We start from the raw sequence: 111,820 nt of genomic DNA, 5'->3' as shown, positions 1-111,820 counted from the left end.
TCGTTTCATGTTAAACTTATGAATATGAGTGAATGTTCAAACAATTTCGTAGGAGGCGAATGAGTGAAAATTATTAGTTATCAACACGTCTCAACAGTGTACTCGAATGAGAATGGAGAGAGTAGTCGAAAAGTCTTGCGGGTCATAGTCGATGATGCAGATGAGTTCGCAAACATGGCCAGATCAACCGGCATCCTGTTGGAAGGTCCGGTAATCCAGGAAGACAAGCGCGTCTACACTTTGTTAGCCAACCAACATGTACCGGTAACAATACAGTCAGAAAAATGACACTTTTGATACATAAATAGAGATGAAAAACATGTTAAAATAATGGAAAAGAGGATCGAAAAGGGAGATCTGAATATGACAACTTGGGGAAGAAAGTTATTTGTTGTACTCGTATCCGTACTTACACTAGGCTTATACATTCCTCCTGCCTATGCTGCTGATACAGCTGAGAAAGAGGTAGCACCGCAGGAACCGGAAGAACAAGAAAGTCATTTTTTAAACACGATTGAAGAAGTCCAAGATACACCAGAAGACTTACCACTTACAGCCGATGATTATGTGAATCAAATGAAAGAACAAGCCAAAGAGCAGACCATGATGAAAATGGGGCCTCGTATTATCCAGAAAGTGGACGAGGATATGACAGAAGATATTCTACCGAAAATCGAGGAGATTGTAGACTCCATACTAGAAGATATGGATGAGGACGAACTTCCTCATTATGAAATAACGGAAGAGTTGACTCCTGGTTATGGGGAGAAAATCTTCACATTAATAAACAAAGAGAGCGGAGAGGAACTAGCCCGCTTTGATGTCAGACGTGATAAACGGCCGGGAGAAGGCTACTGGTTCAATTTTCATTATCACTTGAAAGATGATAATTTCGCTAAACACCATACTATCGGAGAAGTGTACTGGGAGAAAAATACACCACCAAAATGGATGTCATAATGAGAAGGAGAGGACGAGCATTTCGTCCTCTTTTCTTATGGAGAAGAATTCATGAAATCCTGCTGGGTCCAGCATTGATTCATGCTAATCTTGTTCGCTTCCGTATACTCATCTCCCCATTTACACATCTCAAATAGAACGGGTTGAAGCTTTTTTCCTAACTCGGTGGTTTCATATTCCACTCGAGGTGGTAATTCTTCGAAGACAGTGCGCTGCACCAAACCGTGGTGCTCTAATTCACGAAGTTGCTGAGTTAACATCTTCTTTGTTATGCCAGGGATAGATCGCTCAAGCTCTTTGAACCGTTTATTCCCTTCATTCAAGTTCCACATAATAAAGACTTTCCATTTACCGCCGATTACATCGACGACAAGGTTAATGGCGCATTGATATTCCGACTGAAGTTGTTTCATCTATCTTACTCCATACAGGTTACGATTCGGTAACCTTGGTTACTAAAAAGTGCCTACTTGTATAGTCAACTCGATGCGTTTAGTATAAGGCATATTCCGTGAAATGATAAAAAATAGAGCTCGAAAGGGAGTTGTTTATATGAAAGCATTACTGTTACACGAACCGAACCAATGGAAGTCTATGAAATTGGAAGAGGTGGAGGCGCCTGATCCGGCTGTGGGAGAAGTACTCGTAGAGGTTCATGCCGTGGGATTGAATCCGGTCGACTATAAGATAGCGACGAATGGACATCCGGCCTGGACATACCCTCATATACTAGGATTAGATGTAGCGGGAGTCGTCCAAGCGCTCGGAGAAGGAGTAGAAGATTTGCACGTAGGTGATAGAGTTGTCTACCATGGTGACTTGCAGAAGAAAGGCGGTTATGCGGAATATGACGTAACCACAGCTCATACGGTTTCCGTCATTCCAGATGCTGTTTCCTTTGAAGAAGCGGCAGCACTACCGACGGCAGGATACACAGCCTATCAAGCGATTCACAGGAAGCTACCTTTAGAAAATATTAACACGATCCTCATCCATGCAGGAGCAGGTGGAGTGGGTGGGTTCGCAATCCAGTTAGCAAAAGCAGCAGGAAAGACCGTTCTCACTACTGCTTCTTCAAAAAAACATGATCACGTTCGTTCTCTGGGCGCCGATTATGCTATTGATTACCGTAACGAAGATGTCGGTCAAAAGGTGGACGAAATCACAAACGGACGAGGAGTGGATGCCGTCATCGACGCTGTCAGCAGAGAAAATGCTACCGCTTCTCTCGACTATTTAGCTCATTTGGGCCACATCGTTTATATTGCCGGAAAACCGGATTTTGACAAGGTGAAGCCTTTTACTAAAGTTGTCTCCTATCATGAGATAGCACTAGGTGCCATCCATCAGGCAGATATCGAATCTCAAAAAGATTTAGCTGTCATGGGAGATGATATGCTCCACCGCGTTGCGGAAGGGACGTTATGGTCTCTGTTATCCGAAACCATTGCGTTTGAGGAAGTGCCACAAGCACTCGAGCGCTTATCTGAACGTCACGTCCAAGGGAAAATCGTAACAAAAGTGAAAGCTTAAACATAGAGTCCAGGGATGCCCTGGACTCTTTTATTGATTATGTTCGGATCCCCATTTATGCATTTCCTGCAGGATAGGCAGGAGTGTTTTTCCTTTTTCCGTCATAGAGTACTCCACTTTCGGAGGAATCTCATCGTATTGTTTACGATTGATGAAGCCGTCCTCCTCGAGCTCCTTCAATTGCTGGCTAAGAACTTTGTGCGCAACCCCTGGCAGGAGGCGGCGTAATTCATTATAGCGGTGCGTGCCTTCCACTCCGAGGTGCCATAAGATGACGGTCTTCCATTTGCCGCCGATTTTTCTTAATGTATATTCAATCGAGCACTTAAGCTTTCCGTTCTCATCAAGCGTCGGTTGTGTCATGTTTTGCCCTCCTTACTTACCTGTAGGTTAGTTTCTCACAAAAAAGTGCATTCTTCCGCTATTTATCGTAAGGGTGTACGATAATAGCGTCAAATCATTTCAATGGAGGTAATTAATTATGCAACCTTATCCTAGAAGTTTTTCTCATATCGGGCTATCCGTACCAGACGTTGAACAAGCGGTGAAATTTTATACAGAAGTGTTCGGTTGGTACACCATCATGGAACCATCTCCGGTTTACAACGATGACACACCAGTCGGTCAAATGTGCCGTGATGTATTCGGTAACGACTGGGAGAGTATGAAAATCGCACACTTATCTACAGGTGATCGCATCGGAGTCGAATTGTTCGAATTCGGTCATAACGAACAGCCTGAAAACAACTTCGAATATTGGAAAACAGGTATCTTCCACTATTGTATCCAAGATCCTGATATTGAAGGAATTGTTGAGAAAATCAAGGCACACGGTGGAAAACAACGTATGCCAATCCGTGAGTATTATCCAGGAGAGAAGCCATACAAAATGGTTTATGTGGAAGATCCGTTCGGTAACGTATTCGAGATTTACACGCATAGTTATGAGCTGACTTATTCTAAAGGGGCTTATTAATAGCAAGGAGCCCGAGCGTTATGCTCGGGCTTTTTTAACTTGTACGATTTTTTAATCTTTTTCTTGCACTGGAGGTCGCAACTGTTATTGATTTGTGTCCAGCTGCTTTCGATAGACCGAAAGGAGGCATGTTGGCATAAATACATTCGTAGTTCTCATTCGGAACGATGTACGTTTCATGATAGATTCCAACGGACCCATCCGTGCCGATCTTCTTATTGAAATTCTTCCAAGCTTTCAAATGCTTCATTCCTCTTGCATAAGCCATCAGTTCTGCTGAAGAGCGCCAATATTGGACCGACATGGTTGTTCTGCCGAAGTAAAGTTCGGTTGACAGGAATCCGAGGTCTTTATTGCTGTAGAGTTCTTGGACCATCCTCGGAAATGCAATGAACACCGGGATCCATTTATGCACTGCCCACCATTTGTTGATGCGCATTCCAATGATAAACAAGACTACATCGTCCTCGTGAGCAGCGGTGAAACGTTCAGATATCACCTTCGCCATTTTTACTCCTCCTCTTGAATAGCCTCTATTGTGTCTTCGCACCAGTCCAAAGCGGCAACTGTCGTTCTTTTGCCGTAATCCAAGGTGAATAGCCAATACTTCGCATCCACGTCCTCTGGGTTATTATCCCTAATCATGTATTCGATGGACTCATATGTGGCATAGACTTCCTTTAACTGTTTCTTGTACTGTTCTAATAAATGAAGTGTCGTGGACAGACTCTGGTGTCGGCTGAAAAACAACTTGAGCAGTAGTTCGTTTTTTTCTTTTGGAACGCTCTCGAGAGGTTCTGCAAGCCAGTCACGAAGAGCTTTTTCCCCGTCCGATGTCAGGGAATATTCTTTCTTGTCTGGCTTATCTTCCTGCGTTTGTTCCTTTACAGACGCCAATCCTTCTTCGACTAGTTTTTTCAGAGTGGGATAAATTTGTCCGTAGCTGATTTTCCAAAAGTGATTCAAACTTCCATCTATCATCTGTTTAATGGAATAGCCTGTCCGACAGCCTATTGTCAAAACACCTAATATTGCGTATTTCGTATGGTTAGTAGCCATCTCTCAAAACTCCTATATCAATTTGATATATATCAATTAGTTATATTATAGAACTACCTCCCTGAATAGACAAGTGAAAACCGATTGAGAACGTATCCGAAAGTGTCGAGAGCAAGAAAAGGGGAATAAAAATCTGAAAAGACGTAGGAGGGGATTGCCTTATGAAGAACGCACTCGTGACAGGTGCAAATCGTGGGATAGGGTTTGAGGCGAGCAGACAGTTAGCGAAGACTGGATACAAAGTTTGGTTAGGTGCTCGAAGAGAGGAAAAAGGGAAAAAAGCGGAGGCGATTTTAAAGGAAGAAGGATTCGATGTACAATATGTATTTTGTGATGTGGCTCAACCGGATCGTATGGAAGAATTGCGTGACCGTATTTTAGAGGAAGATGGAAAGCTAGATGTACTCATCAATAATGCGGGAATTTTCCCTGACAAGAAGGAATCTATTCTGGATGTTGATTCCGTAACTTTTGAAGATGTACAGTTGGTCAACTATTTCGGTCCCTACTTCTTAATGAGAACATTTATTCCTGTCATGATTGATAATAATTACGGAAGGGTCGTCAACTTAGCTGCCGAAATGGGAGTCTCATCCGCTATGGATGAACCGATGGCAGGGGCTTATAAAGCATCGAAATACAGTCTGAATGCATTGACTAGACTTTTCGCAGGATCTACACGTCGCAAGAACGTCAAAGTAAATTCCGTTAGTCCAGGTTGGGTGAAAACGGACCTTGGTGGAGATAAAGCGAAGCGAGAACCAGAAGAAGCGATGGAAGGCATTCTCTGGCTGGCTCAATTGGAGGAGGACGGACCGAATGGGAAATTCTTCAGAGACAAAGAAGAACTGGATTTTTAAAGAAAAAAAGTTCAGCCAAGGTGGCTGAACTTTACTTATGGTCTTCCCCGATGATCCGAACTTCGCGCTCTAGTTCTACGCCGAACTTATCTTTAACCGTCTTCTGAACGTGTTCGATGAGCGAAATGTAATCAGAAGTAGACGCATCGTCTTTATTGACGATAAAGCCAGCGTGCTTCGTCGACACTTCTGCACCGCCGATGCTAGTTCCTTGAAGATCGCTGTCTTGGATCAGCTTCCCAGCGAAGTATCCTGGTGGGCGCTTGAATACACTACCACAAGATGGATATTCAAGCGGCTGCTTCGATTCCCGTTTGAATGTCAAATCATCCATCACGTGCTTGATCTCGTCATAAGTGGAGGGAGTTAGTTTGAACGCTGCCTCAACAACGATATCACCACGCTGTGGGATGTTACTTGTACGATAATCCAGGCCTAATTCAGAAGCATCACGCTTGAGTAGATTTCCGTGCCGGTCTACTACCATAGCGTAATCCAAAACATCTTTTATCTCCCCGCCGTAAGCACCTGCATTCATATACAATGCACCACCTACCGTACCAGGGATACCGCAAGCGAATTCAAGGCCGGACAGTTCTTGTTCTAACGCAAAGCGAGAGGCGTCAATAATCCTTGCTCCGCTCTGAACAATGACAGAATCACCTTCTGTGGAAATACGGTCCAAGTGCTTCAAGTTGATAACCATCCCCCGGATACCACCATCGCGAATGATCAGGTTAGAACCATTGCCGAGGAGAGTGAAAGGAATCTTATCTTCTTTCGCAAGCTTGACTACATTTTGTACTTCTTCAAAAGAAGTCGGAGTAATAAAGAAGTCCGCTTTTCCACCTAATTTCGTATAAAGGTGGTTCTTCAACAATTCATCCACCTTCACATTTTCTTCTTTCACAAGTTCCATTAATTTATGGTAAATCGCTTCTTTTATATTCATGAACACCAATCCTATTTGATTTGTTTTGTTACGTAGCTGTCGATTAACATGGGAGGTCGTATCCCAAAACTAAGCAAAAGGATATTCGTCTTTTTTATGCTTAGTATATGTTTCTTATAAGAAAAGGTTACGTGTACGTTTTTCGCACGTACTATATTTTATCATAATTCACAACACCATGATGGGGCAAATCGGTGGATATCTTTTCTCTCATTGCAAATAGTAAGAGGGAGGGAGGTGTGTGATGATGGCAAAGGATGTCCTTTGTGAAGTATCCAACTGTGTTCACAACATCAACGGGAAAAGTTGTGGCGCAGATGAAATTTTTGTCGTTAGTCACAGTGGCCGACAAGCGCACAACAGTCAAGAAACCGATTGTCGTACGTTTGAACCTGCCCGATCATAATTGATTATTAAGAGGCTTGCTCGATTTTGAGTAAGCCTTTTTCTGTAAGCGCTTAAATAAAAAGAATCTTTATTATTTTCAGAAAAATGATTGCCAAGCCCTGCAACAGTTAGTATCATCATTATAAACAACACGGAAAAAGGGGTGGAAAGAATGAAGGAAACAAAGAAAGATCTACGAATCAGAAGTAAAGTCATCAGCGAAGGGGTGAACCGCGTTCCCAACCGTTCCATGCTGCGAGCTGTCGGTTTTACAGACGAAGACTTTAAAAAGCCGATGATTGGTGTTGCGAGTACTTGGAGCGAAGTGACGCCTTGTAACGTACATATTGACCGCTTAGCTCGTGAAGCTAAAGATGGTGCAAAAGAAAGTGGCGGCGCACCGATGATCTTCAATACGATCACAGTAGCGGACGGAATTGCGATGGGGCATGAAGGGATGAATTACTCCTTGCCAAGTCGTGAAGTGATCGCAGACTCTATTGAGACAGTAATGAATGCGGAAAGGCTTGATGGTGTCGTTGCAATCGGAGGGTGTGATAAGACGACACCAGGTTGTTTGATTTCGATCGGTCGCATGAATTTACCTGCTGTCTATGTGTACGGTGGCACAATTCAACCAGGAAAACTGAATGGAGAAGATATCGATATTGTCTCGTCTTTCGAAGCAGTCGGTCAGTATCATGAGGGAGAAATCAATGACGAACAGCTGCATAAAGTAGAATGTTCTGCTTGTCCTGGTGCTGGAGCATGTGGCGGTATGTACACGGCAAACACGATGGCATCTGCTGTAGAAGCATTAGGAATGAGCATTCCTGGATCTTCTTCCACCCCTGCTATCGCGGATTATAAAGAGCAGGAATGTCATCAAGCTGGTGAAATGATTCTTGACTTGCTCGAGCGTGAAATTTACCCAAGAGATATCATGACTAAAGAAGCGTTTGAAAATGCGATAACGGTCGTGATGGCATTGGGAGGTTCGACGAATGCTTTCCTTCACTTATTAGCGATTGCTCGCTCTGCAGGAGTCGATTTGACATTAGACGACTTCGAACGCGTCCGTCAAAACGTCCCACATATCGCGGACATGAAACCGAGCGGAAAATATGTCATGCAGGATTTATATGAAAGCGGTGGTGTACCAGCCGTTATGAAGCTTTTGCATGAGCACGGTCTCTTGCACGGAGATTGCCTGACGGTGACAGGAAAAACCGTTGCAGAAAACTTGGCAGAGGCTGAACCATTGAAAGAAGGGCAAAAAGTCATCTTGCCGCTTGAAGAGCCGATCAAACCTAATGGTCCGCTCGTTGTTTTGAAAGGGAACCTGGCACCGGATGGGGCGGTTGCGAAAATGTCCGGTCAGAAGATTTCCAGGTTCGAAGGGACCGCACGTGTGTATGACAGTGAAGCAGCAGCGACAGAAGCGATTGAAGACAATGTTATCCAAGCTGGCGATGTACTTGTCATACGAAATGTAGGTCCAAAAGGTGGACCGGGAATGCCAGAGATGCTCTCCATCACAGCCATGATTGTCGGTAAAGGACTCGGCGGAAAAGTCGCGTTGATTACAGACGGACGTTTCTCCGGTGGTTCTCACGGCTTCGTCATCGGTCACGTTGCCCCAGAAGCAGCCGTCGGAGGGCCAATCGGAATCTTAGAGACCGGCGATACCGTCATTATCGACAGCGATACGCAACAGATCAACATGCAAGTTTCAGAAGAAGAGTTAGACAGACGGAAGCAGGAATGGAAACGTCCTGAACCGAAGTTTAAAACAGGAGTGTTAGCGAAGTACGCGAAGTTGGTTTCCTCTTCTGCGAATGGAGCCGTTACAGATTTAGATTTAGACTAAGAAATGCAGAGGTCGCTTTAAGCGGCCTCTGTTATTTGTGTGAAAGGAAGTGGGTGGATGATTCGACGAGTGAACGAAGAGGAGAGGGAGAAGGAAGAGTATGTCAGAATGAGGAAGACACTCTGGCCTCATGCTTCGGACTCAGAGCACCGACAAGACATTGAACACACCACAAAGGGGCTTCCCTTTTATAAAAACGAATGGAAATGGCAGGTGTTTGTAATCGAAAGGCCGAACCGGTCTTTAGGAGGCTTCATCGAATTATCACTCTACCCTGAACTCCCCTTTGTGGACTCTAAGCCTGTTGCTTATATAGAAGGTTGGTATGTGGATGCTGATTTGCAAAGGCAAGGATTTGGCCGGAAACTGGTTCATGCAGGAGAGTATTGGGCACTGGAACAAGGCTGCCTTGAAATCGCTTCGGATGTAGAATGTGATAATGTTGGAAGTCAAGAGGCGCATATGTCACTTGGATTCAGAGAGAGTCATCGAAGTAATGAGGGAGTCTATTACAAGAAATACATTGGAAAAGAGGGGCCATTATGATCAGAGTTGGAATCATCAGACATGGGAGTACTCCGTGGAATAAACAACGACGCGCGCAAGGGTCATCTAATATCCCTTTAGATGATGAAGGTAGGAACGAAGCAGAAAAGCTAGCTTTAAGGTTAGAGAAAGAAGACTGGAGCTACATTTATGCAAGTCCGCTGGCACGGGCATCCGAAACAGCTGAGATTATTCAGAAACGATTGCAGATTCCTTTGATAAAAGATGACCGGTTACGAGAAGTCGGAGGCGGGCAGATTGAAGGAACGACAGAACAAGAGCGAATAGACAAGTGGGGCCAAGAGTGGAGAACACTTGAATTAGGAATGGAGAAAAAAGAAGACGCGCTACATAGAGTACTTTCTCTTCTGGAAGAAATAGAAGAGAAGCATGAGGAAGAGCGGGTGTTGGTAGTAAGTCATGGATCTTTAATCAGTCATCTCGTACGCGAGATCGTTTCCGGACAATCGGTTGATGGACATATCAATAACACCTCGATTACAGAAGTAATAAGAGACGTAGGAGATTGGGAGTTGGAGCTCTTTAATTGCACCCGTCATTTAGATGAGAACTAGAGCAGCTTGATCCCAAGCCGCTCTAGTTTTCTTTATGCTTTCTCGAAGTTTAAATCCCAAGTGATGTCATAAGCATCGCGCACTTTGGCGTAAGTAGCACCCCAGAACGTATCCTGAAGCTCCATTAACACAGTTCCGTTCTCTTTCAAGCGCTGGTAGTAAGTTTCAATCTCTTCAGGGCTGTCCAACTCAAGCGCGAGTGAAATGGTTGTACCAGGGTGTATGTCCTGATTAAGAAACGAGTCGGAAACCATGAAAAGAAAGTCACCTTTTTGAAAACGGGCGTGCATGATCCGGTCGTCCATTTCCGGAGGTGTTTCAAAATCAGCATCTCCGAACGTTTGCAAGTTTGTAATTTCGCCTTCAAAGATGTCCTTGTAGTAATTCAATGCCTCTCGTGCTGAACCGTTAAATGTAAAATAGGAGGTTGCTTGATGTTTCATGATCACCACTCCTTGGATTTTATTTACATAATTAGTATAGCGGACTCGCGGGATAAAAACAAGAACATTTGTTCTGTTTGTGTAGGTTTTATTTTTATCAAAAGTGGTATGTTTAATAGGGATAAGAAAGGAAGGATAGATAATGAAAGATCGTATTCAATTAGGTCAATCAGAGTTAAAGATAAACCCGATTGGTTTGGGGACTAATGCAGTAGGCGGTCACAACATATATCCGAATCTAGATGAAGAAGCCGGCAAAGACGTGGTGCGTACGGCATTGAATCATGGCATGAACTTTTTAGACACAGCTTTCATTTATGGACCGGAGCGGTCAGAAGAGCTTGTTGGACAGGTAGTGAAAGAACACGGTAAACGTGACGAGATCGTGTTAGCCACGAAAGGTGCTCACCAGTTCAAGGGGGACGATGTCGTATTCAACAACCGACCTGACTTCCTCAAGGAACAAGTGGAGGCAAGTTTGAAAAGGTTGCAAACCGATTATATCGACTTGTATTACATTCACTTCCCGGATGATGACACACCGAAATATGAAGCGGTGGGAGCTCTAAAAGAGTTGAAAGACCAAGGAAAGATCCGTTCCATTGGCGTTTCGAACTTCTCTGTAGAGCAGTTGAAGGAAGCCGATCAGGACGGTTACGTCGATGTAATTCAATCGGAATATAACCTTTTCAAGCGGGATGCAGAGAAAGAAATGCTGCCATACACAGCAGATAACCACATATCGTTCGTTCCATACTTCCCGTTTGCTTCTGGCTTGCTAGCAGGAAAATATGATGAAAACACGACGTTTGATGACTTCAGAGCGAAGAATCCTCTTTTCCAAGGGGAGGCATTCAAGGAGAATCTAGCGAAAGTCGATAAGCTGAGACCGATCGCGGAGCGTAATGAGGTCGATGTTCCTCACGTAGTGCTCGCCTGGTATTTAAACCAACCATCTATTGATGCCGTCATCCCAGGAGCAAAACGTAAAGATCAAGTTGTTGATAACTTGAACACGCTGAAGGTGGATTTGACGGATGGTGAAATACAAATGATTGATGAGATATTCTCATAAAATGGAAAACCTGTCCTTCGGGGCAGGTTTTTTTGGTAGGATATAAAGGAAAGGAGGTTTATTCTTGTCTATTTCAATAGAACGGCTCCGATCGTTGCTAGATCGTTTGTCTCCTGACCATCACTTGCTTCCCGCAGTTGAACAAGCCTACGGAATCAAAAAGTCAGGGATGAATGGGGAAGCTTCTCTCGATTATCACCTGCACTTTATTGACGGAGATTTTCAAGTATTGAACGGCATTCGTCTACAAGGGGATTTATATATTTTCCAGATGGATGTAGTCCTTGTAACACGCTCTCGTATCTTCCTGATTGAAGTAAAGAACTATGCGGGAGAGTTGATTTATGATGGAGATAACCACCAAATGCTGCAAATTGTAGACGGACAGCAGAAAGCTTACGCTGATCCGATCCTACAGGCGAAACGCCAGACTGTCCAACTCCGCAAATGGATTTCTCAACAAACTCTTCCTTCTATTCCGATCTCCGCGCTTGTCGTCTTCACCAATTCTTACGCTTCCTTAGATTCTCCTCATCCAGATGTCATTAAGTCCAGCTACCTTCCATTCAAGGTATCGAATCAGCAACTTTGTGATTTTTTACGAATCAATGATAGGCAGGTGGCTAATCGCATTCTAAAATCTCTCGGCTACAAAAAAGTTGGAAGCACCTCCAACTCCTATTACCTTATTCCAACAGATTGAAAGAACTTTCGCTTCATTTGAAAGAAGATTCACCTTTTTTGAAAGAAGATGAGGCTGAATTGAAAGAAGTTGCGCCCTTTTTGAAAGAACATTCCCATCAATTGATACAACCCCTCTAAATCTTGACCATGCACACATACCAAACCCGCCCAATACAATAACCCATCAGCTTTAATTGAGGAGTGATGAAGGTGATCGATGGAGCGGAGTACAAAAGACGCATCGCGGCACTAAAAAGCTCAGTTTGGTATGACGGAAAACTAGTAGAAGATATAACGGACCACCCAGCATTTCGTGGAGGCATTCAAAGTCAGGCTGAACTGTATGATCTACAGAATGAAGAAGAACATCAGTCCATCACCATGTCATCCAGTCAATTCGGCACCTCTTACTTAATTCCACGGACGAAAGCAGACCTCGAAAAACGAAGAAAGTTAGTTCAGTTGTGGGCTCGGCATACGGCCGGCATGATGGGGCGTAGTCCGGATTATATGAACACGGTCTTGGCATCCTTTGCCGCATCAAAGAACCTCCTTGAAAACGAGGAAAATTGTTTCCCTGACAGGCTTCAAGCTTTTTATGAGAAAGCTAAAGGAGAGGATTTGTCTTTTACTCATACGTTCATCAATCCACAAAACAATCGTGCAAGCTTGTCTTTTCTAGATGAAGATGATCAGAATGCCCGAATTGTCGATAAGACAGAAGAAGGACTTATCATTCGCGGGGCAAAGCTCTTGGCTACGCAAGGCGGAATGACGGATGAGGTTATCGTTTATTCAGCGCCTGGAGCTTCTAAGAAAGAGTATGCATACTTATTTTCCATTCCGACAGATACTGCCGGCTTGAAGTTTGTCTGCCGATCATCCTTTGGGGTGGATTCAAGCCGCTTCAACTCTCCATTGTCTTCTCGGTTTGAGGAGATGGACTCTCTTGTCTTGTTTGATGATGTTCTTGTACCTTGGGAGCGGGTGTTCCTTTATGAAAATATCCGGGCTGCCGATCAGCTCTATGTCAAAGGGAAGTTCACGCCGATGACCCTTCATCAGATTGTCTCCAGGCAGGTTATAAAAACCGAGTTCGTGCTAGGGCTAGCGATAAAGATCGTAGAGGAAATTCAAATCGAAGAATACCACCATGTGCAAAGTAAAGTAGCAGAAATGATCAAGGCGAGAGAATCGTTGAAGGCGCTCCTCCTCTTATCAGAAAACGACTCACTAGAGGACGAGGCGGGAGTAATGGTTCCAGCCAGGTTGCCTTTATACACTGCGATAAACGAATTCCAACGCTTTTATCCGAGATTTACGGAGATCCTCCAATTACTAGGGGCGAGTGGTCTAGTAACCCTTCCTTCAGAAGATGCCTTTCAGTCTGATTTACGTGAGGATTTGAACTTTTACTTACGGACGGGGGTTTCCAATGGAGAAGACAAAGTGAGGTTGTACCGCCTGGCATGGGATGTAGCGATGAGCTCGTTCGGATCAAGACAGACGCTTTATGAGCGTTTCTTTTTCGGGGATCCGGTCCGTATTGAGCAAGTCATTTACCAATCGTGCAACAAGGAGAGCTACTCTCAATTTGCAGAGGAATTTCTTCATAAAAAGAGCTGACGTCATAACGTCAGCCTTTTCTGTTTGTATGCTTTGCTCGTTGTTCAAGCTGTGATTTTGGTTGTTGTTCCGCTACGTCTTCCGTCAACCCTTGAGGATTAACGCTTTTTTCGCGCTTTCCTTTTTGGGCATTGCTTTTCTTACTCATCTGCGATCACCTCCACTTTTAGTTTGGACTAGGAGGTGTTTTTTACTATATCTTTTTCTGGAATTTCAAGATGAGCCAAGCTAAGAAGTTCGCGAGGAAGAACATAGGATTAAGCTGCGTGTTACCGTGGAGCACTTCTTCTTGGATTGGCATTTGTTCGTAATATTCTCTCGTTGATTGGTTGTTCTTGTCCTGCTCTTCTTTTATACCAATTAAGTAACGGTATTGAATGGGAAGCATGACGAACGTGATTACTAAATAGATGCTTACTATAATGATGATCGCTTTCAATAACATCCAAAAACTCCCTTCTCTTCCTAGTACGAATATCCCCTCTGATAAGTTTCAGTCGAATGATTCTATTCTTTTCGCAAAACCTAAACCAAAGGAGGAATAAATGATGCCAAAACAAGACAAAGGCCAGCGTATCACTGAAGAACAAGCGTCTGACTCATACATGGAGGGAACAATCGACGGCAAGATCGATCAAGTGGGAGAAGACGGGGAATTGATCAGTCATGATGGAGAAGAGCTTTCACGTCAACGGTTCCCGAAAGGAAAAAGACAGAATGAGCAGAAGAAATAAAATCCTTGTTCCGGAAGCACGTCAAGGTTTGGACCAATTGAAGGCAGAGATTGCCAATACAAATTCGCCGGAAGAAGCTAAGTATGAAATGGCGAGGGAGCAGGGGATTCCGTTTCGAAAAGGGTATAACGGTGACTTGACGACGAAAGAAGCTGGTAAAGTCGGGGGTTCCCTTGGTGGACAAATGGTGAAGGAACTCGTGAAGCGGGCTACCCAACAATTGAATCAGAATCAATAGAAAATCGGAGGCTGTGTGAAGCCTCCGTTTTATTTTGTTGTAAGGAAATTTTGGATCTCCTGCATGGTGGAACGAATAGCAAAAAGGGAAGCTTCTTCGTCAAAGCCGACATCGAGCGAATGATTTCCGCCTGGGACCAATATTTTGGAGAAGGGAATAGAGTCCCATGTCTGTTGTATGAAGTGATGGTCGCTGTCACCGATCACTGCAAGAGCAGGTGTTTCAATGTTTGTAATGGCTTCTCGTATGTCGTCATCTTTTAAAAGAGGTGTAAGTAAAATCAGTGTTGAGGCAGGCAGGGAACTTAAGACAAGTGGAACGGTACCAAGCGACTTGCCTAAGAATATGTAATCCCGATAGCTCTTCTCAAGGTCGACCACTTCGATGATGTCCTTGTACATAACCTCTGCCACTTTTCGTTTCGACTGCTCGAGAATAGATTCCGGGTAAGAATAGTGCAGGTGAATAACATCGATTTTGTTTTTCAGCATGGTCATTGTTGCGTAGTAGAATAGCGGGTGGTCGTAATTGTAGCTAGCTCCAGACAGCATGATGCAGACATCCGATCCGCCGTTCTGAATATGTGTATAAGTAAAAGTTTGACTTCTTTTTTCTTCTACTATCATAATCTGGTCTCCTTTTTCGAATAGTTTACCAAACAGAAGAGCAAATCGAGCATAAATTCAGAAAAATTCTGCTATAATGTTCAAAATGACAAATGCAATCATGAGGGAGATAAAGATGAAAGCATTAGTTGAACAAGTTCACTTTCATAACGAGAAGGTGATCCATTATCCAGATTCATTGGAATGGATTGGTCAGGGGAGAAGTGCTGTGGCGTTTCGTCATTACGAAACAGGCAGAGTCGTGAAAGTGTTTTATCCTTCTTATCGTACGGTCGCTACAGTGGAAGCGGATGTTTACACCCGCCTATCCACACATGAGTTATTTCCGGAAGTGTATGAAGCTGGGGATGGCTACATTGTGCTGGAGTATGTGACTGGCAGGACGTTGTATGACTGTCTAGTGGAAGGTGTTCCGATCACAGAAGAGATGATACACGAAGTGGACCGTGCGCTTGGGTTTGCCCGTTCGCAAGGGCTGAACCCTTCTGATACCCACTTGAAAAATATCATGTTGACCGAAGATGGTCGCATTAAGGTTATTGATGTAGCTCGTTTTTTCCAAGAAGAGGAATGTCCGCATTGGGATGACTTGAAAAAAGCCTACTACACGTACTATCAGAGGCCTTATTTTCCAAAGAAATACCCGAGGCTCTTCATAGAGTGCGTCATCCAACTTTACAGAAGGCGATTGCTACCGATCTAGTTTAATAAAAAGCGCACCTGGGAATGGAATGGAAAAAGAAAGGTGGGCTTACAGATGGCAGAGTATCGCTTAAGTGAGGTTGAAGTTGGTCAGAATTATAAAGCGAAGGAACTCGACAGTTTTGTTTCAACTTCGGAAGTGGTGTTAATGTCGAACAATGAGAACCAGTTGTTTACAGAACCCGAGCGAGAATACAAAGTTGTCAATGAATTCAACGGTTTCTTTGAACATGACGATCATGAAGGGGAAAAGTATTTCCGTGAGAAAAAGGTATATATCGTAGAAAAAATATAATCCCGGCCTTTGCCGGGATTTTTTTAATACCTCAATTTCATGAGAATGGATTGTAGTTGGTCATCTTCTTTAAGCGTTTCTTCGTATTTTTTCGTGATTTCTGTCAGAGCGACGTCATGATAGAAGAACTCCGTAAAGAATTTCACAAGTGGGCTGGACTGCGTTTGAATCCCTTGCCATTCATCGTGTTCCACTCCAGCGAGCACGATTTCTTTTTCATCGATGATGAGAAGCTGGTGGCGCTCCAGTGCTTGGTGGTTTCGGTCGGGCACTAGAATATGTGCTTCATTCAGCTTCGTGTGCATGTCTCCGACAGACAATAGTTCTACCGTCACCCCTTCCTCTTGCTTCTTTTCGAGTAGCGGCAAGTGATCCGCTAAGTCGTCGCTCCAGCCTGAAATGTAAATGCTTGACTGAGCACTCTTCAGCAACTCGGCAGAAACAGAAGAAATGGTAGTAGCATCTTGGATCGTCCATACGCGATCATCATTTTGAGTCAACGTGTATTCCTTGTTCTTCAACTCCTCTACATTCGCTTCGAATTCGGTAGTGAGTTTCTGGATTGTCGCATCCAGCGGAAGTGCCGTATATAGTTTTCTCCGGTTTGTAAAGGAACTCTTCAACAGCCCTTTATCTATCAAGCGATTGAGCACTTCGTAAACCTTTGATTTCGGCACTTGAGAATATTTCCCTACAGTTGTGGCGTCCAATGGTTCAACGCTTGCTGTAAGCACTTCGAACACTTGGCTTTCGTATTGAGTAAAGCCGAACTTCTGCAGCATATAACCCCTCTTCTCCGGTTGATTCTGTTCTAAGAATACACGGTTCTTGATCATCCGTAAAATTTCCTCTTGTATTGCTGATGAGTTGTGGTTACCATTGTAGTGGTAACTAAATGAAAAGGGGATTCATTATGAATAAAAAAGTCTATTTATTAGCCATTGTTTCCTTTGTTGTTGGTACAGTCGAGCTGATTATTGGAGGGCTCCTTGATCTAGTCGCAGAAGATCTCGGTGTCAGCCTTGGTCAAGCTGGCTTGTTGATTACCATTTTCTCTGTCGTGTTTGCAATTGCATCCCCAATCCTGCTTACGGTGACAGCCAAATACGAACGTAAGAAGCTTACACTAACGACACTGTTGATCTTCTTTGTCGGAAATTTACTGGCATTTTGGAGCCCTACTTACAGTGTCATCATGGCAGCACGTATCATGACTGCGGCAAGCGGTTCTTTATTAGTCGTATTAGCTGTGACGATTGCTTCGCAGATTGTGAAAGCAGACTACCGAGGTCGTGCAATTGGAACGATATTCATGGGCATTAGTGGGTCACTTGTTCTTGGAGTACCGATCGGTCTAACGATTGGGAATGCTTTCGGATGGAGAGCACCGTTCTTGTTCATCGCAGTCTTAACACTAGCTTCGATGGTGGCCGTGCATCTGTCCCTTGGAAACATCCAGCCGAAACCGATTATTCCAATCAAGAAACAGATTCAAACGTTGAAGGATCAGAAGATATTCTCAGCTCAATTAACTTCCTTCATCTTCCTTACTGGCCATCTAACGTTATACGCGTACTTGACTCCTTTCCTCAAATCGGAAATGGGGCTTAGTGCGACTTGGGTGAGCATTGTCTACTTCATTTTCGGAGTAGCTGCTGTCCTTGGCGGCGGAATAGGTGGAACATTATCTGACCGCTTCGGTTCGGAACGGAGCATAATCGGAATCATTATCGCGTTCGCTGTAGCGATTTTCTTAATTCCGCACGTAACGTTCTCTCTCCCTATTTTCCTAGCGGTCATGATCATTTGGAGCGCACTAAGCTGGGCGATTACACCTGCGCAGCAAAATTATCTGATTTCATCTGCTCCAGAAACATCTGATATCCAGCAAAGTCTGAATAACTCCGCTTTACACTTCGGAATTGCAGCAGGCTCATCGATCGGTGGAATCGTCATTGAGCAAACTTCTGTCATTCATAATGCAACAGTCGGAGGCTTTTTCATCCTACTCGCATTAGCCACTGCAGCATATTCCATTACACGAGGGAAAGAGAAGTTGGTCGCCCAACAATCTTAAGTAGCAAAAGCGCCTGTTCCTAATTAGGAGACAGGCGCTTTTTTTCTAAGAGGGCGCTCAAAAAGGAATAAGTCGCCTGGAAAGGGAGATAACTAAGTGTGTTCCAAAGAGGAGGGAATGCGAAATGGGTAGAGATGAACATCACCATTCAAAGGGGAAGAAAAAATATAAACTTCCTCAAACTCCAGAACACCAAAAACATCCTGGTATTGATGTAGAGTTCTCCGAACAAATAGCTGACCAAGATGATTTTGAAGCGTTAGAAAGAAGCAAGGAAGCAGATGAACGTGCGCACAAGCGTGAGCAAGAACAAATGCGTAGAAATAGATAACTCAGCGGAGTCATGCCCAGTTATTGGGTATGGCTCCATTCGTAAAATGTAAAAAGGTTATACAGTTTGAACTAAATAAAACATATGCTATACTATTGAATTGTGAGTCAAACGAAAACTATATAGAGGAGGACGTAATGTGAAGCACTTGCGAAAATGGCTACCTGCGATAGTACTAGGAGCCCTATTAGTTATCCTGGCAGCTTGTGGAGGAAATGAAGAACCGGACGAATCCACGGGTGAAACAGGAGAAGATACAGAAACAACGGAAACGTCAGATGAAAAAGGTACGATCAGCATCGGTATGAACAACTGGGCTGAGAACGTAGCCGTCTCGAATATGTGGAAATTGATCTTAGAGGATAAAGGGTACGAAGTAGAATTGAACAGTGTTGAGAAAGGGTTCTTGTATGAAGCATTAGCTTCTGGAGACTTGGATATCGGTACAGAAATTTGGTTACCGAACACGGACGCTCCTTTCTACGATAAATACAAAGATGAAATCGACTGGCGTGAAAACTGGTATGAAGGTACACAGTTAGGGCTGGTTGTTCCAAAATACATGGAAGATGTTAATACGATTGAAGATTTGAAAACTACAGATGCTTTCGAAGAGAAACAGATTGTTGGTATTGATGCAGGTGCCAGTCTGATGGGTCTTACGGAAGACGCGCTGAAGGAGTATGACTTGGATTGGACGCTTGCGGCTTCTTCAGGTCCGACGATGACGGCAGAACTTCAAAATGCAATCGAAGATGAAGAGCCGATTGTTGTAACGCTATGGAAACCACACTGGGCGTTTGCAGAAATGGATCTGAAGTTCTTGGAAGATACGAAGCAGGTTTATGGAGAATCTGAAAACATCTCCTATGCAGCTCGTAAAGGACTGAAAGAAGACCATCCAGAACTTGTGAAATGGTGGGACAACTTCGAGTTGAACGACCAGCAACTAGGTAGTCTGATGGCAGATCTGAATGAAGCAGATTCCCCTGAAGAAGGAGCTCAGAAATGGATCGATGAGCACCAAGATCTAATTGATGAGTGGACAGCTGAATAATCTTTCGACCTCTCTATTCTATTTGAATAGAGAGGTTTTTTTGTCGTTTTTTGAAGGGTTCGTAGTGAGATTTTACATTTACTTCATGTTACACTTGAAAAGTCAGATTTTTTACATAATAAGGAGAGGTCAATCTATGTCCATGCATGAAGAGGTTAAACGTGCTCAAGAATCAATTAACAGCGTCATATTAGGTAAAGGGGATATTGTAGAACTGTTGTTTACAGCGCTCCTTGCAGATGGTCATGTTCTGCTCGAAAGTGTACCAGGTTCAGGAAAGACAAAACTTGCCAAAAGCTTTGCAAAAGTGATGAACGGTAAATTCAGTCGTGTACAGTTCACTCCAGATGTACTTCCGAGTGATGTGACCGGAATCCAGTTCTTCAACCCGAAAACTCAAGAGTTCGAGTTGCGAAAAGGACCAGTCATGACCAACATTCTGCTCGCAGATGAAATAAACCGTGCGACTCCTAAAACACAGTCCAGTCTACTAGAAGTGATGGAAGAAAAGCAGACCACCGTTGATGGAGAAACACTAAAGATCGATGCCCCTCTATTTGTCGTAGCAACTCAGAACCCTGTCGAAAGTAACCAGGGAACTTTCCCGCTTCCGGAAGCCCAATTGGACCGTTTCTTATTCAAAATCGATATGGGATACCCGACAGATGAAGAGGAAAAGAACATCCTGCGAACGTACCAAAAGGACGAACCGATGGATGCTTTGATGGAGGGCATCACCTTAGAAACGATTCTATCGTTACGTGAACAAGTGAAAGAAGTCACGCTTGCGGATGATACGTTGAATTATTTGCTTGATTTGGTCCGTGTCACCCGTCGAACTGATGACGTGGAACTTGGGGTAAGTACTCGTGGAGCCCTAGCTTTCATGAGAGCTTCTCAAGCAAGAGCGCTTCTTCATGGGAGACAATATGTCACTCCGGAAGACGTGAAAACACTCGCTCCATACTTGTTTGAGCACCGGATTGTATTATCCATGGAAGGGGCAATTCGAAAATCCAATGAACAAGTGGTGAAAGAAATCATCGATCAAGTACCTGTCCCAGTTGAGGTAGGGACGTCGAAGTGAAGGAGTGGCACAGAGAACTAGGTACAGAAGACGATCGATACTTTGATATGTTAACTTCCCTTATTCTCCTCACCGGTCTAACAGGGATTATCCTAAATAAAGGTTTTTTGATGGTGCCTGCAGCTCTGATCGGGGCTATTTGGCTGTTGAGTAAATGGTATGACCGTCATGGCGGCACAAAACTTTCTTTATTAAACGAGAGAAAGTCCGTCCGATTGTTTCCGGGGGAAGAGACGAATATCTCGTTTTGGATGAGGAATGCATCCAAAGCCCCGATCATGAACGGGGTTTTGTCGTTCAAGACGGATACGACCTTAAAGGGAAGGGAGTCTTTCACAAGGGAAACACAGAAAGGGTATCACTATCAGCTTCCCCTTTCCCTCATTCAACATGGGGATTCTTCTGTCACTCTTCCCGTAACAGCTGTCCAAAGGGGTGTGACGAGGTTCAGTGAAGTTCAGTTCAAGTTCCCTCATTTGATCAAATTCCGGCCTGTTCACTTGAAGTACCAGCGGAAATACGAAACAGAAATTATTGTGTACCCGGAACAAAAGCCTGTTTACGGGATAGATAATGTCTTTCATGTTTCCATCGGGGAGCAGACAGCATCTATTTCTCCTTTTGAAGATTTACTTACTCCTGTTGGTACAAGGGACTATGTTACATCGGATCCATTTCACCGTATTCACTGGAAAGCAAGTGCTAAAACCCAACAATTGCAGACAAAAGTTTATGAGAGGCAAGTGGATAGAAGTTGGACGATCATTGTGAACATGGCCCAATATACACACATGGGGAATGCTCACCCCTCCCATCATTTCGAAGAACTGCTTTCTTATACGAGTTACCTCAGTCATGAAGCCGCAAAGCGAGGTCTGACTTTTGATATGGCGTTGAATATGAGGAGGCCGCACTACCGCCCGTATTTTTATCAAGAAGAAGGGCAAGGCGCTGGTCACCTGAAAGAGACATTAGAACTTCTTGCTCGAATGAACAAGGAACGGTTACTGATGCCGATGGAAGAGTTGATGTATAGAATGGACCAACAAATGTACAAAAGGAAGACGGTTCTTCTTTTAGGAGAAGTTCCTGAAAGTTGTTTCCGGTACATCAAGAAATGGCAGGCGCAGGGAATTACAGTCTTCGTCCTAGACGTAGAACAAGAAGAACCCGTTTTAGTTCAGGCTACAAAAAGGGGGAATACGGCATGATTGCAGGCAAGAAGTGGGTAACGATGGGTTACCAATTGCTTGGGCAAGCATTATTCGCCTACTTCCTTCTTTATTTACTTTCCGATTGGCTGTCCTTTTCCTTTGAGTTATGGTCTTATGCTTTGGTCATTTCAGGAGGTTTGCTGGCTTTACTAGTCACCACGTATTACAGAGCTTATCAACTACGGCTCGTGATCGTGCCTATCTTCATTATCGGATTGAGTTTCCTCACTGGTCTGTATTGGCTTTTAGGAATCGCATTGGCGGGTGCAGTGGTTTGGAGGTACCAGTCCCTTGAGGTAGAACCGGATTATGGTAATGAACATGCCTTATTGATGGCAACGACTATCCTTGCATTTGTGGAGCTTATCTTCTACCAAGACTTACAGCTTCTTGCTGCTCTGATCCTGCAATACGCTGTGTTACTTGGAGGGTACAATCTCTCTCACTACTTCGAGGTCTCGAAAGAGGATCGTTCAAAAGGAAAGCAGAACCTATCCTTATATGCCTTGGCCATTCCTGTTACTGTCCTCGTGCTAGTACTTGTTTTACCAGGGGCACGTACTGTACTCGGTTTTGCCTGGAGAATTGTCAGTTTCGTCTTCCTGAAAGGGTTCATGGTACTCCTTAGTGGTTTATCTCTAATAGGGCTGGATGTATCGAAAATAAGACCACTGAATAATGAAGAGGGAAACGAAACGAATCTATTTGAGGAATTTAATGACATGAATAACGAACAGCAAGAGGCAGGTTCTTATGACCCGAGTGTAGTGAATGCTATAGGCAACGCCACCCACTGGGGCACCATCATCGGTGTCATCATTGCTGTAGTCATTGCACTAGCCGTTCTTTATCGTTTCAACAAAAATAGATCATCAGATGAATTGGAAGCGGAAGATCTGTCGTATCAGAATGTTCATTGGGCAAGTGACGGCACACAATCTTTTCATACTGGTCTGGCTTTCTCGAGGTCTAAAGCTGATAACGCTGTCCGACAACAATTCCAGCAATTTGAGAAAGAGGCAGCCAAACGAGGTGTAGGGCGTCATTACAATGAGTCCATCAGCGATTGGTTTAGTCGCATAGGTGTAAAAGCCAATCACACAAATTTATATCAGAAAGTACGTTACGGTAATGAAGAGTTGTCCCCTGAAGAAAAAGAGGATTTCGCGAGAGAAATGGATCTGCTGACTCAGGAGGTTCGGAGGGTAGCGGAAGACAAAGATTAAGGTCGAGAGAGAAAATTAGTTTAACATCTCCTTTTTTAGGAAACATATTTGTAAGTTAAATAAAGATGTTGAAAGGAGTCTCTCGAAATGAATATGAACAAAGAAATTAAAAAGCTAGAACAAGTACATCTACAAAAACCAGAAAAAGTGTTTACTATGTATCTGAATACAGATCCCTCCGACCCTGATCAACAAGGGGGAGAGTGGAAGATTCACTTGAAGAACGGATTGAACAACTTCGAATCTTATCTTCAAGAAGAGGATGACTCTGATGAGAAACGTAACTATTGGGCAGTTAAAGAGAAAGTGGAACAATTCATAGAGGAGAATGAACAACACTTTGCAAAAAGTGTCGTCATTATCGCGACAGCCGATGATACCATTTGGTTTGCTGAACGCTTCCAGATGCCTGTCAAGACGGAGTTCTATTGGGAAGAAACCCCTAAGTTGGACCAATTGAAAGAAATGCAGCAACAATTTCCTAAGACAGGAATCGTTCTGACGCAAAAAGAACAAGTGAAAGTTATTGATGCAGAGTTAGGACGCTTGAATGATACTCAACTATTTGAGCTTGATCTTAATACAGATGACTGGCGTCAACACCAAGGACCTCATAGAGCTCAAGCTTCCATGGGATCCGGTGGCGCGAAGAACACGAAAGAAGACCAGTTCCAGGAACGTTTCGAAGCAAACCGTTATCGCTGGTATAAGAGCCTTGCTCCAAAACTAGATAAGCTAGCCAAGGAATATGGTTGGGAGCAGTTTTATCTAGTCGGTGATAAAGAAGAGTTGAAAGACTTGCAGGATAATATGAATAAAGAAGCAAAAGAAATGGTTAATAAGAACCTGTTGGATCATGAAGAAATGCACGTAATTGAAGAAGTAGTGCAATAATTTAAAGGGGACGTCGGCTAAAGCCGGCGTCTTTTTATATCTATTATTCTGTAAAAGTAATCAACAGACCTATACGTATGCAATAGGAAATGACCTGTGATAAAATAATATATACATAAACTATTTCAATGTAGAATGGAGCATATACATGTTTGTCGTAGATTCCACCGTAGTCGTCCCTGATCATAAGGCAGAAGATTTGATACATATCTATCAAAACCGGTCTAGATTGGTCGATCAGGCGGATGGGTTTTTATCGTTTCAACTGCTTCAGAATGATCGTAAACCTGGTGAGTTAACTGTTCATTTGGAATGGGAGTCCAAACAGGCTTATTTAAACTGGGCAAGAAGTGAACAATTCAAGAAGATTCATGAGTTGGAGAAAGAGTATCCAGATCAAGAATTACAAGGGATCGTTCCTAAGGTTACGAAATATGAGGTAGTTGCCACATGAACAACAAAGAACGAGAGCTGATTGTTCATAATGTCGTAGAAGAAATATATGATCATTATCCCCATCTATGGGATAAATTCGGTCAAAACGGCCGCGACCGGACCGAAGAAGATAATTATCACCATCTTGATCATCTGAAAGCCGCTTTCGATATGGATAGTGCAGATTTTTTTATGGATTATACCGATTGGCTCAACAATGTTCTTACATCTCGAGGAGTGGGAACATTTCTGATCATTGATAATTTCGAGCGATTGATCCGCCAGTTCAAAACGCTCAAACTCGAGGACGAAAAAGAACAAAGAGTATATGTAGAATACCTGCAGCAAGCTCTGCAACGCTTACAAACTCTTTCAAGTAAGAGGTGAAACAAGTTGACCCAACACCATGAGACACTAGCTCATCTATTTTTGGATGGAGACGAAGAAGAAGCGCTTTTCTATATAAATGAATTGTTAAATCAGTATTCCCGGGCCTACTTGTTTGAAAAGGTCATAACCCCTTCTATGTACTATATCGGTCAACTTTGGGAGCAGAATAAGATTTCCGTAGCGGATGAGCATTTGGCAACGGCTGTATGTGACTTTGTGTTGTCTTCCTTGAAGGAAAACAAAGAAAGAAGGAAAGAATATCAACACAAAGCCCTGTTGTTCGGAGTTGAGAAGGAACAGCACTATTTAGGTATGAAAATAGTAGCTGAAACGTTCAAGGAGCAAGGGTGGAAGGTTCGGTACCTAGGGCCAGATCTTGCCTTGGAACACTCATTGACCCAAATCGAGAAGTTTAAACCGGACGTCATCGGTCTCTCTGCTGCATTGTCCTATCGTTTACCCACGATTAAAACGCTGATTGAGCGATTCAAGAGATTGGAGTGGAAACCGTTGATTATGGTTGGCGGTCGTATGGCTACCAAATTTGACCTTGATGAATTCGAATCAGATCGTGTGATGGTCATCAAAGGTCTACCACATCTGCGTCAATGGTTTAAAGAAGGAAGGGCAGGGGTTATCAATGAAACAAGTTGACCGATCATTTCCTCTTCCATTCTTTGTCATCAATAAAAACTTTACCATTCAATCTTTCTCAAAAGAGGCGGCAACCCTAATAGGGGAAAGAGAAAACCTATTAGATGTATTCGATGAAGAAAGTATTATGAAAGTAAAAGATTGGGTGACACCTGAGATTCAAAAAGCGGCTATAGAAGTTCACCTGAAGGCTTTGGATGAAGAGGAAGATCTTCTTACCGCTGATTTATACGTGAAGTGGAACAATGACATGTACGCTGAAGTCATTGTAATGGTAAAAGATCATAAGTTGACGAAGATTACACGTACGTTGAATCAACTTCGCTCCCGATTGAACCATACCAATTTCGAGCTGCTGGAAGAGAAAGAGAAGCTAGAAGAAGCAGTAGAGCAGAATAATCAGTTGTCTGCTCCGTTTATCGTGCTTAATGAGGAGACTGCTCTCGTCCCTTTGTTTGGGGATATTACAGAGGAAAAAATGTACACGATAGAATCGCAATTACTGAAGAGTTCCCAGCAGTCTGAAGTGGATCAATTGCTGTTCGATTTTACCGCGGTGGGTGAATTGCATCGTTCTGGTGTATCTGTCTTGTTGGATGTTATCACTTCCTTGTTTTATATGGGGGCTGACATCATCTTCATCGGGGTACAACCTGCACAGGCAAAGCAGTTGAAAGAGATGAACTTACCGTCAGAAATCAAGTTTTTGAGTTCATTGCAAATGGCAATTCAAAAATATTGCACCTGAAAAAGCATAAGCAAAAAGATTTTCACTACCACAAAACCCGAACAATTTGTTCGGGTTTTTTTAAAATGAAATAATATATGCATTTGCACCGCTCCGGCAACATACTCCGTATACTTCCCTCATCAGTTTATAGAACACACTTTCTAGCTTCATTAACAGACTGAAAATACAAGTCCATATTGGAGAGGGTTCTTAAGTGATATTTTTGAAATGTTTAAATCCACCAGATGATTCCGATCCCTACTAAGGTTGCGAGAATGGAGAGGAGTAGGTAGAAGAATCCTTTTCCACGTTTTCCATCTTCAAACATTTGGAATATTTCATAACTGAATGTGGAATAGGTCGTATACCCACCGCAGAACCCCGTTGCTGCGAGGTACCATAACCAGTCTGGCATGATCATGACGTCATGCATACGAAGCAAGCTTCCAAGGAGGAGCCCTCCCGAAATATTAGCGATCAATGTCCCAAGAGGAAGGGAACGGTCATTGAGCGATTTGCTTAATTGGAACCTTAATAAGGCCCCGATCATTCCACCGATAAACACAAATACAATCATATCAAGGACGCCCCCCTGTTTTTACACCTAACCAGGTCATCAGGAGTCCCCCTGCAACCGTGCTCAATATGTACAGGATACCTAAGCCGACGGAACTAGAAAATAACTGAAAAGTCTCTGTTGCAAACGCCGAAAAGGTTGTAAAGGACCCGATAACGCCTGTTGTCAAAGCTTTTTTGAATGCTGGGTCGATGGTCTTATGTTTAACTAAAATCAAAGAGAGGTAGCTTAGTAGGAAGCAGCCTAATAGATTAGCGGTCAGTGTGCCGAAAGGAAACCCATCGACCTGCGGTATGGCATTTGAGAGCAGAAAACGCAACGAAGAGCCGATACCACCCCCAAGCGCGATGGCTACATATATACGATTCATGATATACTTTTCTCCTTTTCTACACGGATTCCTCGTGAACTTAGTAGTCTGATGGTCTTGCTATAATACGATTACGAGCGAGAGCCTGTTCGTAAATAAATAAATAAATAAATAAATAAAATATTGAATTGCCGGAGATGAAGCTATGACCACTATAACAAAAAAACTGCTTCTGTTTTTAGTATTAACAGCTGCAAGTTATCTATTGAATACAGTACATTTAAGTTTGTACTATGGCGTTCATTTCCTATTCGGTTCCATTCCGCTTGTCATGCTACTAAAAAAGTTGGGTGCGTGGCCAGCATTTATCGGAGCTATCATTGCTCAATCCTACACCCTATTTCTATGGAATCACCCATACGCTTTAATTATTTTTTCCTTAGAAATCCTCTTTTTAGGGTTCTTTTTCACTCGGAAACTAAAGAACATCATCTTAAGAGACGCGTTATACTGGCTGCTACTCGGTATTCCTCTTGTGTTCCTCTTCTATGGTGAATTCCTTCAATTCGGATTAGAAGCTACGATGATGGTAGCTTTAAAAGATATGATGAACGGGCTTGTTAACGTTTGGGGTGCTGTATTCTTATTATTCGTTTTTTCTTTACTATCAACCTTGTGGAAGAAAGAGGTTAAGTCCTATTATACGATGCATGAAATTCTATCGTATTTGAGCAGTGGTGTTTTGCTCGTATTAAGCTTCACGTTAGTTATGTTGATCGGTTACTACGAGCAGGATAAAGGTCGTTCTCAGCTTTCCATCACAGCCGAGGAAAGAATGAGCGAGGCAGAGCGGTATTATGATGCCTGGGTTCGGGACAAAGTTTTGGAACACCAATACTGGATGGGCCAGCTTAGAAACCAAGACGTAGATACTATACAGTCCCAAATAAGACAGTTATCAATCAATGGTACCGCAACGGATATCGAATTACAGACGAGCACTATTCAGGATACGAATTCGATGGAGTATCGGATTGAACAGGATGAACCTTATCTCATCATTCACTCCCCCTTGGACATAGGCCAAGCAAAATCCATGTCCGTTGAAACTAAATTCTCCATAGAGAATGTTGAATCGTATGTTCTTTCTCCTGTTTCAACAAATGAGGTAGATATTAGCATGGTGAACAAGGAAGGCATTCTATTGTTCTCTAATTTGCCTGATGTGAAAGTTGGAGGAAGGTTTCAAGGAGAGGGAAGTTCGAAAGTCTTAGAGAGAATGCAAGATGGGAATGTTGTTGTAAAGGAGTCAGAACTCCCTGCTATGCTGCAATGGAAACGGTCGACTTATACAGTTGTAAGTGATCCTCAGCCTGATACGGGAGTATCTTTTGTCGTAGCAACTTCCTTTAGACCTTTTATTGATTACCGGTTAATGAATGAAGCGTTACTTGTCATCTTGTTCGTACTGATTGTAACGTTGGTTATCGGAGAGTTGATATCCGACCGGCTCCTTTTCAAGTTCGAATCTTTGTCTAGAGTAACGACTGAAGTAGTAGAAGATCTACCTGAAATAAAAAAGGAAAAAGACTTTCCGAGAAGTATGATTTATGAATTCGAAACCCTTTCTCATAACTTCCAAATCCTTATAAAAGAATGGCAGGACAAATATAGCGCTTCACAAAAGGTGAATGAGGAGTTACAACAGAAGAAGGTGCTCCTAGAGCAATCCCAAGAGAAAATGGAATATATGGCCCATTACGATGATCTGACGAAATTACCGAACCGCCGACATTTCAATAAGAAAATGGATCAACTGATAGTGGAAGGTGATCGATTCGGTCTTTTATTTATCGATTTGGACCGCTTTAAAACAATTAACGATGAATATGGGCATGATGTCGGAGACAAGGTATTGATCGAGGTAGCAAGACGGTTGTCGAATGCGGTGCAAGAAAGACGGTGCTTCCGCTTGAGTGGCGACGAATTCACGGTCCTCATCACACCACTTGAGGAAGATTTGAAATTGGTCCTTCAACGGATCTTAAAGCAGTTTGAAACACCACTGTTGATTGAGGGGCACAGTATTGACATCGCGTTGAGTATCGGCCATGCGGTATACCCTGATCATGAAACAACGAAAAACAATTTGATCAAACGAGCAGACGACACGATGTACGAATGCAAGAATCGTGGAAGAAACGAATTGAGCTGGTAAAGAATGTTATAACTAAGGCCGAATGTGGAATAGTACTTCAAAAGATGAAAGAAAGGATGAATATAGATTATGCAAATGACACTAGAAGTAAATGGAATGACATGTGAACATTGCGAAAAAGCTGTCAAAGGATCCCTAGAAGAGTTAGAGGGTGTTCATGGCGTTGAAGTTCACCTTAGCAGCGGAAAAGTAGATGTGGCTTACGATGAAGCGTATGCGACCAAAGGGTTGATGAAAGAAGCTATAGAGGCTCAAGGTTATGAAGTAGTGGGGTAAAAAAGGGGAAGCTCAGAGTTACGGGAACTCTGAGCTTTTTCTCATCTCTTATTGAACGGTATATGGTAATTGAGATTTGTATCCATTGAATTGCTGATACGTTTGCTGAACTTTCTGTTGCTGGGCCTGTTCAACAGCATACCATCCATTCTGGAACATAAGGTTGTAAAGGTTACGTTGACAGTCTTGTGTTTCTTTAAATATCGTCGCAAGGTCCTGATATAACGCTTGATTACTCGCTTCGTTTAGCGCAGTGCTATAGGAAGCAGTCATATATTTTTCCGTTGCCAATTGGTCGTTGAGAAAATCACGTTCATTCATTTGTGGTGTCTTAGGTACATTGGTTTCGGGGTTTTGAATCTTATTAGATCCTGAATTCATCAGGCGCCCTCCTTATTAATTTGGTTTTTGTCCGTTCAAATGATTTAAGATTTTATCATAGTGACGTTGATGCATTTGTCCAGCTTCTTCAAGTGCTGCTTGAATCTCTGGAGTTTGACAATTTTGCGCAAAAAAGTGAGCTTTTTTACAAGCATTCAAGTTCCAAGAAAGCATATCAGCAATATAAAGCTGATCCTTCGTACTTACTATTTCAGGAACTTGGGTCATAGGCTGCGCTTGGGAAATGTTTGATTGGTTTTGCTGTTGTTGCATACGCTCATCCTCCTTTATTCAATCAACTTTAGTATGACCAAGACGGAGGGCGTTATGAAGTAGGTGTTCTGGGAAATTTTTCTTATAAGTAGGTCGAGAATGAAGGAAACGATACCTAAATTGTAGAAAAAATGATAAAATAGACATATGATAGCGGTTACAAATGGTGAAACCTTGGTAAGTGGGAGGATTATTAGCATGGAGCAGTTGTTACGAAATTTCTTTTTGTTTTTATCCAAAAACCGTTTCTTCACAAGACTGGCCAAAAGGTATGGATTGAGGTTCGGAGCTGGTCGATTCGTAGCCGGGGAAACTGTCCCTGCAGCAGTGGAGACGATCAAAGATCTCAATCAGCAAGACATGTCCGTTACCATTGATCATTTAGGGGAATTCATTGATAGCGAAGCAGAAGCAAGAGAGGCGGCGGATGGGTGTATTGAAGCTATTAAGGCGATAGCTGAGCATGAGCTTGATTCCCAGCTTTCTCTAAAATTGACATCCATGGGCCTCGATATTTCTGATGATCTGGTGTTGGAGAATATGCGTCGCATACTCGACGTAGCAGAAGAGAAGAACGTGTTTGTGACGCTTGATATGGAAGACCACGAGCGCTGCGAGAAAACGTTGACTATCTTCAAAAAGTTACGGTCTGAATATGAACATATCGGCACGGTGCTCCAATCTTATCTGTACCGTACGGTAGACGATATAAAAGAGCTTGATCAATACAACCCCAATTTGCGCCTAGTGAAGGGAGCATACAAAGAATCTCCAAAAGTAGCTTTTCCTGATAAGAAAGACGTGGATGAGAACTTGAAGAAAATAATCAAGATTCACTTGCTTAATGGAAATTACACAGCTGTTGCCAGTCACGACGATCAAATAATCGAATATACGAAACAACTCGTCGAAGAGCATCAAATTTCGAAAGATCAATTCGAGTTCCAAATGCTCTACGGTATCCGTGTAGATCGGCAGAGAGAGCTGGTGGAGGAAGGCTATAAGATGAGGGTCTATGTTCCATACGGGAAAGACTGGTACGGCTATTTCATGCGCAGATTAGCAGAACGTCCAGCGAACGTCGCATTTGTTCTAAAAGGGGTCTTTGGGAAATAGTCACTGGGCAGGTGGCTATTTTTTCAAATCCTAACCAAAAAAGGATTGCGAAATATCTGAAAATATCTTATATTATAAGTAGATCAGAATTTTGGTAAAGCATAGCTTATTTTTTTGGCTATAAAATGAATGAGCATTCATTCAAAGTGATAGGGGGACCCATGATGAATCGAAAAATCAAGCGGGCAGCCGTATTAGGCTCCGGTGTGATGGGAGCCGGCATTGCTGCTCATTTAGCTAACGTTGGTATTCCGACACTGATGCTCGATGTCGTGCCGAACGAATTAACGGATAAGGAAAAGAAACAAGGATTGACGCTAGAGGATCCTCGAGTAAGAAACCGAATTGCTGCTTCAAATAAGCAGGCGTTGAAAAAACAGAAACCATCTCCTTTGGCGAGTCAGTCTAACTTAGACTTAATTGAGGTAGGAAACTTCTCAGATGATATGAAGAAACTCGGTGACGTGGATTGGGTAATCGAAGTTGTAGTAGAGAACTTGGACATCAAGAAGAAAGTATTCGCTCAAGTGGATGAGCATCGCAAAGAAGGAGCTATTATCAGTTCTAACACCTCTGGAATTTCGATTGAAGCGATGTCAGCGGAATGCAGTGAAGATTTCAGAAAGCATTTCTTAGGCACACACTTCTTTAACCCGCCTAGATACTTAAAGCTATTAGAAGTGATTCCGACAAAAGACACGGATCCAGATGTACTTAGTTATATGAAAGCTTTCGGGGAAGACGTTCTCGGTAAAGGTGTTGTCGAGGCTAAGGATACACCGAACTTTATTGCGAACAGAATCGGAACGTACGGGTTGCTCGTAACTGTCCAACAAATGTTGAAAGATGGTTACAGCGTCGGGGAAGTGGATTCGGTAACAGGACCGATGATCGGTCGCCCGAAGAGTGCTACATTCAGAACCCTTGATGTTGTTGGACTAGATACGTTCATTCATGTTGCAAACAATGTTTATGACCAAGTAGACGGCGAAGAGAAGAAAGTGTTCGAAGTACCGACCTTCATGAAGTCGATGCTTGAGAAAGGTTGGCTTGGTTCGAAGAGTGGTCAAGGCTTTTTCCTGAAGAAAAGAGGAGAAAAAGGAAGCGAAATCCTTCAATTGAACCCTGAGACGCTAGAGTACGAACAGCGAGGTAAATTGAAGACGAAAGCGACCGAAATGGCTAAGCAAGAAAAAGGATCAAAACGAAAGCTTAAGGCGCTAGTGTCTGCACAAGGTGATCGTGCTGGAGACCTGGTGTGGTCTGTTGTGAAGCCTGTGTTAATCTACTCCGCTGAATTGCTGGGAGAAATTGCAGACGACATTCCATCTATCGATGACGCAATGCGATGGGGCTTCGGTTGGGAGCTCGGGCCGTTTGAGATGTGGGATGCAATCGGACTAAGATCTTCTGTCGAGCGTATGAAGAGTGAGGGAGAGACCGTTCCAGCTTGGATTGAGCAGATGCTCGAGAATGGAGATGAAGCTTTTTATAAGAAGGAAAATGGAAACGTTTACTTTTATCACCAAGGAAGCTATCAACAGCAGACATTCAATCCTAAAAATATTAATCTAAAGCGTCTAAAAGAATCAACAGAAGTGATTAAGAAGAACGCAGGTGCTAGCTTGATTGACTTAGGAGATGGTGTCGCTGGGCTTGAATTCCACTCCCAAAGCAATGCAATCGGACTCGATATCATTCAGATGATCAATTTCGCAGTAGACCATGTGGATGACCATTATAAAGGGCTTGTGATCGGGAACCAAGGTAAGAACTTCTGTGTAGGTGCAAACCTTGGCATGATCCTGATGGAAGCACAGGACTTCAACTTCTTTGAAATAGAAATGGTTGTGAAGAACTTCCAGGATGCAATGCTGAAAATGAAGTATTCTGACAAGCCTGTTGTGGCGGCACCGTTCGGCATGACGTTAGGTGGAGGCGCAGAGGTCTGTCTTCCAGCTGATGCTATTCAAGCTTCTCAAGAGACGTATATGGGCTTGGTCGAAGCAGGTGTCGGCCTGATTCCTGGCGGTGGAGGAAACAAAGAGCTTTACATGAAACACTTGAGAAATATGCCTAAAGGAGTCGATTTTGACCTACAGAAGGTAGCGAACGCCGTATTTGAAAAAATCGCTATGGCGAAAGTTTCTACTTCTGGGGAAGAAGCGAGAGAGAATGGCTTCCTTGATCAAATGGATCAAATCAGTATGAATGGTGATCACCTCCTTTATGATGCCAAGCAGAAGGTGATTGGTCTTCATGATTCCGGATACCAAGCTCCGAAACGCACGAAAGTGCCAGTAGTCGGAGAACAAGGCTACGCAACGATGATGCTTGGAGCCAAATCACTCGCACTAAGTGGATATGCGAGCGAACACGACTTGAAGATAGCGGAGAAGTTGGCATATGTCTTAGCTGGTGGCCGTGTGAAAGAGGGCACACTCGTTGATGAACAATATTTACTTGATTTAGAAAGAGAGGCTTTCCTGAGTCTTGTGGGAGAACCGAAGTCACAAGCAAGAATGCAGCACATGCTGATGAAAGGGAAACCACTTCGTAACTAAGTAAAGGGGGAAGAAACGTGAGAGAAGCAGTTATCGTAGCAGGGGCACGTACCCCTGTAGGAAGAGCTAAAAAAGGATCACTTGCCCATACAAGGCCTGATGACCTCGCCGCTCTTACTATAAAAGAAACATTGAAGCGCGCAAATCATTATGAAGGAAATATAGATGACGTCATTATCGGATGTGCGATGCCAGAGGCAGAACAAGGCATGAACATGGCCCGTAATATTGCAGGACTTGCAGGCTTACACCACAAAGTCCCGGCGATTACAATCAACCGTTACTGTTCTTCTGGGCTCCAAAGTATTGCCTATGCTGCTGAAAAAATCATGCTAGGTCACAGTGACACTGCTATCGCTGGTGGAGCCGAATCGATGAGTATGATCCCGATGGGAGGGCACGTAATCAAGCCCAACGTTCAACTTGTGGAAAACGCTCCAGAGTATTACATGTCGATGGGGCATACGGCAGAAGAAGTAGCAAATCGCTTCGGTATCTCCAGAGAAGAACAAGATGCATTCGCTGTTCAGAGTCACGAACGTGCAGCGAAAGCTATTGCAGAAGGTAAATTTGATGAAGAGATTGTACCTGTAAATGTTACTGATCGTACTGTTGGTTCGGATAACAAACTGAAGGAATTGCAATCTACCTTCTCGATGGATGAAGGAGTACGTCAAGGAACGACAACGGACGTATTAGGTAAGCTGAGACCTGCATTTTCAACAAAGGGTTCTGTAACAGCTGGAAACTCCTCGCAAATGAGTGATGGAGCCGCTTCTGTACTTGTTATGGATAGAGAGAAAGCAGAGTCAGAAGGCCTTCAGCCTCTTGTCAAATTCAGATCATTCGCCGTTGCTGGTGTAGAGCCCGACATAATGGGGGTTGGTCCAATCGAAGCGGTACCGAAAGCGTTGAAGTTGGCAGGGCTAGAGCTATCGGATATCGGGTTGTTTGAACTGAATGAGGCTTTTGCTTCTCAGTCTCTGCAAGTTATTCGTCAACTAGGCTTGGACCAAGAGAAAGTCAACGTGAACGGTGGAGCGATTGCTCTCGGACACCCATTAGGGTGTACAGGAACGAAACTGACACTGAGCTTGATCCATGAAATGAAACGCAGAAATGAACAGTTTGGCGTTGTCACGATGTGTATTGGCGGCGGAATGGGTGCAGCCGGCGTATTCGAGCTACTTTAAGAGGAGGAACTAAGATGAGTGAAGTAAAAGATATGATCAAAGGCGGCGGGTTTATCGTCGAGGATTTAGAGGCGAAGGACGTCATTACTCCTGAGGACTTTACAGATGAACATTTGATGATTGCCAAAACGGCAGAAGACTTTGTGTTAGGAGAAGTCGTTCCAAAGATTGAAAACCTTGAAAACCATGAGTTCGAACATTCTGTAGCCCTTTTGAAAAAAGCTGGTGAACTAGGCTTGCTCGGCGCTGACGTGCCTGAAGAGTATGGTGGGCTGCAATTAGATAAGATTTCTTCTTCTTTAATTACAGAGAAATTCTCAAGAGCCGGTGGTTTCTCTGTTACGCACGGTGCACACGTGGGAATTGGTTCCTTGCCAATCGTCTTCTTCGGAAACGATGATCAGAAGAAAAAATACCTTCCTGCCCTAGCGACAGGTGAGAAGCTTGCTGCTTATGCTCTGACAGAACCAGGTTCCGGTTCAGATGCACTTGGCGCAAAAACTACAGCTAAACTTAATGAAGCTGGTACCCATTATGTGTTAAACGGAGAGAAGCAGTGGATTACGAACTCAGCGTTTGCTGATGTGTTCGTCGTTTACGCTAAGATCGATGGAGATAAATTCACTGCGTTCATTGTAGAACGCGACTACCCAGGGGTTTCTACTGGTCCTGAAGAGAAGAAAATGGGAATCAAGAGTTCCTCTACTAGAACGTTAATCTTGGAAGATGCGGAAGTTCCAGTTGAAAACGTACTAGGGGAAATCGGCCGTGGTCACGTCATTGCATTCAACATCTTAAACGTGGGACGTTATAAGTTGGCAATTGGTGGCGTAGGTGGAGCGAAACGCGCAGTTGAACTTTCTGTTAAATACGCTAAAGAGCGTAAACAGTTCAAGACTCCAATCGCTAGCTTCCCGCTCATTCAAGAGAAAATCGCCTCTGTCGCGGCTAACACTTACGCCAATGAGAGTGCCGTTTATCGTACGGTCGGGCTGTTTGAACAAAGCATGGGCAAACTTACGGATGAACAGTTGAAAGATGGAGCGGCTGTTGCCAAAGTAATTGCTGAGTACGCTATTGAATGTTCTTTGAATAAAGTATTCGGAACAGAATTACTTGATTTTGCTGCCGATGAAGCGGTCCAAATCCATGGTGGTTATGGTTTCATGGCCGAGTACGAAGTGGAGCGGATGTACCGTGACTCTCGTATCAACCGTATTTTTGAAGGAACAAATGAAATTAACCGAATGATTGTTCCAGGAACACTTCTTAAGAAAGCGATGAAAGGTGAACTGCCTCTACTTCAAAAAGCACAAGCTTTACAAGAAGAGATCATGACAATGATGCCGGAAGAACCAGGAATTGAAGCGCTTGAACAAGAGAAGTATTTGTTGAAGAATGCGAAGAAAATCGGTTTACTAGCTGCAGGACTCGCTGCTCAAAAATTCGGTGAGAAATTAGAAAGTGAACAAGAGATTCTCGTGAATATCGCAGACATCGTAGGTGAAATCTACAATATGGAATCTGCAGTTCTTCGTACTGAAAAAGCGATGAATGCTAAAGGTGAGGAAAAGAACCAGCAGAAGCTTCTGTATACACAAGTATATGTTCAAGAAGCATTCAACCGTATCGAGGCACACGCGAAAGAAACGTTGATTGCGGCTGAATCTGGTGATTCATTACGTATGATGCTAGGGGCGTTAAGAAAATTGACGCGTCATACTCCAATCAATGTTATTACGAAGAAACGTGAAATTGCCGCTAACCTCATTGAAGCAGAAAAATATATCGTCTAACGATACTATCCCCTTCATCCTTATCGGGTGGAGGGGATTTACTTTGGGAAAAGGATCCGAAAGCGGAGATAGTTATGCTATATTTGTGTAAAAGTTCCTGCATTTTAAGAAAAGTGATAGATGTAACTTTATTTCATGAATTCATCCCCTTTGATATGGTAAAATATAAATCAACAACGAAGAGAGGGGTTGAATCATGCCTTTAACCTTCTATTGGTATCCCAATTGTGGGACATGTAAAAAAGCGAAGAAATGGCTGGATGAAGCAGGAGTCGACTATCAATCTGTACATATTGTCGAGGAGACACCTTCAGAGAGCCAATTGAAAGAATTGATCGATCAAAGTGGTCTTCCTGCACGTAAGTTCTTTAATACGAGTGGTAAGAAATACAGAGAGCTCAATATGAAAGAAAAACTGAATGATGCATCTGAACAAGAGATGATTCAGTGGCTCGCTTCTGATGGCATGTTGATCAAACGGCCTATCGTAACAGATGGAGAGAAAACAACTGTCGGCTTCAAGGAAGAACGTTTTCAGGAAGTTTGGAGCAGTTAGACCTTAGAAATAAAAGCGAATTGCTTTTATCTTTATATTGTAGATTAAATATTTTGTGGAGGGATTTTTGATGAGTTTACCAAAAGACATGCGTTATTCTGAAGAACACGAATGGGTGAAAGAAGAAGGCGGCAAGGTGCGCATTGGCATCACAGATTTCGCCCAATCTGAGCTTGGAGATATCGTTTTCGTTGAACTTCCAGAAGTAGGAGAAGAACTGGAAGCAGACGAGCCGTTTGGTTCCGTTGAGTCCGTGAAAACAGTTTCGGAACTTTACGCTCCTGTAAGCGGAAAAGTAGTTGAGATTAATGAAGAGTTAGAAGACAGCCCGGAATTCGTTAACGAATCACCATATGAAAAAGCATGGATGGTAGTAGTTGAACCGAAAGATGCTTCTGAAATGGACAAGTTGATGACACCGGAACAATACGAAGAAATGATCGACGCTGATTAATTGGTAAGCATTTTAACCAGACAGGGCAGACCGAGCCCCTTTGTCTGACATGATCTTGTCCATTATTAATCATGTTCAGACCATGTCACAGGGCATGGTCTGTTTCTATATAGTAGGTGATAAGAATGGAAATAGGACGAATTGTCATTGTTGAGGGAATAACAGATAAGAAGAAATTGAATAAAGTGTTGGATGAAGAGGTAGAAATCATCTGTACGTATGGAACTCTAGGGATTGAACGTATGGAAGAAATGATTTTCGATTATAACTTGGATGACCGATCTGTGTATATTTTAGTGGATGAGGATGATTCAGGATATAAGTTGAGGAAGCAGCTGACGGAAGAACTGCCTCACGCCTCACACATCTATATTGATAAAGCATTCAGGGAAGTGGCAGCCACACCAGAACCGGAATTGGCAAGAGCTTTACTCAATCATCACTTTACTGTCAAACCTATTTATCTGATATAGGAGGACTAAATGTGCAAGATCTAGGTACACAGGCTGAGGTGACCATAGGGGCGGAAGAGCAGAGCTTGATATTTGTTCACAGTCCATTTTGTGGAACCTGCCATCTTGCGGAGCGAATGCTCGTCACATTAGAAGAGACATTTCAGGAAGAATTATTCAGGAAATGTAATGCCTCTTTGAATCCGAACTTCATGGAAAAACATAAGGTGCAAAGTGTTCCTTGTCTACTTATTGCAACTGGCGGAGAAGTAGTGGATAGGATCTATGCCTTTCATTCCGTACCCTATCTGTACGAATGTCTGTCAGGATATGTAAGGAAATAGCGATATTCCCCGGGAAATGACGAGCGAATTAGAAGGAATAACACAGGAAAAACTCCTCCTTGAAGAGAAATTCTTCAGTACAGAGAGGAGTTTTTTTATGGTTGATTTCTTGAATCTGTGGGTAGGAAAAGTAAACAGGAGAAGAGAGCTTATTCCCTTGCTGAAGAAGTTCAAGGTATCTGTTTTAAACGAAAATGATGAGATCACCTATTCCTTTACCATTACCGAAAAAGGCATTCATAAAGTTTCCACCGATATAAAGGGTCAGAAGGAAGTTATATTGCAAGGATCTGCCGATAGAGTTAAGGAGGTATTCTTAGGCAACTTATTATTAAGCTCTCAAGAAATAGATGTAAATGGAGATCGAGAGCACGTTCTAGCTCTCGAGTCCTTGCTGTTCTTGTCTAAATGAGACTTCCTAGAGCGTCTACTACTTCCAAGAAGGAAGCTTGATCTCCGAATTGAGCATGAATGTCACCATCCTGATTTATGATGACCGTAGTCGGAACACCGTCGCTTTCGTACAGATCATATACTTCCCTTCCGTTATCTGTAAGTGTTGGTTGTGTTAAAAATTGTTCCGCATACTTCCTTGCTTCTTCTTCGCTTCTTTCACGACCCGTGACATTGATGGTGACCATTTGAACTTTATCGTGGTCCATCGTTTGAAAGAGTTGCTCTTTCTTCGGTAGATCTCGGCTCGAGTCCGGACACCACGAAGCCCAGAATGTAAGAATAACCACTTTTCCATGGTTTTTTTCCAACTCGAATAGTTGGTCGTTGAACATATATGGTAGTTTGAAGTTAGGAGCTTGCTTCATATTAAAATTCTCCCTTTCTTTAGATTGACTAGGATTCTTTCTCATGCTAACATAATCTATAATTTCATATCGATTCTTACACTTATCCAGAGAGGTGGAGGGACTGGCCCTTTGACACCCAGCAACCGGCATGTTTATGTACGGTGCTAATTCCAGCAAAGCTTAAGCTTTGAAAGATGAGACACGATAGTAGACCACGATCTCTTCTTTTAAAGAAGGGATTTTTTTATTGGCTCGTTATATATAGCAATATTCAGATTGTTAGAATATTTTGTTGACAGCACTAAATCCCGGTGCTACAATCTTCTTTGTAACACTAAACCGCATTAAAGTAATAATAATTTAATATAATAAAATCTCTTATCAAGAGAGGCGGAGGGACTGGCCCTTTGATGCCCGGCAACCGACGAACTGATCATTCGTTACGGTGCCAATTCCTACAAAGTTTGAAAACAACTTTGATAGATGAGAGAACAGATTTGACTTGTAAGTGCGCCTTTCTGTTCTCGGAACAGAAAGGCGTTTTTTATTTAGGTATCTTATCAGAAGAGGCTCAATCGCTTAAAGCCCAAAGGGCAGGCGTATGCACCTTTGTTCATTGGAGGGAAGAACATGATTTCAATTAAGGACTTATCAAAAGTCTTCCAGACAAAAGATCAGGAAGTCCGTGCTGTGGACGATCTTAGTTTGGAAATAAAGAAGGGAGAGATCTTCGGAGTTATTGGCTATAGTGGGGCAGGAAAAAGTACATTCATCCGGATGTTGAACAGGTTAGAAGACCCGTCAAGTGGTCAAATAACAATGGATGATCAAGACCTCACATCCATGTCGAAGAAAAAGCTAAGAGTCGCAAGGCAAGATATTGGGATGATTTTCCAACACTTCAACCTACTGTGGTCTCGTACGGTGTTTGACAACATCGCTTTTCCGCTTGAAATTGCAGGAATTTCAAAAGAAGAGAAAACTCAGAGAGTAAACGAGTTGATAGAGTTGGTCGGTTTATCTGGACGCGGGAATTCTTACCCTTCTCAATTAAGCGGTGGACAGAAACAAAGAGTGGGGATAGCACGAGCATTAGCGAATAATCCTAAAGTTCTGCTGTGTGATGAAGCAACTTCCGCTCTTGATCCAGAGACAACGGATTCCATCCTTGATTTGCTTGTGGACATCAACGAAAAGCTGGGACTTACAATAGTGCTGATCACGCACGAGATGCATGTTATCAGAAAGATTTGCCATCAAGTTGCAGTAATGGAGGCAGGGAAGATTGTCGAGCAAGGAGACGTATTAGACGTATTCCTTAGGCCGAAACAAAAAGTGACCAAGCGATTTGTAGACCAAGTAATGGGCGACCCAGAGCAAGAAAATTCGTTGGAGTTAATAAACGAACAGTACCAAAAAGGACGTATTCTAAGACTCCATTTTGTTGGGGATAGCGCAAATCAAGCGGTCATCAGCGATGTATCAAGGAAATTCGAGGTGGACATCAACATCCTCCACGGTAAAATCACCCAAACCCAAAAAGGAGCATATGGCACTATGTTTGTACAATTCGTCGGTGAAAAGGACGAGATAGACCGTGCCATCGAGTTTATAGAATCAACGTCTGTAGAGGTAGAGGTGAATCCTAGTGTTTGAGCAGTTGTTTCCGAATGTGAGATTAGAGGACATTGTTACAGCAACAAATGAAACGTTATTTATGACATTAGTATCCGTAGCCGGTACATTCATCATCGGTTTAGCGCTAGGGTTGCTATTATATTTATCAGCACCAGGAGGACTATGGCAGAACAAAGTGTTGAACTGGATCACATCATCCGTCGTCAACGTTTTCAGAGCTATTCCTTTCATTATATTGATCCTATTATTATTCCCACTGACAGATTTCCTGGTAGGCACAATCCGAGGTCCGAAGGCAGCACTGCCAGCTTTGATCGTAGGGGGCGCACCATTCTATGCAAGATTGGTCGAAATTGCTTTGAAAGAGGTAGACCATGGAGTGGTCGAGGCAGCCAAATCGATGGGAGCGAAATATTCCACCATTATCTTTAAAGTGCTCTTGCCTGAATCGATGCCGGCTTTGGTATCTGGAATTACTGTGACTGCTATTGCGCTTATTGGCTACACAGCGGTGGCTGGAGCAATCGGCGCAGGTGGACTTGGGGACTTTGCTTATTTCTATGGATTCCAACGAAGTAATATGGATGTTCTATTTCTTTCAACAATATTAATCATTCTTATTGTGTTCCTATTTCAATTCATCGGGGACTTGGTCACCCGTAAATTGGATAAAAGATAAAATAGATAAAAGGAGAGAGGAAAATGAAAAAAATTCTTACAGGGGCTGCTGTCCTGTTACTTGTACTAGTACTAGCTGCGTGTGGATCTTCGGAGAATGAGTCTGATGCATCCGGTTCTGAAGGAGAAGAAAGTGAAACAACAGAAATCAAAGTAGGAGCTTCAAGCGTGCCGCACGCAGAAGTTCTCGAACAAGCAAAACCCATTCTTGCTGAAGAAGGCATTGAGCTGACAATTGAAGAATACCAAGACTATATTTTGCCGAACCAGGACTTGGATGAAGGAAGAATTGATGCAAACTACTTCCAGACGATTCCTTACCTTGATCAACAATCTGAAGCTAAAGGATACGATTTCGTAAACCTTGGCGGTATTCACATCGAACCTATCGGGGTTTATTCCCAGAAATACGATAGCTTAGATAATGTGGAAGATGGTACAACACTTGTGATGAGCCGTTCTGTATCCACTCATGGTAGAGTTCTTTCCTTATTAGAGAAGCACGACCTCATCAAGCTTGATGAAGATGTAGAAAAAGTTAATGCAACGGTTCAGGATGTTGTAGAAAATCCTAAAAATATTGAATTCGACACAGGTGTAGACCCTGCAAACTTACCTGAAGTTTACGACCGCGAAGAAGAAGTGCTTGTAGCGATCAATACGAACTATGCGATCGAAGCGGGTCTTGTACCAAGTGAAGATGCCATCATATTAGAATCATCTGAATCACCTTATGTGAACGTTGTGGCAGCTCAAAGCAAAGATGAAGACAACGAAGCGCTGCAAACATTAGTGGAAGTGTTGCGTTCTGAAGAAATCCAGAACTTCATTAAAGAAGAATACGATGGAGCTGTTGTGCCTGTAGGAGGAGCTTCCGAATAATCTTAGTGACTGCGGTGGATACTAACCGCAGTCACTTTATTATTATGGGAGGTTTTTTCTGATGCAGGAACAGAACATGAATTGGACTGAAACGTATTTACACGATTACAAAGAAGGAATGGGTGACTTCTCTAAACACATGCCTGAGGTAGCACACCAGTTCAGTGAGTTCTCTGATGCTTGTTTTAAAGAAGGAGAACTGTCTAAAAAGCATAAACAGCTGATGGCGCTTGGAATCAGTATTGTAGCACAAGATGAATACTGCATGATCTATCATACAAAAGGGTGTATTGACCAGGGGGCAACGGAGAAAGAAGTTTTAGAAGCGTGCGGCGTAGCGGCTGCTTTCGGAGGGGGAGCTGCATTAAGCCAAGCAGCGACGCTCGTCCAACATGCCTACCGGGACTTGACGACACCGCTCAATTGATTGAATTATTAGAAAAATGAAGGAAATCCGATTAATTCGACCTGCGGATTAACTTTAAGCGCTTACATTGATAATTAACACTCTATACCCTTTCAAGTGAAGTTTATTTGCAGTTTAGCATGGGTATTGTCCTGTGATATTCTAAATTGTGTAAATAATCTGAAAGGGTTGATTTCCTATTACTGACGATCTGAAGTTGAATTACACTGCTGAGATGGAGAAGGCCATGCACGGAGCTCATCATATGGGGTATGCTGAGTATAGCAGGAGACTGGAATCCCGATTGGAAGTGGAACAAAAACGTCAGCAAGACTTTGAGCAAAGTCGTAAAATGATCGCCCAGGTTGACCGTCAATTGCATAGATAAATGATAAAAATAAAGAATCAGGTGAGATTTCTTCACCTGATTTTTTCATGTTATACTATAGTAGAAAAGTGGATTTTGCCGTCAGAAATTGTAGCTTTTTCAAGCTTTTTGACCGATGGCAAAAAGTTGATAACCATTTCTAAATGATATAAGATTGTAATGAGAATAAATTGAGAATGGTTCTTTGATCCATATCAACCCAGCACATTCAATATTAATAGATACTGGAGGTATTTTTTTATGGCAGGATCAACATTAGAAATCAAAGATCTTCACGTTGAAATCGAAGGTCAGGAAATTCTTAAAGGTGTAAATCTAACAATCAACGGCGGTGAATTCCACGCTGTTATGGGACCAAACGGTACTGGTAAGTCAACATTGGCATCAGCTGTTATGGGACACCCTAAATATGAAGTAACAAAAGGTGAAATTTTACTAGACGGTGAGAACGTTCTAGAAATGGAAGTGGACGAGCGTGCTCAAGCTGGTCTATTCCTTGCTATGCAATACCCTAGTGAAATCAGCGGTGTAACAAACTCTGACTTCCTTCGCTCTGCGATTAACGCGCACCGTGAAGAAGGCGACGAGATTTCTCTAATGAAATTCATCAAGGAAATGGATTCCAAAATGGATACATTAGAAATGGATAAAAACATGGCACAGCGTTATCTGAACGAAGGGTTCTCCGGCGGTGAGAAGAAGCGTAACGAAATCCTTCAACTGATGATGGTTCAACCTGCTATCGCTATCCTTGACGAAATCGACTCCGGTCTTGATATCGACGCACTTAAAGTCGTTTCCAAAGGCATTAATGAAATGCGCAATGATGCATTCGGTTGCCTGATCATCACTCACTATCAGCGCTTGTTGAACTATATCACTCCAGATAAGGTTCACGTCATGATGCAAGGCCGTGTTGTGAAGTCTGGTGGACCTGAGCTTGCTCAACGCCTTGAAGAAGAAGGGTACGAGTGGATTAAAGAAGAGCTAGGTATCGAAGACGAGACAGTCGGTCAAAAAGCGTAATTTAGATAGGAGGGTAAACATGACAGTAGAAGTATCATTACCATACGATAAGGAATACGTCACCCAATTCTCAAATGGGCTGAATGAGCCTGATTGGATGCAGAGCCTTCGTTTGAAAGCTTTGGAAAAATCAGAGTCTCTTTCACTTCCGAAACCAGATAAGACGAACATCCAAGGTTGGAACTTCACAGAATTCAAGCATTACGTTGAGGGAGAAACAATTGATTCTCTTGACCGCTTGCCGGAAGAAATCCAAGACTTCTTAGACCAAGAAGAAAATAAAAACCTTGTGATTCAACGAAACCACACACCTGCTTTCGGTGCTCTTAATGAGCAACTGAAAGAACAAGGCGTGGTGTTCACAGATATTCATACAGCTCTTCGTGAGCACGGAGAACTTGTAGAGAAGTATTATATGAACGACGCGGTTCATATGGACGAGCACCGTTTGACTGCACTTCATGCAGCGCTTATGAACGGAGGAATCTTCCTATACGTACCGAAAAACGTTCAAATTGAAGAACCACTTCAGGCAATCTTCTGGCAGGAAGATCCAGAAGCATCTCTGATCAATCACATTTTGGTTGTAGCGGAAGAGAACAGTTCTGTCACATATGTCGAGAACTATGTTTCTAACAACAAAGAAGAAAAAACGTCTGCTAACATCGTAGCGGAAGTCATCGCAAAGGATGGTGCGAAAGTATCATTCGGAGCGGTTGATAACTTCGAAGTTGGTACGACTGTTTATGCCAACCGCCGTGGTGTTGCTTACCGCGACGCTGTCATTGAGTGGGCTCTTGGCCAAATGAACGAAGGAAACACGGTTTCTGAGAATATCACGCACTTGATCGGTGACAACTCTCACTCTAATGCGAAAACCGTAGCAATCGGTCGTGGACAGCAGAAGCAGAACTTCACTGCTAACATCACCCACTTCGGGAAAGGTTCAGACGGCTATATTCTGCAACATGGTGTTATGAAAGATAAAGCTTCAGCAATCTTCAACGGAATCGGCAAAATCGAACACGGTGCTTCAAAATCGAACGCAGAGCAAGAGTCCCGCGTATTGATGCTTAGTAAAGATGCTCGTGGGGACGCAAACCCGATCCTTCTCATTGATGAAGATGATGTAACAGCTGGTCACGCTGCTTCTGTCGGTCGTGTTGATCCAATCCAGTTGTACTATCTAATGAGTCGCGGTATCTCCCGTTTCGAAGCAGAGCGGTTGATCATTCACGGCTTCCTTGCTCCTGTAGTTAATCAATTACCTGTAGAAGCGGTGAAACGCCAGCTAACGCAAGTGATTGAAAGGAAAGTATATTAATGGATGTAAAAGCCGTTCGTAATGAGTTCCCGATCTTACATCAGGAAGTCAACGGCCATCCGCTCGTGTACTTGGATTCATCAGCGACTTCTCAAAAACCTAGAAAAGTGATTGAGAAGCTTGATGAATACTATCGTGGTTATAATTCAAACGTTCACCGTGGCGTTCACACGCTTGGTACTAAAGCGACGGATGAGTATGAAGGCGCACGTGAGAAAGTTAGACGCTTTATCAATGCGTCCAGCATCCAGGAAGTCATTTTTACAAGAGGTACGACTACTGCGATCAATACGGTTGCCTCAAGCTACGGCCGAGCAAACTTCCAGCCGGGAGATGAAATTGTCATCACTCCGATGGAACACCACAGTAACATTATTCCTTGGCAGCAAATCGCTAAGGAGACGGGTGCTACCCTTAAATATATGCCACTTCAACCAGACGGGACAATCCGTCTGGAAGATGCAAAAGAGACCATAACGTCCAACACGAAGATGGTTGCGATCATGCAAGTATCCAACGTGCTTGGAACAATCAACCCTGTAAAAGAAATCGCTCGAATCGCTCATGAACAAAATGCTGTCATCTTGGTGGATGGAGCTCAGAGTGCTCCACACATGAAAATAGATGTACAGGATTTAGATGCCGATTTCTTTGCTTTCTCGGGTCATAAAATGTGTGGTCCGACTGGTATAGGGGTACTTTATGGGAAGAAGGCATTATTAAATGATATGGAGCCGGTTGAGTTCGGCGGGGAAATGATTGACTTTGTTAACCTTTACGACTCAACATGGAAAGAGCTTCCTTGGAAATTCGAAGGGGGCACTCCGATTATTGCTGGTGCCGTAGGTCTTGGTGCAGCGATTGATTTCCTTAATGATATTGGCCTCGACCAGATTCAAGAACACGAACACAAGCTTGCTCAATATGCAATGGATCGAATGCAAACCGTAGAAGGCATGCAGATATACGGACCAGAGGAACGTGCTGGTCTCGTTACGTTCAATTTAGCTGACGTGCACCCGCACGACTTAGCGACTGTCCTTGATGCAGAAGGTATTGCGGTAAGAGCCGGACACCACTGTGCTCAACCGTTAATGCGCTGGTTGGACGTATCTGCTACTGCGAGAGCAAGCTTCTATCTTTATAATACTGAAGAAGAAATCGACCGACTTGTTGAAGGATTACAAACAACAAAGGAGTATTTTGGCGATGTCTTTTAATAACTTAGATACACTGTATCGCCAAGTCATCATGGACCACTACAAAAACCCTCGTAATCGTGGAGCGATTGAAGGCGATCATATGACGGTTGATATGAACAACCCGACTTGCGGAGATCGCATCCAGCTTCAATTACAAGTGGAAGACGGCGTTGTAAAAGACGCAAAATTTGATGGAGAAGGCTGTTCAATCAGCTTATCCTCCGCATCTATGATGACGCAGGCAATTAAAGGTAAGCCCGTAGACGACGCGTTGAAAATGTCCGAAATCTTTTCTGAATTGATGCAAGGCAATGATGTCGAAGATGACAACATTGACCTCGGGGATATTGAAGCCCTACAAGGAGTTTCTAAATTCCCTGCCCGCATTAAATGTGCGACTCTAGCTTGGAAAGCGATGGAGAAAGGCGTAGACGAAGAAAAGCAGGATTAAGCGTTTGTTCATACCAAAAGGAGGTATATAAACATGGCTAAAAAAGCCCCTGAAGTTGGAGAGTATCAATACGGATTTCACGAGAAAGACGTTTCGATCTTCCGTACTCAAAAAGGTTTGACGAAAGAAGTCGTTGAGCAAATCTCCAACTACAAAGAAGAACCACAATGGATGCTTGACTTCCGTTTGAAGTCTCTAGAGCAATTCTATAAAATGCCGATGCCACAATGGGGTGGCGACCTATCCGAGCTTAATTTCGATGACATTACGTATTACGTAAAGCCATCTGAACGTTCTGAACGTTCTTGGGATGAAGTGCCGGAAGAAATCAAAAACACGTTCGATCGACTTGGTATCCCGGAAGCAGAACAGAAGTATCTTTCCGGTGTGTCCGCTCAGTACGAATCTGAAGTGGTTTATCACAACATGGAAAAAGATTTAGAAGATCTAGGCGTAATCTTTAAGGATACGGATTCTGCCCTGAAGGAAGACGAGGAGCTATTCCGTGAGTATTTTGGTAAAGTGATTCCTCCGTCTGATAACAAGTTCGCAGCACTGAACTCGGCGGTATGGTCTGGTGGTTCCTTCATCTACGTACCGAAAGATACGAAAGTGGAGACGCCACTTCAAGCGTACTTCCGTATTAACTCTGAGAACATGGGTCAGTTCGAGCGTACGTTGATCATCGCGGATGAAGGTTCTTCTGTACACTATGTTGAAGGTTGTACAGCACCAACGTACTCTTCCAGCTCTCTTCACAGTGCGGTAGTTGAAATTTTCGTTAAAGACAATGCATACTGCCGTTATACGACGATTCAGAACTGGGCGAACAATGTGTATAACCTAGTAACGAAACGTGCGGTAGCAGAGTCTAATGCCACTATGGAATGGGTTGACGGTAACCTTGGTTCTAAGCTGACGATGAAGTACCCTGCTGTCCTTCTTAAAGGAGAGGGAGCACGTGGTATGACGCTTTCCATCGCGCTTGCTGGTAAAGGACAACACCAAGATGCTGGTGCGAAGATGCACCACTTGGCTCCGAATACGTCATCCACAATCGTTTCTAAATCCATCTCTAAACACGGTGGTAAAGTAACGTACCGTGGTATCGTCCAGTTTGGACGTAAAGCAGAAGGTGCTCGCTCAAACGTAGAGTGTGACACATTGATTATGGATAATCAGTCAACATCTGATACGATCCCATATAACGAAATCATGAACGAGAATATCTCTCTTGAGCACGAGGCGAAAGTCTCTAAAGTGTCTGAAGAGCAGCTGTTCTACTTGATGAGCCGCGGTATTTCTGAAGAAGAAGCAACAGAAATGATCGTAATGGGCTTCATTGAGCCGTTCACGAAAGAACTTCCTATGGAATATGCAGTAGAAATGAACCGTCTGATCAAATTCGAAATGGAAGGTTCTATCGGCTAATTTCTTACTATTTAAGTAAAGAGTAACAAGATCGCACTAGCGACCTTGTTACTCTTTTTTTGGCGAATAAGAGACCTTTACTTTGGGTTGATGTTTTATGAATAGGAATCATGATAATATAGTATTATCTATAAAAGAGTAAAAGGGTTGTTCTGTATGGCTATATTGATGTTTTTAATAGGTGTTCTTACAGCATTCGTAGGCAGCATTGCCGGTTTAGGCGGCGGAGTGATCCTGGTCCCTGTGTTGCTCTTTTTGGGAGAGCGGTTCCCTCAGTTTGATTGGGTCAATCCACAATCTATTGTCGGCATTTCGCTTGTCGTCATGATATTTACCGGCCTCTCTTCAGCATTATCATACTTGAAACATGACCGCGTCGATAAAAAGATCGGGTATCTTTTTCTAGTGGGTAGTGTCCCTGGCGGAGTAGTAGGGGCATGGTTAAATCAGTTTTTCAAAACGGACGGGTACTCCTTGGTATTCGGAATCATTATGATTTTCGTATCTGCTTTATTCTTTTTACCGAGACGAGAAGCCGGTTCTCCTTTGTTCAAGAGTGGAATCAAAAGGGAAAAGGAACTGAACGGAGAGATCTACACTTATCACATGCCGATTGTCGTCGGCTTTTTGCTTTCCTTTGTCGTCGGGTTGCTCTCTGGTCTTCTAGGAATTGGAGGAGGTTCACTACTGACACCTGCAATGATTTTGTTGTTCAGTATACCGCCTCATATTGCTACGGCTACCTCTATGTTCATGATATTCTTTGCGAGTATTTCAAGCTCCGGTATGCATATCCTATTAGGGCATGTAGAGTGGGCACATACACTCTACTTCATCCCAGGAGCTTATGTTGGAGGAATGCTCGGGGCGAAAGTGAATCGTAAACTGAATGGTCATCTGGTCGAGTGGGTGTTACGAGTTCTACTCATTTTAATTGGTATTCGTTTAATCTGGCAAGGAATAGGATGAGGAGAATGATGATGAACGAGAAATTGTTTTTCTACTATACAAGTGACTTACATAGCCATTTTGAAAATTGGCCTCAAATGATTGGGTTTTTCAATCAGCAGAAAAGAAAACACGACCTTAAGGAAGAAGACTATTGGTTGATGGACAATGGCGATCATGTAGATCGCTTCCATCCCATTGCAGAAGGCCTGATGGGAAAAGGGAACGTAGAACTGATGAACGCCGCCGGTTATGACATTGCGAACTTAGGTAATAATGAAGGAATTACCTTGTCAGGAGACGACTTGTACCACCTCTATGATGATGCAAAGTTTGGTATAGCTTGTGCGAATTTAAACAGGATGGAAGACCCACAGCCTGAGTGGCTAAAGCCTTATCAAGTTCTTACATCGAAGAAAGGGACGCGAATCGGTGTGCTTGGATTGACTGCGCCTTTTGAAACTTTCTACAGACAGATTGGTTGGGGCGTCCAATCCCCTTACGATATTATTGATACCTATTTGGCACCTTTGAGGGAGCAAGTGGATATCGTCATCCTTCTTTCTCACCTCGGAATCAACGATGATGAAGAAATTGCGCGCCGGTATAAAGGCATAGACGTCATAGTCGGCGGGCATACTCATCACTTGTTCCAAAACGGAGAATTGGTTGAAGATACACTTTTAACTGCATCAGGCAAACACGGTACACACGTAGGAGAGGTCATTCTGGAATGGAATCCAGAAGACCGTGTTTTAGAGAACAAACAGGCTTATGCGATTTCTACAGAACATATGAAGAAGGATGATGAGGTCATCCAGCATGTGCAAGAAATGAGGTCTGTAGCAGCAGCCAATCTTAGAACTCCAGTGGTAACCCTCTCTAAGAAGATGAAGATTGGTTGGTTTCAAGAAACTGAATTGATGCAATGGCTGACGGATGAGTTGAAAACGTGGACGGAAGCGGACATATCGATGTTGAATGCAGGCGTGTTATTGGACCACCTTTCAGAGGGACCGATTACGTATGAAGATGTCCATCGTATTTGTCCTCATCCGATGAATCCGTGTAAAGTCGAACTGAAAGGCGACGAAATCATGGAGGTAATACGAGTAGCACATACGAAAGAACTGACCGAAATCAAGCTGAAAGGCTTTGGTTTCAGGGGAGAAGTCATCGGGAAGATGGTCTTTAGTGGTATAGAGATCATGGGAAGTACAGGAGCTGACGGTGCGTTTCACGTTCAGCGCGTGAATATCGGTGGAAGACCATTGCAAATGGATGAAACGTATTCTTTTGCGACTGCCGATACCTTTACGTTCGGAAGACTGTTTCCTGAGATTGCTTATGCCAAAAATAAAGCCTACTATATGCCTGAATTGCTCAGGGACCTCCTTACGAATGCGCTGCAAAAATTCTGCTAAACAGACAGGCGAACGAAATCGACTAAGAGATGTAGGAGAATGTTATGAGATTAACACTGACTAGTTCATTACAAGCAGGAAACCGGCTGGGTAAGACAATATATAATGATAACGGAAAGATTCTCTTATCCAGTGGTGTTCATCTGACAGAACGAATGATCGAGCGGTTAGCTGACTTTCATATTACTTATGTGTATATTGAAGATGCAGATACGGCGGATATCGAAAGTCACTATCCGATACCGGAAGAACTTCGGGTAGAGGCAGTCAAGTCCATTAAAAAGTCATTCCGAGATGCGCAAGATTCCGAAACACTCAAGAAGGGTTTTGTTTTTGAGAAATCGGCTCAAGAAATGAATGGTATCGTCCGGAGCATCATGATGGAGCTTCAGCAACATAAAGAAGCCATCACTTTGTTATCGGACGTCTTTACTTATGATGATTACATATTCACACATTCTCTCAATGTGACCATGTACGCCTTAACCCTAGGCAAACAGCTCCAATTACCATACAACAAACTCGAAAAGCTGGGGATGGGTGCCATCCTGCATGATGTCGGGAAAATGATGGTGCCGAGAGAAGTGTTGTTAAAACCGGGCAAGTTGACCAATAGTGAATTCGAATTGATTAAGACGCATGCTGAAGCCGGGTTCGACTTGCTGCGCAGCTCTCGTGAAATCCCTCTGGTTGCGGCTCATTGTGCATTTCAACACCATGAAAGATTAGATGGTTCCGGTTATCCGAGAGGGTTAGTAGGAGACGATATCCATGATTTCGGGAAAATACTAGCCATTGCTGATGTGTTTGATGCAATTACTAGTAATCGTGTGTATCGGAATGCAATGCTTCCACACGAGGGACTCGAAATCATATATTCTGGAGCAGGAACATTATTCGATCAGCATATGGTAGAAGCATTCCGTAAATGCATAGCGATTTACCCGAATGGGTTGTCGATTGAATTGAACGATGGTCGTAAAGGAATAGTTGTCAGACAGAATCCTTCCTTGTGCGATCGGCCGATTGTGCGCATTTTCGAAGATAACGGTTTAGAGCTTAAGGATAAGTATGATATAGATTTAGCCAAAGAACTGAACGTGGTTGTGAAAAATTGTGATACAATCTCGGTCGGTTAAGGCGTAAACCCCCTCCCGACATCATATAGTTAGGTCAGGAGGGGTTGTTTTATGCCAAAAAAGAGAATGATGAATGGTCCCTCAACAGGGCAGAAGATATTTATCAGCTTTCTATGTTTCATGGTACTCACTGGGCTTAGTCTGTGGTATATCAACCGTGGTATTACACCCGCACTTGTCAGCATAGCGGAAACGAAAACGCAGCAGTTTGCGAGGGATGCCATCAACGAAGCTGTAAGTAAGCATATTTCAGAAGATCTTCAGTTTAAAGATCTTGTGAATATCGAGAAGGATGATGAAGGGAACATCGTCTACATGGGCTGGAACTCGATTGTTGTAAACCGTGTATTACGAAACACCACGCTTCGTGTCCAAACGTACTTGAAGCGGATGGAATTGAATGAATTGCCTATGGAAGACACGTCAATGGAACCGGATCTCGACCCGGACATGACCCAGGAGCAAATGGGCGAGCAACCTGCTACACTCATTGAAATTCCGATTGGTCAGGCGACAAATAATGCTCTACTAGCGAACTTAGGACCCAAGGTCCCTGTACAATTACGAGTAATCGGGGACGTGCAGTCCAACTTTGAAAATGAACTGACCGAATATGGAATCAATGCTGCTTTGTTTGAGCTGTCGATTCATATTGAAGTGAACGTACGAATCGTAATCCCTTTCTCAACCGAAACGACTACTGTTGCGACAGATATTCCAATTGATACCGCTACCATTCTAGGTGAGGTGCCGAACTTCTATGGAGGCACAGGGAACAGTTCTGAGTCACCATCCTTCTCTTATCCAATGGACCCCTTGCAATAATCAACATGTATTGATAGAATGGCAAAGAACTGAATATGCGTGACCTTATCAGATCGGTGAGGTAGAGGCGCAGACGTCATGAGTCATTCACCTGAGCACGGCAAGCTACGAAGGTGAATAAAAGGGATGGTCTGCCGAAGGAGCAGAATGTGATGTCGTACATTCTTCTTCTGGTGTGTATTTGAAGAAAGTCCACACTGTCATGCATGCTTTTTTGGGTGCATGGGGCGCTACTGATCGAAATGGAGGATAATCAATTGCCACACTAGGCAATGGTAGATTATTTTCTATCATTGTCTTTTTTTATTCCTCATTTTACCCGCAGTAGCCTTCCAAATCCCGTATTACATCAAAAGAATTTTACGGAGGGAACATCATGGAAGGAACATTTTACTCATTAATTCCAGCACTCTTGATGCTGGTCCTTGTACTCCTTACAAGGAAAGTCATTTTATCACTCGGAATAGGTATTATCGTCGGTGCATTCATGCTGACACAAATGGATATCGTAGAGACCCTGTCTCTTATTTGGTCGATCTTCGCCCAAATCTTCTACGATGGCGGTTTAAATATGGGTAACCTGTATTTGCTATCCTTTTTATTCTTATTAGGTATTACAACCGCGTTTATGACTGCCTCTGGTGGAAGCCAGGCATTCGGGCAATGGGCCGTTGACCGTATTCGTACGCGTCGCGGTGCGAAACTGATTCCTGCTGTGTTAGGAATTATTATCTTTATTGATGATTACTTTAACGCGTTAGCTGTCGGACAAGTGGCACGTCCGGTAACAGACCGTTATAACGTATCGAGGGCGAAGCTTGCGTATTTTATCGACTCTACATCAGCACCGATTACGGTTATCTCGCCAATCTCAAGTTGGGGAGCTTACATCATCGGAACGATTGCAAGTATCCTAGCAGCTAATGAAATTACGGACTTCGGTGGTTTTGAAGCCTTCGTTCGTATGATCCCTGCAAACTTCTACGTATTTGCGGCGCTGCTTCTTGTCTTCCTGACGATTTTCATGAAGCTTGATATCGGGCCGATGAAGAAGCATGAACAGCGTGCAATCGAAACTGGTCAGCTTACAAACCCAGATCAAGGTGACGTACCAGGGGACTTGAATGATGAGTTCAAGAAACATGGTAAAGGAAAAATCTATCATTTGATTCTACCGATCGTTGCTTTGATAGTCGGAACCGTCACATCTATGGTCGTGACAGGAATTCGGAATACGACAGAAGGACCTGTAGATATTCTAGCCATCTTTGCCAATACGAATGTGAATATTTCGTTGTTTGTGGGTGGACTTGTAGCGGTTGTATTGGCTGCTATTCTCTACGTACTTCAATCAGGGGAAAAGTCTTCCATGGGGCATGTTTTTGCTGAAGGCTTGAAGGCGATGCTTCCTGCCATTTATATTCTTATTTTTGCTTGGATGATCGGAAGCGTCATCGGTCAGCTGGAAACGGGTGAATACCTTGCCCAAGTCTTTACGGAAGCGAACATCAGTGTCGCTTACCTACCAGTGATCATTTTCTTAATTTCTGGTTTCATGGCCCTGTCTACTGGAACCTCCTGGGGAACATTCGGGATCATGCTTCCGATTGCAGGAGAAATCGCTGCTGTGACGGATGTTACCTTAGTATTACCAGCGTTATCTGCTGTACTTGCAGGATCCGTTTTCGGTGACCACTGTTCGCCGATTTCCGACACAACGATTCTGTCTTCTACAGGAGCAGGGTCCAACCATATCGATCACGTTATGACCCAATTACCATACGCGTTGATTGCTGCTGTAGCGGCGTCCATCGGGTATGTGGTACTTGGACTTACAGGATCTGTTTGGGTGCCTCTAGCGCTTACGTTAGTAATTGTTGTCGTTGTTGCGCTATTATTACGTGTCACACAGAAAACAACTAAATCAGAAGAAAACACTGCTGTTTAATAGGAAGAATCTCGCTAAGTTCATTACTTAGCGAGATTTTTTTATGTAGATCTTGTTAGTAGGTAAAGTAGGATAGGACTTTTATATGAAATCGATCCCTTCAAGTAATTTGTCGAAGTTTCTAATATTATCTCGTAATATTGAAAAAAATAACTTTGACAAGCCTGAACTCCATGGTTATAATTTAAACTGAAATAATCAGAAAAAAGAAAAAATTATGAACATCCTGACATTTGTTTCGAAGGTCGGGTTGGAATAACAAAGGGAGGTCTTTTCATGGAAAATCGTGCACAATGGGGAACGAGGGCCGGATTTATTCTGGCTGCTGTAGGATCAGCCATAGGTTTGGGTAACATTTGGCGTTTCCCAGCAGTAGCTTATGAGAACGGCGGAGGAGCATTCTTTATACCTTATCTATTCGCCCTTCTAACCGCTGGTATTCCGTTACTAGTTATGGAATTCACGCTTGGTCACAAATATCGTGGCTCTGCACCGCTATCATTCTTTCGTATGAACCGTAAAACGGAATGGCTTGGTTGGTGGGCTGTACTTGTATCGTTCGTCATTTCGACGTACTATGCAGTTATTATTGCCTGGGCAATCCGCTATAGTATCTTCTCGATTAATTTATCTTGGGGAGAAGATACGGAGAGCTTTTTGTTCAATGACTTTTTGCAACTAACGGCTACACCAGGTGAAGCTGGCGGTATGGTTATGGGTATTCTTATACCGCTTATCGTAGTATGGGCAATTACATTAGGTGTACTATTTGCAGGTGTTAAAAAAGGAATTGAGGCGGCGAACAAAATCTTCATTCCTACACTTGTTGTCTTATTCATTATTATCGTAATCCGTGCCATTACGTTGCCTGGAGCTGCAGAAGGACTGCAGACGTTCTTTGCACCTGATTTCAGTCAAATTATGAACCCTAGTGTATGGGTGGCAGCATATGGTCAAATTTTCTTCAGTTTATCCATTGCATTCGCCATCATGATCACGTACTCCAGCTACTTACCGAAAAAATCTGACATTACGAACAACGCTTTCATCACTGGTTTCAGTAACTCCAGTTTCGAATTGTTAGCAGGTATCGGTGTCTTTGGTGCCCTAGGTTTCATGGCACAACAAAGTGGAGTAGGAGTAGAAGAAGTTGTATCTGGTGGAGTAGGACTTGCGTTCGTGGTCTTCCCGCAGATCATCAATGAATTCCCGGCACTAAGTGGACTATTCGGATTCCTATTCTTCTTGTCCCTTGTGTTAGCAGGACTTTCTTCTTTGATCTCTATTTCTGAAACATATGTTGCAGGTATTAAAGAGAAGTTCGGTATTTCGCGTAACACTGCTGTTGCAGTAGGTGGTGGCCTTGCTGCTGTTATTTCCTTGTTGTTTGCAACGCAAGGTGGATTGTACTTCTTGGACGCAGCAGATTACTTCATCAACCAGTTCGGTGTCGCGTTCGTCGGTTTAGTAGAAGTTGTTGTCATTGCTTGGTTCCTTCGCAAGCTGAACGACTTCCAAACACATGCCAATGAAGTTTCGGACTTGCACCTTGGTGGATGGTGGAAAGCATGCCTAGGCGTCATTACACCAGTCGTGCTTGGTATCATGATGTTCCAGTTGTTCACGAAGAACTTGTTCAGACAGTTCGATACGGAAACAGGAAACTATGAAGGATATTCCGATATGTTCATCCTCTTCAGCGGATGGTCAGTCGCCATTTTCGCGATCGTAGTCGGTTTCTTAATGACAGCTAGACGCTGGCATACAAGTTCACTCGAAGAGCAAAAAAAGGAGGTAAGCTAATATGACAGCTAGTGCTATTATTATTATGATCCTTGGGATCGTCATTATTTGGGGTGGCTTAGCTGCTAGTATTGGTAACGCAGTGAAAAAGTCGAAATCACAATAAAAGAAAGCGTCGCTCTTATCGAGCGACGCTTTCTCTTAGTTACTCTGTTCCATTCGTTCCCATCTCTTGAGATAAGGGTATGGGTCAAACGACCATTCATTCTTACCATTATCCTGATACATACCATAATGCAAGTGAGGAGGGAATTTACCGGATGTTCCAGGAGGTCCGTATCCGGTTGCTCCTACTCCACCTACGACATCACCTGGCTTTACAACATCTCCTACTTCCAGGTCCTCAGAAAAACTTTGCAAGTGAGCGTAGTAATGATAAATGTTGTAAATATCCCGGATTCCTATACGCCACCCACCATAACGGTTCCAGCCTTTCATCTCAATGACCCCATAGGTCGTGGATTTTACTGGTACACCGTAGTTTGCAAAAATATCCGTTCCTTCGTGAATACGTCTTCCACCGAATCCTCTTGCATCGCCCCAAGTGGAGCGATAACTGTAGTTTGTGTTCAAGGGGAGTGGGAAGGAGCGTTTTGTAAGAGAAACGGTGCCGAATTCTTCAAACACTTTAGCATTGTTCATAATGGTCTGAACGGTTAAGTCTCGCTTATAATAATTCCATAAAGCAATCTTAATGTCTTCCTTGGTCGTTCCAAAGGATTTGATGTAATTTCCTAATGACCATAAGACATCTTCATCATTTTCGATATCAATGGACTTGTCTCCATTTCCATCTTCTCCCCATCCATCTGGAAAGAGGGCAGAGGGCATTTCGCCAGCGCTTCCTGTCCAGAATAGCGGGTCTGTTTCTATAGCTGTCACGCGTCCTTCTTTGGGGTTGTCGTGGACTTGTCTTTCGTATTGATCGATAGCCGCAATATACTCCCAAGGGATATCGGTTAAAGCTTCGGTTTTTTTGTAAAGAGCCATTCTTGCTTCGCCGTCGTCTTTCTCTTCAGCGTGAACGACATGACTAGAGCCGATTCCGATGATCAACGACGTGACAATCAGCATCACGCGAATCCATTTCATCTTATCACCTTCAAGGGTTTAATACCTTTAGTTTAAGCAACGGGCATGTTGTTATGATTGGGAAAGTAAGGCAATTAGCCTCGGTTTGTCATTTTACCGTGTGTTCCCATCTGATCGTCGTTCTGCTTGACTTTGCCTTGAGGGGCTTTTTTCATCTTGTTGATGATGCTGTCGATTACTTCACGGTACTGCTCATCATAAACAGTCGATGTGCTGACACTTTGAATATCTCCGAATGCACTCTGTTTATCTGAGGTATAAACACGGTAGAAGGATGGTACCATCGAATAAGCTGTCTTCTGCACCATGTCTGCCGCTAGTTTCGGATCCATATCCGTAGGTTTTTGATAAGCGACAAGTACTTCGTAATCTGTTACAAGAGTTGCTACATCCTCGAACCCATCATATCTTAGGATCATTCGTGAGATCATATCGGACATCTGCTCTCGGTTGATTTGAATGTTCCGTTTCTTCTCTACGTCTTGGTCAAGTTGATCTTTCTTATAACGCACATATCCGACTTGCCCTTCTAGTGGTTTCTCATTGTAACTATCCATCGTATTACCGTTCAGCGTATCTTCGTTATGGCTTGTTTCTTCATTGTCATTAACATCCATACATCCTGTCATCATAAGTAAGACAGCAAGTAATGGAAGTGCCAATAATTTACCCATTTCTTATTTCCTCCTTTTTATTTAGCGATTTCTTTTTTAGTTTTTGCTTCTTCTTCAGAAACATTCGACATCTAAACACTTGCCATTCATTGTCAGTAGGTAAATATGGTACACTTAGAGAAGAGTAGAGGTGATGTTGGTGATTGAACTTTTCGGAAAAACATATGAGATCATCGAAGATTATCGGGAAGGCTTTCAGTCAGAAGATGTCGAGGGCAGGTTCAGCGACATCCTAAGTAAATATGATTTTATTGTAGGAGACTGGGGGTATGGTCAACTCCGATTAAAAGGATTTTATGATGACCAAAACCCGAAGTCGAGCTTTGATACGAAGATAAGCACCTTAGAAGACTATCTGTATGAATACTGTAATTTTGGTTGCGCGTATTTCGTAATGAAACGTGTGACGAAATAAATGAACGTTTGAGCTCAGATTGAGCTCAAACGTTTTTTCATTGCTCCATTTGTTCTTCGTTCGGTTTGATATCCTTACCTGGTTCGTCGTGCGTCGGGTGAGCTCCATCCTCTTGACGCGGCAAGTCTTGGTGGAGTGCTTTATATTCATAGTTGAAGGCACTGTAATATCGTTGCTGCTTCGTCCATGGAGAGCTTTTTTCATTGGAAACGGGTTTATCTTTGTTTCTAGGTGCCCCGTAAGGACCTTCAGGAAGTTGTTCCGGCGTCAGATAGTTTCTCTGCGCCTCTACATTTGCAAAGTCGGAATAATATTTCTTATCTTTTGATCCCATAATAAGCAAACCTCCTTTCATGTTAGTTTCTGTGAAAGGAGGTTTGTTTATGCTATAGAAGGTCTGGCAAATAATTGCGGAGTTCTTCCGCCTCGACCGCACTCAATTGAAACAAATGCTCTAAATGTCCATCTACCTTGATCGAATCCTGATCCAACAAGGCTTGGCGATTTTTGTGCAAGTTGATGACCATCGTCTGATTTGGAAAGCGTTCGGCTTTCATGAGAGCGAGCTCAAATCGGTGACTGCCTGCTGTGAATGATACAAAGCGGGTCCTTGTATCTTGAGTCAAGTCTTCTAAGAATGCGTGCTGTTCCATGTACTACATCATCTCCTCCCGTAAATTCTTCTGCTATCCAATTACACGTTCTCAAGCAGTCCATATACAGCCTTATTATGTCCGGTTTGGTTTCTTTTAGTCGGGAAAGAAAGGTGTAATGTGTTATCATATGGGGTGATTATAGATGCTTATGGGAGGTAATCACTTGTATTTCGTAGACCGTGAAAAAATCGAACAAATTTTACAATATATGGAACGTGTTATGACTGAAATGAATAGTGCTGCGCCACGTACTTTTTCTGAGCAGTTGGTACTGGAACGGATGGTGCACGTCACGATAGAGGGTATTCTTGACGTTGGCAATATGATGATTGATGGTTTCATTATGCGTGACCCAGGCAGCTATGAAGACATCATCGACATTTTGACAGATGAGCGCGTGATTCCTGAAGCAGAACAAGATGGTTACAAGGCGTTCATCCGTCTGCGTAAAGAAGTGGTTCAGAATTATACAGAAATCGAACATGAAGGTTTGCTTACTGTGTGGGAAAATGAGAAGCCTGCCATCCAGCAGTTCCCGGGCAGGGTCCGTACTTATTTAGAACAAGAACTAGGACCTGTGTCAGCTTTTTCAAGGAAAGATGAATAGGTGAGTACGATGAAACAGTATAAGGGATATTTGATTGATTTAGATGGAACGATGTACCGCGGGGTTACAAAGATCGAAGGAGCTGATACTTTCGTAAAGCATTTGAAAGAGCAGCAGATCCCCTATTTGTTCCTAACCAATAATTCTTCGAAGACAGCTGATCAAGTTGTAGAGAAGCTTACAGGGTTAGGGATTCCTGCAGCTGAGCAAGATGTTTTTACAAGCAGTTTAGCTACCGCTTCTTATATTACCTCTTTGAAGAAGCAAGCACGTGTTTATGTCATAGGCGAAAAGGGACTAGTAGATGCTCTAACGAACGAGGGGCATCAAATTGTAGAAGAAAATGCGGATTACGTCATTATCGGGCTTGATCGTGAAATTTCGTATGAGAAATTCACGAAGGCCTGTTTGCAAGTTCGGGCAGGTGCGGAGCTAATCAGTACAAACGGTGATGTGGCTATTCCAACAGAAAGAGGGATGGTACCTGGTAATGGTGCACTGACGTCTGTCATCTCCGTCAGCACTGGGAAAGAAGCTACATTTGTCGGGAAGCCCACTTCGATCATCACCCAACAAGCGTTAGAACGAATTGGCCTTTCTAAAGAAGAGGTTGTTATGGTCGGAGACAATTATCAGACGGACATAATGACCGGAATCAATGCTGGAATGGACACCATTATGGTGGAGACTGGCGTCAGTACGTTTGATGGGATCAAAGGGGAAGATCAGCAACCGACTTATAAGTATGCCGATTTGATAGAAGTTTTGAAAGAACTAAAGGGCTCCTGATTCAGGAGCCCTTTTTGATTATAGTAGGTATGGTCCAAAGAACATGGTGATACAAATGACGTGGATAGCGATAAAGTAACTCAGTTCTACGGCAGGGGACCATTTCCTGATCGATGTTCCTGCTTGGAGGATGGCGAAAGATAAGATTGCGAACCCGATCAAATAGATATACGAACTTCCGGGAAAGACCAGATAGTCAGGCGCGCTTGCCATGCCATTTGTTCCGAACATGAAGTCATTGAAAATAGTTGCTGCTCCGAGATAGATGAAAGCACCAGCATAGAAGACCCATGGTCGGTCGTTATCCATCGCCTTACTGTTGGTGAACATTACGACACAAAGGAAGAGCAGTGGCCAAATGAACCAAATCATCGAAACGACAATAGCGAATAGTCCTGTCGAGAACATACCCATTGTTTTTCCTAATGCTTGGAGGAAGACGGGCATCGTCATCGTCGCTGCTTTATCGATAATTTCCGGGCGGCTTGAGGACGCTAAAATGTTGTTTTCTCCATCGGAAGCACGATCGACCCATATCACGGTATCTTTGGTAAGCCATGCCGGTTCTAGGGAAGATTTCGGTGTATTACTAAGCCTTCTGACATCCGGTTCTGTACCTTCTGTAAGTTTTGCCTCATAAACGTTGAATTGAGCACTTTCTTGGAACATAGATTTTGTTGAGCCGAAAGCTTTGAAGAGAAGCTCTCCCCCTTGTGGGGTGTAATTCATCTCCACATCGGAAATTTCTTTTAGTTCCATGGAGCTCGCAGGGTCCATAAATTCAACACGGCCAAGTTCTAATGCTTCATTGAAGTTGGACTCATCGTAATAATAGTAGTTCTGAATTTTGCCGGCCATGCTCTGTTTCTGGAATGTCTGAACTAATAAAGCATATTCAGAACCGTTCAAGGCGAACTGGATGTCTTTAATTTCTTCAATGGCATTTATGGTGAAGTCTGTTGTTCCCATTTCAGAAACGCTGCCATCCTTCACTTTGTAAAATGTCAGATGGTTCCCTGATTGGTCAATGTTATTGGTCGCAATGTGTGTTTGGTCTTCGGTTTGTTGGATCAGGACCTCGGTCTTTTCATTTTCTACATTAATTATTTCTTCTGATTCCATGGTATCTGTATGTAGTTGGTAAATGCGATTATCTTGACGGTAAAAGACTTGATCCTTTAGTGGGTAAAAATCTTGGATGTCTGTGATCTTCTCGCCGGTATTCCCGTTGTACATGGCATAATAGTCACTATAAAGGAATACATCCCCGTTTAAGTAAATCTCGGTGAACTTATCGACCTTAATATCGAAGCTTTCGTCACTTACTATTTCAAATGTCGGGTCAAAAATTAACTGTTTCGCCCCATCGTTTGTAATGAAAGAAACCGAGTAGTCGCCATCCTCTGTTGTAGAAAGAGACGGTTCGCTCGCGTTCGGTGTTGTTCCAAGTTGAATCTCCCGGCTCCAGCCCTCTGACGGTGCTTCCGTAACCTCTTGATAATTCTCATTGAATAAGATAACGATTCCTATGATGACAATGAGGATAGGAGCGATCCAAGTCATACTTTTCTTCAATTTATTCATAATATCCATCTCCTTCCATGTTGATATTACATGAAATACGAACGGATGAGAAGAAAAGTTTCAAAAAATTTGAAAAATAACCAGGGTCTTTCGAATCAAGTAGGATAGTATTAGGGTGGAGGAAATAAGGACAAACAAAAAAAGCCACATTCGTGGCTTTTTCATTAGAATCAGTCTTCAGTATCTCCTGCGGCACTGTGAGCCAGTCGACTCGATGCAGCAGCGGCGATAGCTCCAACAATATCATCGAGAAACGTATGACAGGCTCCAGAGGATTTATCGTTTAGCTTCTCCAAGATTCCTGGCTTTTGTTTGTCGATGTAACCATAGTTGGTAAAGCCGATCGATCCGTACACATTGACGATGGAGAAAGCGATGATTTCATCTACACCATATAAACTTTCATCCACTTCAATAGTGGACTGCAGAGGTTCGGCTAGTTTCTTTTCCTCTGCCAGTTTATCTAACTGGATGCCTGTAAGGATCGCGTTTTGCACTTCTCGTTTCTGTAGTACTTTATTCACGTTATGCTTACATTTCTCCATTGTTAGGTTCTCGTGGTACTTCGATTGTAAGTAGTAGACCAGCTCGGCCATATCTTCCACGGTCACACCGCGATCGATCAACCATTCCCTTGCTGTCTTTTCGAGTTCTGTTACGTTATGTTCTTTTGCCATCTACAAAACCTCCTTCACCTTCCATACCATTCCCGTATCTATTCTTTCACAAACGAGGTGGCTTACTCTCATTATACCAGAATGATATCTCATCATGACAAAATCATCCTGTGATACACTGAAAAAAAGGAGGAAGTTGTATGTCGAAACCATCCGTATATATTACGCGCAAGTTACCTGAAGATCTAGTTGAGTCCTATAGAGAAGTACTCGACATAGAAATGTGGGACAGGGAGGAAGAACCTGTAGAACGTTCCCATTTGCTTAAAAAAAGTAGAACAGCAGACGCTTTACTCACGATGTTATCCGATAAGGTAGATAATGAGTTATTGGATGGAGCGGACCGTCTGAAAATGGTGGCGAACTTAGCGGTTGGCTACGATAACATAGATGTAGAAGCAGCCACGGATCACGGAGTACAAGTGACGAATACACCAGATGTACTGACTGACACGACGGCCGATTTGGTATTCGGACTCCTGATGGCTACGGCTAGACGATTGATGGAAGCCGAGCAGTTTGTAAAAGAAGGGAATTGGACAAACTGGTCCCCTTTGTTGTTAGCGGGGACGGATATCCATCATAAGAAGATTGGTATTGTCGGGATGGGCCGGATCGGGCAATCGATCGCTAAGCGTGCGAAGGGATTCGATATGGATGTGCTGTATCATAACCGGTCACGCCATCGTGAAGCGGAGGAGCAGTTGGGGGCGGTTTACACAGAGTTTGAGGACCTCCTCGAATCAGCTGATTATGTCGTTTGTATGGCTCCGCTTACCGAAGAAACGAACGGAATGTTCCGTGTCGAACAATTCAAGAAGATGAAGAAGGAAGCGATTTTCATCAATGGTTCAAGAGGGCAGCTTGTGGATGAAAAGGATTTGTACGATGCGTTAGTGGAAGGGGAAATCGCTGGAGCAGGACTGGATGTTTTTGAAGAGGAACCCATTTCTGCTGATCATCTCCTATTACAATTGGAACAGGTAGTTGCTTTACCTCATATCGGCTCGGCAACGAAAGAGACAAGATACAAAATGATGGAGTTATGTCTAGAAAATATCAAACATTATTTTGAGGAAGGTCGGGTTCAAACACCTGTGAACGATATATGAAAAAAGCTGGCAGTTCGCTTCGTAGAACGAGCGCGCTGCCAGCTTTTATTAGTTGAATTTAGAATACTTGTTCTACTTCGTAAATGCCAGGAATCTCTTGAGAAAGCGCGCGTTCAATACCAGCTTTTAGCGTGATCGTTGAACTTGGGCAGTTTCCGCAAGCTCCCATTAATCGAAGTCGTACAATACCGTCTTCTACATCGACGAGTTCAACGTCTCCTCCGTCGCGTAGTAAAAATGGGCGAAGTTTATTAAGTACTTCTTGAACTTGTTCATGCATGTTCAATCTTCCCCTTTCTATATGTTCCATTATAAATCGAAAATAGTAAAAAATCTATCCAATATGTCTGACGATCTGGTGTCAAAGTAGTTCACCATAATTGCGTGATTGAGAACTATTTTCATTTTATCTTTTTTCGCTTCTTTTGTAAAATGTTATTAAGGTTTTTTCATTTAGTATAGGGGGACTTTGTATGAGCGGAAAGACAATCCACATAACTATATATGGTGCAGATGTGAAGTGTGCCAGCTGTGTCAATGCACCGAGTTCAAAAGAAACATACGAGTGGCTGCAGGCTGCGATTGCCAGAAAGTATGAAGGCGATCGTATCCGATACCAGTATATAGATATTGAGACAGAAGACCACCCGGATGCGGATCCAGATATCATTCAGCAAATAGCAGAAGATGAGTTGTTCTATCCCCTAGTGCTAGTAGAGGGGGAAGTAGTGGCAGAAGGAAACGTACGGTTGAAGTCTGTTTATAAAGCGCTGGATGAAGAAGGGGTCCCTCTAGCAGAAGAGGCCTAGACATATCGTATGATTGTTTCTTATGATAAAATGAACTTGTTTAGGGTTTCATCCAATAAATGAGGTGAAGCGGATGAATCCATTAATTGAGTTTTGTGTAAATAATATAATCAGCGGTTCCCAGGAAGCGTTTGAAATTCTTGATAAAGATCCAGATCTTGATGTTGTAGATTACGGCTGCCTGAGAAATTGCGGACTTTGCTCCCAAATGCTATATGCAGTAGTTGAGGGGGAACGTATCATGGCAGATACCCCAGAAGAACTTGTGAGCAATATTTATAAACATCTGGACGAAACCCTATAAGAAAAGACTTCACGACACGGTGAAGTCTTTTTTCATTTCTCTTCTTGTCAGCTGCCACTGATCTCGAGCCATTTCGACAACTTTCGGGTCGATGAACAGTTTCTTCTTCTCGATCACTTTGGAAAAGTTTTTGATCGCTTCTTTTTCATGTCCTAATCTTCGGTGTATCTCACCAATTAGATACAGTACTTTCAGTGGAGTCATTTTAGGATCGTCAAGGTCATCTACTACATAGGACTTTTCATACATATTCAATGCAAGTCTCATAAAACGCTCCACCTGCCGTGGCTCTTCCAAGTAACGATACAGCCATGCTGTTCTCAAATATAAACCGGCAAGCACTACAGGCTTCTCCTCTTTCAACAGTGCGGTTACGATGCACAGTTTGAACGTTCTGATGGCCACCTCATATGATCTTTTGCCTGAATAATCCTGATTCGTCCATTTATTCGTTATATTATGTTCAATTGTCTTTCTGGTATGGCTTGGAATGGTCTTTGAAAACTGGTCGTTCGCAGCGTATCCGCAAGCTGGACACACATGAACATGATATAAAATTGGGTTAATCTCTGCTTGTTCGTAAACAGTGAAAAATAAGGTGTCTGTGGACACGGGTCGGATGAAGCGAGAACGGACCTTCGTAGTGGTGTAGTGGTACTTACAGTAGGCACATTGTATGTGTCTTTCAAATGTTGGACTCATATCCATCGTCATGTCGCTTCAACACCTCCTAATGTACTAATACTATTATCCTGCACTGTGGTGTCGGTTTCAAGTTTGAATCACTTTTTTGCGGCTAGAAATTTGATAAACAATACTGTGGAGATTATACTTAAATTAGGAATAAGAAAGGAGAGGCTCGGGATGATTCTGAATATTACAGAAGCGGCCAGTCGCCAGATCAAAGAAATGATGAAAGAAGAAGACTCTGAGAATATTCGCCTGCGCTTCGGTGTAAAAGGCGGAGGCTGTAGCGGTTTATCGTATGCTATGGGCTTTGAAGAGGATATTAATGAAGAATTAGACTTATTGGAAGAGTCCAATGGTATTCCAGTGGTTATTCATAGACAAGATGCACCGATCATCGAAGGAACGAAGATCGATTTCAAAGAAAACATGATGGGTGGCGGGTTCACGATCGATAACCCGAACGCGATTGTATCCTGCGGTTGCGGTTCATCCTTTAAGACAGCGACGAATGCAGGGACACCTGATCCGAACTGTTAATCGTTTAATGGAGAAGAAGTCTAAACTAGGCTTCTTCTTTTTTGTGTGAAAAAAGAGTGATTAATGGAGGCGGCGAAAGCAGGCTCACTACCTTTTTGGAAGCTAAACGGCCTTGAAATGTCACATAGAGCGCTTCTCTCTGTCGTTTCGTGATACAAATCAGGCGAAAAGGTAAAAGAGACAGCCTCTCTCTGCCATTTTGACCTCATCAAGGTTAGAAAAGGGTACGGATGATGCTCCTCTCTACCTTTTTAAGCAACAGGCTCATCCAAAACGTCAAATAGAACAGCTTTCCACAAAAAAAGAAGGAGCCCTCTGGCTCCTTCTTATTATTGATCGAACATGCTCGTTGAGTGTTTCGGTTGTACACGGGCACTAGGATCGATATAGGCTTTGGCGTTGTTTACTGCTGTCGGTCCTTCTCCGAATCCTGATGCGATCAGTTTGACTTTACCAGGATACGTACAGATATCGCCTGCAGCGTAAATGCCTTTTATGTTCGTTTCCATTTTCGAATTGACAACAATGCTGTTCTTATCAATTTCAAGTTCCCAGTCTTTGATCGGTCCAAGGGAAGAGATGAAGCCGTAGTTGATGATGACATCGTCGACGTCAATCGTTTCGACTTTCTCGCCTTTTACTTCTTGGATCTTCACTTGTTCAATTCGTTCTTCACCGATTAATTCTTCCGGTGCGTACGGTGTATAAACATTTACGCTGGAATTCATCAGCTGCTCTACACTATGTTCGTGGGCACGGAATTTAGCTCTGCGGTGGATGATCGATACTTCTTTGGCGATCGGTTCTAGCATTAATGCCCAGTCGACAGCAGAATCGCCGCCTCCGGCAATCACTACCTTTTTATCTTTGAACTGATCCATATTAGTTACGTGGTAGTGTAAGTTCGTTTCTTCATATTTCTCTGTATCGTCTATCTTAAGCTTTCTCGGTGCGAATGCTCCGTTTCCAGCAGTGATGACCATCGTTCTTGTATAATGTACGCCTTTGTTCGTCGTCAGCTTCAACACATCGTCTTCCACGCGCTCGACGTGTTTCACTTCTTCCTTAAGGGTGACGGTAGGATCGAAAGCCATTGCCTGTTCTTCTAGATTATCGACTAGCTCTTGAGCACGGACTTTAGGGAATCCTGCAACGTCGTATATATATTTCTCAGGGTAAAGAGCCGTCAATTGACCACCTAGGTGAGGAAGGCTCTCAATAATATTGACGCTTGCCTGACGCAAGCCGCCGTAGAAGGCGGTGAACAAACCGACGGGGCCGCCGCCGATAACAGTTATATCATATATTTTGTCACTCATAATAATCCTCCTGTTGAAAAATGTCACTAAATCACATTCTATCATAAAAAAATGACAGATGGGAATTCTAGCTCATGTAAGCAATTACAATGAAGCGAATTGTTCCATAATTTCGATAACTGTTTTTTGGGTTGAAAATCACAATAAAAAGGTCTAAGATGGGACTAGATAACTTATTACGATATTGTGACAACTTCTTTGGTTATTCGGCAATCTTTTTTTATATGATAATGTGAAAGTAGTCACAAACGAAGTCTTTGGGTAAAAATATTACGAGATGGAAGTGATTTCTAATGAAAAGTCCTAGTATTGTCATCCTCGGTGCAGGTTATGGAGGAATCATGACTGCAGTGAAACTGCAGAAGAAATTGGGCGCCAATGATGCCAAAATCACATTGGTAAACAAGCACGATTACCACTACCAGACGACTTGGTTGCATGAGAACGCAGCAGGTACTCTGCACCACGATCGTACACGTCTTAAAATCGCGGACGTTGTAAACACAAGCCGTGTTAACTTTGTTCAAGATACAGTAACAGAGATCAAGCCGGACGAGAAGACAGTCGTACTTGAAAACAGCGACCTTTCTTATGATTACCTTGTAATCGGTCTAGGTTTCGAAGCAGCGACTTTCGGAATTCCTGGTCTTGAGGAGCATGCCTACACTATCAATAACATCAACAGCTCCCGCTTGATCCGTCAACATATCGAGTATAACTTTGCGAAATACAACAACGAAGTAGAGAAGAAGCAAGAACGCTTGAACATCGTTGTTGGTGGTGCTGGTTTCACAGGTATCGAGTTCGTAGGTGAGCTTGCTAACCGTGTACCGGAACTTTGTAAAGAATACGATGTACCACGTGAAAACGTACGTATCATCAACGTCGAAGCAGCTCCGACAGCACTTCCTGGTTTCGACCCAGCACTTGTTGAATATGCGATGAACTCTCTTGAAGCAAGAGGCGTTGAATTCAAGATCGGTGCTATGATTAAGGAAGTAACAGAGAACCAGCTTGTCTTCGAAAAAGATGAAGAACGCGAAGAGATTCCGACGAACACGGTTGTATGGGCAGCTGGTGTACGTGGTAACTCTCTTGTAGAGAACGCTGGATTCGAATCAAATCGTGGACGTACTCCGGTAGATGGACAACTTCGTCCTAAGGGATACGAAGATGTATTCATCGTTGGAGACTGCTCTCTGATTATGAATGAAGAAACTGGACGTCCTTACCCACCGACAGCTCAAATCGCGATTCAGCAAGCTGAGTTCTTAGCTGACAACCTTGCTGGTAAAATCCGCGGCGGTGGACACGAAGAAGACTTCGTACCAAACATTCAAGGTACAGTAGCTTCCCTAGGCGATGACGATGCTATTGGTGTTGTCTTCGATGGTAAGAAGCTCTTCGGATGGCAGGCATCTGCGATGAAGAAAATCATCGACAATCGCTACCTTCTGAAGCTTGGTGGTCTTCCATTAGTCTTGAAAAAAGGTAAATTGAATTTCTTTAACTTCTAAGATATCAAAAAGCAGAGACCGCTTGTGTCTCTGCTTTTTTTGTGGATTTTATTACTCGCTCTATAAATAAGCATTACCAAAAGCTTTTTCATCAGGTTGCGCTTTTTTCAGAAGCCATATAGAATGAAATTTGGTGAAGTTTTTATAGGGGGAAATAAGTTGAATATCGTACAGTTTGCCGTATCAATGCTTTTATTTTTCGTGCTGTTCTTCGGAATATCGTTCCTATTAAATATGATTCTTCGTTCTTCATGGATCATGTCTTTCGTATATCCCGTGATCGTGTTGTTCATTGTGGATGACTTTCCGTGGACGAATTACTTTTCACAACCTGGGGAAGCGTTTCCTAATGTCTTTTCTCATATTGCGAACTTAAAAGTAGTTGATATTATCATTTTGACGAGTGGGTTCATCGGAACGATCGTAGCGGGTATCGTCATCCGGAAGTTAAGGAAAAACGGATATCAGATGTTCTAATACATACGCCATTACCATGTGTAATGGCGTTTTTTGATGAATAATAAACTGCGACTTGGACATGATGACACCTAGAGGTGATGATCATGAACAAGCGATATCATAACATAGCAATCACTCTTTTATTTCTACTTGCTTTTTACTTTACGGTGAGTAACATCACGAATGTATCTGTTACAGATCTGGATGAATGGATTGCGGCGAAATTCAGTGGGGAAACCCATCAAGGGGCCTCTCGAGGTCTTCATAAAGTGGACTTGGAATCAAAGTCTTTGAAAGTAAAAGAGGCAGATCAACGCTATATTTCCAGTGCTAGTGTTCAAACGACGAAGGAATTAGAAGAAGCGGTAGATCTCAGTCAGTATCCGAGCCACACTGTAACGGCTACCGGCTATACTGCCGGAGAAGAATCGACAGGGAAGACACCGGATCATCCTGAGTACGGGATTACATTCTCTGGGGTAGAAGTGAAGCGTGATCTATATTCCACCATAGCGGCGGACCTTAATGTGTTTCCGATCGGAACGGTGTTGTTCATACCGGGATATGGATACGGTGTGGTAGCAGATAAAGGAGGCGCAATCGAGGGGAATGAACTCGATTTGTATTTTCATACCGTCGACGATGTGTACGCTCAATGGGGAAAGAAGACGCTGGATGTCTATCTTGTGAAAAAAGGAACAGGGAAACTGACCGAAGAGGAATTAACGAATCTTAATGAGAACGAAGCGCTTCAGGTTTTCCGCAACCAGATGAGTGAAAATTAAAAGAAAGCCCCTGTCTGAGTCAGACAGGGGCTTTCTGGTTTTTAGTCCAAATTTATATGAACGAATAAATCAAAAAGGTCAGGAGAATTCCGGTCAGTCCTCCGAAAAATACTTCAATCGGCTGGTGTCCAAGCAATTCTTTCAACTCTTCTTTCTTCTGATATTCTTCTTTATTTCCCCAATCTCTCGCCTCGTTCACGAAACGATTGAAGTCTTTGAGAAGGATATTCAGCATGATTGCCTGTTCGCCAGTTTGACGACGTACACCAGTGGAGTCAAACATTACGATGATGGAGAATACACACGCTACGGCAAAAATGGGAGAATCGAATCCTTGCTCTATACCGACTCCGGTAGCTAGTGCGGTGACCGCTGCGGAGTGGCTGCTTGGCATCCCGCCAGTACTGAAAGCGAGCGAAGGGCTAAAGTGCCGAGAAGCAATGAATTGAATAGGAACTTTAACGGCCTGTGCGAAAAAAATGGAGGCGATGGACGCCCATAAGGGGAAGTTATGTAGTAAATCGAACAACATGGTGACATCCTTTCCGGCTACATGAGGTTGATTAAATATCGCTATTTCTTGTATGAAAACAAATTCATTATACCACATTTCCAATACCGCTGACCTGTCTCATGAGGCAAAGTTCGAATTTTTTTGTATACTGTGAGGTGGAGGTGTTAGATGATGTTTATTATCAAATCTAAAGCGGATCGAGTAGAAGGAACACTTCTAGTTGGTTTGTTTGAAGGAGAAAGTCTGCAATCAGGAAATGATGATCTACAAAGAGAAGGGAATACGTACATACAGCGAGGAGACGTTTCGGCTCGTTTCAAGGCGATTACGACTTTGCATTTTGCAAAAGAAGGGCTGCCGGAGCGCTTGCACGTAGTAGGGTTAGGTAAGCGTGAGCAGTGGAACCACGACCGGTTCAGAAAAGCATTAGGCCATGCTTTCCAAAGTATTCATAAGGAAGAGGTAGGCGTTGATCTGGATGGTTTATTAGGTGAGCTTCCTGGAGAAGTAGGAGCGGAATTGCTTGCAGAGTCACTGGTAATGGCTACGTACACGTTACCGACGTTCAAAACGAACCAAAGTCAGAACGTTAGCATGCAGCAGTTGAATGTCTTTACAGGACAACCAGAAGATGTGGTGAGCACTGCTTTAGCAACAGGGGAAGCATATGCGCGTGGCGTTAACAAAGCACGTGACTTAGTCCACTTACCTGCTAATGTCATTACGGCATCGAAGCTTGCAGAATACGCAAAGGAACTTGCGGATCAATACGATATGAAAGCGGAAATTCTAGATAAAGAACAAATGGAAGAGCTCGGAATGGGGGCGCTCCTCGCCGTTAACCAGGGATCGGTCGAGCCGCCTAAGATGATTGTCTTGACTTATCAAGGCTTAGACGAGTGGAAGGACGTAACGGCATTTGTTGGTAAAGGGATAACGTATGACACAGGTGGTTACTCCATCAAATCCAAAACCGGTATGCCTGGAATGAAAGGGGATATGGGAGGAGCAGCGGCTGTTCTTGGTGCTATGGAAACCGTAGGACGACTGAAGCCAGAGAAAAACGTCATCGCTGTGATTCCGTCATCCGATAATATGATTTCTGGCGATGCATTTAAGCCGGATGACGTTATAACGTCCATGAGTGGTCAAACGATAGAGGTATTGAACACAGATGCGGAAGGTCGTCTGGCACTTGCAGATGGGGTTACCTATGCGAAAGAAAAAGGTGCCGACAGAATCATCAATGTGGCGACGCTGACAGGTGGTGTTGTTACAGCACTTGGTTCCTGGATGACGGGCGCCATGACGAATGACCGTAAATTTTATGATGCCGTAGAAAGAAGCGGAGAGTCAAAGGGAGAGCCGATTTGGCAGCTTCCGTACAACGACGATTATAAAGCCCAAGTCCGTAAGAGTGACATTGCCGACTTGAACAATTCTCCGACCAGAAAGGCCCATGCGATTATGGGTGGTGCGTTTGTAGGAGCGTTCGTTGGCGACACTCCATGGGTGCACTTGGATATTGCCGGTACATCGGTTGCCGAATCCGCTCATGAACTTGGACCAAAAGGACCGACGGGTGTCATGTCTAAAACGTTGGCTAATTATGTTATGAATTTATAAGGTTTTAATTTTTTGCCATAGAGAAGGTACTTCTCTATGGCAAATTTTTTTAAAACTAGAGAAGTCTAGGCGCTTGACTCAATCGATATTGGAAGAATTGTATAGGATGTAAGACGTGTGAAATAGAAGCTGGGAATTGCTTGAAAGTCGGTCCGTTGTTGTAGATAGCACCGCCCAAAGCAAAGAAAAAAGCCCCGTAACAATTACGGGGCTTGCCACATTAGTCTTGGATAGCAGCTTCCAGCGCTACTTCGATCATATCGTTGAAGGTAGTTTGGCGTTCTTCTGCTGTCGTTTCTTCTCCTGTCAGGATGTGGTCGCTGACAGTCAGTACGGAAAGGGCTTGACGGTTATATTTGGCAGCTAATGTGTAAAGAGCTGTCGTCTCCATTTCAACCGCAAGGACATTGTACTTCGCTAGCAAGTTGAACATGTCCATTGCATTGTCGCGGTAGAAGCTGTCACTCGTGAATACGTTACCTACACGTAGGTTGAGCCCTTTAGCTTCCCCGGCATCATAAGCGTTCTTGAGAAGACCGAAGTCAGCTGTAGGAGCGAAATCGATGCCTCCGAACACCATACGGTTCATTTGAGAGTCTGTTGTAGATGTAGAAGCCAAGATCACGTCGCGGACTTTCACGTCACTTTGAAGCGCTCCGCAAGAGCCGACGCGGATCAATTTCTTCACATCGAATCCTTCGATTAACTCGTTGACGTAGATGGAAATGGATGGAACGCCCATTCCTGTACCTTGTACGGAGATGCGCTCTCCTTTGTAAGTACCAGTATAGCCGTACATGCCGCGTACTTCGTTATAGCACGTTACGTCTTCTAAGAAATTCTCTGCAATATATTTTGCGCGTAGTGGGTCACCTGGCAATAGAATCTTGTCTGCAATATCTCCAGGGTTTGCACCGATATGTGTTGTCATAGGTATTACCTCCTCCGAATCGTTCGACTTCTTTAAGTTACCACACCGAAAAGTAGAAAACAAATAGTGTTGTATTCATAGTAGGTGCTGATAGAATAGGATTACAGAACACTACTTAGGAGAGGGACTTATGCGCTACGCTTCAATCGACAACATCGAACAAAATGACCAGCTAGGAAAGAACATCTATGCAGATGATGGTCGTATTTTACTGAATAAAGGAGTTTCCTTCACAGTTGGCATCATCTCTCGTTTGAAGAACATGGGAGTTGAGGCGGTTTACCTGATGGATACGGAAGGTATAGAAGTAGAAGAAGAGAATTCCTTTGATGAAGAGACAAAGCGTGAGGTGCTGGCGAATTTGTCCAAATCGTTCGATTATATCCAATCGGGCAAGAACTTTCAGCCGCAGCAGATTGGAAAATCCGCTGAGAAAATCATGAGTGAATTGATGCATTCAAAAGATGTGCTTCTCCATCTTAATGATATTCGCACGGAAGCTAATAAATTGTTCGTGCACTCCACACACGTCGCCATCATGTCCGTTCTCATCGGCATGAAAATGGGGTACACGCCAAAAGAATTGAAAGAGCTTGGTACAGGAGCGTTGCTGCATGATGTAGGCAAGTCTTTGGAAAATCAGCCGGGGAAAGAAAACCATCATACTTGGAAAGGGTTCAATTTACTGAGAAAGAGCCGCGAGTTAAGCACGTTGGTCTCTCATGTTGCCTTTCAACACCATGAACGATTGGATGGTAGTGGCAAACCTAGGGGGATTACCAAGGAAAAACTGCATCCTTATGCTAAAATTGTTAGTGTAGCTAATGATTACGACAATTTGGTTGCTCCAATGGACGGTGCGACACCTTTGATGCCCTATGAGGCTTGTGAAAAGATCCTTGGTCACACGAACAAGTGGTATGATCATGATATCGTATGGCAATTCTTAAGGAGTATCGCCATCTATCCAAACGGCTCGAATGTGCGTTTATCAAACGGAAAGTATGGAACGATCACAGCGCAGAACCACGGACTGCCTCAACGGCCTGTCGTTCGTGCTTTTCAGAATAACGAGTTAATGAACAATTATGATGTCGAAGTCATTGATTTGTCCAAGGAAACCACATTGTTTATTGATAAAGTGATGAATGAGTAACATGGAATAAAGGTAGGGGTGAAAAAAGTGAATATTTCAATCTCGAAATTACCTGGTATTGGTCAAAAGATCTCACTCAGAACGGGTGAGGACAGTATGCTTGTCCTGATTGTCCACCACACCGGAAAAAGAGAATTGTATTTCTTTGATGATGCCGATAGTGAAGAGGCAGATTTCGCCATGGATTTAACATCGGATGAAACGAGGGAGTTAGGAGCTCAATTGTTAGGGGCGACGTATCAACCTGTCGATGCCGACAAGTTGAAGATTTTCAAAAATCAAATCGTCATCGATTGGGTAGAACTCCTAGAGAAATCAAGCCTTGCGTATAAGACGATCGAAGAATCTGAAATCCGTAATAAAACGGGAGCGACGATCATCGGTATCGTCAAAGGGGACGAAACGATCGCAATCCCAGAAGCTGATACGAAATTGCAACCAGGAGATGTCATCATGACAATTGGAAAGCAGGATCAAATAGATACCTTATCCGACTTGTGTAAAGGAGAGGAATGATCGCTGGTGCATACTGAATTCCCGGCCTTGCTAGGGGCAGGGCTTATTTTGCTATTTATTTTCTACTTAGGGTATTTAGCAATCAAAATCAAATTACCCAATGTCATCTTGTATATCATACTCGGCATTATTTTAGCCGATGTACTTCACGATAACGAACTGCTCCATTTCGCTAGTGAAATCGGTATTGTACTCTTGTTTTTCCTACTTGGCCTTGAATTCAACGTGGAACGGCTCGGCGGGATTGCGAAGCGGATCTGGCCATCCGGTTTGCTTGATGTTGTACTGAGCTTAGGGGTAACGACAGGAATTGCCTTCTTGTTCGGGTTAAGTCCATTCGAGAGCTTTCTAGTCGGTGGAATTGTCTATGCTACCAGTTCTTCTATTACAGCGAAACTCCTGGATGATCGTGGCCGAATGGCGAACACCGAAACCGAATTCATGCTCGCCATCCTGATCTTTGAAGACTTAGTGGCGCCGATTGTCGTGGCAATATTGTTCGGTGTGAGTTCTGGAGAGAGCTTCACATCGCTCACCTTCCTATTGCTTGTAGGGAAGATCATTGGCCTTACAGCTCTGGCTATAGTACTTGGAAAAACGGTCTTCAAGAAATTCGAGAGGTTTCTCGATAGAATAGATGATGAAGATTTCAAAATTGCATTACTGATTGGGATTGCGTTGTCCTACGGAGGACTAGCCTTGTTCTTAGGGTTGTCTGAAGTATTAGGAGCATTCTTAGCAGGAATGATGCTCGCCGAAATAGGACGAATCGAAAAAGTGGAGCAGACCGTATTTCCAGTACGTGACTTGATGCTTCCTACATTCTTCATCTATTTCGGAACGACCATCAATCTCGGAGACGGCGTTCCGATGGCCGGGTTGCTCATATCGATTATCGTCTGGTCTATCTTCTCTAAAGTTTTACTTGGAATCATAGGTGGTCCTTTATACGGCTTATCGAAACGCGCCTCGATGAGAGCTGGTTTCTCATTGTGTGCAAGGGGAGAATTTTCCGTTGTCATTGCAAGTGTAGCAACCGGAATGATGAAGGTGTTCAGTGGTCTATACATTGTGATTGCTGCTTTCATCGGTATGATCTTATTCGAACAAGCCCCGAAGATCACGAACAAAGTGTACGGAAAACCTGTTAAGAAAAAGCGAAACCTTAAAGTACCAGGCAGTTGAACTCGGCGCGCAGGCGCCGAGTTTTTTTGACTGAAATGGGAGCCAGTAAAAAAGCGTATGGCCTTTTGACCACACGCTTTCGGATTCCTGCTATCCAAAATACTGCTTTTCTAAATCGTCCAACTGCTGTTTAGCACTTTCGTTGAATTCGGTTTCTCTCCGTTCCAATTTCTTACGAAGCTTGCTCACGGATTTTTTTAAGGATGTTTGATAATCAGGTGCTTCCGTCCCTTCAAAGGGATGAACAGCTTCTTTCTGAATGTTCGCCTTTTCCAAGTAACTCAATGCCTTACGTTGGTGGAAGAAAACATTCTCCGTTTTACCAGGATTGTGCAGGTCCCCTTGCATCGGGTGTTTGTCTACCGCTAGAACTTGCACGAGATAAAAGCGGTTGCGATCTTCTACGACTTTTCCTATATAAATTCCTGATTTGTAATGGGCTTTGACAAGGTCTCCTGTTTGAAACTCTTCCATAATCCCCCTCCTCTATATAAGCTAGTGTATCAAAGATTACAATTGTGAAGAAATCGTGAATGGGGTGAAAACCGTTTCCTAGATTTGCTATAATAGCGATAGAAGAAAGGGATGATGAGCGCATGATGGAATTTCTTTATTTCCCAGAAGATAAGTCAGAATATTTTCCAGCCGTCATAACGTTATTGATATTCATTGTTCTTGCTGCAGTCGCGATGATTTTTATCATAAAGGCTTCACAAAAAGAAGAGAAGAAAACCGATCAGATCTATCAGGAAGAAAAACAAAATCACGATTACTGACGAATGCCGCGTTGAGAAAACGTGGCTTTTTTTATGCTGAATTTAATAAATCTGTTCAAGGAATGCCTGTAAGCTCTTTGGTATATTTTACATGCGAAAGGGAGACACTAGCTAGAAGATGACTCATGAACGGAGGTTCTTTTATGATGAAATGGCTGTGTGGATTCCTTTTTCTCACCTTGCTACTTGCAGGGTGTGCAGATGAGAAGAGGTCACCATTAGATACGTCTATTTACAACGGGAACAACGACAAAATTGGGACGGCGACTTTCAAAGAGGTTCCGGAAGGCGTTGAAGTTAAGCTTACGGTAGAGGGCCTGGAACCGGGGGTGCATGCTGTTCATATCCATGAATTCCCGAAATGTGAAGCACCAGATTTTCAAACAGCTGGCAACCATTTCAACCCGATGTCTAAAGATCATGGGCTAATGAATACTAAGGGGCCGCATGTTGGGGATATGGCTAATGTGGAAGCGGACGGAAGTGGACTTGTGGATGCCACCCTGATGCTGCCTGAAGCAACGTTGAAAGAAGGTCAGAAATCATTACTTCGAAAAGAAGGCACTTCCATTGTCATACATTCCGGCCAGGACGACGGCATGTCCCAGCCAGCTGGGGATTCTGGGGAACGCATTGCCTGTGGGAAAGTTACCTTGAAAGCAAGTGAAGACGAAACGAGTGACCCGACAGACCCTGATATGAAACAAGATAAAGGATAAAAAAAGGCAGAGCTGATTTAAGCTCTGCCTTTTAAGTTGTTGAAAATACTATCGGTTATCGTTGGTTTAGAGGAGCGGTGTTGGAGAAACGACTCGCTTTCCACGGGCGTCCGCTGAGCCTCCTCACTCCCTAACGGTCGCTGTGGGGTCTCAGACTGTACTATGATCCCGTAGGAGTCTCCCCGTTTCTCCAACACCTTTACAAAAAGATCCGTAAGCTTCTAGAAGTCACTTACTTTAAACTGAAAAATGAGAAGGTAACCCCATCTTCGTTAAGTTCTGCGCCTTAACTTTTGGCAAAGTGGTGTGGGGGATGCCGAGACTAACTGCGTGTGCACGGACAACTGAGAGTTATTTCTCTTCGGTCTAGCATCTCTATAACAGAGTCGTTATTCGCTCTTCAACAGTACTAGAAAACCCAAACAATCAGTGCGGGTTTTCTAGTCATCTATATTCTTTTGCCTCGATTTATCTTTAAAGCGAACGGACCGCTTGGATGATTCTTGATACGCCATCTTCTACGATCGAGGAAGGTGCAGCAATGTTAATACGCATAAATCCTTCACCTTCTTCTCCGAATGAAGCGCCATCGTTCAATCCGACTTTCGCTTGTTCTTTCATAAAGGTTTTCAGTTCTTCATGACTCATACCAAGCCCACGGCAGTCAAGCCAGAGCAAGTACGTTCCTTCAGCACGAATCACTTTGATCTGATCCGTTTCCTCGTGGAAACGATTCTCTACATAGTCACGGTTGGTCTCAAGCGTTTGAAGTAGCTCTTCTAACCATTCTTCGCCTTCTTGATAGGCGGTTTCCATGGCATGCAAGCCGATGGTGTTCAACATCATCATTCCTTGGTTCTGGAATTGTTTGTCGAGTCGCTTTCTCTTGTTAGCATCTGCTGTTACGACATAAGAAGCTTGCAACCCTGCAAGGTTAAAGGTTTTGGTTGGTGATAGGCAGGTGACTGTCTGTGTCTTTGCATCCTCTGAGAGGGATGCAATCGGAATGTGCTTATAGTCTTTATAGATTAAATCTGCGTGTATTTCATCTGAAATGATCAGTACATCGTGTTTCACGCAAATATCTTTCATCTTCGTCAGTTCTTCGTCTGTCCAAACTCTTCCGACAGGATTATGAGGGTTACATAGAATAAAGGCTTGAACATTATGGTCTTTGATTTTCTTCTCGAAATCCTCGAAATCAATCGTGTATGTTCCGTTCTCATATTGTAATGGGTTCTTCACAATATGGCGACCATGACTTCTTACGACGCTGTAGAACGGTGGATAGACGGGAGTTTGGATGAGTACGTGATCAGCAATGTCTGTTAGAGATTGAATGATCATATGGAGCGACGGGATGACTCCAGGGCTGTAAGTAATCCACGGGGCTTCAATATCCCACTGGTGTCTTTTTTGTAGCCAGTTTTTTATTTGTCCTTTGACTTCCTCATCGGGCCATGTATATCCGAAAATTCCATGATCAACACGCTCCTTCAGTGTGTCAACCACAGCCTGCGGAGTCTGAAAGTCCATATCAGCTACCCACATAGGTAGCACTTCTTCATCTTGATACATTTGTTTGACCAGGTCCCATTTGACAGAACGGGTTCCTTTTCTAGGTGTCACTTGGTTAAAACGATTCAAGTTCATTCCCTCCTTAACTTCCAATAGTTTTATCATAACGGAATAAGAAGATGAGTTAAAAACCATAAGTCTTGAGAAAAAAAGTCAAAAAAAAAGCAAAGCGAACGGTCGCTTTGCTTACACAGGGGGAATACGAGAAAGTCTTACGTTACTTAGTTTAACCAAATATACTAGACTCTAAACCTATTATTTTATTTTTTTTGTTGATTTAAATCATATAGGAAATTCATGGCTTTCAGAACGTCTTCTTCTGAAAAGTCGCGAGCTTTTTTCAGGAGAAGTTTTGTACGCTTTTGCCCAACCTCTTTAATCAATGCTTTTAGTTCATCGTCGATATTGGAGTCGTCATCGGTGTCGAACTCCATCAGTTCAGAAGCGGGGATATCAAGTACTGTTGATAACTTCAGGATCGTGTCTAATTCAGGAGTACGTTCATCAGATTCATAGCTTTGAAGTGTCTGGACGCCTATTCTCGCTTTCAACGCCAGTTCCTCTTTCGACAAACCATTAGCTTCCCTGTGAGTGCGAATGTTTTTTCCAACTGACATGGCTGATGCCTCCTACTACATTTTGTTTTCATTATACCATGAATCAGATGGGGGTATTCTGAAGAATCTGATTTTTAGGGCGGGCTCATCGGCTTTGCTTATTCGTCCGAACTGTGATAAAATCATTAATTGCGTGAAATGAAGCGAATAATATCAATAGCAGGAGTTGTATAGCATGTCAGAGAAGTTTCAAGAAGGTCAAGTATTAGAAGGTAAAGTCACAGGAATTCAACCTTATGGTGCGTTCGTCGCTCTAGACGAAAACGTACAAGGATTGGTTCACATTTCAGAAGTGACTCACGGATATGTGAAAGACATTAACGAGCACCTATCAGAAGGGGACGAAGTTCAAGTTAAGATCTTGAACATCGACGAAGCGAAAAACAAATACTCCCTTTCCATTCGTGCGACTCAAGAAGCGCCAAAAGCTCGTCGTCCACGTAAGCAGGCTGCTGCACCGAAGCAAGAAGAAACAGCAGGCTTCAACACATTGAAGGACAAGTTGGAAGACTGGATCAAACAGTCTGACGACCGCGAGAAATTCCGCAAGTAATTGCAGAATAGATAAAGAACGGACTCCGAGGAGTCCGTTCTTTTTTTATGCTTTATCCGTAGCTTCTTCCCCTGCGTCACTATACTCAGCTGCTGGTGAGAAGTATAGGGAGATGGCAATAAGTCCACTAATCCCAACTAAAGTATAAATGACACGTGCGAATGCCCCGCTCTGTTCTCCGCCACCAAACAGGCCAGCAACTAGGTCGTATTGAAAAAGTCCAATTAGTCCCCAGTTTATCGCCCCGATGATGACCAGTAAAAGAGCCGTTCGTTGAATCCAACTCATGGTTTACCCTCCTTTTTTGTCAGTTTCTGTTTTATGTTCTGTCGATAGGGAAATATTATTCCTGTTGCATATCCTTTGAGAATTTCTATTCGATTAGAGATAATGTGATTCGAGAGTCATGAAAAAGGAGGAGTTACGTAATGGAATCATTTACGTTCTATAACCCGACAAAGCTAATCTTTGGTAAGGATCAGATTCAACAACTACCTGATCAACTACCACAAAATACAAAGAAAGTACTAATGGTATACGGGGGCGGAAGCATCAAGAAAAATGGTGTTTACGACCAAGTAATGGAGCAGCTCAATAAAGCAGGAGTAGAAGTACTGGAACTTACTGGTGTTGAGCCAAACCCTAAACTGACCACGGTTCATGAAGGTGTGAAGATCTGTAAGGAAGAAAATATCGACTTCCTGCTTGCTGTAGGTGGCGGTAGTGTCATCGACGCAACCAAAACGATTGCAACAGGTGCTAAATATGACGGAGATGCTTGGGATCTTGTTACGAGACAAGCTACACCGACAGATGCTGTACCGTTCGGAACAGTGCTTACGCTGGCAGCTACTGGTTCAGAGATGAACGCTGGTTCTGTTATTACGAACTGGGAGACGAACGAGAAATACGGTTGGGGATACCCACCATTCACAAACCCTAACTTCTCGATCCTGGATCCAACTTATACGCAGTCGGTTCCACGTGATCAGACGATTTACGGTATGGTCGACATGATGACGCACATGTTCGAACAATATTTCCACACACCAACACAGTCACCAGTCCAAGACGAAATGATCGAGGGTGTATTGCGTACCGTCATCCGTACTGCTCCGAAGCTTCTAGAAGACCTGGAATCTTATGAGCACCGTGAAACTATTCTTTATGCTGGAACGATCGCTCTGAACGGGATGCTACAGATGGGCTACCGTGGTGACTGGGCATCTCATAATATCGAGCACGCAGTTTCTGCTGTCTATGATATTCCACACGCAGGTGGCCTTGCCATCTTGTTCCCGAACTGGATGAAGCATAACTTGAGCGTGAATGAAGACCGCTTTGCTCAGTTAGCGACGAATGTATTTGGTGTCGATGCAGAAGGGAAATCCACGAAACAGGTTGCCGAAGAGGGAATTCAAGCGTTGCGTGACTTCTGGACGTCCATCGGTGCACCGGAAACGCTGCGTGACTATGACATCTCCGATGAGAAATTCGATACGATCGTTGATCGTGCGATGAAGCGTGGACCATTCGGTAACTTCAATAAGCTTCATGATGAAGACGTAGAAAAAATTCTAGAAATGTCCAAATAATAAATGCCGGAAGGGATCGAGTGTCATTCTCGATCCCTTTTTCTAGTGTTAAGCCACCTTTTTCATTGTGTATCCGCTTACAAATGGAGGATTGCTTGATTTGGGGTGGAGGTTTCGATAAAGTGAAATTGGGTTAAGTAAAATTACATTGGAGGTTGAAACGATGACACATGTTCGTTTTGATTACGAGAAAGCGTTAACGTTCTTTGGTGAACACGAACTTGACTATATGCAAGGACAAGTTTCCTTAGCGCATAAAGCATTGCATGAAAAAACAGGTGCAGGTAATGACTTCCTAGGTTGGCTTGACCTTCCTGAGAATTACGACAAAGAAGAATTTGCCCGCATCAAGAAATCAGCTGAGAAGATCAAATCAGATTCTGATGTCCTTTTAGTCATTGGAATTGGTGGGTCATACTTAGGTGCTCGCGCAGCCCTTGAGATGCTGAACCACAGCTTTTATAACGAGCTGTCCCCGAACGACCGCGACACGCCACAAGTGTTCTTCGTCGGAAACAGCATCAGTGCACCATATGTGAACGAACTATTCGACGTACTTAAAGATAAAGATGTATCCATCAACGTTATTTCTAAGAGTGGAACAACGACAGAACCGGCCATTGCGTTCCGTATTTTCCGTAAGTTCCTAGAAGAGAAATACGGTGTAGAAGAAGCGAAAGGTCGCATCTATGCAACAACGGATAAAGAAAAAGGAGCGCTTAAGACGCTCGCTACGGAACAGGGCTATGAAACATTTGTTGTCCCAGACGATGTAGGTGGACGTTATTCCGTGCTTACGGCTGTTGGTTTGCTTCCGATTGCTGCAAGCGGAATCGATATCGATCAAATGATGGAAGGAGCTCAGAAGGCTCAATCTGAGCTTTCCACGGACAACCTTGCTGATAACCCTGCCTATCAGTATGCAGCAGTTCGTAACGTCCTTTATAACAAAGGCAAAACGATCGAAATGCTCGTCAACTATGAGCCATCCCTTCAATACTTCTCTGAATGGTGGAAGCAGTTGTTCGGTGAAAGTGAAGGGAAAGACCAGAAGGGGATCTTCCCGGCTTCTGCCAACTTCTCTACAGACCTTCACTCCCTTGGACAATACATTCAAGACGGACGTAAGGACATGTTCGAAACGGTATTGAACGTGGAAACTCCTTCTTCCGACATTACGATCGAAGAAGATGAGCAGAACTTGGACGGGCTGAATTACCTTGCTGGTAAAACTGTCGACCAAGTCAATGAGAAAGCAACACTAGGAACAATGCTTGCTCACACGGATGGCCAAGTACCGAACTTGGTAGTGAACCTACCGAAACGCGATGCGTTCACATTCGGTTATCTTGTGTATTTCTTCGAGAAAGCTTGTGCGGTAAGTGGATACATTCTTGGAGTGAATCCATTCGACCAGCCTGGCGTTGAAGCATACAAGAAGAACATGTTCGCTCTTCTTGGTAAGCCAGGATTCGAGAAAGAAAAAGAAGAACTGGAAAAACGCTTATAATCATGAAAAACACTTCTCACCAGAAAATGGATGAGAAGTGTTTTTTTTATTGGTTATATTAAGTACTGAAAGGAGTGGGAACATGATCCCTTTAACATCTTCCATCATGGATCAGCAGTTTACCTTTGAAGAAGTAGAACAGGCGTTGACCCCAATCGGGTTCAAGTTATCCGACAACTGGGATTATGAACACGGCTATTTTGATTATAAAATTGATGACCACGTAGGTTATCAATTCCTCAGACTACCGTTTGCGGTTGTATCCGGTTCATTGGATGCTCCTTCTGACTACGCTACGGTACGTATGCAGGAGCCTTTTCTATTGTCACACAAATACAACCCTGGCCTTGATGATAATGTAAAAGAAGGAAACTTCCGTGCTATATTCGATCAGTTCCAAGAACCGGTTGATAAAGATGCATCGTTTCCAGAAGAACACATCCAAACGGGGAAAGAACTGCTCGAACAAGCGGAACAGGCGCTACTTGCGAAGCGGGGAGAATAGCAGTAAGGCATCTCCCTCTTCAAGCTCTGTGTCTGCGTGAAGGTCGAAGGATATCTCTTTATCTTTTCGTATTCCGATGACCTGGCAGTTCTTCTTCAAAAAGTATTCTAAAGCTTTCAGAACCGGCTTTCCAATAAAGTCTTCTGGTACCTTTTCTTCATGGAACTGTCTTGAAGTCAACAATTCTAATAGAAGTTCGAAAGGCTGGACGGGATCGTTCCGATACAGCTCATGATAGAAGAGGCTGCTCATGAAATCATTGGAGCGGATGACCGTGTTGGCACCGGCTCGTTCGGCATTTATACGCTGCCTGTCCGTCAATACTTCAGCAATAATGAACAACTCTGGTTGATGACCTTTGAGAGCTACAATTTGATGTATGACATTCTGGTCAGATTGTTCTTCGCGTTTATCAGGATCTGCTGTAATGACGGCAACTCTAGCTTGACTGGCATTCGCCTTTTGAAGGGTTTCTTCTTCCGTTGCATCCCCTCTTACAAAGTGCACAGAGGAGAGCCTCTGATAGAAGCGGTTCATCGTTCGGTCGATCAGTACCATTTGGTCTTGTAAATCATGAACGCTCATCATGTCAATCAGTTGCCTGGTCCGTTCATTCCATCCGACAAATAAGAAGTGGTCTTTGCCTCTGAAATCCACTTTCCCTTGTGTTAAATCTTCTTCGTGCTTAACTGTTGCCGCAGACAAAGTCGCCATATAAAATGTCACAAGTCCTCCGCCTGTCATGATCAGTAGGATAGCCACTGCTTTTCCCCAAAGACTTAACGGTACATAATCTCCATAACCGACAGTAGCACCAGTAACGAAAGCCCACCAAATACCATCAAATACAGTGGGGAAGCTGTTCGGTTCGATCGCATGAATAATAAAACCGAAAAGCGTCATCATAATCAGAACGGTAGCAAGCAATCGTATGAATAAAGGGAGTTGAAAGTATAGGCGAATCCATTGTTGCATAGTGTACGCCCCTTTTTTTTATTCAGTATGGCGGTTTAGAGATTTTTTCAAACATGAAAAAAACTTGCCGGAAGTCCGGCAAGTTCTTTAAGATAAGGTTCTTTTGATATCCTGGTACACATTGTCCCAAAAATCACCATGGTCCCGGTAAGCTTTCGTGATAAATGTAAGCATTTGCCTTCGTTTATCCTTGAAGTCAGGGGAATTCTCATCCGGTAAGTTAGCGACAGAGTCGTCTAGGAATTCTTGTAATTCAGGGGCTCTTGGTCCCCAGTTGGTGATTTCTTCTCCGTTTGGGGCAATGAAGATCATCTTCGGAATGGAGCGTGCCTTTCCGTTCGTTAAGTACTGATCCATCAGCTCCAGGTTTTCATCCCGTAGCAGGAAGCGGGTTTGGATGTGACTCGCTTCTGCAAATCGCAAGTAAATCGGGATATTCAACATGGCATCTCCACACCAATCTTCCGTCAAAACAATCGCTCTCAAATCTCGTTTCTGTAAGGATTCAAAGAGGGGATAGTCTTCCTTTGGTACGGAAAAATGCTCATATATATAGATAAGGTTTTCCTGATGGGTCTCCATGGAGTCGACATATTCTTGTGCTGTCATCCCTCTCTGGAACCACTCGTCTAGATTCATGTGCATCCTCCTTATAAACTCATTCATGGGCATGTTCCCTAAACCATCGGGTGTTAAGCCTGTTCTTTCCTATGTGGGGCTACTTTTTTGTTATGATAGGTACAGTAGATAAGTTAAGGAGGAAAAAACAAATGAATAAAGAGCGACAATCATTCTTATTAGAGCTGTTAAATACACCGTCACCATCCAGCATGGAAATGGCGATTCAGAAGCGATGGATCAAAGAAATGGAAGCATATGCAGATGAAATTCGGACAGATCATGCAGGAAATGCCATCGCTGTCTTGAATCCGGATGCAGAGTTCAAGGTGATGCTTGCAGGTCACTGTGACGAAATAGCGCTCGTCATCAATCGTATCGATGAGCATGGATACTTACATATCGATAAAATGGGTGGCATCAATCCGAAAGCTGCGGTTGGTATGAAAGTAACGATTATAGGCTACGGTAAAACAATTACAGGTGTGATTGGTGTTAACGCACAGCACCACGGTGGATTGAAAGGTGATTTCGGACTTGATGATTTGTTCATCGACTGTGGTGCAAAATCAAAAGAAGAAATCGAAAAGTACGTGCAAATCGGGGATTTAGCAGTCTACAAGCGGGAACCCGAAGTGCTTATGGATCGTTATATTTCCGGTAGAGGCCTCGACAACCGTACCGGTCAGTTTATCGTAGGGGAAGTGCTCCGACGTCTATCTGAGAAGAAGATTAACGTAGGAGTTTACGCAGCAAGCACCGTCAATGAAGAAACCAACATGGGTGGAGCGTACTTCGCTGCAGCTGGCATTGAGCCGACAATGGCCATCGCGGTGGATGTAACCTTCGCAACCGACTACCCAGGGGTGAACAAGCAGAAACACGGGGACGTAAAGTTAGATGGAGGTCCTGTTCTTGCTAAAGGAGCGCCAATTAACCGTAATATTAATGCGATGCTTGAGAAGGCGGCGAAATCGCTTGATATGGATGTACAATACGAACTTACGCCTCGTATGACGGGCACGGATGCGGATAAGATGCGTTTGACAGGTAAAGGGGTTCCAGTGGGTCTGGTCTCACTCCCGTTGCGCTACATGCACTCTCCTGTTGAGACGGCCAGCATTCAGGATATCGAGGAAGAGATCGAACTGATGGTGGAGATGATTGCGAATATGACAGGAGAAGAAAGTTTGAATCCTTTAGATTTGTAATGGAGTAGCAGAGGACCATCATTTTGGTTCTCTGCTTTTTTTCACGAAGAGCCAATGCTCTTAATCACCAGAGATAATCTCTGCGTCTTTTATTTCGCCTTCTTCGTCAGCCCAAACTCTATATAAAGTCGAGCTCCCTTTTCTGACTTCTAATACATAGCTGGTCTGAAGTTCACCCCATTGTCCTACAGAGTTAATTTTTTCTACTGCAGTAATTTCAGAGTTTTGATTCAAGACCTCCTGTTTTACAGAGTTCAATTTAACGATTGATATTCCTTTTATCGTTATGAAAACAATGACTACAAAGAGAATGATTGTGAGAAGAACTTTGAAGATAGGATTGGTACCTTGCTTATCCATTTGCCTCCTCCTAATAGAGAAATTTCTTTAGGTATTATATAGAAATTCTAGGTAGTATCTTTCATTTTATTAAATTCTTGGGTACATTTCAATGAGGGCTGAGAAAGGTTCTGTAAGGGTGTGATTAAATATATGGAACCCCAAGCTCAAAACTTGCGATTTTATGACGTTTTGTATAGAATGAATACACAACACTATATCGATTCCATCTTCGGGGCAGGGTGCAATTCCCGACCGACGGTAAGGAGCAGATAATGCTCTAAGTCCGTGACCCGTTTGGCGAATGCCTTACGGTGGACCTGGTGAGAGTCCGGGACCGACAGTTACAGTCTGGATGGGAGAAGATGTCGAGCGAAGCAGGTAGAAGAGGAGTACTTTCTCTACCTCTAGTTTCCTATGGACATATACATTCTCCCCTGAATGCCCACCGGCTTTCAGGGGTTTTTTGATAGGAACATCGCTCACCTTCATCTGAGATGTGAATCGATGGAAAAGATGAAGGGAGAGATTGGGATGAATCAATCATCCAAATTGTTTAAGTTGATCGTATTGTCTTTGTTCGGGAGTATTTCAATGGTGTTGATGTTGGTGAACTTTCCATTGCCGATGCTTCCACCTTATTTAAAAATTGACTTCAGTGAGATCCCTGCTTTGATTGCTGCTATCTTGTTCACTCCAGTGGCGGGCATAGTAGTGGAGGGATTGAAGAATATACTGTATCTCATCTTCACAGGGGCATCTGATCCTGTCGGGGTAGTCGCAAACTTCACAGCTGGTGTGTTATTTATCGTCCCTGTATCAATGGTGTACCACAAGTACAAAACGACGAAGTCCTTGGTTTCCGGTCTTGCGATCGGTGCGTTGATTATGACGGTTGCTATGAGTGTTCTCAACTATTTCTTGATCCTGCCAGCGTATAGCTGGTTTATGGGCATGGAATCTATGAGTGCAAGCGTCAAGATTGCTACGATTCTTGCGGGTATTCTCCCGTTTAACGCACTGAAAGGGATTATTGTCGGTGCCATGTTTGTCATTTTATTTGCGAAATTAAAACCTTGGCTCGAGCAGAAAAGAGTCCGCTCGTCCTCGGCTGCATAAATACAGAAAAAGACCAGATCATCTGATCTGGTCTTTTTTTCGTTTTATTGCGGGTGCCTTGTTAATTTTCTTGTTCATCTACCCGGTAACGAGCGGTCGGCATCGCTTCGAGGCGCTCGACTGGGATCGGTTCGCCTGATTTCTCGCTTTTACCGTAGCGACCATCCTCGATGCGCTTCAGGGCATCGTTCACTTCCATCAGTTTCTCTCGGGCTTGTTCGTAGATAGTTTGTTCTTTCTCTCGTTCGTGCTGATCTGTACCTAAATCTGCAGGGTGGTCGGCGACACTTGAGATTTCCCCCGTTTTGTCGTTTTCATAATCCTCTTTCGCCTGATCATCTTGGTATTGTTCCATCTCTTGTTCTGCTTCTTTTTTCATCTCTAGTAGTTGTTCTTTAAAGTGGTTCAATTGCTTATCCGTTAACATCGTATGTCTCCTTTCGATGAAGAGTTTTATTTCTTCAAGGGGATGACACCGATGGTACATCTGGAGATGGAGACCGCCTCGCCGGATTCAGACTCGATTGTGATCTGCCATACCATCGTTGTTTTCCCAATGTGAAGGGGGATAGCCGTTCCTGTTACTTGTCCTTCCCGTACACTTTTTAAATGGTTGGCATTTATTTCGATCCCGAAGATCTGTTTCTCTTCAGGATTCACATTTAAGTAAGCTCCGATGCTTGCGGCACTTTCCGCTAAGGCAACGCTCGCTCCGCCATGTAAGAAACCCATGGGTTGGTGAGTGCGGCCCTCTACGGGCATCGTCATCACCACTTTGTCCGGCTTAGCGTGTGTGACTTCCATTCCGAGTGCTTCCATCAATGTATTCTGTAACATATCTTCCATTTTACTGTCATCCTTTCCTTTATAATTCCCACTCTGTATTCGTTCAAACCTGACTCCCTTTACACAAAGAAAGGAAGGATGTTGACGGCATCCTTCCTTTCCTCATTCGTCTTTTTCTATTTGAATTCCTTCTTTATCCCAGTGGGATGTAAACTTGAAGAAGTAGAGACAATCCTAACAGAAAGCCGTAGAATGTATTGGTCTGGGCAGTGAATTTCATTGCTGGCATCATTTCCAGTGGTGCACTTTTTCCTTTGAATCCCTGAATGGCTTGACGTGCTTTATGGATACTAAGGAACGTAATCAGTGACCAGTATGGAAGAAGTCCTGTTAGAATAAAGGCTAGTGTCAGGGCGTAAGCGATGACAGCCAATATCGTTAGGAACCGGATTGATCCTTTGTGGCCGAATAAAATTGCGAGCGTTCGGCGTCCGTTCTCTTTATCTCCGACTCGGTCTCGAATGTTGTTGGCAAGAAGGATCGCTCCGACAAAAATGGCGACTGGAATGGAAATGAGAATCACATGCCATGACAACGTTAGCTGCTGAATGAAATAACTGATGGCGATGATGATCGTTCCCATGAATAAACCGGCCGTGATTTCTCCGAATGGCGTGTAGGCAATCGGATAAGGACCGCCTGTGTATAAGTAGCCGAAGAGCATGGAAACAAGTCCAATTACAGCTACCCACCAACTAGAAGCTAGGCAAATATAGACGCCCAATACTCCTGCGATAAAAAAGAATGAGAGCGCTAATGTTAATACGGTACGCGGTCGGACACCGTCGCGAACGATTGTACCTCCGATGCCGACAGAGTTTTCATTATCAAGTCCCCTGACGAAATCGTAATACTCGTTAAACATATTGGTTGCTGCTTGAATGAGGATCGATGCGAGTAACATCGCTGCAAATAGCCAGAAATTAATGGAATCTTCCACAGCAGCGAGCATTGTTCCCACGAACACGGGCACAAAGGCAGCTGTGAGGGTATGAGGGCGTAAGAGGCGCCACCATACTTGGAAACCTTCTCGTTCATTCAAGGAAGCTTTGACGTTTTGGTTTTGTACAGAACTCATAGGTGTTCTCTCCCTTGTTTTAATACTTTGCCTAATGATAACATCTTAAGTTTAGGGAAAGAGGCTCAGAGTGTCAATCGTTGTAAGAATATGCAAGATCGAAGGAAGATTCCTTGAGTCAAGAGAAAAAAGAGAATAAAATAATAGATGATGCACGTTTATATTATTTAAACCATATAAGTACAGGCGTTATATATAGAGAGAGGACGTCCCTTTAAAGGATGGGAGGAAAATTTCATGCTTCATACACGAGTACCTCATATAGAGGAGATTATCGGGGAGGCCATAAAGAAAGCGAAGCAGTCTGATCAACCTCAGTTGGTCAGTGTGGTGGATCGCATTGATTATACCGATCCTTACTCCTTTTTATATGCTGGACAAGGAATCGATCAGCACCGTTTATTTTGGAAGAGTGCTGAGGAACCTTTTACTTTAGTGGGAGTCGGTGCGGTCACACGGATGACCTCTACCGACCAAAATAGATTCACACAATTACAAGCGGAGTGGAACAGCTTGATTGATGGGGCTATAACATATGATGAGTTCGGACAGAAAGGTACGGGCATTGTCTCCATGGGAGGATTCAGCTTCGACCCGGAAGAGAAAAACGAAAGGCCCTGGGAGTCATTCGAAGAAAGTCGTTTAACGGTTCCTGCCTTTTTACTGACGAACCACGGCTATCAATCCTATTTGACATCTAATTTCATGATCTATCCAGAGGATCATCAAAAGCAGATCATACGGGAGTGGAAAGATAACTGGGATGAGCTTTTGGACACACAGGATTTCCAGTTTCAACTTCCGGTCCGTTCAGGAGAGAAAGAGATCGATCCGGAAGAATGGAAGGAGTCTGTTCTTCAAGCCACTGTCGATATTAAACGGGGCGTTTTAGAGAAAGTTGTATTAGCAAGAGAGCTTCAAGTGAAGTTTGAGCAACCCGTACAACTGGAAGCTGTTCTGAAAGCATTGGCGGAAACTCAGACTAACAGCTACATCTTTTCTTTCGAAAGCAACGGGGAGCACTTTATTGGTGCGACTCCAGAGCGTCTGGCTAAGCTGGAACAACAGCAGTTGATCTCGACTTGCCTCGCAGGAACGATTCCCCGTGGGCATACAGAAGAGGAAGATCGTAAGCTCGGTCAAGAGTTGCTTTATGATCCGAAGAACAGACAAGAGCACCAATTTGTTGTGGAAATGATCAAAGAAGCTGTAGAGGCTTGCAGTCATGATGTTCAAATACCGAAGGCACCTGTGATTTATCCGCTTCGTAACTTACAGCATTTATATACGCCAGTATCGGCGACGCTTGACCCAGGTTATACCCTGCTTGATGTAATCGAAAGACTTCACCCGACTCCAGCTTTAGGTGGACTTCCACAGAAGAAATCAGTGGAATATATCAGAGAATATGAGTCGCTCAACCGCGGGTGGTATGCCGGACCTGTTGGTTGGATGGATGACCGCAATAACGGGGAGTTCGCGGTTGCCATTCGCTCCGCTCTTTTGCAAGGTGATAAAGCGTCCTTGTTTGCGGGGTGTGGGGTAGTCGAAGATTCCGACCCGATTGCCGAGTACGAAGAAACGGCCGTTAAATTACAGCCGATGCTGTCTGTCTTAGGAGGATGTTGATGGAACACGTGGAGGCATTATCAAAATATGTAACACATTTCGTGGATCAATTGGCTTACTCGGGAGTCAAGGAGGTCGTTATCTCTCCTGGCTCCCGTTCTACTCCACTGGCCATGACTTTTGCAGCTAGTGAAGATATTAACCATTGGGTCCATCTTGATGAGCGTTCCGCCGCTTTCTTCGCATTAGGAATTGCGAAAGAACGTCAAGAACCTGTTGCTCTCGTATGTACGTCAGGGACAGCGGCGGCTAACTACTACCCAGCGATTGTAGAGGCGTATCAGAGTCGCATACCCTTAATAGTGTTAACGGCTGATCGACCTCATGAGCTGAGAGAAGTCGGTGCCCCGCAGGCGATCAATCAAATAAAAATGTACGGGGATTATGTCTTGTGGTATCAAGACCTTGCCTTACCTGAGGTCGGTCTTTCTAAGTACGTAAGGCGCCAAGCTGCGAGAGCAGTAGATGAGGCTAGTGGGAAAAGAATGGGACCCGTTCACTTGAATATCCCGTTCAGGGAACCGTTAATTCCTGATTTTACGATGGATGGTCTCTGGCGAGATGGCGCCCAGCCTGTTCCAAGATCGCTGAAAGGGAAATGGACCGTTGATGAGGATACAATAGTTTCGTTAACAGAGAAATTCAAAGGGAAAGAAAGAGGAATCATCGTGGTAGGTCCGCAAATGGAGGATGAACTGGCTCATGCTGTGACGACGCTTGCCCATCGCTTGGGTGCTCCTGTACTGGCAGACCCTCTTTCCAAGCTTCGTACAGGGGAACATGATAAGCGTAACGTCATAGAGAACTATGACACTATTCTGAAGTCGGAAACCATTCGTGAATCATTACGGCCGGATTATATTCTGCGCTTCGGTGCTATGCCCGTTTCCAAAGCTTATTTGAAGTGGGTACGTGGATTGGACATCGATCATTACATTGTGGATACAGAGAACAGCTATAGAGAACCAGCTGGTATAGCTGCGAACTTTATATGGTCCGACGCCGTTCCGTTCTGCGAGGAATGCACGAACCGATTAGCGCAGGAAGGGAAAGAAACGGACTGGTTGGAGCATTGGCAGCAAATGAATCAGACTGCAAAGACCCTTATGTTAGCTGAACCTGATCACAACTTGAACGAAGGGCATTCGATTGTTCATTTAGCGGACGCTATTCCGGATGAGTCTGTATTGTTTGTCGGAAACAGTATGCCGATCCGTGATGTGGACAGCTTTTTCATGTCTACGCCGAAACACGTTGACGTAATGGCCAATCGTGGTGCGAATGGAATTGATGGTGTCATCTCAACCGCTATCGGAATCGCATCCACTGGTAAGAAGACGACGCTGCTTCTAGGAGATGTATCCTTCTTCCATGATTTGAATGGACTTTGGATGGCGAAGAATAAAGATATCCCTCTGAAGATTGTATTGATCAACAACGACGGAGGAGGTATTTTCTCTTACCTTCCACAGGTCAAGCATCCAGAGCACTTCGAAGAGCTGTTCGGCACGCCTGTCGGTCTAGATTTCACGAAAGCTTTGGAAATGTACGGAGCAAGTCATACCAAAGTGACATCATGGGAAGCGTATAAACAGGCGTTAAAAGATGTGTACGAAGAAAGTGGTCTGTCTGTTATAGAAGTGATAACAAATCGCACAGATCACGTCGATTTCCACCGCGCGAAGTGGAAGAAGGTAGAAGAAGCCATTCTGAACGGAAGTGAAGTGTGATGTACAGGCATGTAGAAGGCCGCAACTATTGGGTGGAAGAGCAGGGAGAGGGTCAGCCGCTGCTCCTATTGCACGGATTTACAGGTACGCTGCATACGTTCGACGAAGTCGTTGAGGGTTTGGAGGGCTATCGCCTCATTCGAGTCGATTTGCCCGGCCACGGTAAAACTGGAGTTATTGGCAATGTAACAATGGAAGAGTTTTGTCGTGACTTATCTCTTTTGTTAGAAGATAGGGGACTTGATTCTGTAGCATTGCTAGGATATTCTCTTGGCGGACGCACAGCCCTCTCGTTCGCTCAATTATACCCTGAAAAAGTGGATCGTTTGCTGCTCGAAAGTGCTTCCCCTGGTTTGGCTACTTCCAAAGAACAACTGGCGAGGCAGGCAAAAGACAAGGCGCTTGTGGACAAAATGGTTCAAGAAGGAATAGAAGCATTCGTTAACTACTGGGAGACTTTACCCCTATTTGAATCTCAACAAGCTTTGTCTGAAGAGAAGAGAAGCATGATACGCAAGGAGCGCTTAGGTCAATCTCCATCCGGACTCAGCCAGTCTCTTATGGGAATGGGGACAGGGGTTCAGCCCTCATGGTGGGATCAGCTTCCGACTTTGGATGTGCCAGTCTTGTTAGTCACAGGGGAGCTTGATGACAAGTTCCGGCAGATCAATCAACACATGCATAAAGAGCTTCTGAATTCAGAATGGATAGAAGTCGAACAGACTGGTCATGCGATTCATGTTGAGAAACCGAGCATTTTTGCTAAAATAGTAGATGAGTTCATGATACAATAATACATGGATGTAAGCGGTATTCCGCGATAAATAAGGAGGATTATTTATGTCTTTTGATTGGGTTCGCGAACGCGAATATGAAGATATTTTATACGACACATTTGAAGGTATCGCTAAAATCACCATCAACCGTCCTGAGGTACGAAACGCTTTCCGTCCTCAAACGGTACATGAGTTGATCGATGCATTCGCTTATGCTCGTGACGATTCTAAGATCGGTGTTATCGTTCTTGCTGGAGCAGGAGACGATGCATTCTGTGCTGGAGGAGACCAAAAAGTACGCGGTCACGGCGGTTATGTGGGAGACGACCATATTCCTCGCTTGAACGTACTTGATCTACAGCGTCTGATCCGAGTGATTCCTAAGCCTGTAGTGGCAATGGTCTCCGGTTATGCAATCGGTGGCGGTCATGTACTACATATTGTTTGTGACCTTACTATTGCAGCCGACAACGCTATCTTCGGTCAAACAGGACCGAAAGTAGGAAGCTTCGACGCTGGATACGGAGCAGGCTTGCTTGCACGTATCGTCGGACACAAGAAAGCCCGTGAAATCTGGTACCTATGCCGTCAGTACAGTGCGAAAGAAGCGGAAGATATGGGACTAGTCAACACCGTTGTACCGCTTGATCAACTCGAAGCAGAAGTTGTTCAATGGGGGCGTGAAATGTTGGAGAAATCCCCAACTGCTCTTCGCTTCTTGAAAGCTTCCTTCAACGCCGATACAGATGGACTAGCAGGACTTCAACAAATGGGTGGAGACGCAACATTGCTATACTACACGACAGATGAAGCTAAAGAAGGTCGTGACGCCTTTAAGGAGAAGAGAAAGCCGGACTTCGATCAGTTCCCTCGCTTCCCTTAATGTTATAAAGAATGATCAAAAGGGGCACCCACAAGGGTTGCTCCTTTTCTTTCATGATTGGAGGAATTCCTATGGGTGAGAAAATCCCACATTGGTTAGATAAACAAGCTGAAACGAATCCGAACAAAACAGCCATACGACAATCAGATGGAGAGATTGTAACCTTTAAGGAACTACGAAATGAGAGTAGGCAGATTGCTTATGGCTTGAGAGGACTCGGAGTTCGAAAGGGTACTCATATCGCTTTGCTAGCTGAAAACCATAAAGAAGTTCCCGCTTTCATTCATGCCAGCAGCTATGCTGGAGCTGTGCTCGTCTTGTTGAACACTCGTTTGACACCAGCCGAACTTGCCTTTCAACTTGAGGATGCAGAGGTCCAATTCCTCTTTACTAGCAATTCGCTTAAGGGCCGTGGGGAAGAAGCCAGCCAACACTTACCTATCCGCCAATATTCCTTGGAAGAGATTCCGCGAGATGCTGGGGAATCTGATGTAGAGGAAGAGTTCGACTTGGATGATGTGTACACGATGATGTACACATCGGGAACAACAGGTAACCCGAAAGCTGTCATGCACACTTACGGGAACCACTGGCATAGTGCTATTTCCTCTGCGCTTAATATGGGGCTTCATGAAGAGGATCAATGGCTCGTCTGTCTGCCTCTATTTCACGTTGGAGGCTTTTCAATCTTGATGAAAAGTGTTGTGTATGGCATGACCATTGAATACATGGGAACGTTCGATGAGAAAATAATTCAGGAAGCGATTTTTGAAAGAGGAATAACGCATGTATCTGTCGTCACAGTAATGTTGAGGAGATTGCTCGATCACTTGGGAGAAGCCTCTTACCCGGAACATTTCCGCTGCATGCTGCTCGGTGGTGGTCCGGTTCCGAAACCTCTACTTGAACGTGCAGCTGAACGACGTATACCCGTTTTTCAAACGTATGGTATGACGGAGACGTCTTCCCAAATCGCAACGCTCGACCCTTCTTCGGCTCTTAGAAAGCTAGGTTCAGCAGGTAGACCATTAAGTACCGCGCAGCTACTCGTGGATGCGGAGAAAGAATATGAAGTAGGTGAGATCCTTGTTCGTGGGCCAATGGTTTCTAAGAAGTATTATAACCGTGAAGCGAGTGATGAAGCATTCTTCCGTACAGGAGATCTCGGATACAAAGATGAAGAAGGGTTTCTGTATGTTGTCGACCGTGTGAAAGATGTCATTATTTCGGGTGGAGAGAATGTGTATCCGGCAGAAATAGAGAGCGTATTATCGAGTTTTCCAGGAGTGATCGAGGCAGGGGTCACAGGAATCGCCAATGAGAAGTGGGGAGAGGTTCCGGCTGCTTTTCTAGTTCTCGAAGAGCACACACTGTGGAACCAGGAAGAGATGGAGCGTTTTTTGGAAGATAAGTTGGCCAAGTATAAACGCCCTCATGTATATCATATTGTTCCGGAATTACCGAGGAATGCATCCAACAAATTAGTGAGACGCAGGCTTCCCTCGTTAGTAGAGGAGCATAAGGATGAATGTTGAACAGATTCAAATGCAAGAAGTAGAGCTCGCTTTAAAAGTCCCTTTCCGTACCCATCAAGGGACCGTTCATAGTCGTAAATTGATTATAGTCAAAGCCATTGATAGAGAGGGAAGGGTCGGATATGGAGAGGTGACAGCGTTCGAAACCCCTTTCTATACGGCTGAAACGAATGATACAGCTTGGTATCTCATCAAAGAAATACTTCTGCCTTCTTTGGATCTACCGTCTATACTTCATCCCGAAGATTTTGCAAACGCCGTTTCCTCCATACAAGGTCATCCTATGGCAAAGGCGGGAGTCGAAGGAGCTTTGTGGGACCTTTTCGCTAAGCAATCCGGAAAGAGCTTGAAAAATCTCATAGGAGGAACGAGAGAAACAGTGAAAGCAGGAGCTGTCCTTAGCCTATCCTCTTCGTTGGAACAAGATATCAAACAGTTGAAGCAAGAAGGATATCAACGATTCAAATTAAAGGTAAAAAAAGGGGAGGAACGTGAGCTTATCGAAGCCGTGCAAGCTATCGATCCTGAGCTTCCGATTATGATTGATGCAAATGGTCAATATACAGAAGCGGATATAGAGCACGTTCAATCCCTTGATGATGCGAATCTGTTAATGATCGAGCAACCTTTCAGAGCGGGTGATTTTTATCTGCATCGTTCACTCCAGGCGAAGATGGTCACTCCGATTTGTCTAGATGAATCGATTATGAGTGCAGAAGATGCTATTCAAGCAATCCGTTTAAAAAGTGGCAGTATCATCAATATTAAAATAAGTCGTGTAGGTGGTTTATCAGCAGCGCTGCGCATACATGATTATTGTAAGCAACATAACGTGCCAGTATGGTGCGGAGGAATGGTGGAATCAGGCATTTCCAAGGCTCATAACATTGCCCTTGCATCCCTTGAACAATTCACTATTCCAGGTGACCTCTCTGGCTCCTCTCGTTACTTTGAGAAGGACCTTGTCAGCCCTTTACTTGAGGTGGTTAACGGAGAGATGATTGTGCCGCAAGGTGATGGGATCGGGGTTAATGTTGATGAAGAATATATGGAAAAACAGACGATTCGCTCTTTTACTTTTGAAGTTTACTCATAAGGATCATTCTTATGGCTCAAACTATTCAAAAGGAGGGCTGATCGTGGACAAAAATAAATATTACGTAAATATTGCCACTAAAGAGATTTCGCTTAATAAAGATGGGAACAATGATGAATTCATCGTTCAAGCAACAGAAGATGAAATTCTTACTTTAAGAGAAATATTCGATGAAATTGAGATGGCGGATAATGAATCGTTTTGGCGTTCTCACGTTCCATTCCAACCCTATCATCAAGACCAGGCCAATGATGACTTTGATGCAGCTATGAAGGTGGCGTTTCAAAAGATTTATGACTGGGGAGAAGATGAAACGAAGGCTTTGATTAAAGAGATGAACGTGCTGGAATTGTAGAAAAGGCTGCTCCTTCTCGGGGCGGCTTTTTTCGGTGTCGAAAAGATACTTCCGGTTCTATTAAGTTTGTGAAGCGGTGTTGGAGAAACAGGTCGCTTTCCAAGGGCGTCCGCTGAGCCTCCTTCCCTTCGGTCGTGCGGGGTCTCAGACTGTACTATGCTCCCGTAGGAGTCTCCCTGTTTCTCCAACCCCTTTACTAAAAGAAGCTTGAACCTCTATAGCTGGCTAACGTTAAATCAAAAGGGAGCTCCTTATAGTTTTTTGCTCAATCACTTTAACACGCTGCACGCTAACATTTATCAGAAGTTATCATCTTAAAAGAAACCGATCCAAAGCTGGACCGGTTTCTTTGTAATTTTATGGAGTTTGACCTAAATCGGGCATTTCTTGAGCGTTTTGGATGACCTCTTCTGGGACGGTGATTTCACCGACTTCGTTGAATTTACTATACGATCCTTCCATCGATTGATCGATGGTCACTTTCTCCCCGTCTTGTTCGATGGTCATATTCATATCGACTACCATGTGTTTAGGGTAGTAGCTTTCTTTATCGATCGTGTATTCATAGTTGATGCTGTTTATGGTAACGCTCTCCATCATGTCTTCTGGGAATGTTCCTTCCGGGAGCATGTCACTCATAGTATCTTCCAGCATTTTCTGCACATCCTCTCCACTGGAGGAGAAGGTTAATACATAATTTGAATCTTCCATTTCCATAGTGAACTCGTCGATGTAATCTTCGACTTGTTTCAGCTGCTCAACTGGAGTCTGCTGCTTAGAAGATAGGGCATTCAGTTGCTCCATCATCTCTTCAGGTGCTTTTAACCATCCTTCTTGTTCGGATGGTTTGATGAATAGTCCTTCTTCTGTGTAGTATTGTTCCATTTCCGTATTGCCCATCATATCCATCTCGATTGTCTGGTGAAATGCCATGGGGTCCATCTGAATTTCAGAATCAAGGGTTGTCGTGATTGGGACACCGGTTGGTAGTGGGGACGAACCTTCTTCTGCGTCTGTTTCAAACGTTTGTTCTGAAACAACTTCCATAGCGAAGTTATCTAAGTTCTCACTAGCTTCTGTAGCTTTTGAGAACACTTCTTCGAGTTCTTGGGCTTCTTCAGCCGAGCATGCTGCAAGTACAATAGTCATAGCCAACAGGCCGATAAGTGCAATTCGTTTCTTCATCAATGTGATTCCTCCCTTTTCTTCTTAATCGTACATACGAAGAAATAATGAAAAGGTTTCGTTTATTTCAAATGTTTACCAAAAATATTCAGAGGAATAATAGAGAAAGAATTAGTCTCTCTAGTTTGTATTTGCGGTGGCTTGTGGTACGATTTAAAAAGAAGCGATTCAAGGTACGACCTAAAAAAGTCACGTAAACATAATGCGTTAAAGGCAGTTGATCAAGCATGAAAACTTTTTATGATTTTTATCATAATCCAGTGAAATTATCGTTCGAAGACCATCCATTCTCAAAGTCGCCGAAACATGTATGGGTCATTTGCCGTTATCAGGACCAATGGCTCCTGACCAAACATAAAGACCGGGGATTGGAATTTCCGGGAGGGAAAGTAGAAGAGGGAGAATCGGCTCGAGATGCAGCCATTAGAGAAGTGAAAGAGGAGACAGGGGCTGAGATCGAAAAGCTTACTTACGTAGGGCAGTATATGGTGGAAGGGAAAGGCGGAACGATCATAAAGAATGTCTATTATGCTGTCGTGTCGCACCTTACCGACCAGAACCACTACTTTGAAACCCATGGTCCCGCTTTACTTCAAGAACTTCCGAAAAAAATTAAGCACAATAAACGGTATAGCTTCATGATGAAGGATGAGGTATTGCCAGAGTGCCTGTTGAAAATCAATAATGAGGCATAATTAGAAACCCGGACGACTGAGTGTCGTCCGGGTTTCGATTTATATGAGGAGATGAGGAAACGTATTCAGGAACTGTGGTAAGCAGGTCCGGCTTGCTTGATGTCCTCACTTACATAAGAGAACTTGCTGAAATTGTTATGGAATTGATCCGCTAATTGTTTTGCTTTCTCATCGTACTTATCTGGATTATCCCACGTATTCTTAGGAACTAATACGTCATCCGGTACACCAGGGCACTGCATAGGAATGTGTAAGCCGAAGATCGGATCCTGTACGAATGTAGCTGAATCCAATTCCCCTTTTAAAGCAGCTTGGATCATCGAGCGAGTGTAGGAGAGTTTCATTCTAGACCCTTCCCCGTAAGGTCCTCCTGTCCATCCCGTATTGACCAAGTATACTTGCGAATCGAACTGGTCAATCTTCTCGCCGAGCATTTCTGCATACGCTGCCGGAGCTAGTGGAAGGAATGGGGAACCGAAGCAAGCGGAGAAAGTCGCCTGTGGTTTTGTGATTCCACGCTCTGTTCCAGCTAATTTACTGGTGTAACCACTTAAGAAGTGATACATCGCTTGTTCTTTTGTTAGTTTGCTGATCGGAGGCAAGACCCCAGTCGCATCGGCAGTTAAGAAAATGATGGCGTTCGGATGACCGCCAACACTTGGCTTCACGGATTGATCGATGTGGTCTAATGGATAGGCAGCACGTGTGTTTTCCGTTAAGGATGTGTCATTGTAATCCGCCTGTCGTGTTTCCGAATCCAAAACAACATTCTCTAGTACAGCACCGAACCGGATAGCATCAAAGATCTGTGGTTCCTTTTCTTGGGAGAGGTTGATGCATTTTGCATAACATCCACCTTCCATGTTGAACACGCCTTGGTCGGACCAACCATGTTCGTCATCGCCGATCAACCCTCGAGCTGGATCTGCTGATAAAGTAGTTTTACCAGTACCGGAAAGGCCGAAGAATAAAGCGACATCCCCGCGTTCTCCTACATTAGCAGAACAGTGCATAGGCAGGACGTCTCTTTTTGGAAGCATGTAATTCATGACAGAAAAAATGGATTTCTTAATTTCACCAGCGTATTCGGTTCCGCCGATTAGAACAATTCGATGTTTGAAAGAAACCATTACGAAAGCTTCAGAGTTTGTGCCGTCTTTTTCTGGGTCTGCTTTGAAAGTAGGGGCGGAGATAACCGTAAACTCTGGGTCGTGTTCCTTCAATTCATCTTTCCCTGGTCTGATGAACATCTGCTGTGCAAAAAGGTTATGCCAGGCAAATTCATTAAGGACTTGAATCGGAAGCCTGTAGTCTTGATCAGCGCCTGCATATCCTTTAAAAGAATAGATTTCTTCTTTTGTCTTTAAGTAGTCGAGTACTTTATGGTACAAATTAGTAAATACATCTTCCTCGATAGGTTGGTTTACAGAGCCCCAATCGACATCTTTGGAGGAATGATTGTCTTTGACAATGAATTTATCTTTCGGCGATCTTCCTGTGTAGGCGCCTGTAGTCGAACGAACGGCCCCTTTATCTGTTAACACGCCCTCGTTTCTTGCTACAATTTTTTCTACTAGTTGTGGTACTGACAATTGATGTTGAACGTGTTCTTGAGCTAATAAGACGTTCAGTTCTGACATTTGATTAATCGCACTCATCGCGTCTACCCGCCTTTTTTATAGAATTTATGATTCGTGGATGACTGAATGTGAAATTAGTATAACACATTCATTTGAATAGTCCATACTGATGTTGAAAATGCTTTCAAAAATCTTAAATTTCTATCCTGACACCCAGTCAGAATGGCATTACAGCCATTCCATTCAAAAAAGAATTGTGTCTTTTATCATATGTAGCTAATACAAATTCGTTTGTGTAAAGGAAAGAAGTGGATTCCGTTGACATGGGACAGGACTTTCGATACGATAAATTTCGAACGGATACTCTCTTATCCAGAGTAGGTGGAGGGACAGGCCCTTTGAAGCCCAGCAACCGTCATGCTTTGACATGGTGCTAACCTGAAGCAAGGAGGTCACGAACTCCTTGGACGATAAGAGCGAAAGGAAGCGAACCCCTTTCCTCGACAGACAGGAAGGGTTTTTTCTTTTTGTATGGAAATGATACGTTTCAAGGCTGCCCATGAGGTTGTGACATACATTCATATAAATGTGTAGAAACTGATTTTCTCTTCTGCACAACTGGTAAAGAGTTCCGTCTAATACTTTGTTACTTACAGAAGGAGGAGTCTACAGAATGCCAGCCAACCGCCGGTTATTCACATCAGAATCTGTAACGGAAGGTCACCCGGATAAGATTTGTGACCAGATCTCTGATGCTATTCTAGATGAAATTTTAAAAAACGATCCAAATGCAAGAGTCGCATGTGAGACAACAGTGACTACGGGGCTCGTACTCGTTTCAGGAGAAATCAGTACGAATACTTATGTAGATATTCCAGCTATTGTTCGCCAAACAATTAAAGATATTGGTTATACGCGTGCTAAATACGGCTTCGATGCCGATACGTGTGCGGTTCTGACTGCAATTGATGAACAATCCCCTGATATCGCAGGTGGCGTAGACGTGGCATATGAATCACGTGAAGGTCAAATGAGTGAAGATGAAATTGAAGCGATTGGTGCTGGTGACCAAGGCTTGATGTTCGGCTATGCTAATAATGAAACAAAAGAATTGATGCCTTTGCCGATTGCGCTTGCTCACAAGTTATCAAAGCGATTATCCGATGTGCGAAATGATGGTACGTTAGAATACTTGCGTCCTGATGGAAAAACGCAAGTGACAATCGAGTATGATGAGAATGATAAGCCGGTTCGTGTCGACACGATCGTTATCTCCACTCAGCATTCAGAAGAAGTGACGCTAGAGCAAATTCAAAAAGACTTGAAGAAACATGTCATCGATCCGGTAGTTCCGGCTGGCTTCATCGATGATCAAACGAAATACTTCATTAATCCGACGGGAAGATTTGTCATTGGAGGACCACAAGGCGATGCTGGATTAACCGGTCGTAAGATCATCGTAGATACGTACGGTGGTTATGCACGTCACGGCGGTGGTGCGTTCAGTGGTAAGGATGCGACGAAAGTGGACCGTTCCGCTGCCTATGCCGCTCGTTACGTTGCCAAAAACATCGTAGCAGCAGGGTTGGCAGATCAAGTTGAAGTTCAGCTTGCTTATGCAATTGGTGTCGCTCAACCAGTATCCATTTCTATTAACACAAATGGAACAGGTACCGTTTCTGAAGAGAAATTGGTAGAAGCGGTCCGCGCGTTGTTCGACCTTCGCCCAGCAGGAATCATTAAAATGTTGGATCTTCGTCGTCCTATCTACCGCGAAACAGCGGCTTACGGTCATTTCGGCCGCACGGATGTTGAATTCCCTTGGGAAAGAACAGATAAAGCAGAAGAACTTAAAGGCCGTTTTCAATAAAAAGAGAGCCCAGGATATTATCCTGGGCTCTTTTCTAATTTTATAGTTTCTTATAGTGTTGTCCTTTTTCCACATAGCTCTTCCGGATTCTATTCATTTCGCTGAAATCATCATCCGTCAGCTCGCGAACCACTTTCGCTGGCCGTCCGAAAGCGAGTGTGCGTGGAGGGATTTTCTTACCTGGAGGTACAAGACTGCCGGCTCCTATGAATGCTTCCTCGCCAATCTCAGCTCCGTCTAAAATGAGAGAGCCCATACCAATCAGTGCATTTTCTCGGATTTTGGCAGAGTGTAAAGTTACTTGGTGGCCTACTGTTACCCCATCTTCTATGATCAGCGGCTGATTAGGACTTTGGTGCAACATGCTGAGGTCTTGGATATTCGTTTGGTTCCCGATATGTACAGGCGCAACATCTCCCCTGATGACAGTCTTGAACCAGATACTTGCTTCTTTACCAATTGTCACATCACCTGTAATCACCGAATCTTCTGCGATGAAAGCACTGAAATCGATGTCCGGTACTTTTCCTTTATATTCGCAAATCATACGCTACCCCCTTATAATGTCAGTATATTCAGTATAGCAAATCAAAGGGGGGCATGTTGGATGAAAACGTGGAATGTAGAAGACTGTAAGGCGACAATAGTCATTGTACATGGCGCCTTTGAGCATAGTGGAAGGTACGAAACATTGGCAAGGGAGTTTCAGAAAGATGGATTCACAGTTATATACGGAGACTTGCCAGGACAAGGGGAGACGGACGGGAAAGCAGGACATATCAAATCTTTCCAACAATACATTGAGGCAGTTGGTTCTTGGATCGAAGGGGCAGATGCATCGAAGCCGGTCTTCTTATTAGGGCACAGTATGGGAGGTGCGGTTGCGATCCGCACCATGCAGACACTGAAACCAAATGTCAGAGGGGTTATCTTATCTTCTCCTGCAGCCGGCATACTGAATGGTGCAGGGCAGCCGCTTGAGGCGATTTCGAAGCTCCTCGACAAAGTAACACCATCGATGCGGGTGAAATCTCCAATGAAACCAGAGGCTGTAACACGAAACAAAAAAGTGATCGAGCAGGATTTGCAGGACCCTTTGATTCTGGATAAGGTTTCCGTTCGGTGGTATCATGAGTTTCGTAGAGCGATAAAGCAAGCATTCAAACAGATAGAGGAATTTCCGGATGTTCCTTTGCTTATCATGCAGGCAGAAGAAGATAAAATGGTAGATGTGGAGAAAACCAAAGAGTGGTTCAATCAAGTCAATTTGAAGGAAAAACAGTATAAACAATGGCCGAATTTGTATCACGAGCTCTATAATGAGCCAGAATGGAAAGAAGTGTATCGATATACAATTGATTTCATCGAGCGATTAGTGAAGTAAGAGGAGGATTCATCTTGGCTGATCAAGCACCACAAAATGCGGTTCATTTAATGTTTCACGTTTACAGAGGTGTATTTCCGAAAGTTCATCAAGAATTGAATCATTGGATTGAGCGTGCGAAAGAGATTCCGAATGAGGAGTTAAGAACGCAAGCCTTGATGAGCATCAAAGACAAAACGTTTCACTGCGAAGGTGGTGGAATATACAGTCTTCTGGCTGGTTCCAATCGTAAAGAAGCCATCCGCTTCATCGTAGCGTATCAAACTATAAGCGACTATTTAGATAACTTATGCGACCGAAGTACATCGATGGACCCGGATGATTTCAGGATGCTTCACCAGTCCATGATCGATGCTTTAACACCTGATCATCCGGTGAAGAATTATTACGCTTATCGAGAAGACCAGAATGATGGCGGATACCTTCAGGATTTGGTTGAAACGTGTCAATCCGTTCTGAGAGATGTGGATGACTATTCTATAGTACATCCCTACACACTAAAACTCGGCTCTTTGTATAGTGACCTTCAAGTACATAAGCATGTGAAGGAAGAAGAGCGTATTCCAAGATTGCAAAATTGGTTTGAAGGTCATCAGCGAGACTGGCCAGGGTTGGAATGGTATGAATTCTCCGCCTGTACCGGATCTACATTAGGGATTTTCTGTTTGGTTTCTTATCTGCTAAGCGGTCGGATGGACAAAGGATTAGCACAGCAGGTAGAGAAAAGTTATTTCCCGTTCATGCAAGGCTTGCACATCTTGCTTGATTACTATATTGACCAACAGGAAGATGAAGAAGAAGGGGATTTGAACTTCTGCTCTTACTATGCACACGAAGACGAGATGAAGGAACGTTTTTCTTACTTTGTAGAGCAGACACATGAAGAAATTCAGTTGCTTCCGGACCGTGCTTTTCACCAAATGATTCATGAAGGCTTGGTGGGGATGTATTTAGCCGATCGGAAGGTTGGTCGATTAGCGAATGGAAAGAACTTCGTAAAAGGGTTACTGAAAGTCAGTGGAAGAAAAGCGACTTTCTTTTATTTGAACACGAAGATGTATCATAAATTAAAGCCAGGGCGCTCTCTATAAGAGATCCCTGGCTTTTTTATTGTTTTTCTAATGCGATGATGAAAGGCGGGGTGTTTCTTTGGTTGATGAAGCCGTATTGAAGGGCTCGTACTTCTTTTTGTTCAAGCGATTCAACATATCGGAGAAGTGCCTCTTTCTCTTCTTTCCCACCAGGATGACCGTGGTAGACTACTAAAACAATCAAACCACCGGAACGAAGTTGGTTGAGCATTTCTTTTACCGAAGCGATTGTTTCCTCTGGCTTCGTTACAATGGATTTATCACTACCAGGCAAGTAACCTAAGTTGAAAATCCCGGCTTGGACTTGTCCTCTATGTTCGTCAGATAAGTAATGGCCGATCTTAGAATGAGAGTCGTGGATGAGAGTGGCTCTTGATAACATGTTGTGTTCGTTCAAACGTTCTTTCGTATTTTCGATAGCTGCGGGTTGTATATCGAATCCATAAACATGCCCGCTCTCTCCGGTAAGATTCGCAAGGAACAGCGTATCATGACCATTTCCGCAAGTCCCGTCCACTGCAATATCTCCGTCTTTTAACGAATCTTTCATTAAAGAGTGTGCGTATTCTAATATGCGTTGTAATGCCATTTCGAAAACCTCCTTTATTTCCTGAGCAATTGTAGCATATAAAAACCTGTATCACATGGATACAGGTTAGCGCTTCGTTTTCGGTTTCTTTCTATATTTCTGGATGGTGTCATAAGCTTTCTTAGCATAGCGCTTCGTTTCTTCCGGGTTCTTCTTGGCATATTGAATGCCTTTGCGGATTAGTTTCTTCAAATGATCACCTCATACTTTAAAGGATAATATAATTATTGCGGGTTGAAAAGTCATATGATGCCATACCTTGACAAAGCAGAAGCGTTTCATTAAGATACGAAATAGAATACATGAAGACGATGAAGAGGAGTAGTAGGGAAGTTTCAAGCATTCAGAGAGACAGCGGTTGGTGAAAGCTGTCCTTGTACTTCGTGAACTCACCTTGGATGTCGCAGAAGCGAACGATACCTAGTAGTTTCTGCCGGTGAAGTCGCCGATATCGACCTTCGAGTGAGCGTTTTTAAGAAACGTTAATTTGGGTGGTACCGCGGGAATCAAGCCTCTCGTCCCTTTTTATTAGGGATGTGAGGCTTTTTTATATTCTATAGATAAAAAATGAGGAGGAAAAGACATGGCTTTTGATCATAAGACGATTGAAAAGAAATGGCAGCAACACTGGCTTGAGAACAAGACGTTCAAAACAGATGGCCAGTCAGACAAAGAAAAGTTCTATGCCTTGGATATGTTTCCTTATCCATCAGGCGCAGGGTTGCACGTAGGTCACCCGGAAGGATACACGGCAACAGATATCCTGTCCCGTATGAAACGTATGCAAGGGTACGAAGTGCTACACCCTATTGGTTGGGATGCCTTCGGACTGCCTGCTGAGCAATACGCGCTTGATACAGGGAATGACCCTGAAGAATTCACAAAGAAAAACATTGATACATTCCGTCGCCAAATCCAAGAACTTGGTTTCTCTTACGACTGGGATCGTGAAGTGAATACGACGGACCCTAATTACTACAAGTGGACGCAGTGGATCTTCCTTAAACTATATGAAAAAGGGTTAGCTTACATTGACGAAGTGGCAGTTAACTGGTGCCCGGCACTTGGGACTGTACTTGCCAACGAAGAAGTAATTGATGGGGTAAGTGAACGTGGAGGTCACCCTGTAGAACGCCGTCCTATGAAGCAGTGGATGCTTAAGATCACAGCGTATGCAGATCGTTTGCTTGAGGACCTGGAAGATTTAGATTGGCCGGAGAGCATCAAGGACATGCAGCGCAACTGGATTGGGAAATCCGAAGGTGCAGAAGTTCGGTTCGATATCGAAGCAGATAAAGGGTCATTCGACGTTTTCACTACTCGACCTGATACGTTGTTCGGTGCAACATATGCAGTTGTAGCACCAGAACACCCGCTTGTTACAGATCTTGTAACTGCAGAACAGAAAGAAGCTGTCGACGCTTATGTTGAAAAAGCGAAGAACAAGAGCGATCTTGAACGTACAGACTTGGCTAAAGACAAGTCTGGTGTCTTCACTGGCTCTTACGCGATCAACCCAGTCAACGGGGAGAAGCTTCCAATCTGGGTAGCGGATTATGTATTGATGAGCTATGGAAGTGGCGCAATCATGGCAGTTCCAGCTCATGATGAGCGTGATTATGAATTTGCACAGAAATTCGACTTGCCGATCGTTCCTGTTGTAGAAGGTGGAGATACTTCTGAGGAAGCTTACACAGGTGACGGGAAGCACATCAACTCCGGTTTCTTAGATGGGTTGGAAAAAGACGAAGCAATTGAAAAGGCAATCGAATGGCTTGAAGAGAACGGCAAAGGCCAGAAGAAAACTACCTACCGTCTTCGCGACTGGTTGTTCAGCCGTCAGCGTTACTGGGGGGAACCAATCCCTGTCATTCACTGGGAGGATGGCTCGATCACAGCTGTTAAAGAAGAGAACCTTCCAATTGAACTTCCGAAAACAACGGAAATTAAACCTTCTGGTACTGGGGAATCCCCTCTTGCCAATATTGACGAGTGGGTCAACGTCGTCGATCCGGAAACTGGCATGAAAGGTCGCCGAGAGACGAACACCATGCCACAGTGGGCAGGAAGCTGCTGGTACTACTTGCGCTATATCGATGCATCAAACGATGACATCTTTGCGGATTACGATCTATTGAAGAAATGGCTTCCGGTAGATGTGTACATCGGTGGTGCAGAACACGCTGTTCTTCACTTGCTATATGCCCGTTTCTGGCACAAAGTGCTATATGATGCAGGAGTTGTGCCGACCAAAGAGCCATTCCAGAAATTGTTCAACCAAGGAATGATCCTAGGTGAAAACAATGAGAAGATGAGTAAATCCAAAGGAAATGTCGTAAATCCAGATGACATCGTTTATTCTCATGGTGCTGATACCCTTCGCCTATACGAAATGTTCATGGGGCCGCTTGATGCTTCTGTAGCTTGGTCTACAAACGGTCTGGATGGAGCACGTCGATTCCTAGACAGAGCTTGGCGTTTGTTCGTCCAAGACGGAGAACTATCTTCAGCTATAAAAGAAGATAGTCAAGACGATACGCTGGAGAAGGTTTACCACGAAACGGTGAAAAAAGTGACGGAGAACTTTGAAGAGCTTCGTTTCAATACGGGAATCTCTCAAATGATGGTTTTCATCAACGAAGCCTATAAAGCAGAAGAGCTGCCTAAGACCTATGTAGAAGGATTCGTAAAACTTCTATCACCAGTAGCTCCACACGTAACGGAAGAGCTTTGGGAGAAACTAGGGCACGAAGGAACAATCAGTTACCAAGCTTGGCCAACTTTCGATGAAAGCAAGTTGGTGGAAGATGAAGTGGAGATTGTTATTCAAGTACTAGGTAAAGTCCGGGCGAAGATGATGGTCAACAAAGATGCATCTAAAGAAGACTTGGAAAAACAAGCACTTGAAAATGAACAAGTCCAGCCTTGGCTTGAAGGGAAAACAGTTCGAAAAGTCATTGCCGTACCAGGCAAACTTGTTAATATCGTAGCAAATTAACAATATATTTAAGCCACCTCAGTTTATTGAGGTGGCTTTTTCCTTTATAATAGGTGGCATCTAGAAATGAAGAGGAGGAAGTACAGTGGCTCACATTGAAGAGATCTCACCAAAAGATGTCGAAAGAAAAATTGAACAAAATGAAAATACTTTCCTTATAGATGTAAGGGAGGATGAGGAAGTAGCAGAAGGTATGGTTCCTAATGCCAAACACATCCCTCTTGCCCAGATCCCTAATGAACTGGACAATCTTCCGAAAGAGCAGGAATATGTTATGATCTGCCGTTCGGGACGCCGCAGTATGAATGCAGCAGAATTTATGAAGGAGAGAGGATTCTCCAACGTGAAGAACATGGAAGGCGGCATGTTAAACTGGGACGGAGAACTTGTTTTCTAACTAAAGTGTTATGAGTATGATTTACGTTTATATAACCACCATCGTGTTGGTCGTCCTTCTAGCTTTGGGTTACAGACACTTAGCGAGCAGACCAAAGAAGTTAGAAGTTCGGGGGACGTCTTCTCGAAATGACTTCTGCATTATAGACATTCGTGATTATATTTCTTCCCACCGCTCGCCCTATCCGAATGCTGAAAACATTCCACTGAGTTACTTGAACAGGGAGATGAAAGAGCGATATGCGTGTAGGAAGGAAATCTTATTGATCACGGATGATTTTCGTGGAGCGAGGCTGGCAGCGAAAATAATAAGGAAAAATCAAAGTCAGACCATTTATTACGTACAGCCATAAAGAGTTTCTAAGCCATTTGCTTAGAAACTCTTTTCTGGTTTTTAATGTAGAAATCGCCGGCCGGAGCTATACAGAGCAAAGAGTGAACAAGATGATTATAAAAATACAATTAATCTAGCATTTGTCATTGACTTTCATTCTTCCAACTTGTATTATAGATAACGTTGCTTCTTTAAAGGAAGCGGCCGTTGAAAGAATATTCAACAAATTCTAACAACTGTATTGACACATCACAACATCATGTGCTAGAATTTGATTACTGTCGTAGGACAGGTTGATAATTTGATCTTTGAAAACTGAACGAACCAACCAGTACGTCAATATTTTTCTTCTTAGTGAAGAAAAGACAACGAAGCACATTCGGTGTGCAAATGAGCAAGTCAAACTTAACTTTTATGGAGAGTTTGATCCTGGCTCAGGACGAACGCTGGCGGCGTGCCTAATACATGCAAGTCGAGCGCAGGAAGCGAGCTGATCCCCTTCGGGGGTGACGCTCGTGGAATGAGCGGCGGACGGGTGAGTAACACGTGGGCAACCTGCCTGTAAGATCGGAATAACTCCGGGAAACCGGAGCTAATGCCGGGTAACATGTTCCTTCGCATGAAGGAACATTAAAAGAT

General features: G+C 43.6%; 132 protein-coding genes, 1 rRNA gene, 5 riboswitches and 1 other annotated feature. Of the genes, 92 read left to right on the top strand and 41 right to left on the bottom strand.

The window, feature by feature from the left end:
* Positions 1–63: 63 nt before the first annotated feature.
* Entirely contained in the window at positions 64–288 is a 225-nt protein-coding gene (locus tag E4663_RS13045) for a hypothetical protein (RefSeq protein ID WP_135327943.1), read from the top strand.
* A gap of 75 nt (positions 289–363) precedes the next feature.
* Positions 364–960, top strand: a complete 597-nt coding sequence (locus E4663_RS13040) for a YpjP family protein (protein WP_079478285.1) — start codon at positions 364–366, stop codon at positions 958–960.
* Positions 961–995: 35 nt separating this feature from the next.
* Here the strand turns inward: E4663_RS13040 and E4663_RS13035 are convergent, their stop codons facing one another.
* Complete coding sequence (locus tag E4663_RS13035) at positions 996–1,373, bottom strand: winged helix-turn-helix transcriptional regulator (protein WP_135327942.1); 378 nt, start codon at positions 1,371–1,373, stop codon at positions 996–998.
* 139 nt (positions 1,374–1,512) lie between these two features.
* Here E4663_RS13035 and E4663_RS13030 point away from each other — a divergent pair, with 139 nt between their 5' ends.
* On the top strand, positions 1,513–2,493 hold the full coding sequence (locus tag E4663_RS13030; protein WP_135327941.1) for a zinc-binding dehydrogenase: 981 nt from the start codon (positions 1,513–1,515) through the stop codon (positions 2,491–2,493).
* A gap of 30 nt (positions 2,494–2,523) precedes the next feature.
* Here E4663_RS13030 and E4663_RS13025 read toward each other — a convergent pair whose 3' ends face one another.
* The gene (locus tag E4663_RS13025; protein WP_135327940.1) at positions 2,524–2,856 is read right to left on the bottom strand and encodes a winged helix-turn-helix transcriptional regulator; all 333 of its coding nucleotides are present in this window, start codon (positions 2,854–2,856) and stop codon (positions 2,524–2,526) included.
* Positions 2,857–2,974: 118 nt separating this feature from the next.
* Between E4663_RS13025 and E4663_RS13020 the strand changes: the two genes are divergently transcribed.
* Complete coding sequence (locus tag E4663_RS13020) at positions 2,975–3,469, top strand: lactoylglutathione lyase family protein (RefSeq protein WP_135327939.1); 495 nt, start codon at positions 2,975–2,977, stop codon at positions 3,467–3,469.
* A 34-nt stretch (positions 3,470–3,503) separates the two neighbouring features.
* Here E4663_RS13020 and E4663_RS13015 read toward each other — a convergent pair whose 3' ends face one another.
* Together E4663_RS13015 and E4663_RS13010 are read right to left on the bottom strand one after the other, a co-directional pair.
* Positions 3,504–3,977 carry a DUF4188 domain-containing protein gene (locus E4663_RS13015; protein ID WP_135327938.1) on the bottom strand — a complete coding sequence of 158 codons (474 nt, stop codon included), beginning with the start codon at positions 3,975–3,977 and terminating at the stop codon, positions 3,504–3,506.
* A 2-nt stretch (positions 3,978–3,979) separates the two neighbouring features.
* Positions 3,980–4,528 carry a PadR family transcriptional regulator gene (locus E4663_RS13010; protein WP_135327937.1) on the bottom strand — a complete coding sequence of 183 codons (549 nt, stop codon included), beginning with the start codon at positions 4,526–4,528 and terminating at the stop codon, positions 3,980–3,982.
* A gap of 161 nt (positions 4,529–4,689) precedes the next feature.
* Here E4663_RS13010 and E4663_RS13005 point away from each other — a divergent pair, with 161 nt between their 5' ends.
* On the top strand, positions 4,690–5,388 hold the full coding sequence (locus tag E4663_RS13005; RefSeq protein WP_135327936.1) for an SDR family NAD(P)-dependent oxidoreductase: 699 nt from the start codon (positions 4,690–4,692) through the stop codon (positions 5,386–5,388).
* Positions 5,389–5,419: 31 nt separating this feature from the next.
* On the opposite strand, the gene murB is transcribed toward E4663_RS13005, so the two are convergent.
* Positions 5,420–6,340: a UDP-N-acetylmuramate dehydrogenase gene (gene murB / locus E4663_RS13000; RefSeq protein WP_079478292.1), complete on the bottom strand. Its 921-nt coding sequence runs from the start codon at positions 6,338–6,340 to the stop codon at positions 5,420–5,422.
* A gap of 247 nt (positions 6,341–6,587) precedes the next feature.
* Between murB and E4663_RS12995 the strand changes: the two genes are divergently transcribed.
* The 4 genes from E4663_RS12995 to E4663_RS12980 all read left to right on the top strand — a co-directional run bounded on the left by E4663_RS12995 (position 6,588) and on the right by E4663_RS12980 (position 9,718).
* Positions 6,588–6,746: a DUF1540 domain-containing protein gene (locus E4663_RS12995; RefSeq protein WP_079478477.1), complete on the top strand. Its 159-nt coding sequence runs from the start codon at positions 6,588–6,590 to the stop codon at positions 6,744–6,746.
* Between the two features lie 153 nt (positions 6,747–6,899).
* Positions 6,900–8,597, top strand: a complete 1,698-nt coding sequence (ilvD, locus tag E4663_RS12990) for a dihydroxy-acid dehydratase (RefSeq protein ID WP_135327935.1) — start codon at positions 6,900–6,902, stop codon at positions 8,595–8,597.
* Positions 8,598–8,654: 57 nt separating this feature from the next.
* Positions 8,655–9,143, top strand: a complete 489-nt coding sequence (locus E4663_RS12985) for a GNAT family N-acetyltransferase (protein ID WP_135327934.1) — start codon at positions 8,655–8,657, stop codon at positions 9,141–9,143.
* Positions 9,140–9,718: a histidine phosphatase family protein gene (locus E4663_RS12980; RefSeq protein ID WP_135327933.1), complete on the top strand. Its 579-nt coding sequence runs from the start codon at positions 9,140–9,142 to the stop codon at positions 9,716–9,718. The genes E4663_RS12985 and E4663_RS12980 overlap by 4 nt, the downstream gene beginning before the upstream one ends.
* Before the next feature lie 32 nt (positions 9,719–9,750).
* Here the strand turns inward: E4663_RS12980 and E4663_RS12975 are convergent, their stop codons facing one another.
* Positions 9,751–10,161 (bottom strand): VOC family protein, encoded by a 411-nt coding sequence (locus E4663_RS12975; protein ID WP_135327932.1) that lies wholly within the window; start codon positions 10,159–10,161, stop codon positions 9,751–9,753.
* A 142-nt stretch (positions 10,162–10,303) separates the two neighbouring features.
* Here E4663_RS12975 and E4663_RS12970 point away from each other — a divergent pair, with 142 nt between their 5' ends.
* The 3 genes from E4663_RS12970 (at position 10,304) to hpaB (ending at position 13,546) form a co-directional block, all read left to right on the top strand.
* Positions 10,304–11,236, top strand: coding sequence for an aldo/keto reductase (locus E4663_RS12970; RefSeq protein ID WP_135327931.1), 933 nt, complete (start codon positions 10,304–10,306; stop codon positions 11,234–11,236).
* Between the two features lie 64 nt (positions 11,237–11,300).
* Positions 11,301–11,939 carry a nuclease-related domain-containing protein gene (locus E4663_RS12965; RefSeq protein WP_135327930.1) on the top strand — a complete coding sequence of 213 codons (639 nt, stop codon included), beginning with the start codon at positions 11,301–11,303 and terminating at the stop codon, positions 11,937–11,939.
* Positions 11,940–12,124: 185 nt separating this feature from the next.
* Positions 12,125–13,546: a 4-hydroxyphenylacetate 3-monooxygenase, oxygenase component gene (gene hpaB, locus E4663_RS12960; RefSeq protein ID WP_135327929.1), complete on the top strand. Its 1,422-nt coding sequence runs from the start codon at positions 12,125–12,127 to the stop codon at positions 13,544–13,546.
* A gap of 10 nt (positions 13,547–13,556) precedes the next feature.
* On the opposite strand, the gene E4663_RS19990 is transcribed toward hpaB, so the two are convergent.
* Both E4663_RS19990 and E4663_RS12955 read right to left on the bottom strand, forming a co-directional pair.
* Entirely contained in the window at positions 13,557–13,694 is a 138-nt protein-coding gene (locus E4663_RS19990) for a hypothetical protein (RefSeq protein WP_168927351.1), read from the bottom strand.
* A 45-nt stretch (positions 13,695–13,739) separates the two neighbouring features.
* The gene (locus tag E4663_RS12955; protein WP_135327928.1) at positions 13,740–13,991 is read right to left on the bottom strand and encodes a DUF3949 domain-containing protein; all 252 of its coding nucleotides are present in this window, start codon (positions 13,989–13,991) and stop codon (positions 13,740–13,742) included.
* 103 nt (positions 13,992–14,094) lie between these two features.
* On the opposite strand from E4663_RS12955, the gene E4663_RS12950 reads away from it, so the two are divergent.
* On the top strand, positions 14,095–14,280 hold the full coding sequence (locus E4663_RS12950) for a YozQ family protein (RefSeq protein ID WP_158290492.1): 186 nt from the start codon (positions 14,095–14,097) through the stop codon (positions 14,278–14,280).
* Complete coding sequence (locus E4663_RS12945; RefSeq protein WP_135327927.1) at positions 14,264–14,518, top strand: alpha/beta-type small acid-soluble spore protein; 255 nt, start codon at positions 14,264–14,266, stop codon at positions 14,516–14,518. The genes E4663_RS12950 and E4663_RS12945 overlap by 17 nt, the downstream gene beginning before the upstream one ends.
* Before the next feature lie 29 nt (positions 14,519–14,547).
* On the opposite strand, the gene E4663_RS12940 is transcribed toward E4663_RS12945, so the two are convergent.
* Entirely contained in the window at positions 14,548–15,144 is a 597-nt protein-coding gene (locus E4663_RS12940; protein WP_135327926.1) for an alpha/beta hydrolase, read from the bottom strand.
* A 115-nt stretch (positions 15,145–15,259) separates the two neighbouring features.
* Here E4663_RS12940 and E4663_RS12935 point away from each other — a divergent pair, with 115 nt between their 5' ends.
* Both E4663_RS12935 and E4663_RS12930 read left to right on the top strand, forming a co-directional pair.
* Positions 15,260–15,847 (top strand): serine/threonine protein kinase, encoded by a 588-nt coding sequence (locus E4663_RS12935; RefSeq protein ID WP_241657199.1) that lies wholly within the window; start codon positions 15,260–15,262, stop codon positions 15,845–15,847.
* Positions 15,848–15,901: 54 nt separating this feature from the next.
* On the top strand, positions 15,902–16,141 hold the full coding sequence (locus E4663_RS12930; RefSeq protein WP_135327925.1) for a hypothetical protein: 240 nt from the start codon (positions 15,902–15,904) through the stop codon (positions 16,139–16,141).
* Between the two features lie 23 nt (positions 16,142–16,164).
* Here the strand turns inward: E4663_RS12930 and E4663_RS12925 are convergent, their stop codons facing one another.
* On the bottom strand, positions 16,165–16,923 hold the full coding sequence (locus tag E4663_RS12925) for a TrmB family transcriptional regulator (RefSeq protein WP_135328121.1): 759 nt from the start codon (positions 16,921–16,923) through the stop codon (positions 16,165–16,167).
* Between the two features lie 131 nt (positions 16,924–17,054).
* Between E4663_RS12925 and E4663_RS12920 the strand changes: the two genes are divergently transcribed.
* The 11 genes from E4663_RS12920 (at position 17,055) to E4663_RS12870 (ending at position 26,254) form a co-directional block, all read left to right on the top strand.
* On the top strand, positions 17,055–18,218 hold the full coding sequence (locus E4663_RS12920; RefSeq protein ID WP_135327924.1) for an MFS transporter: 1,164 nt from the start codon (positions 17,055–17,057) through the stop codon (positions 18,216–18,218).
* A 124-nt stretch (positions 18,219–18,342) separates the two neighbouring features.
* Positions 18,343–18,549, top strand: a complete 207-nt coding sequence (locus E4663_RS12915; RefSeq protein ID WP_135327923.1) for a YfhD family protein — start codon at positions 18,343–18,345, stop codon at positions 18,547–18,549.
* 139 nt (positions 18,550–18,688) lie between these two features.
* Entirely contained in the window at positions 18,689–19,606 is a 918-nt protein-coding gene (locus tag E4663_RS12910) for a glycine betaine ABC transporter substrate-binding protein (protein ID WP_135327922.1), read from the top strand.
* A gap of 136 nt (positions 19,607–19,742) precedes the next feature.
* Positions 19,743–20,693, top strand: coding sequence for an AAA family ATPase (locus E4663_RS12905; RefSeq protein WP_079478308.1), 951 nt, complete (start codon positions 19,743–19,745; stop codon positions 20,691–20,693).
* Entirely contained in the window at positions 20,690–21,904 is a 1,215-nt protein-coding gene (locus E4663_RS12900; RefSeq protein ID WP_135327921.1) for a DUF58 domain-containing protein, read from the top strand. Before E4663_RS12905 ends, E4663_RS12900 begins: the two co-directional genes overlap by 4 nt.
* A complete protein-coding gene (locus E4663_RS12895; RefSeq protein WP_135327920.1) occupies positions 21,901–23,133 on the top strand; it encodes a DUF4129 domain-containing protein in 1,233 nt (410 codons plus the stop codon). The genes E4663_RS12900 and E4663_RS12895 overlap by 4 nt, the downstream gene beginning before the upstream one ends.
* Before the next feature lie 87 nt (positions 23,134–23,220).
* On the top strand, positions 23,221–24,027 hold the full coding sequence (locus tag E4663_RS12890) for a VLRF1 family aeRF1-type release factor (RefSeq protein WP_079478311.1): 807 nt from the start codon (positions 23,221–23,223) through the stop codon (positions 24,025–24,027).
* A gap of 148 nt (positions 24,028–24,175) precedes the next feature.
* On the top strand, positions 24,176–24,481 hold the full coding sequence (locus E4663_RS12885; protein WP_079478312.1) for an antibiotic biosynthesis monooxygenase family protein: 306 nt from the start codon (positions 24,176–24,178) through the stop codon (positions 24,479–24,481).
* On the top strand, positions 24,478–24,849 hold the full coding sequence (locus tag E4663_RS12880; RefSeq protein WP_135327919.1) for a hypothetical protein: 372 nt from the start codon (positions 24,478–24,480) through the stop codon (positions 24,847–24,849). Before E4663_RS12885 ends, E4663_RS12880 begins: the two co-directional genes overlap by 4 nt.
* 6 nt (positions 24,850–24,855) lie before the next feature.
* The gene (locus tag E4663_RS12875) at positions 24,856–25,506 is read left to right on the top strand and encodes a cobalamin B12-binding domain-containing protein (RefSeq protein WP_135327918.1); all 651 of its coding nucleotides are present in this window, start codon (positions 24,856–24,858) and stop codon (positions 25,504–25,506) included.
* Positions 25,493–26,254, top strand: a complete 762-nt coding sequence (locus tag E4663_RS12870; protein ID WP_079478315.1) for an STAS domain-containing protein — start codon at positions 25,493–25,495, stop codon at positions 26,252–26,254. Before E4663_RS12875 ends, E4663_RS12870 begins: the two co-directional genes overlap by 14 nt.
* A gap of 214 nt (positions 26,255–26,468) precedes the next feature.
* Here E4663_RS12870 and crcB (E4663_RS12865) read toward each other — a convergent pair whose 3' ends face one another.
* Positions 26,469–26,813, bottom strand: a complete 345-nt coding sequence (crcB, locus tag E4663_RS12865) for a fluoride efflux transporter CrcB (RefSeq protein WP_135327917.1) — start codon at positions 26,811–26,813, stop codon at positions 26,469–26,471.
* 1 nt (position 26,814) lies between these two features.
* Positions 26,815–27,183 (bottom strand): fluoride efflux transporter CrcB, encoded by a 369-nt coding sequence (gene crcB, locus E4663_RS12860; RefSeq protein WP_135327916.1) that lies wholly within the window; start codon positions 27,181–27,183, stop codon positions 26,815–26,817.
* 145 nt (positions 27,184–27,328) lie between these two features.
* On the opposite strand from crcB (E4663_RS12860), the gene E4663_RS12855 reads away from it, so the two are divergent.
* Positions 27,329–29,341, top strand: a complete 2,013-nt coding sequence (locus E4663_RS12855) for a GGDEF domain-containing protein (RefSeq protein ID WP_135327915.1) — start codon at positions 27,329–27,331, stop codon at positions 29,339–29,341.
* 69 nt (positions 29,342–29,410) lie between these two features.
* Positions 29,411–29,617: a copper chaperone CopZ gene (gene copZ / locus E4663_RS12850; RefSeq protein WP_079478319.1), complete on the top strand. Its 207-nt coding sequence runs from the start codon at positions 29,411–29,413 to the stop codon at positions 29,615–29,617.
* Positions 29,618–29,665: 48 nt separating this feature from the next.
* Here the strand turns inward: copZ and E4663_RS12845 are convergent, their stop codons facing one another.
* Positions 29,666–29,998 (bottom strand): spore coat protein, encoded by a 333-nt coding sequence (locus tag E4663_RS12845; RefSeq protein WP_079478320.1) that lies wholly within the window; start codon positions 29,996–29,998, stop codon positions 29,666–29,668.
* A 15-nt stretch (positions 29,999–30,013) separates the two neighbouring features.
* Positions 30,014–30,271 (bottom strand): hypothetical protein, encoded by a 258-nt coding sequence (locus tag E4663_RS12840; protein WP_079478321.1) that lies wholly within the window; start codon positions 30,269–30,271, stop codon positions 30,014–30,016.
* 198 nt (positions 30,272–30,469) lie between these two features.
* Between E4663_RS12840 and E4663_RS12835 the strand changes: the two genes are divergently transcribed.
* The 9 genes from E4663_RS12835 to E4663_RS12795 all read left to right on the top strand — a co-directional run bounded on the left by E4663_RS12835 (position 30,470) and on the right by E4663_RS12795 (position 39,158).
* On the top strand, positions 30,470–31,387 hold the full coding sequence (locus tag E4663_RS12835) for a proline dehydrogenase family protein (RefSeq protein ID WP_079478322.1): 918 nt from the start codon (positions 30,470–30,472) through the stop codon (positions 31,385–31,387).
* Between the two features lie 164 nt (positions 31,388–31,551).
* Positions 31,552–33,951 carry a 3-hydroxyacyl-CoA dehydrogenase/enoyl-CoA hydratase family protein gene (locus E4663_RS12830; protein ID WP_135327914.1) on the top strand — a complete coding sequence of 800 codons (2,400 nt, stop codon included), beginning with the start codon at positions 31,552–31,554 and terminating at the stop codon, positions 33,949–33,951.
* Between the two features lie 17 nt (positions 33,952–33,968).
* On the top strand, positions 33,969–35,144 hold the full coding sequence (locus E4663_RS12825) for an acetyl-CoA C-acetyltransferase (RefSeq protein WP_135327913.1): 1,176 nt from the start codon (positions 33,969–33,971) through the stop codon (positions 35,142–35,144).
* Between the two features lie 14 nt (positions 35,145–35,158).
* A complete protein-coding gene (locus E4663_RS12820) occupies positions 35,159–36,940 on the top strand; it encodes an acyl-CoA dehydrogenase family protein (protein ID WP_135327912.1) in 1,782 nt (593 codons plus the stop codon).
* A 196-nt stretch (positions 36,941–37,136) separates the two neighbouring features.
* Entirely contained in the window at positions 37,137–37,496 is a 360-nt protein-coding gene (locus tag E4663_RS12815) for an arsenate reductase family protein (RefSeq protein WP_135327911.1), read from the top strand.
* Positions 37,497–37,566: 70 nt separating this feature from the next.
* Complete coding sequence (gene gcvH, locus E4663_RS12810) at positions 37,567–37,950, top strand: glycine cleavage system protein GcvH (protein ID WP_079478327.1); 384 nt, start codon at positions 37,567–37,569, stop codon at positions 37,948–37,950.
* A gap of 125 nt (positions 37,951–38,075) precedes the next feature.
* Entirely contained in the window at positions 38,076–38,423 is a 348-nt protein-coding gene (locus E4663_RS12805; RefSeq protein WP_079478328.1) for a toprim domain-containing protein, read from the top strand.
* Positions 38,424–38,434: 11 nt separating this feature from the next.
* On the top strand, positions 38,435–38,746 hold the full coding sequence (locus E4663_RS12800; protein ID WP_135327910.1) for a thioredoxin family protein: 312 nt from the start codon (positions 38,435–38,437) through the stop codon (positions 38,744–38,746).
* 97 nt (positions 38,747–38,843) lie between these two features.
* On the top strand, positions 38,844–39,158 hold the full coding sequence (locus tag E4663_RS12795) for a hypothetical protein (RefSeq protein ID WP_079478330.1): 315 nt from the start codon (positions 38,844–38,846) through the stop codon (positions 39,156–39,158).
* On the opposite strand, the gene E4663_RS12790 is transcribed toward E4663_RS12795, so the two are convergent.
* Entirely contained in the window at positions 39,151–39,567 is a 417-nt protein-coding gene (locus E4663_RS12790) for a TlpA family protein disulfide reductase (protein ID WP_158290491.1), read from the bottom strand. The two genes, E4663_RS12795 and E4663_RS12790, sit on opposite strands and share 8 nt — an antisense overlap.
* 79 nt (positions 39,568–39,646) lie before the next feature.
* A riboswitch (SAM riboswitch) is annotated at positions 39,647–39,750 on the top strand.
* 174 nt (positions 39,751–39,924) lie between these two features.
* Positions 39,925–40,039, top strand: a riboswitch (SAM riboswitch).
* Positions 40,040–40,179: 140 nt separating this feature from the next.
* Here E4663_RS12790 and E4663_RS12785 point away from each other — a divergent pair.
* The 17 genes from E4663_RS12785 to E4663_RS12710 all read left to right on the top strand — a co-directional run bounded on the left by E4663_RS12785 (position 40,180) and on the right by E4663_RS12710 (position 57,168).
* Positions 40,180–41,205 carry a methionine ABC transporter ATP-binding protein gene (locus tag E4663_RS12785; RefSeq protein ID WP_079478332.1) on the top strand — a complete coding sequence of 342 codons (1,026 nt, stop codon included), beginning with the start codon at positions 40,180–40,182 and terminating at the stop codon, positions 41,203–41,205.
* Positions 41,198–41,866, top strand: coding sequence for a methionine ABC transporter permease (locus E4663_RS12780; protein WP_135327908.1), 669 nt, complete (start codon positions 41,198–41,200; stop codon positions 41,864–41,866). Before E4663_RS12785 ends, E4663_RS12780 begins: the two co-directional genes overlap by 8 nt.
* 23 nt (positions 41,867–41,889) lie before the next feature.
* Positions 41,890–42,747: a MetQ/NlpA family ABC transporter substrate-binding protein gene (locus E4663_RS12775; protein WP_079478333.1), complete on the top strand. Its 858-nt coding sequence runs from the start codon at positions 41,890–41,892 to the stop codon at positions 42,745–42,747.
* A gap of 61 nt (positions 42,748–42,808) precedes the next feature.
* Positions 42,809–43,174, top strand: a complete 366-nt coding sequence (locus E4663_RS12770) for a carboxymuconolactone decarboxylase family protein (RefSeq protein WP_079478334.1) — start codon at positions 42,809–42,811, stop codon at positions 43,172–43,174.
* Between the two features lie 196 nt (positions 43,175–43,370).
* Positions 43,371–43,541 carry a YuzK family famiily protein gene (locus E4663_RS19805; RefSeq protein ID WP_158290490.1) on the top strand — a complete coding sequence of 57 codons (171 nt, stop codon included), beginning with the start codon at positions 43,371–43,373 and terminating at the stop codon, positions 43,539–43,541.
* 240 nt (positions 43,542–43,781) lie between these two features.
* A complete protein-coding gene (sufC, locus tag E4663_RS12765) occupies positions 43,782–44,567 on the top strand; it encodes a Fe-S cluster assembly ATPase SufC (protein ID WP_079478335.1) in 786 nt (261 codons plus the stop codon).
* Positions 44,568–44,586: 19 nt separating this feature from the next.
* Entirely contained in the window at positions 44,587–45,891 is a 1,305-nt protein-coding gene (gene sufD, locus E4663_RS12760) for a Fe-S cluster assembly protein SufD (RefSeq protein ID WP_135327907.1), read from the top strand.
* Entirely contained in the window at positions 45,891–47,111 is a 1,221-nt protein-coding gene (locus E4663_RS12755; RefSeq protein ID WP_079478337.1) for a cysteine desulfurase, read from the top strand. The genes sufD and E4663_RS12755 overlap by 1 nt, the downstream gene beginning before the upstream one ends.
* Positions 47,101–47,544, top strand: coding sequence for a Fe-S cluster assembly sulfur transfer protein SufU (gene sufU, locus E4663_RS12750; protein ID WP_135327906.1), 444 nt, complete (start codon positions 47,101–47,103; stop codon positions 47,542–47,544). The genes E4663_RS12755 and sufU overlap by 11 nt, the downstream gene beginning before the upstream one ends.
* A gap of 33 nt (positions 47,545–47,577) precedes the next feature.
* Complete coding sequence (sufB, locus tag E4663_RS12745) at positions 47,578–48,975, top strand: Fe-S cluster assembly protein SufB (protein WP_135327905.1); 1,398 nt, start codon at positions 47,578–47,580, stop codon at positions 48,973–48,975.
* Positions 48,976–49,131: 156 nt separating this feature from the next.
* Complete coding sequence (locus E4663_RS12740; RefSeq protein WP_079478340.1) at positions 49,132–49,944, top strand: sulfite exporter TauE/SafE family protein; 813 nt, start codon at positions 49,132–49,134, stop codon at positions 49,942–49,944.
* Positions 49,945–49,955: 11 nt separating this feature from the next.
* The gene (locus E4663_RS12735) at positions 49,956–51,347 is read left to right on the top strand and encodes a bifunctional metallophosphatase/5'-nucleotidase (protein WP_168927350.1); all 1,392 of its coding nucleotides are present in this window, start codon (positions 49,956–49,958) and stop codon (positions 51,345–51,347) included.
* Positions 51,348–51,391: 44 nt separating this feature from the next.
* Complete coding sequence (locus E4663_RS12730; protein ID WP_135327903.1) at positions 51,392–52,486, top strand: HD-GYP domain-containing protein; 1,095 nt, start codon at positions 51,392–51,394, stop codon at positions 52,484–52,486.
* 51 nt (positions 52,487–52,537) lie between these two features.
* On the top strand, positions 52,538–53,311 hold the full coding sequence (gene yunB / locus E4663_RS12725) for a sporulation protein YunB (RefSeq protein ID WP_079478342.1): 774 nt from the start codon (positions 52,538–52,540) through the stop codon (positions 53,309–53,311).
* Positions 53,312–53,365: 54 nt separating this feature from the next.
* A riboswitch (Lysine riboswitch) is annotated at positions 53,366–53,552 on the top strand.
* 135 nt (positions 53,553–53,687) lie between these two features.
* Complete coding sequence (locus E4663_RS12720; RefSeq protein ID WP_135327902.1) at positions 53,688–55,259, top strand: Na+/H+ antiporter NhaC family protein; 1,572 nt, start codon at positions 53,688–53,690, stop codon at positions 55,257–55,259.
* A 276-nt stretch (positions 55,260–55,535) separates the two neighbouring features.
* Entirely contained in the window at positions 55,536–57,062 is a 1,527-nt protein-coding gene (locus E4663_RS12715; protein WP_135327901.1) for a sodium-dependent transporter, read from the top strand.
* A 1-nt stretch (position 57,063) separates the two neighbouring features.
* Positions 57,064–57,168: a methionine/alanine import family NSS transporter small subunit gene (locus E4663_RS12710; RefSeq protein ID WP_079478345.1), complete on the top strand. Its 105-nt coding sequence runs from the start codon at positions 57,064–57,066 to the stop codon at positions 57,166–57,168.
* A 35-nt stretch (positions 57,169–57,203) separates the two neighbouring features.
* Here the strand turns inward: E4663_RS12710 and E4663_RS12705 are convergent, their stop codons facing one another.
* Both E4663_RS12705 and E4663_RS12700 read right to left on the bottom strand, forming a co-directional pair.
* A complete protein-coding gene (locus E4663_RS12705; protein ID WP_135327900.1) occupies positions 57,204–58,154 on the bottom strand; it encodes a M23 family metallopeptidase in 951 nt (316 codons plus the stop codon).
* A gap of 74 nt (positions 58,155–58,228) precedes the next feature.
* The gene (locus E4663_RS12700) at positions 58,229–58,828 is read right to left on the bottom strand and encodes a YhcN/YlaJ family sporulation lipoprotein (RefSeq protein ID WP_135327899.1); all 600 of its coding nucleotides are present in this window, start codon (positions 58,826–58,828) and stop codon (positions 58,229–58,231) included.
* Positions 58,829–58,967: 139 nt separating this feature from the next.
* On the opposite strand from E4663_RS12700, the gene E4663_RS12695 reads away from it, so the two are divergent.
* Positions 58,968–59,243: a YutD family protein gene (locus tag E4663_RS12695; protein WP_079478482.1), complete on the top strand. Its 276-nt coding sequence runs from the start codon at positions 58,968–58,970 to the stop codon at positions 59,241–59,243.
* A gap of 37 nt (positions 59,244–59,280) precedes the next feature.
* Here E4663_RS12695 and E4663_RS12690 read toward each other — a convergent pair whose 3' ends face one another.
* Positions 59,281–59,577 carry a cytosolic protein gene (locus E4663_RS12690; RefSeq protein WP_079478348.1) on the bottom strand — a complete coding sequence of 99 codons (297 nt, stop codon included), beginning with the start codon at positions 59,575–59,577 and terminating at the stop codon, positions 59,281–59,283.
* A 52-nt stretch (positions 59,578–59,629) separates the two neighbouring features.
* Complete coding sequence (locus tag E4663_RS12685; RefSeq protein WP_079478349.1) at positions 59,630–59,896, bottom strand: DUF3055 domain-containing protein; 267 nt, start codon at positions 59,894–59,896, stop codon at positions 59,630–59,632.
* 166 nt (positions 59,897–60,062) lie between these two features.
* Between E4663_RS12685 and E4663_RS12680 the strand changes: the two genes are divergently transcribed.
* The gene (locus tag E4663_RS12680) at positions 60,063–60,506 is read left to right on the top strand and encodes a DUF86 domain-containing protein (RefSeq protein ID WP_135327898.1); all 444 of its coding nucleotides are present in this window, start codon (positions 60,063–60,065) and stop codon (positions 60,504–60,506) included.
* Positions 60,507–60,515: 9 nt separating this feature from the next.
* Entirely contained in the window at positions 60,516–61,295 is a 780-nt protein-coding gene (locus tag E4663_RS12675; RefSeq protein WP_135327897.1) for a TIGR01457 family HAD-type hydrolase, read from the top strand.
* 18 nt (positions 61,296–61,313) lie between these two features.
* On the opposite strand, the gene E4663_RS12670 is transcribed toward E4663_RS12675, so the two are convergent.
* Complete coding sequence (locus tag E4663_RS12670; RefSeq protein WP_135327896.1) at positions 61,314–62,879, bottom strand: hypothetical protein; 1,566 nt, start codon at positions 62,877–62,879, stop codon at positions 61,314–61,316.
* Between the two features lie 170 nt (positions 62,880–63,049).
* The gene (locus E4663_RS12665) at positions 63,050–63,556 is read right to left on the bottom strand and encodes a phosphatidylglycerophosphatase A family protein (RefSeq protein ID WP_079478352.1); all 507 of its coding nucleotides are present in this window, start codon (positions 63,554–63,556) and stop codon (positions 63,050–63,052) included.
* A gap of 140 nt (positions 63,557–63,696) precedes the next feature.
* Here E4663_RS12665 and E4663_RS12660 point away from each other — a divergent pair, with 140 nt between their 5' ends.
* A complete protein-coding gene (locus E4663_RS12660; protein ID WP_135327895.1) occupies positions 63,697–64,668 on the top strand; it encodes a 2-hydroxyacid dehydrogenase in 972 nt (323 codons plus the stop codon).
* 58 nt (positions 64,669–64,726) lie between these two features.
* Here E4663_RS12660 and E4663_RS12655 read toward each other — a convergent pair whose 3' ends face one another.
* On the bottom strand, positions 64,727–64,948 hold the full coding sequence (locus E4663_RS12655; RefSeq protein ID WP_027956438.1) for a NifU family protein: 222 nt from the start codon (positions 64,946–64,948) through the stop codon (positions 64,727–64,729).
* 193 nt (positions 64,949–65,141) lie between these two features.
* Here E4663_RS12655 and E4663_RS12650 point away from each other — a divergent pair, with 193 nt between their 5' ends.
* Together E4663_RS12650 and E4663_RS12645 are read left to right on the top strand one after the other, a co-directional pair.
* Complete coding sequence (locus tag E4663_RS12650; protein ID WP_079478354.1) at positions 65,142–65,477, top strand: YuzD family protein; 336 nt, start codon at positions 65,142–65,144, stop codon at positions 65,475–65,477.
* A gap of 73 nt (positions 65,478–65,550) precedes the next feature.
* Entirely contained in the window at positions 65,551–65,781 is a 231-nt protein-coding gene (locus tag E4663_RS12645) for a YuzB family protein (protein WP_079478355.1), read from the top strand.
* Between the two features lie 9 nt (positions 65,782–65,790).
* Here E4663_RS12645 and E4663_RS12640 read toward each other — a convergent pair whose 3' ends face one another.
* Positions 65,791–66,495: a DUF2225 domain-containing protein gene (locus tag E4663_RS12640; RefSeq protein WP_241657198.1), complete on the bottom strand. Its 705-nt coding sequence runs from the start codon at positions 66,493–66,495 to the stop codon at positions 65,791–65,793.
* 150 nt (positions 66,496–66,645) lie between these two features.
* Here E4663_RS12640 and E4663_RS12635 point away from each other — a divergent pair, with 150 nt between their 5' ends.
* On the top strand, positions 66,646–67,008 hold the full coding sequence (locus E4663_RS12635; protein WP_079478356.1) for a HesB/IscA family protein: 363 nt from the start codon (positions 66,646–66,648) through the stop codon (positions 67,006–67,008).
* Positions 67,009–67,337: 329 nt separating this feature from the next.
* On the opposite strand, the gene E4663_RS12630 is transcribed toward E4663_RS12635, so the two are convergent.
* Positions 67,338–68,327, bottom strand: a complete 990-nt coding sequence (locus E4663_RS12630; protein WP_135327894.1) for an NAD(P)/FAD-dependent oxidoreductase — start codon at positions 68,325–68,327, stop codon at positions 67,338–67,340.
* 293 nt (positions 68,328–68,620) lie between these two features.
* Here E4663_RS12630 and E4663_RS12625 point away from each other — a divergent pair, with 293 nt between their 5' ends.
* The 3 genes from E4663_RS12625 (at position 68,621) to E4663_RS12615 (ending at position 71,088) form a co-directional block, all read left to right on the top strand.
* On the top strand, positions 68,621–69,844 hold the full coding sequence (locus E4663_RS12625; protein WP_079478359.1) for an NAD(P)/FAD-dependent oxidoreductase: 1,224 nt from the start codon (positions 68,621–68,623) through the stop codon (positions 69,842–69,844).
* Positions 69,845–70,003: 159 nt separating this feature from the next.
* Positions 70,004–70,321: a YuiB family protein gene (locus tag E4663_RS12620; protein ID WP_079478360.1), complete on the top strand. Its 318-nt coding sequence runs from the start codon at positions 70,004–70,006 to the stop codon at positions 70,319–70,321.
* Between the two features lie 80 nt (positions 70,322–70,401).
* Positions 70,402–71,088 carry a 3D domain-containing protein gene (locus E4663_RS12615; RefSeq protein WP_421803780.1) on the top strand — a complete coding sequence of 229 codons (687 nt, stop codon included), beginning with the start codon at positions 70,402–70,404 and terminating at the stop codon, positions 71,086–71,088.
* Between the two features lie 52 nt (positions 71,089–71,140).
* Here the strand turns inward: E4663_RS12615 and E4663_RS12610 are convergent, their stop codons facing one another.
* A complete protein-coding gene (locus E4663_RS12610; RefSeq protein WP_079478485.1) occupies positions 71,141–71,620 on the bottom strand; it encodes a divergent PAP2 family protein in 480 nt (159 codons plus the stop codon).
* A 153-nt stretch (positions 71,621–71,773) separates the two neighbouring features.
* Here E4663_RS12610 and E4663_RS12605 point away from each other — a divergent pair, with 153 nt between their 5' ends.
* Complete coding sequence (locus tag E4663_RS12605; protein ID WP_135327892.1) at positions 71,774–73,228, top strand: leucyl aminopeptidase; 1,455 nt, start codon at positions 71,774–71,776, stop codon at positions 73,226–73,228.
* Between the two features lie 220 nt (positions 73,229–73,448).
* Here E4663_RS12605 and deoD read toward each other — a convergent pair whose 3' ends face one another.
* Positions 73,449–74,159, bottom strand: a complete 711-nt coding sequence (gene deoD, locus E4663_RS12600; protein ID WP_079478362.1) for a purine-nucleoside phosphorylase — start codon at positions 74,157–74,159, stop codon at positions 73,449–73,451.
* A 130-nt stretch (positions 74,160–74,289) separates the two neighbouring features.
* Here deoD and E4663_RS12595 point away from each other — a divergent pair, with 130 nt between their 5' ends.
* From E4663_RS12595 to E4663_RS12585, 3 genes are read left to right on the top strand one after another with little or no spacing between them, the layout of a single operon-like run.
* The gene (locus tag E4663_RS12595; protein ID WP_135327891.1) at positions 74,290–75,315 is read left to right on the top strand and encodes an HD-GYP domain-containing protein; all 1,026 of its coding nucleotides are present in this window, start codon (positions 74,290–74,292) and stop codon (positions 75,313–75,315) included.
* Between the two features lie 27 nt (positions 75,316–75,342).
* On the top strand, positions 75,343–75,831 hold the full coding sequence (locus E4663_RS12590; protein WP_079478364.1) for a cation:proton antiporter regulatory subunit: 489 nt from the start codon (positions 75,343–75,345) through the stop codon (positions 75,829–75,831).
* Between the two features lie 6 nt (positions 75,832–75,837).
* On the top strand, positions 75,838–77,016 hold the full coding sequence (locus E4663_RS12585) for a cation:proton antiporter (protein ID WP_135327890.1): 1,179 nt from the start codon (positions 75,838–75,840) through the stop codon (positions 77,014–77,016).
* Between the two features lie 90 nt (positions 77,017–77,106).
* Here E4663_RS12585 and kapB read toward each other — a convergent pair whose 3' ends face one another.
* Positions 77,107–77,490 (bottom strand): kinase-associated lipoprotein KapB, encoded by a 384-nt coding sequence (gene kapB / locus E4663_RS12580; protein WP_135327889.1) that lies wholly within the window; start codon positions 77,488–77,490, stop codon positions 77,107–77,109.
* Positions 77,491–77,615: 125 nt separating this feature from the next.
* Here kapB and E4663_RS12575 point away from each other — a divergent pair, with 125 nt between their 5' ends.
* Both E4663_RS12575 and E4663_RS12570 read left to right on the top strand, forming a co-directional pair.
* Complete coding sequence (locus E4663_RS12575; protein ID WP_338323640.1) at positions 77,616–77,792, top strand: hypothetical protein; 177 nt, start codon at positions 77,616–77,618, stop codon at positions 77,790–77,792.
* 143 nt (positions 77,793–77,935) lie between these two features.
* Entirely contained in the window at positions 77,936–78,511 is a 576-nt protein-coding gene (locus tag E4663_RS12570) for a superoxide dismutase family protein (RefSeq protein ID WP_135327888.1), read from the top strand.
* A gap of 474 nt (positions 78,512–78,985) precedes the next feature.
* Here E4663_RS12570 and E4663_RS12565 read toward each other — a convergent pair whose 3' ends face one another.
* Both E4663_RS12565 and E4663_RS12560 read right to left on the bottom strand, forming a co-directional pair.
* The gene (locus tag E4663_RS12565) at positions 78,986–80,158 is read right to left on the bottom strand and encodes a MalY/PatB family protein (protein WP_135327887.1); all 1,173 of its coding nucleotides are present in this window, start codon (positions 80,156–80,158) and stop codon (positions 78,986–78,988) included.
* Positions 80,159–80,349: 191 nt separating this feature from the next.
* Positions 80,350–80,706 carry a helix-turn-helix domain-containing protein gene (locus E4663_RS12560; RefSeq protein WP_079478370.1) on the bottom strand — a complete coding sequence of 119 codons (357 nt, stop codon included), beginning with the start codon at positions 80,704–80,706 and terminating at the stop codon, positions 80,350–80,352.
* Positions 80,707–80,881: 175 nt separating this feature from the next.
* On the opposite strand from E4663_RS12560, the gene yugI reads away from it, so the two are divergent.
* A complete protein-coding gene (gene yugI, locus E4663_RS12555; protein WP_079478371.1) occupies positions 80,882–81,259 on the top strand; it encodes a S1 domain-containing post-transcriptional regulator GSP13 in 378 nt (125 codons plus the stop codon).
* Positions 81,260–81,304: 45 nt separating this feature from the next.
* Here yugI and E4663_RS12550 read toward each other — a convergent pair whose 3' ends face one another.
* Positions 81,305–81,547 (bottom strand): DUF378 domain-containing protein, encoded by a 243-nt coding sequence (locus tag E4663_RS12550; protein WP_079478372.1) that lies wholly within the window; start codon positions 81,545–81,547, stop codon positions 81,305–81,307.
* Positions 81,548–81,687: 140 nt separating this feature from the next.
* On the opposite strand from E4663_RS12550, the gene E4663_RS12545 reads away from it, so the two are divergent.
* The 3 genes from E4663_RS12545 to E4663_RS12535 all read left to right on the top strand — a co-directional run bounded on the left by E4663_RS12545 (position 81,688) and on the right by E4663_RS12535 (position 84,869).
* Complete coding sequence (locus tag E4663_RS12545; RefSeq protein ID WP_135327886.1) at positions 81,688–82,854, top strand: iron-containing alcohol dehydrogenase; 1,167 nt, start codon at positions 81,688–81,690, stop codon at positions 82,852–82,854.
* 163 nt (positions 82,855–83,017) lie between these two features.
* Positions 83,018–84,364, top strand: a complete 1,347-nt coding sequence (locus tag E4663_RS12540; protein WP_079478374.1) for a glucose-6-phosphate isomerase — start codon at positions 83,018–83,020, stop codon at positions 84,362–84,364.
* 82 nt (positions 84,365–84,446) lie between these two features.
* Positions 84,447–84,869, top strand: coding sequence for a YugN-like family protein (locus E4663_RS12535; RefSeq protein ID WP_135327885.1), 423 nt, complete (start codon positions 84,447–84,449; stop codon positions 84,867–84,869).
* On the opposite strand, the gene E4663_RS12530 is transcribed toward E4663_RS12535, so the two are convergent.
* Positions 84,846–85,844, bottom strand: a complete 999-nt coding sequence (locus E4663_RS12530) for a potassium channel family protein (protein WP_079478376.1) — start codon at positions 85,842–85,844, stop codon at positions 84,846–84,848. The two genes, E4663_RS12535 and E4663_RS12530, sit on opposite strands and share 24 nt — an antisense overlap.
* An 87-nt stretch (positions 85,845–85,931) precedes the next feature.
* On the bottom strand, positions 85,932–86,483 hold the full coding sequence (locus tag E4663_RS12525) for a thioredoxin family protein (protein WP_135327884.1): 552 nt from the start codon (positions 86,481–86,483) through the stop codon (positions 85,932–85,934).
* A 131-nt stretch (positions 86,484–86,614) separates the two neighbouring features.
* On the opposite strand from E4663_RS12525, the gene E4663_RS12520 reads away from it, so the two are divergent.
* A complete protein-coding gene (locus tag E4663_RS12520; protein ID WP_135327883.1) occupies positions 86,615–87,673 on the top strand; it encodes a M20/M25/M40 family metallo-hydrolase in 1,059 nt (352 codons plus the stop codon).
* Between the two features lie 60 nt (positions 87,674–87,733).
* Here the strand turns inward: E4663_RS12520 and E4663_RS12515 are convergent, their stop codons facing one another.
* Positions 87,734–88,033, bottom strand: a complete 300-nt coding sequence (locus tag E4663_RS12515; RefSeq protein WP_135327882.1) for a hypothetical protein — start codon at positions 88,031–88,033, stop codon at positions 87,734–87,736.
* 203 nt (positions 88,034–88,236) lie between these two features.
* A riboswitch (FMN riboswitch) is annotated at positions 88,237–88,383 on the top strand.
* 163 nt (positions 88,384–88,546) lie between these two features.
* On the opposite strand from E4663_RS12515, the gene E4663_RS12510 reads away from it, so the two are divergent.
* Positions 88,547–89,131, top strand: a complete 585-nt coding sequence (locus E4663_RS12510; protein WP_079478487.1) for an ECF transporter S component — start codon at positions 88,547–88,549, stop codon at positions 89,129–89,131.
* A gap of 61 nt (positions 89,132–89,192) precedes the next feature.
* Here E4663_RS12510 and E4663_RS12505 read toward each other — a convergent pair whose 3' ends face one another.
* The 3 genes from E4663_RS12505 to E4663_RS12495 all read right to left on the bottom strand — a co-directional run bounded on the left by E4663_RS12505 (position 89,193) and on the right by E4663_RS12495 (position 91,055).
* Positions 89,193–89,558 (bottom strand): TraR/DksA family transcriptional regulator, encoded by a 366-nt coding sequence (locus E4663_RS12505; protein ID WP_135327881.1) that lies wholly within the window; start codon positions 89,556–89,558, stop codon positions 89,193–89,195.
* Between the two features lie 26 nt (positions 89,559–89,584).
* Positions 89,585–89,977 (bottom strand): hotdog fold thioesterase, encoded by a 393-nt coding sequence (locus tag E4663_RS12500; RefSeq protein ID WP_079478381.1) that lies wholly within the window; start codon positions 89,975–89,977, stop codon positions 89,585–89,587.
* Positions 89,978–90,110: 133 nt separating this feature from the next.
* The gene (locus E4663_RS12495) at positions 90,111–91,055 is read right to left on the bottom strand and encodes a 1,4-dihydroxy-2-naphthoate polyprenyltransferase (protein WP_135327880.1); all 945 of its coding nucleotides are present in this window, start codon (positions 91,053–91,055) and stop codon (positions 90,111–90,113) included.
* Positions 91,056–91,292: 237 nt separating this feature from the next.
* Here E4663_RS12495 and E4663_RS12490 point away from each other — a divergent pair, with 237 nt between their 5' ends.
* From E4663_RS12490 to E4663_RS12460, 7 genes are all read left to right on the top strand, one after another.
* Positions 91,293–92,684, top strand: coding sequence for an isochorismate synthase (locus E4663_RS12490; protein ID WP_135327879.1), 1,392 nt, complete (start codon positions 91,293–91,295; stop codon positions 92,682–92,684).
* The gene (gene menD, locus E4663_RS12485) at positions 92,684–94,414 is read left to right on the top strand and encodes a 2-succinyl-5-enolpyruvyl-6-hydroxy-3-cyclohexene-1-carboxylic-acid synthase (protein ID WP_135327878.1); all 1,731 of its coding nucleotides are present in this window, start codon (positions 92,684–92,686) and stop codon (positions 94,412–94,414) included. Before E4663_RS12490 ends, menD begins: the two co-directional genes overlap by 1 nt.
* On the top strand, positions 94,414–95,208 hold the full coding sequence (gene menH, locus E4663_RS12480; protein WP_135327877.1) for a 2-succinyl-6-hydroxy-2,4-cyclohexadiene-1-carboxylate synthase: 795 nt from the start codon (positions 94,414–94,416) through the stop codon (positions 95,206–95,208). Before menD ends, menH begins: the two co-directional genes overlap by 1 nt.
* Positions 95,209–95,254: 46 nt before the next feature.
* On the top strand, positions 95,255–96,073 hold the full coding sequence (menB, locus tag E4663_RS12475; RefSeq protein ID WP_135327876.1) for a 1,4-dihydroxy-2-naphthoyl-CoA synthase: 819 nt from the start codon (positions 95,255–95,257) through the stop codon (positions 96,071–96,073).
* A gap of 71 nt (positions 96,074–96,144) precedes the next feature.
* Entirely contained in the window at positions 96,145–97,608 is a 1,464-nt protein-coding gene (locus tag E4663_RS12470; protein ID WP_135327875.1) for an o-succinylbenzoate--CoA ligase, read from the top strand.
* Positions 97,598–98,704: an o-succinylbenzoate synthase gene (menC, locus tag E4663_RS12465; protein ID WP_135327874.1), complete on the top strand. Its 1,107-nt coding sequence runs from the start codon at positions 97,598–97,600 to the stop codon at positions 98,702–98,704. The genes E4663_RS12470 and menC overlap by 11 nt, the downstream gene beginning before the upstream one ends.
* Before the next feature lie 43 nt (positions 98,705–98,747).
* Positions 98,748–99,059, top strand: coding sequence for a hydrolase (locus tag E4663_RS12460; RefSeq protein WP_079478389.1), 312 nt, complete (start codon positions 98,748–98,750; stop codon positions 99,057–99,059).
* A 357-nt stretch (positions 99,060–99,416) separates the two neighbouring features.
* Here E4663_RS12460 and E4663_RS12455 read toward each other — a convergent pair whose 3' ends face one another.
* On the bottom strand, positions 99,417–100,244 hold the full coding sequence (locus E4663_RS12455; RefSeq protein ID WP_135327873.1) for a DUF6612 family protein: 828 nt from the start codon (positions 100,242–100,244) through the stop codon (positions 99,417–99,419).
* A 227-nt stretch (positions 100,245–100,471) separates the two neighbouring features.
* Here E4663_RS12455 and ytkD point away from each other — a divergent pair, with 227 nt between their 5' ends.
* Positions 100,472–100,939, top strand: a complete 468-nt coding sequence (gene ytkD / locus E4663_RS12450) for an RNA deprotection pyrophosphohydrolase (RefSeq protein ID WP_079478391.1) — start codon at positions 100,472–100,474, stop codon at positions 100,937–100,939.
* Positions 100,940–101,004: 65 nt separating this feature from the next.
* Here ytkD and pckA read toward each other — a convergent pair whose 3' ends face one another.
* Positions 101,005–102,597, bottom strand: coding sequence for a phosphoenolpyruvate carboxykinase (ATP) (gene pckA / locus E4663_RS12445; protein ID WP_135327872.1), 1,593 nt, complete (start codon positions 102,595–102,597; stop codon positions 101,005–101,007).
* Between the two features lie 287 nt (positions 102,598–102,884).
* A riboswitch (SAM riboswitch) is annotated at positions 102,885–102,996 on the top strand.
* A gap of 196 nt (positions 102,997–103,192) precedes the next feature.
* On the opposite strand from pckA, the gene metK reads away from it, so the two are divergent.
* Positions 103,193–104,389 carry a methionine adenosyltransferase gene (gene metK / locus E4663_RS12440; RefSeq protein WP_135327871.1) on the top strand — a complete coding sequence of 399 codons (1,197 nt, stop codon included), beginning with the start codon at positions 103,193–103,195 and terminating at the stop codon, positions 104,387–104,389.
* Between the two features lie 40 nt (positions 104,390–104,429).
* Here the strand turns inward: metK and E4663_RS12435 are convergent, their stop codons facing one another.
* Positions 104,430–104,936, bottom strand: coding sequence for a gamma carbonic anhydrase (locus E4663_RS12435; RefSeq protein ID WP_135327870.1), 507 nt, complete (start codon positions 104,934–104,936; stop codon positions 104,430–104,432).
* 60 nt (positions 104,937–104,996) lie between these two features.
* On the opposite strand from E4663_RS12435, the gene E4663_RS12430 reads away from it, so the two are divergent.
* Positions 104,997–105,773 (top strand): alpha/beta hydrolase, encoded by a 777-nt coding sequence (locus E4663_RS12430; RefSeq protein ID WP_135327869.1) that lies wholly within the window; start codon positions 104,997–104,999, stop codon positions 105,771–105,773.
* A gap of 50 nt (positions 105,774–105,823) precedes the next feature.
* Positions 105,824–106,864 carry a tetraprenyl-beta-curcumene synthase family protein gene (locus tag E4663_RS12425; protein ID WP_135328118.1) on the top strand — a complete coding sequence of 347 codons (1,041 nt, stop codon included), beginning with the start codon at positions 105,824–105,826 and terminating at the stop codon, positions 106,862–106,864.
* A gap of 16 nt (positions 106,865–106,880) precedes the next feature.
* On the opposite strand, the gene mnmM is transcribed toward E4663_RS12425, so the two are convergent.
* Positions 106,881–107,453 carry a tRNA 5-(aminomethyl)-2-thiouridylate-methyltransferase MnmM gene (gene mnmM / locus E4663_RS12420; RefSeq protein ID WP_079478396.1) on the bottom strand — a complete coding sequence of 191 codons (573 nt, stop codon included), beginning with the start codon at positions 107,451–107,453 and terminating at the stop codon, positions 106,881–106,883.
* A gap of 66 nt (positions 107,454–107,519) precedes the next feature.
* Entirely contained in the window at positions 107,520–107,645 is a 126-nt protein-coding gene (locus tag E4663_RS20275) for a hypothetical protein (protein WP_277752117.1), read from the bottom strand.
* 110 nt (positions 107,646–107,755) lie between these two features.
* Positions 107,756–107,979, top strand: a binding site (T-box leader).
* Positions 107,980–108,036: 57 nt separating this feature from the next.
* Between E4663_RS20275 and leuS the strand changes: the two genes are divergently transcribed.
* The 4 genes from leuS to E4663_RS12400 all read left to right on the top strand — a co-directional run.
* Positions 108,037–110,451: a leucine--tRNA ligase gene (gene leuS / locus E4663_RS12415; protein WP_079478397.1), complete on the top strand. Its 2,415-nt coding sequence runs from the start codon at positions 108,037–108,039 to the stop codon at positions 110,449–110,451.
* An 85-nt stretch (positions 110,452–110,536) separates the two neighbouring features.
* Entirely contained in the window at positions 110,537–110,848 is a 312-nt protein-coding gene (locus E4663_RS12410; protein ID WP_135327868.1) for a rhodanese-like domain-containing protein, read from the top strand.
* A 10-nt stretch (positions 110,849–110,858) separates the two neighbouring features.
* Positions 110,859–111,200: a rhodanese-like domain-containing protein gene (locus E4663_RS12405; RefSeq protein ID WP_135327867.1), complete on the top strand. Its 342-nt coding sequence runs from the start codon at positions 110,859–110,861 to the stop codon at positions 111,198–111,200.
* A 392-nt stretch (positions 111,201–111,592) separates the two neighbouring features.
* A 16S ribosomal RNA gene (locus E4663_RS12400) occupies positions 111,593–111,820 on the top strand; the annotation flags it as partial.

Source organism: Halobacillus salinus (genome assembly GCF_004684905.1).
GTDB lineage: Bacteria > Bacillota > Bacilli > Bacillales > Halobacillaceae > Halobacillus > Halobacillus salinus.
Note: the sequence above shows the minus strand (reverse complement) of the source record. Positions and strands in the feature narration are given on the sequence as shown.

Coding starts and splice junctions, on each gene's coding strand:
- E4663_RS13040 (WP_079478285.1), top strand. CDS start 364: ATGACAACTTGGGGAAGAAAGTTATTTGTTGTACTCGTATCCGTACTT.
- E4663_RS13035 (WP_135327942.1), bottom strand. CDS start 1,373: ATGAAACAACTTCAGTCGGAATATCAATGCGCCATTAACCTTGTCGTC.
- E4663_RS13030 (WP_135327941.1), top strand. CDS start 1,513: ATGAAAGCATTACTGTTACACGAACCGAACCAATGGAAGTCTATGAAA.
- E4663_RS13025 (WP_135327940.1), bottom strand. CDS start 2,856: ATGACACAACCGACGCTTGATGAGAACGGAAAGCTTAAGTGCTCGATT.
- E4663_RS13020 (WP_135327939.1), top strand. CDS start 2,975: ATGCAACCTTATCCTAGAAGTTTTTCTCATATCGGGCTATCCGTACCA.
- E4663_RS13015 (WP_135327938.1), bottom strand. CDS start 3,977: ATGGCGAAGGTGATATCTGAACGTTTCACCGCTGCTCACGAGGACGAT.
- E4663_RS13010 (WP_135327937.1), bottom strand. CDS start 4,528: ATGGCTACTAACCATACGAAATACGCAATATTAGGTGTTTTGACAATA.
- E4663_RS13005 (WP_135327936.1), top strand. CDS start 4,690: ATGAAGAACGCACTCGTGACAGGTGCAAATCGTGGGATAGGGTTTGAG.
- murB (WP_079478292.1), bottom strand. CDS start 6,340: ATGAATATAAAAGAAGCGATTTACCATAAATTAATGGAACTTGTGAAA.
- E4663_RS12995 (WP_079478477.1), top strand. CDS start 6,588: ATGGCAAAGGATGTCCTTTGTGAAGTATCCAACTGTGTTCACAACATC.
- ilvD (WP_135327935.1), top strand. CDS start 6,900: ATGAAGGAAACAAAGAAAGATCTACGAATCAGAAGTAAAGTCATCAGC.
- E4663_RS12985 (WP_135327934.1), top strand. CDS start 8,655: ATGATTCGACGAGTGAACGAAGAGGAGAGGGAGAAGGAAGAGTATGTC.
- E4663_RS12980 (WP_135327933.1), top strand. CDS start 9,140: ATGATCAGAGTTGGAATCATCAGACATGGGAGTACTCCGTGGAATAAA.
- E4663_RS12975 (WP_135327932.1), bottom strand. CDS start 10,161: ATGAAACATCAAGCAACCTCCTATTTTACATTTAACGGTTCAGCACGA.
- E4663_RS12970 (WP_135327931.1), top strand. CDS start 10,304: ATGAAAGATCGTATTCAATTAGGTCAATCAGAGTTAAAGATAAACCCG.
- hpaB (WP_135327929.1), top strand. CDS start 12,125: ATGAAGGTGATCGATGGAGCGGAGTACAAAAGACGCATCGCGGCACTA.
- E4663_RS19990 (WP_168927351.1), bottom strand. CDS start 13,694: ATGAGTAAGAAAAGCAATGCCCAAAAAGGAAAGCGCGAAAAAAGCGTT.
- E4663_RS12955 (WP_135327928.1), bottom strand. CDS start 13,991: ATGTTATTGAAAGCGATCATCATTATAGTAAGCATCTATTTAGTAATC.
- E4663_RS12950 (WP_158290492.1), top strand. CDS start 14,095: ATGCCAAAACAAGACAAAGGCCAGCGTATCACTGAAGAACAAGCGTCT.
- E4663_RS12945 (WP_135327927.1), top strand. CDS start 14,264: ATGAGCAGAAGAAATAAAATCCTTGTTCCGGAAGCACGTCAAGGTTTG.
- E4663_RS12940 (WP_135327926.1), bottom strand. CDS start 15,144: ATGATAGTAGAAGAAAAAAGAAGTCAAACTTTTACTTATACACATATT.
- E4663_RS12935 (WP_241657199.1), top strand. CDS start 15,260: ATGAAAGCATTAGTTGAACAAGTTCACTTTCATAACGAGAAGGTGATC.
- E4663_RS12930 (WP_135327925.1), top strand. CDS start 15,902: ATGGCAGAGTATCGCTTAAGTGAGGTTGAAGTTGGTCAGAATTATAAA.
- E4663_RS12925 (WP_135328121.1), bottom strand. CDS start 16,923: ATGCTGCAGAAGTTCGGCTTTACTCAATACGAAAGCCAAGTGTTCGAA.
- E4663_RS12920 (WP_135327924.1), top strand. CDS start 17,055: ATGAATAAAAAAGTCTATTTATTAGCCATTGTTTCCTTTGTTGTTGGT.
- E4663_RS12915 (WP_135327923.1), top strand. CDS start 18,343: ATGGGTAGAGATGAACATCACCATTCAAAGGGGAAGAAAAAATATAAA.
- E4663_RS12905 (WP_079478308.1), top strand. CDS start 19,743: ATGTCCATGCATGAAGAGGTTAAACGTGCTCAAGAATCAATTAACAGC.
- E4663_RS12895 (WP_135327920.1), top strand. CDS start 21,901: ATGATTGCAGGCAAGAAGTGGGTAACGATGGGTTACCAATTGCTTGGG.
- E4663_RS12890 (WP_079478311.1), top strand. CDS start 23,221: ATGAATATGAACAAAGAAATTAAAAAGCTAGAACAAGTACATCTACAA.
- E4663_RS12885 (WP_079478312.1), top strand. CDS start 24,176: ATGTTTGTCGTAGATTCCACCGTAGTCGTCCCTGATCATAAGGCAGAA.
- E4663_RS12880 (WP_135327919.1), top strand. CDS start 24,478: ATGAACAACAAAGAACGAGAGCTGATTGTTCATAATGTCGTAGAAGAA.
- E4663_RS12870 (WP_079478315.1), top strand. CDS start 25,493: ATGAAACAAGTTGACCGATCATTTCCTCTTCCATTCTTTGTCATCAAT.
- crcB (WP_135327917.1), bottom strand. CDS start 26,813: ATGATTGTATTTGTGTTTATCGGTGGAATGATCGGGGCCTTATTAAGG.
- crcB (WP_135327916.1), bottom strand. CDS start 27,183: ATGAATCGTATATATGTAGCCATCGCGCTTGGGGGTGGTATCGGCTCT.
- E4663_RS12855 (WP_135327915.1), top strand. CDS start 27,329: ATGACCACTATAACAAAAAAACTGCTTCTGTTTTTAGTATTAACAGCT.
- copZ (WP_079478319.1), top strand. CDS start 29,411: ATGCAAATGACACTAGAAGTAAATGGAATGACATGTGAACATTGCGAA.
- E4663_RS12845 (WP_079478320.1), bottom strand. CDS start 29,998: ATGAATTCAGGATCTAATAAGATTCAAAACCCCGAAACCAATGTACCT.
- E4663_RS12840 (WP_079478321.1), bottom strand. CDS start 30,271: ATGCAACAACAGCAAAACCAATCAAACATTTCCCAAGCGCAGCCTATG.
- E4663_RS12835 (WP_079478322.1), top strand. CDS start 30,470: ATGGAGCAGTTGTTACGAAATTTCTTTTTGTTTTTATCCAAAAACCGT.
- E4663_RS12830 (WP_135327914.1), top strand. CDS start 31,552: ATGAATCGAAAAATCAAGCGGGCAGCCGTATTAGGCTCCGGTGTGATG.
- E4663_RS12820 (WP_135327912.1), top strand. CDS start 35,159: ATGAGTGAAGTAAAAGATATGATCAAAGGCGGCGGGTTTATCGTCGAG.
- E4663_RS12815 (WP_135327911.1), top strand. CDS start 37,137: ATGCCTTTAACCTTCTATTGGTATCCCAATTGTGGGACATGTAAAAAA.
- gcvH (WP_079478327.1), top strand. CDS start 37,567: ATGAGTTTACCAAAAGACATGCGTTATTCTGAAGAACACGAATGGGTG.
- E4663_RS12805 (WP_079478328.1), top strand. CDS start 38,076: ATGGAAATAGGACGAATTGTCATTGTTGAGGGAATAACAGATAAGAAG.
- E4663_RS12795 (WP_079478330.1), top strand. CDS start 38,844: ATGGTTGATTTCTTGAATCTGTGGGTAGGAAAAGTAAACAGGAGAAGA.
- E4663_RS12790 (WP_158290491.1), bottom strand. CDS start 39,567: ATGAAGCAAGCTCCTAACTTCAAACTACCATATATGTTCAACGACCAA.
- E4663_RS12785 (WP_079478332.1), top strand. CDS start 40,180: ATGATTTCAATTAAGGACTTATCAAAAGTCTTCCAGACAAAAGATCAG.
- E4663_RS12775 (WP_079478333.1), top strand. CDS start 41,890: ATGAAAAAAATTCTTACAGGGGCTGCTGTCCTGTTACTTGTACTAGTA.
- E4663_RS12770 (WP_079478334.1), top strand. CDS start 42,809: ATGCAGGAACAGAACATGAATTGGACTGAAACGTATTTACACGATTAC.
- sufC (WP_079478335.1), top strand. CDS start 43,782: ATGGCAGGATCAACATTAGAAATCAAAGATCTTCACGTTGAAATCGAA.
- sufD (WP_135327907.1), top strand. CDS start 44,587: ATGACAGTAGAAGTATCATTACCATACGATAAGGAATACGTCACCCAA.
- E4663_RS12755 (WP_079478337.1), top strand. CDS start 45,891: ATGGATGTAAAAGCCGTTCGTAATGAGTTCCCGATCTTACATCAGGAA.
- sufU (WP_135327906.1), top strand. CDS start 47,101: ATGTCTTTTAATAACTTAGATACACTGTATCGCCAAGTCATCATGGAC.
- sufB (WP_135327905.1), top strand. CDS start 47,578: ATGGCTAAAAAAGCCCCTGAAGTTGGAGAGTATCAATACGGATTTCAC.
- E4663_RS12740 (WP_079478340.1), top strand. CDS start 49,132: ATGGCTATATTGATGTTTTTAATAGGTGTTCTTACAGCATTCGTAGGC.
- E4663_RS12735 (WP_168927350.1), top strand. CDS start 49,956: ATGAACGAGAAATTGTTTTTCTACTATACAAGTGACTTACATAGCCAT.
- E4663_RS12730 (WP_135327903.1), top strand. CDS start 51,392: ATGAGATTAACACTGACTAGTTCATTACAAGCAGGAAACCGGCTGGGT.
- yunB (WP_079478342.1), top strand. CDS start 52,538: ATGCCAAAAAAGAGAATGATGAATGGTCCCTCAACAGGGCAGAAGATA.
- E4663_RS12720 (WP_135327902.1), top strand. CDS start 53,688: ATGGAAGGAACATTTTACTCATTAATTCCAGCACTCTTGATGCTGGTC.
- E4663_RS12715 (WP_135327901.1), top strand. CDS start 55,536: ATGGAAAATCGTGCACAATGGGGAACGAGGGCCGGATTTATTCTGGCT.
- E4663_RS12710 (WP_079478345.1), top strand. CDS start 57,064: ATGACAGCTAGTGCTATTATTATTATGATCCTTGGGATCGTCATTATT.
- E4663_RS12705 (WP_135327900.1), bottom strand. CDS start 58,154: ATGAAATGGATTCGCGTGATGCTGATTGTCACGTCGTTGATCATCGGA.
- E4663_RS12700 (WP_135327899.1), bottom strand. CDS start 58,828: ATGGGTAAATTATTGGCACTTCCATTACTTGCTGTCTTACTTATGATG.
- E4663_RS12690 (WP_079478348.1), bottom strand. CDS start 59,577: ATGGGATCAAAAGATAAGAAATATTATTCCGACTTTGCAAATGTAGAG.
- E4663_RS12685 (WP_079478349.1), bottom strand. CDS start 59,896: ATGGAACAGCACGCATTCTTAGAAGACTTGACTCAAGATACAAGGACC.
- E4663_RS12675 (WP_135327897.1), top strand. CDS start 60,516: ATGAAACAGTATAAGGGATATTTGATTGATTTAGATGGAACGATGTAC.
- E4663_RS12670 (WP_135327896.1), bottom strand. CDS start 62,879: ATGAATAAATTGAAGAAAAGTATGACTTGGATCGCTCCTATCCTCATT.
- E4663_RS12665 (WP_079478352.1), bottom strand. CDS start 63,556: ATGGCAAAAGAACATAACGTAACAGAACTCGAAAAGACAGCAAGGGAA.
- E4663_RS12660 (WP_135327895.1), top strand. CDS start 63,697: ATGTCGAAACCATCCGTATATATTACGCGCAAGTTACCTGAAGATCTA.
- E4663_RS12655 (WP_027956438.1), bottom strand. CDS start 64,948: ATGCATGAACAAGTTCAAGAAGTACTTAATAAACTTCGCCCATTTTTA.
- E4663_RS12650 (WP_079478354.1), top strand. CDS start 65,142: ATGAGCGGAAAGACAATCCACATAACTATATATGGTGCAGATGTGAAG.
- E4663_RS12645 (WP_079478355.1), top strand. CDS start 65,551: ATGAATCCATTAATTGAGTTTTGTGTAAATAATATAATCAGCGGTTCC.
- E4663_RS12640 (WP_241657198.1), bottom strand. CDS start 66,495: ATGACGATGGATATGAGTCCAACATTTGAAAGACACATACAATGTGCC.
- E4663_RS12635 (WP_079478356.1), top strand. CDS start 66,646: ATGATTCTGAATATTACAGAAGCGGCCAGTCGCCAGATCAAAGAAATG.
- E4663_RS12630 (WP_135327894.1), bottom strand. CDS start 68,327: ATGAGTGACAAAATATATGATATAACTGTTATCGGCGGCGGCCCCGTC.
- E4663_RS12625 (WP_079478359.1), top strand. CDS start 68,621: ATGAAAAGTCCTAGTATTGTCATCCTCGGTGCAGGTTATGGAGGAATC.
- E4663_RS12615 (WP_421803780.1), top strand. CDS start 70,402: ATGATCATGAACAAGCGATATCATAACATAGCAATCACTCTTTTATTT.
- E4663_RS12610 (WP_079478485.1), bottom strand. CDS start 71,620: ATGTTGTTCGATTTACTACATAACTTCCCCTTATGGGCGTCCATCGCC.
- E4663_RS12605 (WP_135327892.1), top strand. CDS start 71,774: ATGTTTATTATCAAATCTAAAGCGGATCGAGTAGAAGGAACACTTCTA.
- deoD (WP_079478362.1), bottom strand. CDS start 74,159: ATGACAACACATATCGGTGCAAACCCTGGAGATATTGCAGACAAGATT.
- E4663_RS12595 (WP_135327891.1), top strand. CDS start 74,290: ATGCGCTACGCTTCAATCGACAACATCGAACAAAATGACCAGCTAGGA.
- kapB (WP_135327889.1), bottom strand. CDS start 77,490: ATGGAAGAGTTTCAAACAGGAGACCTTGTCAAAGCCCATTACAAATCA.
- E4663_RS12575 (WP_338323640.1), top strand. CDS start 77,616: ATGGAATTTCTTTATTTCCCAGAAGATAAGTCAGAATATTTTCCAGCC.
- E4663_RS12570 (WP_135327888.1), top strand. CDS start 77,936: ATGATGAAATGGCTGTGTGGATTCCTTTTTCTCACCTTGCTACTTGCA.
- E4663_RS12560 (WP_079478370.1), bottom strand. CDS start 80,706: ATGTCAGTTGGAAAAAACATTCGCACTCACAGGGAAGCTAATGGTTTG.
- yugI (WP_079478371.1), top strand. CDS start 80,882: ATGTCAGAGAAGTTTCAAGAAGGTCAAGTATTAGAAGGTAAAGTCACA.
- E4663_RS12550 (WP_079478372.1), bottom strand. CDS start 81,547: ATGAGTTGGATTCAACGAACGGCTCTTTTACTGGTCATCATCGGGGCG.
- E4663_RS12545 (WP_135327886.1), top strand. CDS start 81,688: ATGGAATCATTTACGTTCTATAACCCGACAAAGCTAATCTTTGGTAAG.
- E4663_RS12540 (WP_079478374.1), top strand. CDS start 83,018: ATGACACATGTTCGTTTTGATTACGAGAAAGCGTTAACGTTCTTTGGT.
- E4663_RS12535 (WP_135327885.1), top strand. CDS start 84,447: ATGATCCCTTTAACATCTTCCATCATGGATCAGCAGTTTACCTTTGAA.
- E4663_RS12530 (WP_079478376.1), bottom strand. CDS start 85,844: ATGCAACAATGGATTCGCCTATACTTTCAACTCCCTTTATTCATACGA.
- E4663_RS12525 (WP_135327884.1), bottom strand. CDS start 86,483: ATGAATCTAGACGAGTGGTTCCAGAGAGGGATGACAGCACAAGAATAT.
- E4663_RS12520 (WP_135327883.1), top strand. CDS start 86,615: ATGAATAAAGAGCGACAATCATTCTTATTAGAGCTGTTAAATACACCG.
- E4663_RS12515 (WP_135327882.1), bottom strand. CDS start 88,033: ATGGATAAGCAAGGTACCAATCCTATCTTCAAAGTTCTTCTCACAATC.
- E4663_RS12510 (WP_079478487.1), top strand. CDS start 88,547: ATGAATCAATCATCCAAATTGTTTAAGTTGATCGTATTGTCTTTGTTC.
- E4663_RS12505 (WP_135327881.1), bottom strand. CDS start 89,558: ATGTTAACGGATAAGCAATTGAACCACTTTAAAGAACAACTACTAGAG.
- E4663_RS12500 (WP_079478381.1), bottom strand. CDS start 89,977: ATGGAAGATATGTTACAGAATACATTGATGGAAGCACTCGGAATGGAA.
- E4663_RS12495 (WP_135327880.1), bottom strand. CDS start 91,055: ATGAGTTCTGTACAAAACCAAAACGTCAAAGCTTCCTTGAATGAACGA.
- E4663_RS12490 (WP_135327879.1), top strand. CDS start 91,293: ATGCTTCATACACGAGTACCTCATATAGAGGAGATTATCGGGGAGGCC.
- menD (WP_135327878.1), top strand. CDS start 92,684: ATGGAACACGTGGAGGCATTATCAAAATATGTAACACATTTCGTGGAT.
- menH (WP_135327877.1), top strand. CDS start 94,414: ATGTACAGGCATGTAGAAGGCCGCAACTATTGGGTGGAAGAGCAGGGA.
- menB (WP_135327876.1), top strand. CDS start 95,255: ATGTCTTTTGATTGGGTTCGCGAACGCGAATATGAAGATATTTTATAC.
- E4663_RS12470 (WP_135327875.1), top strand. CDS start 96,145: ATGGGTGAGAAAATCCCACATTGGTTAGATAAACAAGCTGAAACGAAT.
- menC (WP_135327874.1), top strand. CDS start 97,598: ATGAATGTTGAACAGATTCAAATGCAAGAAGTAGAGCTCGCTTTAAAA.
- E4663_RS12455 (WP_135327873.1), bottom strand. CDS start 100,244: ATGAAGAAACGAATTGCACTTATCGGCCTGTTGGCTATGACTATTGTA.
- ytkD (WP_079478391.1), top strand. CDS start 100,472: ATGAAAACTTTTTATGATTTTTATCATAATCCAGTGAAATTATCGTTC.
- pckA (WP_135327872.1), bottom strand. CDS start 102,597: ATGAGTGCGATTAATCAAATGTCAGAACTGAACGTCTTATTAGCTCAA.
- metK (WP_135327871.1), top strand. CDS start 103,193: ATGCCAGCCAACCGCCGGTTATTCACATCAGAATCTGTAACGGAAGGT.
- E4663_RS12435 (WP_135327870.1), bottom strand. CDS start 104,936: ATGATTTGCGAATATAAAGGAAAAGTACCGGACATCGATTTCAGTGCT.
- E4663_RS12430 (WP_135327869.1), top strand. CDS start 104,997: ATGAAAACGTGGAATGTAGAAGACTGTAAGGCGACAATAGTCATTGTA.
- E4663_RS12425 (WP_135328118.1), top strand. CDS start 105,824: ATGTTTCACGTTTACAGAGGTGTATTTCCGAAAGTTCATCAAGAATTG.
- mnmM (WP_079478396.1), bottom strand. CDS start 107,453: ATGGCATTACAACGCATATTAGAATACGCACACTCTTTAATGAAAGAT.
- leuS (WP_079478397.1), top strand. CDS start 108,037: ATGGCTTTTGATCATAAGACGATTGAAAAGAAATGGCAGCAACACTGG.
- E4663_RS12405 (WP_135327867.1), top strand. CDS start 110,859: ATGAGTATGATTTACGTTTATATAACCACCATCGTGTTGGTCGTCCTT.